Raw genomic sequence first — 112,384 nt, forward strand, 5'->3', positions numbered from 1 at the left:
GGCCCGCTGGGCATCGGTCACCGACAACGGCGGAATCTTCGGACCCGGACGACTCATACCCAACCAACGATGAATCTTCGACTCAGGTCACTAGAACTCGAGGGCCCCCAGCACCGCCTGGTGCACCACGTCCGGGGCGTTGGTGATGATCCCGTCCACGCCCATCCCCTGCACCTTCCGGGCCGTCGCCGCGTCGTCGACGATCCAGGTGTCCACCTCCATCGCCTTGCCGTGGGCGCCCAGCAGGCCGTGCACCGCCGCCACCCAGTCGGCCGAGATGGTGGTGTGCCACGGGTTGATCCGGTCCGTGAACTGGGCGTACTTCGGCAGGTCCGCGACGGTCGGGGTGCCCAGGAACGCCGTTACGAGGTCCGGGCGCATGCCGTGCACGAGGCGCACGGAGTCGGCGCTGAAGCTCTGTACGACCAGGCGGCGCTGTACGTGGTCCGCGTCGAGCCAGCCGGCCTCGTCGAGCACCTGGAGGGTCTGCTTCTCGATGCCGGGGTAGAGCTCGGGCTTCTTGACCTCCAGCAGCAGCCGCTGCCGGTTGCGCTGTACCCGGTCGAGGTACTCCCGCAGGGTCGGAATGCGCTCGCCCGCGAACTCGTCGCCGAACCAGCTGCCCGCGTCGAGCGTGGCGATCTCCGCCGCCGTGAAGTCCCTGACCCGCCAGGGCCCCCGGTCCGGGAACGCCTCCTCGACGTCGGTGGTCCGGGCCAGGGTGTCGTCGTGGACCACGACCAGCTCGCCGTCCTTGGTGCGCTGGACGTCGTTCTCGACCCAGTCGAAGCCCAGCCGCATCGCGAGGTCGATCGCCGCGAGCGTGTTCTCGGGGGCGTACGCCGAAGCCCCCCGGTGGGCGTACACGACGGGCCCCAGCACCCCCGGGGCGCCGGCGGGGCCCGCGGGGCCGGAGGGACCGGTGGAGCCGAACGGGGAGGAGGGGGCGGAGGGCCCGGTGGCGGCGGACGAGGCCGTTCCGCCCAGCAGGGTCAGGGTGAAGCCCAGGAATGCGGCGGCGGCCGCGGCGGCGGGTCGGACGTACATGTGCGTTCTCCTCGGTTCGGGAGCCCTGTTCCTGCGTCAGACGCGTGCGGACTGGCAGACGTTGCGGCGATGCACCACACGGGGGACCTCTACGGCGATCATGCGGGTGAAGATCACCGGGCCGCCACCGAACTACGACAAACGGACCAGAAAGGAGGACTTCCACCCCGTCCGCCGGACGCGCCCGGCCGGACCTGCCGCGGCGCCGCGGACCCGCGCGGCTGCGTGAGTGTCAGTGGGGGGTCGTACGGTGGACTCATGCGGCCCGTATCGAAGATCGAACGCACGGTGGCGCCTTTCGAGGTCGTCAGCCCCTACCAGCCCAGCGGCGACCAGCCGGCGGCGATCGCCGAGCTGGAGAAGCGCATCCGTGCAGGTGAGAAGGATGTCGTCCTGCTGGGTGCGACCGGCACCGGCAAGTCGGCGACCACCGCCTGGATGATCGAGAAGCTCCAGCGCCCGACCCTGGTGATGGCGCCGAACAAGACGCTCGCCGCCCAGCTGGCGAACGAGTTCCGCGAGCTCCTGCCGAACAACGCCGTCGAGTACTTCGTCTCGTACTACGACTACTACCAGCCCGAGGCGTACGTACCGCAGTCGGACACCTACATCGAGAAGGACTCCTCGATCAACGAGGAGGTGGAGCGGCTGCGCCACTCCGCGACCAACTCGCTCCTCACCCGGCGCGATGTGATCGTCGTCGCCTCCGTGTCCTGCATCTACGGCCTCGGCACCCCGCAGGAGTACGTCGACCGGATGGTCCCCCTCAAGGTCGGCGAGGAGATGGACCGGGACCAGCTGCTGCGCCGCTTCGTCGACATCCAGTACACGCGCAACGACGTGGCCTTCACCCGCGGCACCTTCCGGGTGCGCGGCGACACCATCGAGATCTTCCCGGTCTACGAGGAACTGGCCGTCCGCATCGAGATGTTCGGCGACGAGATCGAGGCCCTCTCCACCCTGCACCCGCTGACCGGCGAGGTGATCAGCGAGGACCGCGAGCTGTACGTCTTCCCCGCCAGCCACTACGTCGCCGGCCCCGAGCGCATGGAGAAGGCGGTCCGCGGGATCGAGGCGGAGCTGGCCGAGCGCCTCGCCGAGCTGGAGAAGCAGGGCAAGATGCTGGAGGCCCAGCGGCTGCGCATGCGCACCACGTACGACCTGGAGATGATGCGCCAGATCGGGTCCTGCTCCGGCATCGAGAACTACTCGCTGCACATGGACGACCGCGAGCCCGGCTCCGCGCCGAACACCCTCATCGACTACTTCCCCGAGGACTTCCTCCTCGTCATCGACGAGTCGCACGTCACAGTGCCGCAGATCGGCGCGATGTACGAGGGCGACGCCTCGCGCAAGCGCACCCTGGTCGACCACGGCTTCCGGCTGCCCTCCGCGCTCGACAACCGGCCGCTGAAGTGGGAGGAGTTCCAGGAGCGGATCGGTCAGACGGTCTACCTGTCGGCGACCCCCGGCAAGTACGAGCTCTCCCGCGGCGACGGCTTCGTCGAGCAGATCATCCGCCCCACCGGCCTCATCGACCCCGAGGTCGTGGTCAAGCCCACCGAGGGGCAGATCGACGACCTGGTCCACGAGATCCGGCAGCGGGTGGAGAAGGACGAGCGCGTCCTGGTCACCACCCTCACCAAGAAGATGGCCGAGGACCTCACGGACTACTTCCTGGAGCTCGGCATCCAGGTGCGCTACCTGCACAGCGACGTCGACACCCTGCGCCGCATCGAGCTGCTGCGCGAGCTGCGCGCCGGCGAGTACGACGTCCTGGTCGGCATCAACCTGCTGCGCGAGGGCCTCGACCTGCCCGAGGTCTCGCTGGTGGCGATCCTCGACGCCGACAAGGAGGGCTTCCTGCGCTCCGGGACCTCCCTGATCCAGACCATCGGGCGCGCGGCGCGCAACGTCTCCGGCCAGGTCCACATGTACGCGGACAAGATGACCCCGGCGATGGAGAAGGCCATCGAGGAGACCAACCGGCGCCGGGAGAAGCAGATCGCGTACAACACGGCGAACGGGATCGACCCGCAGCCGCTGCGCAAGAAGATCAACGACATCGTCGCCACCATCGCCCGCGAGGAGCTGGACACCGAACAGCTGCTCGGCACCGGGTACCGCCAGGGGAAGGACGGCGGCAAGGGTGCCAAGGCCCCCGTGCCCGCGCTCGGCGTGGTCAAGGCGGGCCAGGTCACCGTGGGCGGCAAGGCCGTCAAGGGCGCCAAGGCGGCGAAGGCGGCCAGGGACGCCGCCGTGCTGACGGACCGTCCGGCCGAGGAACTGGCGGCGCTCATCGAGCAGATGACCGAGCGGATGCGCGGAGCGGCCGCCGAGCTCCAGTTCGAGGTCGCGGCCCGGATCCGCGACGAGGTGGGCGAGCTGAAGAAGGAGCTGCGACAGATGCGGGAAGCGGGCCTCGCCTGACCCGGAGCCGGTCAGTAGGGTTGGCGGCAGCCGCAGGTACACATGCGCACCCACATCGGGGGCGGGCTAGGGAGAGGGGACAGCGCGTGACGGTCAACATGACCAAGGGTCAGGCCATCAGTCTGCAGAAGCAGGACGGGGGCACGCTGACCGCGGTCCGGATGGGCCTCGGCTGGCAGGCCGCCAAGCGCCGCGGGCTGTTCGGCTCGCGGACCCGGGAGATCGACCTGGACGCGTCGGCGGTGCTCTTCGCCGACAAGCAGCCGGTGGACGTGGTGTTCTTCCGCCACCTGCAGAGCGACGACGGCTCGGTCCGGCACACCGGAGACAACCTCGTCGGCGGCGCCGGCCAGGGCGGGGACGACGAGTCGATCCTCGTCGACCTCCAGCGCGTTCCGGTGCACATCGACCAGATCGTCTTCACGGTGAACTCGTTCACCGGCCAGACGTTCCAGGAGGTGCAGAACGCGTTCTGCCGCATCGTCGACGAGACCAACGGCCAGGAGCTGGCGCGCTACACGCTGGACGGCGGCGGCCAGTACACCGCGCAGATCATGGCGAAGGTGTCGCGCGTCGGCGGCGGCTGGCAGATGACGGCCCTCGGCAACCCGGCCAACGGCCGGACCTTCCAGGACCTGATGCCGTCGATCCTGCCGCACCTGTAAGCGGCACGGAACAGAGCAGAACAGAACAGCGCGGACGAGCAAGGGCACGGGGGAGGGCTGCAGGATGACGGCCGAACTGGTCCGGGGGCAGAACCACCCCCTGTCCCAGACGCGGGTGGAGATCAGGGTCTCGGCGGGCACGCCGGTGCTGGCCCTGGCCTCGGCCTGCGATGACGCCGGCCGGCTGGCCGGCCCCGAGTCGGTGGCCCACCCCGGCGCCCGGAGCCTGCCCGGGCTGGAGGTGCCGGGGGCGGTGGCGGGCGAGCACCGCTTCGCCGTCGACCTCGACGCCCTCGCGCCCTCCGTGCACCGGCTCGGGCTGGTCCTCGTCCTGCCGCCCGGCGGGCCCGTGCGTTTCGGCGCTGTCCCCGCCCCGTACGCGGCCGTTGCCCTGCCGGGAGGCGCCGACCTCGCCGGGTTCACCCTGACGGGGCTGGATTCCGAGACGGCCGTCGTGGCTTTGGAGCTGTACCGGCGCCAGGGGGCCTGGAAGGTCCGCGCCGTGGGCCAGGGGTACGCCGACGGGCTCGGCGCGCTGCTGGCCGACGCCGGACTGGCCGGCCCGGCCGCCGCCGCGCTGGCGGAGGCGGCCACCGGACTGGTGCCGTCCGGCGACATCACCCTGGCCGCCCTGCCGACGGCGGCCCCGCCCACGGTCCCGCACGGCCTGAGGGTCGCGCAGGACGCCGCGGCCGCAGCCGCCCCGCCGCCACCTCCGGATCCGCTCCCCGCCGCCGGCGCCCCGTACCCGGGCACCCCCGGAGCCGCACTCGCTCCCTCGTCCGCCGACACCGTCGGCGGACCGCCCACGATCGACTACGCCCACCCGCGGCGCCGCCGCACGACCACGGAGCCCCCCGAGCCCGGCCCGCGCGCCGTCCCCTCCCCGGAGGCGGACCGGCCCCCCGCCCCGGTCGCGGGCGACGCGAGCGGCTGGTCCCTGGAGGAGCGGCTCTACAACCAGGTCTGGGGCATGTTCGAGGACCTGGCCCGGTCGGTGGCCGCCTACCGCAGCGCCTGCGACTTCGCCGAGTCCCGGATGGACCGCGAGCTCGACGAGGCGCTGTCCGACCCCCGCCACCGCCTCGCGGGCTCCGGCAACGCCGCCCGCGACGCGGCCCGCGCCCGCCACGACGAGCTCGTCGCCCGGGCCAAGGCCGTGCTCGACCGGGACCTCGCCCAACTGACCGCCGAGTCCGAGGTGGTCGAGCCCGCACTGCCGGCCTCGTACGCCCGCTGGGCCAACCCCGTCTGGCACGGGCACGGGGTTCCCGAGGAGGCCCCGATGGCCCTGCGCCTCGGCGACCTGCACCTGCCCGAGCGGCCCGACCTGCGCATCCCCATGTTGGTGCGGGCCCCGCTGGAGCGGGGGCTGTGGATCGACAACGGCCGCACCGGCTCCGAGGCCGCGATGACCATGGACACCGACCGGCTGCGCCGGGCCGCCATGGACATGGCCGTCGCCCACGCGGTCCGGCTGCTCGCGGTCCACCCCGGCGACCGGATCTCCGTGCACGTCATCGACGCGGCCGGGGCGGGGGCCGCCTCCCTGGCACCGCTCGTCGCGGCCGGGGTGCTGGCGGGGCCGCCCGCCGCGGGGGCCGCCGGGGTCACCACGACCCTGGAGGCGCTGACCCGCCGGGTGGACCTCGTACAGATGGCCGTGCGGGCCGGGGCCCCCGAGGACCTGCCGCCCGACGTGGACCTCGCCGACCAGCTGCTGATCGTGCACGACTTCCCGCACGGGTTCGACGACCGGGCGGTCACCCGGCTGCGCTACCTGGCCGACGAGGGGCCGGCGGTCGGCGTCCACCTGCTGATGGTGGCGGACCGTGACGAGGCCTCGGCGTACGGGCCGCTGCTGGATCCGCTGTGGCGCTCGCTGATGCGGCTGTCGCCGGTGCCGGACAACCACCTCGCCGATCCGTGGGTCGGCCACGCCTGGACCTTCGAGCCGGACCTGCCGCCGCCGGGCAGCCGGGTCCTGGAACAGACCCTGGAGCGGATCGCCGCCACCCGGCGCGATGCCCGCCCATGACCTCCCTTTGGTCTTCTCTTTACCTTTGGCCGCTCTGACGGGTACTCTGGGCACGCGGAGGGGAGTATTCCTGCTTTCCTGCTACGGCGTACCCGTCAATACGGACCGATCAGTCCCGGGGCGCCGGCCCACGGCCTCCAGGCCGCCCGGGTGGAAGAGACCTCCGGCAGCGATGACGCTGACATGTGTGCTGAGCCATCTGCCGGAGGCGAATAAGCAGTGGATGTTTCGTGGACCCTCTGGGTGCTGACCATTCTCGGTCTGTGCATCCTCATCGGCGCCGATTTCTTCATCGGCCGCAAACCGCACGACGTATCGATCAAGGAAGCGGGCACCTGGACGGTCGTCTGGATCGTGCTCGCCGCACTCTTCGGCCTCGGCCTGTGGTTCTTCGGCAACGGCCAGGCCTCGCAGGAGTTCTTCGCGGGCTTCATCACCGAGAAGTCCCTGAGCGTCGACAACCTCTTCGTCTTCGTCCTGATCATGGCGAAGTTCGCGGTGCCCTCCCACCTCCAGCAGCGCGTCCTGCTGGTGGGCGTGCTGATCGCCCTGGTGCTGCGCGCGATCTTCATCGCCGCCGGCGCGGCGATCATCGCCAGCTTCTCGTGGGTCTTCTACATCTTCGGCGCCTTCCTGATCTACACCGCCTGGAAGCTGATCCAGGAAGCGCGCAAGGACGAGGACGAGGAGGAGTTCGAGGAGAACCGCCTCCTCAAGTCCGTCGAGAAGAAGTTCGGCGTCGCCGACAAGTACCACGGCACCAAGCTGTTCATCGAGAGCAACGGCAAGCGCGTCCTGACCCCGCTGATGGTCGTCATGCTCGCCATCGGCACCACCGACGTGCTGTTCGCCCTGGACTCGATCCCCGCGATCTTCGGCCTCACCCAGGACCCGTACATCGTGTTCACGGCCAACGCCTTCGCGCTGATGGGTCTGCGCCAGCTGTACTTCCTCATCGGCGGCCTGCTCAAGAAGCTGGTCCACCTCAGCTACGGCCTGTCGATCATCCTCGGCTTCATCGGCGTCAAACTGGTGCTGCACGCCCTGCACGAGTCCGGGCTGAACGTCCCGGTCGTCTCGATCCCCGTCTCCCTCGGCGTCATCTGCGGTGTCCTCGTGATCACCACGATCACCAGCCTGATCGCCTCGAAGAGGCAGGCGGCCGCCGAGGCCGCCGCCCGCCCGGAGAGCGTCGACGCGTAGGGACCGCAGGCCCTGCGGGGCTACGCGGGGGCGGCCGCTTCGGCCGCCCCCGCTCCCTTGCCCGCGCCCGCCCGCACGACCGCCGGGTTCGTCTCCGGGAGCAGCGCGAAGCAGACCAGGCTGAGCAGGGCGATCCCGCTCAGGTACACGGCCACGCCCCAGGGCGGGCCGGAGCCGCCCGCCAGCGCCGTCGCCGCGATCGGGGTCAGCGCCCCGCCCAGCACCCCGCCCAGGTTGTAGCCCACGGCCGCGCCCGTGCAGCGGATCCGCGGGGCGTACAGCTCCGGCACGTAGGCGCCCACCACGGCGAACATCGTCACCATGCCCAGCAGCCCGCCGAGGCAGCCCAGCGTCATCAGCAGCGGGTCCGCCGTCCGCAACAGCGCGACGAACGGGAACATCCACACCAGGCACATCGCGCTGCCGATCAGGCAGAGCGGCCGCCTGCCGTGCCGGTCGCCGAGGACCGCCACCAGCGGGGTCAGCAGGGCCTTCAGCGCGACGGCCGCCATGATGCAGGCGAGCATCACCGTGCGGTCGACCCTGAGGTGCTCCGTGGCGTACGCGAGGGACCAGGTGGTCACCGCGTAGAAGACGGCGTACCCGACGGACAGGGCCCCGCCGGTCAGCAGGACCAGGCGCCAGTGCCCGCGTACGACCTCGGACAGCGGGGCGTCGGAGCGCCGGCCGGTCTCCGCGAGGGCGCGGAACTGCGGGGTCTCCTCCACCGAACGGCGCAGCCACAGCCCGGCGAGGGCCAGTACGCCCGCCGCCCAGAAGGGCACGCGCCAGCCCCAGGCCGTGAACTGCGCGTCGGTCAGCGTCGCGGACAGGCTGAGGATCACGCCGTTGGCCAGCAGGAAGCCCACCGGCGGGCCGACCTGCGGGAAGCTCGCCCACAGCCCGCGCCGCTGCTCGGGGGCGTGCTCGGCGGTCAGCAGGACCGCGCCGCCCCATTCGCCGCCGAGGCCCAGGCCCTGGAGGAAGCGCAGCACCAGCAGGAGCAGGGGCGCCGCCATGCCGATCGTCGCGTACGTGGGCACGCAGCCGACGGCGACGGTGGCGAGGCCGGTGAGCAGCAGGGAGGCGAGGAGGACCGGGCGCCGGCCGTACCGGTCGCCGATGTGCCCGAAGAGCACCGAGCCCAGCGGGCGGGCGAGGAAGCCGACGCCGAAGGTGCCGAAGGCGGCGAGGGTCCCGGCGAGCGGGGAGAAGGACGGGAAGAACAGCGGGCCGAGCACGAGGGCGGCGGCCGTGCCGTAGACGAAGAAGTCGTAGAACTCGATGGCGGTGCCGGCGAGCGAGGCCGTCGCCAGCCGCAGCATCGAGGGCGGGCGGTGGACCGCGCGGCGGGGGAGGGCGGGGGAGGGGTCTTGTTGCATGGTGCAGCAACTACCCCGCCCCACACCCCCGGGACGTGCGTTCGGTCATCTTCGACCGGAAGGAGTGCTTCCTGTCGCGGTGTTGACCGGGACCGCTCCGACCGGCCGCGAACCGGACGTCTGCTACCAGCCGCGCTCGCGCCACTCGGCCAGGTGCGGCCGCTCGGCGCCGAGCGTGGTGTCGTTGCCGTGGCCCGGGTAGACCCAGGTCTCGTCCGACAGCTGCTCGAAGAGCTTGTGCTGGACGTCGTCGATCAGCTGCTCGAAGGCCTTCGGGTCGCCCCACGTGTTGCCCACGCCGCCGGGGAAGAGGCAGTCGCCGGTGAACACGTGCGCGTGCCCGTGCAGGTCGTCGTAGATCAGGGCGATCGAGCCGGGGGTGTGGCCGACCAGGTGGCGGGCGGTCAGCGTGACCCGCCCGACCGTGACCGTGTCCCCGTCCGCCACCGGCACGTCGGTCGGCACCGGGATGCCCTCGGCGTCGTGGACGCCCGCATACGTGCGCGCGCCGGTCGCCTCGACGACCTCCGCGAGCGCGCCCCAGTGGTCCCCGTGCCGGTGGGTGGTGACGACGGCGGCGATGCCGTCGTCACCGATCAGGTTCAGCAGGGTCTCCGGCTCGGCGGCCGCGTCGATCAGCAGCTGCTCGTCGGTGGCCCGGCAGCGCAGCAGGTACGCGTTGTTGTTCATGGGGCCGACCGAGACCTTGGAAATCATCAGGTCCGGGAGTTCGTGCACGTCGGCCGGACCGCCGACCTTGACTGCTCCGCTGTACGTCATGTCCTGATCCTAGAGCGGGGGGAGGGTCGGGAGGGGGCCGCCGACGACAGTGAGGTGTGCGCCCCTGTCCCCGCGGCCGGCGAGCCAGCCGAGGAGCTCGGCTCCGGTGCCGAGCAGGGTGACCGGGCCGCCCTCGGTGCCGCCCGTGTGCCAGGTGGAGTCCCCGTCGCCGTCGAGCCGGAGCGTCACCGGCGGCACCTCCGGGCGTCCGGACCAGCGGTCGGCGAGGAAGGCGATCTCGCGGGCGGTGAACTCCTCCGGGAGGTCGGAGAGCTCGTAGCCGATGTTCAGGTCGACGTGGTGCAGCTCCACCTCCACGAGGCGGCGGAACGGCACGTTCGAAGCCAGGTCGGTGATCCCGTTGCGCAGCTCGACGGTGCGCGACCAGTCCTGGTCCCGCTCGGTCTGCGCCAGGAAGCCGGCGTGGCTCGCGCGCACGTCGGCGAGCTGCACCTCCAGGGGGCGCGGGGCGTCGCGCTCGATGTCGGCGTCGCGGGCCTCGGCGCTCTCGTACATCGGGCGGCCGGCGAAGACGTTGACGAGGGCGTCCGCGTTGCGCGCCAGGTGGGCCAGCACGTGGCCGCGGGTCCAGCCCGGCAGATGTGACTCTTCGGTCAGGGCCGCGTTGTCCAGTTTCGCGAGAGCGGTCAGCATTCGGTCCGTGGCTTCACGTACAGATTGCAGGTCGTGCACATGATCAGTCATGGATCCGAGCCTAGTGCCGCGCGCCCCTGGCCACACGAACGGGTGAACCCGTCTGCCGAGTGCCGTAAATCGAATGCGCGTGCTATACGCTCGAAGTCCAAGCTCTTCTCCATCGCAGAGGCGCCCGCCCAGCCACCCGTACGCTGGACAGTCGGGGGCCCCGTGCCCCCGCTCTCTCAAGAAAGGTGCGGACCGGCGTGACCGACCGTCTCATCGTTCGTGGCGCTCGCGAGCACAACCTCAAGAACGTCTCGCTCGACCTGCCCCGCGACTCACTCATCGTCTTCACCGGACTCTCCGGTTCGGGCAAGTCCTCCCTGGCCTTCGACACGATCTTCGCCGAGGGCCAGCGCCGCTACGTCGAGTCGCTCTCGTCGTACGCCCGCCAGTTCCTGGGGCAGATGGACAAGCCCGACGTGGACTTCATCGAGGGGCTCTCGCCGGCCGTCTCGATCGACCAGAAGTCGACCTCGCGCAACCCGCGTTCGACGGTCGGCACCATCACCGAGGTCTACGACTACCTCCGCCTGCTCTTCGCGCGCATCGGCAAGCCCCACTGCCCCGAGTGCCGCCGCCCCATCTCGCGCCAGTCGCCGCAGGCGATCGTCGACAAGGTGCTCGCCCTCCCCGAGGGCAGCCGCTTCCAGGTGCTCTCGCCGCTGGTGCGCGAGCGCAAGGGCGAGTTCGTCGACCTCTTCTCCGACCTCCAGACCAAGGGCTACAGCCGGGCGCGGGTGGACGGGGAGACCATCCAGCTCTCCGAGCCGCCCACGCTGAAGAAGCAGGAGAAGCACACCATCGAGGTGGTCGTCGACCGCCTCACCGTCAAGGAGAGCGCCAAGCGCCGGCTCACCGACTCCGTGGAGACCGCCCTCGGCCTCTCCGGCGGCATGGTGATCCTGGACTTCGTCGACCTCGCCGAGGACGACCCCGAGCGTGAGCGGATGTACTCCGAGCACCTCTACTGCCCGTACGACGACCTGTCCTTCGAGGAGCTGGAGCCGCGCTCGTTCTCCTTCAACTCCCCCTTCGGCGCCTGCCCCGAGTGCACCGGCATCGGCACGCGCATGGAGGTGGACCCGGAGCTGATCGTCCCCGACGAGGACAAGTCCCTCGACGAGGGCGCGGTCTCGCCGTGGTCCCTCGGCCACACCAAGGACTACTTCCAGCGGCTGATCGGCGCGCTCGCCGGCGAGCTGGGCTTCCGTACGGACATCCCGTGGGCCGGACTGCCGCAGCGGGCGAAGAAGGCCCTGCTGTACGGGCACAAGACGCAGATCGAGGTCCGCTACCGCAACCGGTACGGGCGCGAGCGGGCGTACACGACGGCCTTCGAGGGCGCCGTGCCGTTCGTCAAGCGCCGCCACGCGGAGTCCGAGAGCGACGCCAGCCGCGAGCGCTTCGAGGGCTACATGCGCGAGGTGCCCTGTCCGACCTGCGAGGGCACGCGGCTCAAGCCGATCGTGCTCGCGGTGACGGTGATGGAGAAGTCCATCGCCGAGGTCGCCGCGATGTCGATCAGCGAGTGCGCGGACTTCCTGGGGCGGATGCGGCTCGACGCCCGCGACAAGAAGATCGCCGAGCGGGTCCTGAAGGAGGTCAACGAGCGGCTGCGCTTCCTCGTCGACGTCGGCCTGGACTATCTCTCGCTGAACCGCGCAGCCGGCACCCTGTCGGGCGGCGAGGCCCAGCGCATCCGGCTGGCCACGCAGATCGGCTCCGGTCTCGTGGGCGTGCTGTACGTGCTGGACGAGCCCTCCATCGGCCTGCACCAGCGGGACAACCACCGGCTGATCGAGACGCTGGTGCGGCTGCGGGACATGGGCAACACGCTCATCGTCGTCGAGCACGACGAGGACACCATCAAGGTGGCCGACTGGGTCGTGGACATCGGACCGGGCGCCGGCGAGCACGGCGGCAAGGTCGTGCACAGCGGCTCGCTGAAGGAGCTGCTGAAGAACACCGAGTCGATGACGGGCCAGTACCTGGCAGGCAAGCGCTCGATCGCCATCCCGGACATCCGCCGGCCCGTGAACGGGAACCGGAAGCTGACCGTCCACGGCGCCAAGGAGAACAACCTGCGGGACATCGACGTGTCCTTCCCGCTGGGTGTCCTCACGGCGGTCACGGGCGTGTCCGGATCGGGCAAGTCGACGCTGGTCAACGACATCCTGTACACGCACCTGGCGCGCGAGCTGAACGGCGCCCGGTCGGTACCGGGGCGGCACACGCGGGTGGACGGGGACGACCTCGTCGACAAGGTCGTACATGTCGACCAGTCGCCGATCGGCCGGACCCCGCGGTCCAACCCGGCGACGTACACGGGCGTCTTCGACCACGTGCGCAAGCTCTTCGCGGAGACGATGGAGGCGAAGGTGCGCGGCTACCTGCCGGGCCGCTTCTCCTTCAACGTGAAGGGCGGCCGGTGCGAGAACTGCTCCGGCGACGGCACGATCAAGATCGAGATGAACTTCCTGCCGGACGTGTACGTCCCGTGCGAGGTCTGCCACGGCGACCGGTACAACCGGGAGACGCTGGAGGTCCACTACAAGGGCAAGTCGATCGCCGAAGTCCTGAACATGCCGATCGAGGAGGCGCTGGACTTCTTCGAGGCGGTGCCGACGATCGCGCGGCACCTGAAGACGCTGAACGAGGTGGGGCTCGGGTACGTCCGGCTCGGCCAGTCGGCGCCGACGCTGTCGGGCGGTGAGGCGCAGCGCGTGAAGCTGGCGTCGGAGCTGCAGAAGCGGTCGACGGGCCGGACGGTGTACGTGCTGGACGAGCCGACGACGGGTCTGCACTTCGAGGACATCTCGAAGCTGATCAAGGTGCTGTCGGGGCTGGTGGACAAGGGGAACTCGGTGATCGTCATCGAGCACAACCTGGACGTCGTCAAGACCGCGGACTGGGTCATCGACATGGGTCCCGAGGGTGGCTACGGCGGCGGCCTGGTGGTGGCCGAGGGCACGCCGGAGCAGATCGCGTCGGTGGGCGCGAGCCACACCGGCAAGTTCCTGCGGGACATCCTCGGGGCGGAGCGGGTCTCGGACGCGGCCCTGGACGCCGCCCCGGCCAAGAAGGCCACCGCCAAGAAGACGGCCCCGGCGAAGAAGGCCGCGGCCAAGAAGACCGCGGTGGCCAAGAAGGCCGCTCCGGCGAAGAAGGCCGCCACCCGGGCCCCCAAGGCCTGACGCAGGGGCTCGGGCTTCCGGGACCGGACCGGACCGGCACGGGCTGCGAGGGCGGCCCGTGCGACCCGGCCCGGCCGCAGGAGCGGGACCATCGTGGCCCGGGCCCAGGTCCAGGCGGCCCGTGCGACCCGGCTCGGCCCGGCGGCGGGCAGGAGCGGGAACATCGTGGCCCAGGCCCAGGCCGAGGCCGTGGCCGTGGCGGCGCGCCCGCCGCCGGCCGGCGGTCCCACCCCCGTGGGGGCCGCCGGCCCGGGGCCCGGCCGTGCCGTCAGGCGGCCACACCCACGGCTTGGCCGGCCGTGGCCGGGTCCGCCAGCGAGGCCAGGAGGGCATCGGCCACGTCGGCGCGGGAGATCGTCCGGGCGTCCGGGACGTTCGCGCCGATGACCCGCCGGTAGCTCCCGGTGCGCGGCTTGTTCAGCAGCCGCGGCGGGCGGACCACCGTCCACTCGGTGCCGCTCGCACGGATCGTCGCCTCCATGACCGCCAGGTCCGCGTACAGATCGCGCAGGGCCCACCGCAGCACCGGGAGGAAGACCCTCCGGGCGATGACCCCGTCGGTCACGACGTCCGGGCCGACCGGGGCCGCGCTCACCGCCGCCAGGCGGCTCACGCCCGCCCGGTCCATCGCCGAGACGATGGCCCGCAGCGCCGGCCCGGTGACCGGCGTGAGCCGGGCCTGCTTGTTGCTCGCCGCGCCCAACGCCGAGATCACCGCCGCCCGGCCCGTGAGGACCGGGACCAGCGCGTCCTCGTCCGTCAGGTCGCGCACCACGGCCACCTCCAGGCGCTCGTGCGCCGCGACGTCCAGCCGGGCGGGGTCGCGCACCACCGCCGTCACCTCGTGGCCCGCGTCGAGGGCCTGCCGTACGACCTCGCGGCCGACACCGCCCGTGGCTCCGAACACCGTCAGTTTCATCGCCGGCTCCCGTCCATGGGTGGGTGAGTATTTACTCACCCCTTCTTCCGCTAGGGTGAGTGAATGCTCACCCCGAAGTCAAGCCGGCCCACTCCCGAGCGGCTCCTCGACGCCGCGGAGAAGCTCATGCGCACCATCGGCCTCGCCAACACCACCACCAAGGCCATCGCCCGCGAGGCCGGCTGCTCCGAGGCAGCGCTCTACAAGCACTACGCGAACAAGGAAGAGCTCTTCGTGCGCGTCCTCATGGAGCGCACCCCCAACGCCGGGCCGCTCATGGCCGAGCTCGACCGCGACCACGCCGAGCGCTCCGTCGAGGAGGGGCTCGCCGCGATCGCCCGCCACGCCTCGCTCTTCTACGCCGACGCCATGCCGATGGCCGCCTCGCTCTTCGCCGAGCCCGCCCTGCTGACCCGGCACCGCGAGGGCGTCCAGGAGATCGGCACCGGCCCCCACGTCGTACGCGACGCCCTCACCGGCCGGCTGCTCCGCGAGCTGGAGCGGGGGCGGCTGCGCCCCGACGCCGATCCGGAGGCGGCCGCGGCGCTCCTGCTCGGAGCCTGCTTCCAGCGGGCCTTCTTCCTGCACTTCTCCGGCCCCGAAGTGGTGCAGCCGGTCGAGGAGTTCGCCCCCGCCGTGGCCCGGACCCTGTGGGCCGCTATCCGCTGAGCTCCTCCGCGTACGGCGGCTCCGCGCCCGCCCTGGTGCAGGTCAGCGCCGCCGCGTGGGCCGCGTGGGACAGGACGCCCGGCCAGTCCACCGGGGCGCCGGCCGGGAGGGCCGCCAGGCGGTGCAGCAGGGCCGCGTTGACGGTGTCGCCCGCCCCGATCGTGTCCGCCACCGTCACCCGGCGGGCCGGCACCTCGTACTCCGCGCCCTCCCGGGTCCGGACCGCGAGCCCCTGCGCACCCCGGGTGAGCACCACCGCCGAGGGGCCCGCCGCCAGCCAGTCGCCGACCCGCCCGCCCAGCCAGCCGGCGTCCTCCTCCGACAGCTTGAGGACGGAGACGTACGGCAGCCAGCTCAGGAACCGGGCCCGGTACGCCGCCGGATCGGCGATCAGCGCCGGGCGGATGTTGGGGTCCAGCAAGGTCAGCAGCCCGCGCCCGGACTCCCGGCGCAGCAGGGCCTCGTACGCGCTCGCGCCCGGCTCCAGCGCGAGGGAGCAGGTGCCGAGCGCCAGGGCCCGGGCGCCCGCGGGGAGCGCCCCGGGCAGGGTGAAGAGCCGGTCGGCCGTGCCCTCCACGTAGAAGCCGTACGCGGCCGAGCCGTCCGGGGCGATCGAGGGCACGGCGAGGGTGGTGGGCTCCGGCCCGCGCTGCACCAGGGAGAGGTCCACTCCGGCCGCACGGAGCCCGGCGAGCAGGCTCTCGCCGAAGCCGTCCGCCGAGACCCGGGAGCAGAAGGCGACCTCCGCACCGAGCCGGCCCAGCGCCAGCGCGGTGTTGTACGGCCCCCCGCCCGGCCGTGGCACCAGCGCACCCGGCGGCTGCGCCACGGGCACGAGGTCGATCAGGGCTTCTCCACCGACGACGATCACGCGGGGGAAGGTATCCCATCGGGCGGCGGAATCGGGCAGCGGTATCGTCGGGGGGCCCGGCAGAAGCAGCTGGACCGCCAGAAGTCGCCGACGGGCAGTTGTGCACCGCCAAAACCACCGGCACCACCCAGGCCAGGAGAACCGCATGTCCGCGTCGCAGCCCGCCGCCCGCCGTACCGTCCTCAAGGGCGCCGCCGCGATCGCCGGGGCCGTCGGCGGCGGCGCGGCGCTCGCGGCCTGCTCCACCGGGGGCGCCGGCGGCGCCGGCTCCCCGGCGGTCCCGGCCGCCCCGGTGGAGCTCGGCGCCGCGTCCGAGGTCCCGGTGGGCGGGTCGAAGCTGTTCCGGGAGAAGAAGCTGGTCGTCAGCTGCCCGGCGGAGGGCCAGTACAAGGCCTTCAGCGCCCAGTGCACGCACGCCGGCTGCGTCCTGGACAAGATCGACGACGGCGAGGGCAACTGCCCCTGCCACGGGAGCCGCTTCGACGTGACGACCGGCAAGGTGCTGCGCGGCCCCGCCACCGACCCGCTGCCCGCCGTCCCGGTCAAGGCCGAGGGCGGCAAGCTCATCGCCGGCTGACCGGCCTGATCCGAAAGCCCCCCTGGGAACCGCGCCTACGCCTGCGCCCAGGAGCTACGCCCAGTCCCAGGCGATGCCCAGCAGCCCGCGCCGTACCTCCGGCTCCACCAGGTGCACGGAGCGGTGGCGCCCGCTCGGCGTCAGGTCCGCCAGCCCGCCGCGCGGCGCACCCGGCCCGGAACGGCTGAACCGCCGGCAGCGCACCGGCAGCGCCGCCTCGTCGAAGCGGACCTGGAGCACGTACTGCCCGCCGCTGTAGCTGAACCCGCGCACGTACTCGGTGCAGCGGCCGCCGGTGCCGTCCTCGAAGCCGTAGCCGAAGACGTACGTGTCCCCGGCGCGCAGCCGGGCGTCGAAGAGCAGCTCGGCGACCAGCACCTCGGCCCGCGGGTGCCAGCGGACGCGTCCGGTCCGGCAGTTCTCGTCCGCCCGTACGCGGACCCGGGCCGGATCGCAGCCGGGATCCCCGTGGTGGACGGCGACGTAGCGGTCGACCCCGTCGCGGTGGGCCCGTACGACGTGCTGCGACTCGCGGCCCAGCAGCTCGCCGCCCGCCCCGATCCGTACCCGCTCGTGGTGGCCGACCGTGTGCAGGCCGCCGTCGGCCGGCAGCTCCATGCCGGCCAGCAGCCCCTCCACGGCCGCGCCGACGCTGACCAGGGCCCGGTACGAGCGGGCCGGCGGGCGGACCGCATCGGGCCCGGCACCCTCCGGGGCGTCCAGCAGCCGCAGCAGCGTCCCCTCGGGCAGTTCCAGGATCTGCTCCAGGGCCCGTACGGCCTTCAGGGACTCGGGGCGGCTCGGCCGGCGGGCGCCCTGCTGCCAGTAGCTGAGGCTGGTCACGCCGAGCTTGATGCCGCGGGCCGCGAGCCGGTGCTGCACGCGGTGCAGGGGGAGGCCGCGGGCGCTGAGCGCGGCGCGCAGGGCGACGTGGAAGGGGCCGGCCCGCAGCTGGTGCGCCAGCTCCCGTGCGGCCGCCTCCGCGCCCTCCCCGGTCGACCGCATGGCGGATCCTCCTGTGAACGTTCACGCGCGGTGGGGCGGGAGGGCTCGCCGGTGGCACCGGGGGGCCAGGTGAAAGGACGGCAGTCGTTCACACTGCGGTCCCGCCGTTCACACTGCAATGTCAAGGCGTATTGAAGCCTGTTGACCTGATCGCGACAACACCCTGATGCTCCTCAGCAGCGTCCGGACGCGCTCCTCCAACCCCCACCCTCCCCGGCCCCACCGGGGAGATCCCCACACGGGAGGAACGCGATGCGCAACCGAATCCGGCGGCGGCTTTCCCTGGCCGCCGCCCTCACCGCCGTGCTCTTCGCCCTGCCCACCGCCGCCGCCACCGCTGCCCCCACGAGCGATGCCGGCACCGGATCCGCCCTCGCGTACAAGCGCCTGAACATCACCATGCAGCCCCAGCAGAAGACCAACTGGTGCTGGGCCGCGAGCGGCAACACCATCGCGACCTGGTTCGGCCGGAACTACACGCAGAACCAGTTCTGCAACGCCGCCTTCAACCGCCAGCAGGGCTACGACTGCCCCAACAACCAGGCCACCCTCGGCAACGTCCAGACCGCCCTGAACTGGGCCGGCATCAACTCCGGCTCGTACGTGACCGGCTGGCTCCGCTACACCACCGTGCAGAGCGAGATCGACGCCGGCCGTCCGGTGGAGACCCGCATCCAGTGGTCCAACGGCGGCGGCCACATGCACGTCGTCTACGGCTACGACACCGCCGACAGCTGGGTCTACTGGGGCGATCCGTGGCCGTCCAGCGACCGCTACAACTGGGCCTCGCACGCCTGGTACGTGGACAACAGCACCTTCTCCTGGACCCACTCGCTCTACCGGATCGGGGCGTGAGCGCCATGACCTCCACGCCGAAGCGTGTCGGCGTCGCCGTTCTCGCGGCGTCCGCCGTGCTCGTACTGGCCCCGCAGGCCTCGGCCGCGCCCGTGCCGCAGCCGCAGTCCGTCACCGCGGAGACGAAGGCCGCGGCCGAGCAGGCGGCCGCCGCGCCCGACACCCTGGCCACCCTCTCCCGCTTCTTCGCCCGGGAGGGCAAGGTCGCGGCGAACGCGGCGCGGCCGCGGATCGAGGGTGAGGCGATACCCGTCAGCTACCTGTCACCGGACTTCGTCGCGGGCAAGGCCGGGGCGAGTGTGGCCCGGCTGGAGTTCCTCGCCAGCAGGGCGGTCTCCTCGGACGGGCAGCAGGCCGCGCTGTGGACCGCACGGACCGAGGCGGGATGGCAGGTCGTGAACATCGCCACCGGCGACGACGAGTTCCGCTACGCGCAGCTCGGCGCCGCGAAGCTGCCGGGCGGCACGGTGTTCCGGGAACCGCAGATCGACGCCTGGTACGTGGCCGGGGGCAGCCGGGTGCTGCCGCTGGACGAGGACGCCGAGCGCGCCGTCGGCGCGGGGGGCACCAGCCTCGCCGCGTACCGGTCGAGGGTGGCGCGGGCGTACGGGGACAAGCTGCCGGGCTCGGCGTACGCGAAGGAGGGCAAGGCCGGGGGCTACTCGGCGGGCGCCGCCGATGCCGGTGCCGGTGCGGGCGCGCCCGTGGCGGCCGGGGCCGTCGCCGGAGGCCTCGCGCTGGCTGCGGCGGGCGCGCTCGCCGTGCGGTGGTCGCGGCGGGGCCGAGCCACCGCCTGACCGGCCCCGCCCCCTGCCGGGGCAGTGGCCCGGGACCCGGGCGGCCGGGCGGCCGCCCGGGTCCCGCACCCCGATGGCCGGGGGAGCCGGGGCGGGCCCGGTGTACGGGGGTTGTCGGTGGGCGGAAGTAGGGTGGTCGGCATGGCCGACCCTTCCAGCTACCGTCCCGCGCCGGGGCAGATTCCCGACTCCCCGGGGGTCTACCGATTCCGCGACGAACACCGCCGGGTGATCTACGTCGGGAAGGCCAAGAGCCTGCGGCAGCGGCTGGCCAGCTACTTCCAGGACCTCGCCGGACTCCATCCGCGCACCGCCACCATGGTGACCACCGCCGCCTCCGTCGAGTGGACCGTCGTCTCCACCGAGGTCGAGGCGCTCCAGCTCGAATACTCCTGGATCAAGGAGTACGACCCCCGGTTCAACGTCAAGTACCGGGACGACAAGAGCTACCCCTCCCTCGCGGTGACGATGAACGAGGAATATCCGAGGGTCCAGGTCATGCGGGGGCCCAAGAGGAAGGGCGTGCGGTACTTCGGGCCGTACGGGCACGCCTGGGCGATCCGCGAGACCGTCGACCTCATGCTGCGGGTGTTCCCCGTGCGGACCTGCTCCGCCGGGGTGTTCAAGCGCTCCGCGCAGATCGGGCGGCCCTGTCTGCTCGGCTACATCGGCAAGTGCTCCGCGCCCTGCGTCGGCCGGGTCACCCCCGACGAGCACCGCGAACTCGCCGAGGACTTCTGCGACTTCATGGCCGGGCGGACCGGTACGTACCTGTCCCGGCTGGAGCGGCAGATGCACGAGGCCGCCGAGGAGATGGAGTACGAGAAGGCCGCCCGGCTGCGCGACGACATAGGAGCGCTGCGCCGGGCCATGGAGAAGAACGCCGTGGTCCTCGCCGACGCCACGGACGCCGACCTCATCGCCGTGGCCGAGGACGAGCTCGAAGCGGCCGTGCAGATCTTCCACGTGCGCGGCGGGCGCGTGCGCGGGCAGCGCGGCTGGGTCACCGACAAGGTCGAGGCCGTGGACACCGCCGGGCTCGTCGAGCACGCCCTCCAGCAGCTCTACGGGGAGGAGAGCGGCGAGGCCGTCCCCAAGGAGGTGCTGGTTCCGGCCCTGCCCGAGGACACGCCTGCCCTCGCGGAGTGGCTCGCCGGGCGGCGCGGCTCGCTCGTCAGCCTGCGCATCCCGCAGCGCGGCGACAAGAAGGCGCTGATGGAGACCGTCCACCGCAACGCGCAGCAGTCCCTCGCCCTGCACAAGACCAAACGCGCCAGCGACCTCACCACCCGCTCCCGGGCCCTGGAGGAGATCGCCGAGGCCCTCGAGCTCGACAGCGCGCCGCTGCGCATCGAGTGCTTCGACATCTCGCACCTCCAGGGCGACGACGTGGTGGCCTCCATGGTCGTCTTCGAGGACGGGCTGGCGCGCAAGAGCGAGTACCGGCGCTTCCAGATCAAGTCGTTCGAGGGGCAGGACGACGTCCGCTCCATGCACGAGGTGGTCTCGCGGCGCTTCCGCCGCTACCTCCAGGAGAAGCTGAAGACCGGCGAGTGGTCCCCGGAGGACGCGGAGGAGGGGGAGAACCCGCTCGCCGAGGACGACGGGCGGCCGAAGCGCTTCGCGTACCCGCCGCAGCTCGTCGTGGTCGACGGCGGGCAGCCGCAGGTGGCCGCCGCCAAGCGGGCCCTGGACGAGCTCGGCATCGACGACGTGGCCGTCTGCGGGCTGGCGAAGCGGCTGGAGGAGGTCTGGCTGCCCGGCGAGGACGACCCGGTCGTGCTGCCCCGCACCAGCGAGGGGCTCTACCTGCTCCAGCGGGTGCGTGACGAGGCCCACCGGTTCGCGATCCAGTACCAGCGGAACAAGCGCGGAAAGCGGCTCAAGGCGGGCCCGCTCGACGAGGTGCCCGGTCTCGGCGAAAGCCGCAGGCAGGCCCTGGTCAAGCACTTCGGTTCGGTGAAGAAGCTGAGACAGGCGACAATCGACCAGATCTGCGAGGTCCCGGGCATAGGACGCAAGACGGCCGAGACCGTGGCCGCGGCGCTCGCCCGGTCGGTTCCCGCCGGTCCTGCCGTCAACACGGCGACAGGAGAGATCATTGAGGATGAGACCCCGCCCCCGCGGGTGGGGGCACCTCCCGGCGGCAGCCGGGGGACATCGTCCGAACGGGGGACCGAGCAATGACCGAGCGCGAGACCGACCAGACGAACGGCCGGACGGCCGAGCAGGCGACCGACCACACGACCGAGCACGACCGAGACGGAGCACAGGTGAGCACGGGCACGACAGTGGAGCCCGGAGATACCGCCGAGGCGGCCATCCCCGAACTGGTGATCATCTCCGGCATGTCCGGGGCCGGCCGCAGTACGGCGGCCAAGTGTCTGGAGGACCTCGGCTGGTTCGTCGTCGACAACCTCCCGCCCGCCCTGATCCCCACCATGGTGGAGCTCGGCGCCCGCTCCCAGGGCAACGTGGCGCGCATCGCCGTCGTCGTCGACGTCCGCGGACGCCAGTTCTTCGACGCCCTGCGCGAGTCCCTCGCCGACCTCGACAGCAAGGGCGTCACCCGGCGCATCGTCTTCCTGGAGTCCTCCGACGACGCGCTGGTCCGCCGCTTCGAGTCGGTCCGCCGCCCGCACCCCCTCCAGGGCGACGGCCGCATCACCGACGGCATCGCCGCCGAGCGCGACCTGCTGCGCGAGCTGCGCGGCGACGCCGACCTGGTCATCGACACCTCCAGCCTGAACGTGCACGAGCTGCGCGCCAAGATGGACGCCCAGTTCGCCGGCGACGAGGAGCCCGAGCTGCGGGCGACCGTCATGTCCTTCGGCTACAAGTACGGCCTCCCCGTCGACGCCGACCTCGTCGTCGACTGCCGCTTCATCCCGAACCCGCACTGGGTGCCCGAGCTGCGGCCCTTCACCGGCCTCAACCCGGAGGTGTCGGGCTACGTGTTCAGCCAGCCCGGCGCCAAGGAGTTCCTCGACCGCTACACCGAGCTGCTCCAGCTCATCGCCACCGGCTACCGCCGGGAGGGCAAGAGGTACGTGACCATCGCGGTCGGCTGCACCGGTGGCAAGCACCGCAGTGTGGCCATGTCCGAGAAGCTCGCTGCCCGCCTCGCCTCCGAGGGAGTCGAGACCGTCGTGGTCCACCGGGACATGGGGCGCGAGTGACCGGACGGACCCTGCGGCTGCGCCGCCTGCGCCGCCTCACCTCGGGGCAGGGCGAAGACGGCGCCGGCCGCACCGGGCTGCGCCGCGGCGCAGCCCCGAAGGTGGTCGCGCCCAAGGTCGTCGCGCTCGGCGGCGGCATGGGCCTGTCGGCCTCCCTGGCGGCCCTGCGCCGGATCACCGGCGAGCTCACCGCCGTCGTCACCGTCGCCGACGACGGCGGTTCCAGCGGCCGGCTCCGGGAGGAGCTCGGCGTGCTGCCGCCCGGCGACCTGCGCAAGGCGCTGGCCGCGCTGTGCGGCGACGACGACTGGGGCCAGACCTGGGCCCGCGTCATCCAGCACCGCTTCCAGTCGGCCGGCGCCCTGCACGAGCACGCGGTCGGCAACCTGCTGATCGTCGCCCTGTGGGAACAGCTCGGCGACCCCGTCCAGGCCCTCGACCTGGTCGGGAAGCTGCTCGGGGCGCAGGGCCGGGTGCTGCCCATGTCGGCGGTGCCGCTGGAGCTGCAGGCCCTGGTCCGCGGCCACGATCCCGCCCGCCCGGACGAGGTGGACACCGTCCGGGGGCAGGCCACGGTGGCCACGACCCCCGGCGAGGTGCTCTCCGTACAGGTCGTGCCCGGGGATCCGCCGGCCGTGCCGGAGGCCGTCGCGGCGGTCCTGGACGCGGACTGGGTGGTGCTCGGTCCGGGCTCCTGGTTCTCGTCCGTGATCCCGCACCTGCTGGTGCCGGAACTGCTCGACGCGCTGATCGAGACCAAGGCCCGCAGGGTCCTCTCGCTGAACCTCGCGCCGCAGCCCGGTGAAACAGAGGGCTTCTCTCCGCAGCGTCATTTGGAGGTTTTGGCCCGACACGCCCCTAAACTCGCCCTGGACGTGGTGCTGGCCGACGAGGCCGCCGTGCCCGACCGCGAGTCCCTCGCCGATGCCGCAAAACGGTTCGGTGCCGCGGTCGAGCTGGCGCCGGTGGCCAGGGAAGACGGCTCTCCGAAGCATGATCCGGAGCTGCTCGCCGCCGCGTACGACCGTATTTTTCGGATGCATGGAAGGATCGGCCCATGGCGATGACGCCAGCGGTGAAGGATGAGATCTCCCGGCTCCCCGTCACCCGGACCTGCTGCAGGAAGGCGGAGGTCTCGGCGATTCTTCGGTTCGCGGGCGGGCTGCACCTGGTGAGCGGGCGGATCGTCATCGAGGCGGAGCTGGACACCGGGATCGCTGCCCGGCGCCTGCGCAAGGACATCCTGGAGATCTTCGGCCATTCCTCGGACCTGGTGGTCATGGCCCCCGGCGGCCTGCGCCGGGGCAGCCGCTACGTCGTCCGGGTCGTGGCCGGCGGTGACCAGCTGGCGCGCCAGACGGGCCTCGTGGACGGCCGCGGCCGCCCCATCCGGGGCCTTCCCCCGCAGGTGGTCTCCGGGGCCACCTGTGACGCCGAGGCGGCCTGGCGCGGTGCCTTCCTGGCCCACGGCTCGCTCACCGAGCCGGGCCGGTCCTCCTCCTTGGAGGTGACCTGCCCCGGTCCGGAGGCCGCCCTGGCCCTGGTGGGCGCCGCCCGCCGGCTCTCCATCGCCGCCAAGGCGCGCGAAGTGCGCGGCGTGGACCGGGTCGTGGTCCGCGACGGCGACGCCATCGGCGCCCTGCTGACCCGGCTCGGCGCGCACGAGTCGGTGCTCGCCTGGGAGGAGCGGCGGATGCGGCGCGAGGTGCGCGCCACCGCCAACCGCCTCGCCAACTTCGACGACGCCAACCTGCGCCGCTCGGCGCGGGCCGCGGTGGCCGCCGGGGCCCGGGTCCAGCGCGCGCTGGAGATCCTCGGCGAGGAGGTACCCGAGCACCTCGCGGCGGCCGGCCGGCTGCGCATGGAGCACAAGCAGGCCTCCCTGGAGGAGCTGGGCGCGCTCGCCGACCCGCCGCTGACGAAGGACGCGGTCGCGGGCCGGATCCGCCGCCTGCTGGCGATGGCCGACAAGCGGGCGCAGGACCTGGGGATCCCGGGGACCGAGTCGAACCTGAGCGAGGACCTCGCCGACAACATGGCGGGCTGACCGCGCCGGAACGAGACGCCGGCCGGTACGCCCGCCCGTCGGCCCCCTCCTCCGTACGCCTCGCGCCGTACGTCTCAAAGGGGCCCGCACGTCACACGTGCGGGCCCCTTTGAGACACGCCCCATTGACATGGGCATCGCTTGATCGTGAGCCTGTCGTCCGAACGCTTTCGTGGCAGACGACGCCCAGGGGGGCACATGAGGCACCGCGCGAGATCGATCCTCGCCGCAAGCGCACTCGTCTTGGGAACCACACTGACCGCCCTTCCGGCGGCCCACGCCCGGCCCGCAGCAGACGCCTCACCCGGCGCCGACGAGGTTCGGGTCTACGACGCGGACATCACCAAGGAGCAGGTGCCGCTGCTCCTCGCCGCGGGCCAGGACGCCCACGAGCTGACCGAGCGCGCCCCGCAGAACGGGACCGCCAAGGTCGAGCTGTTCCTCACCGGCGGCCAGGCCAAGGAGCTCGCCGGCCAGGGCGTCAAGCTCGCCGAGCACAAGGTCCCGGCGAGCGCGGCCCGTGCCGAGGCCGTCGGCGACGGGGTCTTCCGCCCGTACAGCGGCAAGGGCGGGCTCCAGGAGGAGATCCTCAAGACCGCCCAGGCCAACCCCGGCCTCGCCAAGGTGGTCTCCATCGGCAAGACCGTCCAGGGCAAGGACATCCTGGCCCTGAAGGTCACCAAGAACGCCCGCACCACCAAGGACGGCGGCAGGCCGTCCGTGCTCTACATGTCCAACCAGCACGCCCGGGAGTGGATCACCCCCGAGATGACCCGGCGGCTGATGCACCACACCCTCGACAACTACGGCAAGGACCAGCGGATCACCAAGCTGGTGGACTCCACCGAGCTGTGGTTCCTGCTGTCCGCCAACCCGGACGGCTACGACTACACGCACTCCGCGGACGGCGACCGGCTGTGGCGCAAGAACCTGCGCGACAACAACGGCGACGGCAAGATCACCACCGGTGACGGCGTCGACCTCAACCGGAACTTCGCCTACAAGTGGGGCTACGACAACGAGGGTTCCTCGCCGAACCAGTCGAGCGAGACCTACCGCGGCCCCAAGGCGTCCTCCGAGCCGGAGACCGTCGCCCTCGACGGGTTCGAGAAGCGCATCGGCTTCACGTACGCCATCAACTACCACTCCGCCGCCGAGCTGCTGCTCTACGGCGTGGGCTGGCAGGTGGCCACCCCGACCCCGGACGACGTCGCCTACAAGGCGCTCGCCGGCACCCCGGAGAACTCCGCGATCCCGGGCTACTACCCGCAGGTCTCCTCGGAGCTCTACACCACCAACGGCGAGGCCGACGGCCACGCCGCGAACGTCAACGGCGTCATGATGTTCACGCCGGAGATGACCACCTGCCAGACGGCCTCCGCGAGCGACCCGAACGACCGGTGGAAGCCCGAGGACTGCCGGTCCGGCTTCAACTTCCCGGACGACGAGAAGCTCATCCAGGCGGAGTTCGCGAAGAACGTCCCCTTCGCCCTCGCCGTCGGAGAGAGCGCCGCCCACCCGGACCAGCCGAAGTCCTCCGTCGGCCTGAGCGCCGCGGACTTCACCCTGGACCCCTTCACCACCTCCTACGTGGCCAAGGGCGAGGACCAGACGGTCTCCGTCACCGCCCGCAAGGCGCTGAAGGACAAGCAGCTCAAGTTCCGCATCAACGGCGGCCGTACGCACGACGACGGGCTGCGGGCCTGGAAGGGCGGCGGCGTCTACGGCGGCGACGACAACAACTGGTTCGACGAGTACCGGGCCAAGGTCGACGGTGCGAAGCCGGGCGACAAGGTCGAGGCCTGGTTCACCGGCCGCGACGGCTCCGGCCGGCAGGTCTCCAGCGAGCACTTCACCTACACGGTGGCCGAGCGGCCTCGCGCCGACGTCCTGGTGATCGCCGAGGAGGGGGCCAAGGCCCAGCACGCGCAGGAGTACGTCGACGCCCTGCGCGCCAACGGGAAGTCCGCGGCGGTCTGGGACGTGGCCGCGCAGGGTGCCCCGCACCACCTCGGCGTGCTCTCCCACTTCCGTACGGCCGTCCACTACACCGGCGCCAAGACCCCCGGCGGCGACACCCAGCTCGCCGTACGGGACTTCCTCAACGAGGGCGGCAAGCTGATCGAGGCCGGCGAGCTCGCGGGCGGCAACGCCCAGGTCGGCCGCGCCGTGACGGACGACTTCAGCCAGTACTACCTCGGCGCATACAGCCGTACGAGTGCCCGCGGCGCGACCGGCTTCACCGGTACGGGTGCCCTCTCGGGCGCCAAGGGCGGCCTGGGCGACGCGGCCGGCAACCCGTTCAACGCCCCCGGCTCCTACGCGGTCACCTCCGACTCCCTGCCCGCGGCGCAGTTCCCGCAGTTCAAGAGCGCGCAGGCGGGCCAGTACGCCGGGGTCGTGAACCCGTACGCCCCCTACTCCGGGGCGGGGATGGCCGCGGCCACCCACGAGGACGACGAGTGGAAGCGGCTGACCCGCACGGTCGACCTGACCAAGGTCACCGCCGCCGACAAGCCGCAGCTCAAGATGGCCCTCAACTGGAACACCGAGCCGGGCTACGACCACGCGCTCCTGGAGGCCCACACGACAGGGGCCGAGGACTGGACCACGCTGCCCGAGGCGGGCGGCCTGACCGCCGCCACCGTCCCGACGGAGTGCGAGGCCGGGTTCTACGTCAACGGCCACCCGTTCCTGAAGCACTACCTCACCCTGGACAGCGCCGGCTGCACCGCCGCCGGCACCAGCGGCTCGTGGAACAGCTTCACTGGCTCGTCCGACGGGTGGAAGCAGGTCGCCTTCGACCTGAGCGCGTACGCGGGCAAGACCGTCGAGGTCTCCCTCTCGTACGTATCGGACGGCGGCTCCGGCGGCCGGGGCCTCTTCGCGGACGACGCGCGCGTCTCCGTCGGCGGAGCCGACCAGGCCGTGGAGGGGTTCGAGACCTCCCTGGGCGCCTGGACCGCCCAGGGCGCACCTGCCGGAAGTCCCGTGGTCCCGGGCGATTGGTCCCGGTCCGGCGAGCTGTTCAAGTCGTACGCCTCGGTGACTACGCGTAACACGGTGCTCCTCGGCTTCGGCCTCGAACACCTGCCGGCGGCGGCGGATCGAGCCGTACTCGTCGGTAAGGCGCTCAGGTCGCTGCACCGCTGATCATTCGAGCCCCCGTCGCTCACTCTGAGTGACGGGGGCCAAGGGCCCCCGGGCCCCGTGCCGAGCGCACGGTACGGGCCCCGGCGGCCGTCTTCCCCGTGGCAGGGGGAGTGTCAGGTCCCGGCCGATGTCACTCAAAAGCTCACGGAGAGGTAGGGTCGTAAGCGGTCGGGGACATCCCATACAGCTCGCCGGCGGGACAGGCCGGCGCACCAACGAGGAGATCGGTTCGTGACGATCCGCGTAGGCATCAATGGTTTTGGCCGAATTGGCCGCAACTACTTCCGGGCGCTCCTTGAGCAGGGAGCGGACATCGAGATCGTCGGTGTCAACGACCTGACTGACAACGCGACCCTGGTGCACCTGCTCAAGTACGACACCATCCTGGGCCGCCTCAAGGCCGAGGTCTCCCACACCGACGACACCATCACCGTCGGCGGCAACACCTTCAAGACGTTCGCCGAGCGGGACCCCGCGAACCTGCCCTGGGGTGAGCTCGGCGCCGACATCGTCATCGAGTCGACCGGCATCTTCACGAAGAAGGCCGACGCCGCCAAGCACATCGCCGCGGGCGCGAAGAAGGTCCTCATCTCGGCTCCGGCCAAGGACGAGGACATCACGATCGTGATGGGCGTCAACCAGGACAAGTACGACGCGGCCAACCACCACGTCATCTCCAACGCCTCCTGCACCACCAACTGCGTGGCGCCGATGGCCAAGGTCCTCGACGAGAACTTCGGCATCGTCAAGGGCATGATGACCACGGTCCACGCGTACACGAACGACCAGCGCATCCTGGACTTCCCGCACTCGGACCTGCGCCGCGCCCGCGCCGCCGCCGAGAACATCATCCCGACCTCGACGGGTGCCGCCAAGGCCACCGCTCTGGTCCTCCCGCAGCTCAAGGGCAAGCTGGACGGCATCGCCATGCGCGTCCCGGTCCCGACCGGCTCGGTCACCGACCTCGTCCTGGAGCTCTCCCGCGAGACCACCAAGGAAGAGATCAACGCCGCCTTCCAGAAGGCCGCCGAGGGCCAGCTCAAGGGCATCCTCGACTACACCGAGGACGCGATCGTCTCCTCCGACATCGTGAACTGGCCGGCTTCCTGCACCTTCGACTCCTCCCTGACCATGGTTCAGGACGGTACGCAGGTCAAGGTCGTCGGCTGGTACGACAACGAGTGGGGCTACTCCAACCGCCTCGTCGACCTGACCGTCTTCGTCGGCGGTCAGCTCTAAGTCTCAGGTAGCAGGGCCAGGAAACAAGATGTGAGGACAGGGTCCGGTCAGCGCGATGGAGCGCTGCACGGGCCCTGTCGTCTGCCTCCACCGATCGGCCCCGCACCGGCAGAACCCGTGTATGGGGATAAGGAGTAGAAACACATGAAGACGATCGACGAACTGCTCGCCGACGGCGTGTCCGGCAAGCGGGTCTTCGTCCGCGCCGATCTCAACGTGCCGCTCGACGGCGACAAGATCACCGACGACGGCCGCATCCGCGCCGTGCAGCCGACCATCGCGAAGCTCGCCGAAGCCGGCGCGCGCGTGATCGTCGCCTCGCACCTGGGCCGCCCCAAGGGCGCCCCGGACCCGGCCTTCTCGCTCGCTCCGGCCGCCAGGCGACTCGGTGAACTGCTCGGTGCGGACGTCGCGTTCGCCACCGACACCGTCGGTGAATCCGCCAAGGGGACCGTCGCCGCCCTCGCCGACGGCCAGGTCGCCGTCATCGAGAACCTGCGCTTCAACGCCGGTGAGACCGCGAAGGACGACGCCGAGCGCGGCGCCTTCGCGGACCAGCTCGCCGCGCTCGCCGACGTCTACGTCGGCGACGGCTTCGGCGCCGTGCACCGCAAGCACGCCTCGGTCTTCGACCTGCCCGCGCGCCTCCCGCACGCGGCCGGCTACCTGATCGCCACCGAGGTCGGCGTCCTGAAGAAGCTGACCGCGGACGTCAAGCGCCCGTACGTGGTCGTCCTCGGCGGCGCCAAGGTCTCCGACAAGCTGGCCGTCATCGACCAGCTGCTCGGCAAGGCCGACCGCATCCTCATCGGCGGCGGCATGGCGTACACGTTCCTCTACGCCAAGGGCTACGAGGTCGGCATCTCCCTGCTCCAGAAGGACCAGGTGGACGTCGTCAAGGAGTACATGGAGCGCGCCGAGAAGAGCGGCGTCGAGCTGGTCCTCCCGGTCGACATCCTGGCCTCCGCGGACTTCCCCGACCTCAAGGGCAAGACCCCGGCCGAGTTCATCACCGTCGACGCGGACAAGATCCCCGCCGACAAGGAGGGTCTGGACATCGGTCCCGCGACCCGTGAGCTGTACGCGTCGAAGATCGCCGACGCGGAGACCGTCTTCTGGAACGGTCCCGTGGGCGTCTTCGAGCACCCCGACTACGCCGGAGGCACCCGCGCCATCGCGCAGGCCCTCGTCGACAGCAGCGCGTTCACCGTGGTCGGCGGCGGCGACTCCGCCGCGGCCGTGCGCACGCTCGGCTTCGACGAGAACGCTTTCGGTCACATCTCGACCGGTGGCGGCGCCTCCCTCGAATACCTTGAGGGCAAGACGCTCCCCGGCCTCGCCGCACTGGAGGTCTGAACCCGTATGACCACGCGTACCCCGCTGATGGCGGGCAACTGGAAGATGAACCTCAACCACCTTGAGGCCATCGCGCACGTCCAGAAGCTCGCCTTCGCGCTCGCCGACAAGGACTACGACGCCGTCGAGGTCGCGGTCCTGCCGCCCTTCGTCGACCTGCGCTCGGTCCAGACCCTGGTCGACGGCGACAAGCTGAAGATCAAGTACGGCGCCCAGGACATCTCGGCGCACGACTCCGGTGCCTACACCGGCGAGGTCTCCGGCTCGATGCTCGCGAAGCTGAAGTGCACGTACGTGGCCGTCGGCCACAGCGAGCGCCGCCAGTACCACGGCGAGAGCGACGAGCTCTGCAACGCCAAGGTCAAGGCCGCCTACCGGCACGGGATCACCCCGATCCTGTGCGTCGGCGAGGGCCTGGACGTCCGCAAGGCCGGACAGCAGGTCCCGCACACCCTCGCCCAGGTCGACGGCGGCCTCAAGGACGTCCCGGCCGAGCAGGTCGAGTCCATCGTGATCGCGTACGAGCCGGTCTGGGCCATCGGGACCGGCGAGGTCGCCACCCCCGAGGACGCGCAGGAGGTCTGCGGGGCGATCCGCACCCGCCTCGCCGAGCTCTACTCCCAGGAGCTGGCCGACAAGGTCCGCATCCAGTACGGCGGCTCCGTGAAGTCCGGCAACATCGCGGCGATCATGGCCCAGCCCGACGTCGACGGCGCCCTGATCGGCGGCGCGGCGCTGGACGCGGACGAATTCGTGAAGATCGTCCGCTTCCGCGACCAGTGAGCTGCGTGACCGTCGCAGCGAGTATGCGGTAGGGCGGATCCGTCGTACCCTTGCGGGGGCCAGGAGGCTGAACCGACAGCCACTGGCCCCCGCGCACGTCAAGCAGAGCCGGACAGCCAGAAAAGCCAGAAAGTAGGAATCAGCCGTGATTATGGGGTTCTCGATCGCCCTGATCGTCTTCAGCGCCCTGCTGATGCTGCTCGTGCTGATGCACAAGGGCAAGGGCGGCGGCCTTTCCGACATGTTCGGCGGCGGCATGCAGTCGTCCGTCGGCGGCTCCTCGGTGGCGGAGCGCAACCTGGACCGGATCACCGTCGTGGTGGGTCTGCTCTGGTTCGCCTGCATCATGGCGCTCGGGATTCTGCTGAAGTAGCGAAGCCGACGGTTCTGGCCATTGTGCCGGTCCGGTCGGCTCCACCCCGCCTATCATGAGGACGGCGTCCACGGCCTGGAGTGAGTAACTCCATGTGATGGACGTGCGTTGGGCCTTACGTAGACTGGGGCGCCCGCAGCGGAATCCACTCACGCTTCGCGGCACCATCACGCAGGGAGTTACGACCGTGGCAAGTGGCAACGCGATCCGTGGCAGTCGGGTCGGAGCGGGGCCGATGGGTGAGGCCGAGCGCGGCGAGTCCGCGCCCCGCCTGCGCATCTCCTTCTGGTGCTCGAACGGGCACGAGACGCAGCCGAGCTTCGCCAGCGACGCGCAGGTGCCGGACACCTGGGACTGCCCGCGCTGCGGGTTCCCGGCCGGCCAGGACCGGGACAACCCGCCCGCGCCGCCGCGCACCGAGCCCTACAAGACGCACCTGGCGTACGTCCGGGAGCGGCGGTCGGACGCCGACGGCGAGGCGATCCTCGCCGAGGCGCTCGCCAAGCTCCGCGGCGAGATCTGACAGACGCACGAGTGACGGTGTGACACCGGGCCCGGCCCGCAGGAGTCTTCTCCAGCGGGCCGGGCCCTCTGCGTACCCCCGCGCCGAAGGCGCTGTCCGGCACACCCCCCTTTGATCCCTTAAGTTGGTGATCGGCGGGGCACGACAGGACGGAAGAAACGGGTTGATGTCCGAGATGAACGCAGACGGCCGGATGAGGCTCAACCGGACGCCCGAGTGGATGGCACTCGGCAAGCACCGCGAAGAGCTGGGGCAGACGCACCTGCGCGACCTGTTCGCGGCGGATCCGAACCGGGGAACGGGTTACACGCTGCGGGTCGGGGACCTGTACATCGACTACTCGAAGCACCTGGTCACCGACCAGACGCTGGAACTGCTGCGCGAGCTGGCGGCGGCGACGGGCGTGGCCGAGCTTCGCGAGGCGATGTTCCGCGGCGAGAAGATCAACACGACGGAGGACCGGGCGGTCCTGCACACCGCCCTGCGCGCGCCCGAGGGTGCGGTGGTCGAGGTGGACGGCGAGAACGTCGTCCCCGCGGTGCACGCCGTCCTCGACAAGATGGCGGCCTTCTCCGGCCAGGTCCGGTCGGGGGAGTGGACCGGCTTCACCGGCAAGCGCATCAAGAACGTGGTCAACATCGGCATCGGCGGCTCCGACCTGGGCCCGGCGATGGCCTACGAGGCGCTGCGCGCCTTCACCGACCGCGCGCTGACCGTGCGGTTCGTGTCCAACGTGGACGGCGCCGACCTGCACGAGGCCGTACGGGACCTGGACCCGGCCCAGACGCTTTTCATCATCGCCTCCAAGACCTTCACCACCATCGAGACCATCACCAACGCGGAGTCGGCGCGGGAGTGGCTGCTGGCGGGTCTGGGCGGTGACACGGCGGCCGTGGCGCGGCACTTCGTGGCGCTGTCGACCAACGAGGAGAAGGTCACCGCGTTCGGCATCGATCCGGCCAACATGTTCGGGTTCTGGGACTGGGTCGGCGGGCGCTACTCCTTCGACTCCGCGATCGGGCTCTCGCTGATGATCGCGATCGGGCCGGACGCCTTCCGGGAGATGCTGGGCGGCTTCCGGACGGTGGACGAGCACTTCCGCACGGCCCCGCCGGAGCAGAACGCGCCGCTCCTGATGGGCCTGTTGGGGATCTGGTACGGGGCGTTCTTCGACGCGCAGTCGCACGCGGTCCTGCCGTACAGCCACTACCTCTCCCGCTTCACCGCGTACCTCCAGCAGCTGGACATGGAGTCCAACGGCAAGTCCGTGGACCGGGACGGCAATCCGGTGGACTGGCAGACCGGCCCCGTCGTGTGGGGCACGCCCGGCACCAACGGGCAGCACGCGTACTACCAGTTGATCCACCAGGGCACGAAGGTGATCCCGGCGGACTTCATCGGCTTCGCCCGGCCGATCGGCGAGCTGCCGCCGACCCTCGCGGGCCAGCACGACCTGCTGATGGCGAACTTCTTCGCGCAGACGCAGGCGCTGGCCTTCGGCAAGACGGCGGAGGAGGTCCGTGCGGAGGGCGTGGCCGAGCCCCTGGTCCCGCACAAGACCTTCAAGGGGAACCACCCGACCACGACGATCCTGGCGCAGGACCTCACCCCGGCGGTGCTGGGCCAGCTCATCGCGCTGTACGAGCACAAGGTGTTCGTCCAGGGCGCGGTGTGGAACATCGACTCCTTCGACCAGTGGGGCGTGGAGCTCGGAAAGGTCCTGGCGAAGCGGGTCGAGCCGGCGCTGACGGACGGCGCGCAGGTGCCGGGGCTGGACGCCTCGTCGAAGGCCCTCGTGGCCGTCTACCGGGAGCTGCGCGGCCGCGGCTGAGCCGGACGGATCACGGACGGGCAGAAGGGCCCGCTCCCGTTGTGGGGGCGGGCCCTTCTGCCGTACGGGGCCGGGTCAGGAGGCGGGCGACGGGTACAGGCCCGCCGGGAGCTTCGCCGCGGCCGTGCGGTCCAGCAGCCACAGGGTGCGGGAGCGGCCGTACGCCTGCGCGGCGGGGGCCTGCACGGCGCCCGCACCGCCCAGGGCGATGGCCACCGCCCCGGCCTTGTCCTCGCCCGCCGCCAGCAGCCAGACCTCGCGGGCCGCCCGGATGGCCGGGAGGGTCAGGGAGATCCGGGTGGGCGGCGGCTTGGGCGCGCCGTGCACCCCGACCACCGTGCGGTCGGTCTCGCGGGAGGCGGGGTGCTCGGGGAAGAGCGAGGCGATGTGGGTGTCCGGGCCGACGCCCAGCATCAGGACGTCGAAGGTGGGGACCGGCCCGTGGTCCTCCGGCCCTGCGGCCTTCGCCAGCTCGGCCGCGTACGCGGCGGCCGCCGCGTCCACGTCCACCCCGTACGGCCCGTCGGAGGCGGGCATCGCGTGCACGCGCGCCGGGTCGACCGGAACGGAGTCCAGGAGGGCCTCACGGGCCTGGGTGTGGTTGCGCTCGGGGTCGTCGGCGGGGACGTAGCGCTCGTCGCCCCACCAGAGGTCGAGCCGAGACCAGTCGACGGCGTCCCGGGCCGGGGCCGCGGCCAGCGCGGCGAGGAGGCCGTTGCCGTTGCGGCCGCCCGTGAGGACGACGGAGGCGCTGCCGCGGGCGGCTTGCGCGTCGACGATCTTGGTGATGAGCCGGGCCGCTGCGGCCTGGGCCATCAGCTCCTTGTCCCGGTGGACGACGACCTGGGGAGTCGTCATTCCCATTGCTGCCGCCTTGTCGATCGTGGGTGCGGATGGCGCTGCGCGGGGCGGGGAGGGACCCCGCCCCGCGCAGCGGCCACTGCCTACTTGGCCGAGGCCTTCTTCGCGGGCTTCGCCGCCGGCTTCGCGGCCGGGGCCCCGTCCTCGGCCGGTGCGGCCTCGGCCTTGCCCGCTGCGGGGGCCGCAGGCGCCGCCGCGGCCAGCTTGGCCACGCCGAACTTCAGCGCGGCCTCGTACGTGTTGTCCGGGTCGAGCCGGCGCAGCTCCTCCGCCAGGAGCTCGGCCGTGTCCCGGCGCTTGAGCGCCACGGCACGGTCGGGCTGCCCCGGCATGCACAGCGTCGCCAGCGCGCCGTCCGCCCGGTCCAGGACGATGTCGCCGTCCTTGGTCTCCAGCCGGACCGAGGTCAGGCCGGGACCCGCCGAGGCCGTACGCCGGACGGGCACCTGCAGGCGGTCCGCCAGCCACATGGCCAGCAGCTCGCAGCTCGGGTTCTCGTCCTCGCCCTCGACGACCACCGAGGCGACCTTGACGGCCTGCTGGTCCAGCGCGGCGGCCAGCATCGAACGCCACGGCGTGATCCGGGTCCAGGACAGGTCCGTGTCACCCGGGGCGTAGGCCGCGGCCCGCTGCCCGAGCGCCTGCTGGGGGTTCTCGCAGGCGTACGTGTCCGAGATCCGGCGCTGCCCGAGCGCACCCAGCGGATCGCCCGCCAGGTCCGACGGGGCACCGTCCGGCCACCAGACCACGACGGGCGCGTCCGGCAGGAGGAGCGGGAGAACCACTGACTGGGCGTGGTCGACCAGTTCACCGTGGAGGCGGAGCACCACCGTCTCACCGGTGCCGGCGTCCGCCCCGACGCGGACTTCCGCGTCGAGACGGGCGTCGCGGCGGCTGCGCGGCGAGCGGCTGACCCGCTTGATGACGACGACGATCCGCGAGGGGTGTTCGTGGGACGCGTCGTTCGCCGACTTGAGCGCGTCGTACGCGTTCTCTTCGTCGGTCACGATCACCAGCGTGAGGACCATGCCGATGGCCGGCGTGCCGATGTCCCGGCGCGCCTGCACCAACGCGGCGTTGATCTTGCTGGAGGTGGTCTCCGTGAGGTCGATCTTCATGGCCGGCGCCAGCTCCGTCCGTCTCGTGCGAGCATCTCGTCCGCCTCGACCGGCCCCCAGGTTCCCGCCGGGTACTGCGCGGGCTTGCCGTGCTTGTCCCAGTACTCCTCGATCGGGTCGAGGATGTTCCAGGACAGCTCGACCTCCTGGTGGCGCGGGAAGAGGTTCGCGTCACCCAGCAGGACGTCGAGGATCAGCCGCTCGTACGCCTCGGGGCTCGACTCCGTGAAGGACTCGCCGTACGCGAAGTCCATCGTCACGTCCCGGACCTCCATGGAGGTGCCCGGAACCTTGGAGCCGAAGCGCACCGTCACGCCCTCGTCCGGCTGGACCCGGATGACCAGGGCGTTCTGCCCCAGCTCCTCGGTCGCACCCGACTCGAACGGCAGGTACGGGGCCCGCTTGAAGACGACCGCGATCTCGGTCACCCGGCGGCCCAGGCGCTTGCCGGTCCGCAGGTAGAACGGGACGCCCGCCCAGCGGCGGTTGTTGATCTCCAGGCGGATGGCCGCGTAGGTGTCGGTCTTCGACTTGGGGTCGATGCCGTCCTCTTCGAGGTACCCGACGACCTTCTCGCCACCCTGCCACGCCGCCGAGTACTGGCCGCGCACGGTGTGCTTGCCCAGGTCCTCGGGAAGCTCGACGGCCGTGAGGACCTTGAGCTTCTCCGCCACCAGCGCCTTCGGGTGGAAGGAGCCGGGCTCCTCCATCGCGGTCAGCGCGAGCAGCTGCAGCAGGTGGTTCTGGATGACGTCGCGCGCCGCGCCGATGCCGTCGTAGTACCCGGCACGGCCGCCGATGCCGATGTCCTCGGCCATGGTGATCTGCACGTGGTCGACGTACGACCGGTTCCAGATCGGCTCGAACATCGTGTTGGCGAAGCGGAGCGCCAGGATGTTCTGGACGGTCTCCTTGCCGAGGTAGTGGTCGATCCGGAAGACCTCGTCCCGCGGGAAGACCTCGTGGACGACCTTGTTGAGCTCCTCGGCGCTCTTCAGGTCGTGCCCGAAGGGCTTCTCGATGACGGCGCGCCGCCAGGAGCCCTCCTTCTGCGCCAGCCCGTGGTTCTTGAGCTGCTGGACCACCTTGGGGAAGAACTTCGGCGGCACGGACAGGTAGAAGGCGAAGTTGCCCCCCGTGCCCTGCGCCTTGTCCAGGTCGTCGATCGTGGACTTCAGGGTCTCGAACGCCGCGTCGTCGTCGAAATCGCCCTGCACGAAGCGGCAGCCCTGCACCAGCTGCTGCCAGACCTCCTCCCGGAAGGGGGTGCGTGAGTGCTGCTTGACGGCCTCGTACACCTCCTGGGCGAAGTCCTCGTGCTCCCATTCACGGCGGGCGAAGCCGATCAGCGAGAAGCCCGGCGGCAGCAGCCCCCGGTTCGCCAGGTCGTAGATGGCGGGCATCAGCTTCTTGCGCGACAGGTCACCCGTAACGCCGAAAATGACCAGGCCGGACGGCCCCGCGATGCGCGGGAGCCGCCGGTCCTGTGCGTCACGAAGCGGGTTCGCTCCGTTCACAGTCAAGGTGTTCAGGCCTCCGTGGGGGCAAGGCGCTCAAGCTCCGCCTCGGTGGACTTCAGCAGGTCGTTCCAGGACGCCTCGAACTTCTCGACGCCCTCGTCTTCGAGCAGCTGCACCACATCGTCGTACGAGATGCCCAGCTTCGCGACCGCGTCGAGCTCGGCGCGGGACTGGTCGTACGTGGCGCGCACGGTGTCACCCGTGATCTCACCGTGGTCGGCGGTGGCCTCCAGGGTGGCCTCCGGCATGGTGTTGACGGTGTTCGGGGCGACCAGGTCGACCACGTACAGGGTGTCCTTGTACGCCGGGTCCTTGACGCCGGTCGAGGCCCACAGCGCACGCTGCTTGTTGGCGCCGACGCGCTCCAGGGCGTTCCACCGGTCGGAGGAGAACACCTCTTCGTAGGCCTCGTAGGCCAGGCGGGCGTTGGCGAGGGCCGCCTTGCCCTTCAGGGCCTTCGCCTCGTCGGTGCCGACGGCGTCCAGGCGCTTGTCGATCTCGCTGTCCACGCGGGACACGAAGAAGGAGGCGACCGAGTGGATCAGGGAGAGGTCCAGGCCCGAGGCCTTGGCCTTCTCCAGACCCGCCAGGTACGCGTCCATGACCTCGCGGTAGCGCTCCAGCGAGAAGATCAGCGTGACGTTGACGCTGATGCCCTTGCCGATGACCTCGGTGATCGCCGGCAGGCCGGCCTTGGTCGCCGGGATCTTGATCAGCGTGTTCGGGCGGTCCACCAGCCAGGCGAGCTGCTTGGCCTCGGCGATCGTCGCCGTGGTGTCGTGGGCCAGCCGCGGGTCGACCTCGATGGAGACCCGGCCGTCCTGGCCGTCGGTGCGGTCGTAGACCGGGCGCAGGATGTCGGCGGCGTCGCGGACGTCCGCCGTCGTGATCATGCGGATGGCCTCGTCGACGGTGACCTTGCGGGCGGCGAGGTCGGCGAGCTGCTGCTCGTAGCCGTCGCCGCTGCTGATCGCCTTCTGGAAGATCGACGGGTTGGTGGTGACACCGACCACGTGCGACTGGTCGATGAGCTCGGCCAGGTTGCCGGACGTGATGCGCTTGCGGGACAGGTCGTCCAGCCAGATCGCCACGCCCTCGTCGGAGAGGCGCTTGAGTGCGTCTGTCATGGGAATTGCATCTCCTACTGGTTCGTGTACCGGTGTCAGCGCGCGGCGGCGGTGATCGATTCCTTGGCGGCGGCGGTCACGGCCTCGGGGGTGAAGCCGAACTCGCGGAAGAGCACCTTGGCGTCGGCGGAGGCGCCGAAGTGCTCCAGCGAGACGATCCGGCCGGCGTCGCCGACGTAGCGGTGCCAGGTCAGGCCGACCCCGGCCTCGACCGCGACGCGCGCCTTGACGGACGGCGGCAGGACGCTGTCCTTGTACGCCTGGTCCTGCTCCTCGAACCACTCGACGGACGGCATCGAGACGACGCGGGCCGGGATGCCCTCGGCCTGCAGCGCCTCGCGCGCGGCGACGGCGAGCTGGACCTCGGAGCCGGTGCCGATCAGGACGACCTGGGCGTCGCCCCCTTCCGCCTCGAAGAGCACGTACCCGCCCTTGGCGGCGTCCTCGTTGCGCTCGTAGGTCGGCACGCCCTGGCGGGTCAGCGCCAGGCCGTGCGGGGCGCCCTTGCCGAACACCTTGGTGTGGCGGCGCAGGATCTCGCGCCAGGCGATGACGGTCTCGTTCGCGTCGGCCGGGCGGACCACGTTCAGGCCCGGGATGGCGCGCAGCGAGGCGAGGTGCTCGATCGGCTGGTGCGTCGGGCCGTCCTCGCCGAGGCCGATGGAGTCGTGCGTCCACACGTACGTCACCGGCACGTGCATCAGCGCGGACAGGCGGACGGCGTTGCGCATGTAGTCGGAGAACACCAGGAAGGTGCCGCCGTAGATGCGGGTGTGGCCGTGCAGCGCGATGCCGTTCATGGTCGCGGCCATGGCGTGCTCGCGGATGCCGAAGTGGAGGGTGCGACCGTACGGGTCGGCCTCCGGCAGCGGGTTGCCCTTCGGGAGGAAGGACGAGTGCTTGTCGATCGTGGTGTTGTTGGAGCCGGCCAGGTCGGCCGAACCGCCCCACAGCTCAGGGATGACCGCGCCGAGCGCTTCGAGCACCTTGCCGGAGGCCGCGCGGGTGGCGACGCCCTTGCCGGTCTCGAAGGCGGGGAGCTCGTCCTCCCAGCCGGCGGGCAGCTCGTTGGCGTTGATGCGGTCGAACTCGGCGGCGCGCTCCGGGTTGGCGGTGCGCCAGGCGGAGAAGTCCTTCTCCCAGGCGGCCTTGGCCTCGCGGCCGCGGTCCAGCGCCTTGCGGGTGTGCGCGAGGACCTCGGCGGAGACGTCGAAGCTCTTCTCCGGGTCGAAGCCGAGGACGCGCTTGGTGGCGGCGACCTCGTCGTCACCGAGGGCCGAGCCGTGCGAGGCCTCGGTGCCCTGGGCGTGCGGGGCCGGCCAGGCGATGATCGAGCGCATCGCGATGAAGGACGGGCGTCCGGTCTCGGCCTTGGCCGCGGCCAGGGCCTCGAACAGCGCCTTCGGGTCGAGGTCGCCGTTCGGCTGCTGCGCGACGCGCTGCACGTGCCAGCCGTACGCCTCGTAGCGCGCCAGGGTGTCCTCCGAGACGGCCGTCTCGGTGTCGCCCTCGATGGAGATGTGGTTGTCGTCCCACAGCAGCACCAGGTTGCCGAGCTTCTGGTGGCCGGCCAGGGCGGACGCCTCGTGGGAGATGCCCTCCTGGAGGCAGCCGTCGCCCGCGATCGCGTAGACCATGTGGTCGAACGGGGAGGTGCCCGGGGCGGCCTCCGGGTCGAACAGGCCGCGCTCGTAGCGGGCGGCCATGGCCATGCCCACCGCGTTGGCGACGCCCTGGCCCAGCGGGCCGGTGGTGGTCTCGACGCCGGCCGTGTGGCCGTACTCCGGGTGGCCGGGGGTCTTGGAGCCCCAGGTGCGGAAGGCTTCGAGGTCGGCGAGCTCCAGACCGAAGCCGCCGAGGTAGAGCTGGGTGTAAAGGGTGAGGGACGAGTGCCCCGCGGAAAGCACGAAACGGTCGCGGCCCACCCACTCGGGGTCCGCCGGGTCGTGCCGCATCACCTTCTGGAAGAGGGTGTACGCGGCGGGGGCCAGGCTCATCGCCGTACCGGGGTGGCCGTTACCCACCTTCTGGACGGCGTCGGCGGCCAGGATGCGGGCGGTGTCGACGGCCCGCTGGTCGAGATCGGTCCAGTCGAGCTCTGTGGTCGTCGGCTTGGTGCTCACCGTGGGTCAGGGCTCCTCTCCACATGTCTGTTACCCGGTGACGAACGGTGCACCGGCGCGATTCCGAGCCTACCCCCGTGACGGCGTGCAGCTATTCGAGTGCCCGCAGTCCGTCATGACGTCGGCGGCTCCGATCGGACCAACACGAGGCGACCCCCGCGCGGGGCGACGTAAGTGCAACGTCTAGAGTGGCGTGGTACGTGCGAGCCTTCAGCGGACCTTTATGTCCGGAGCTTGCTGGTTTCTCTGTCAGGGGTGTGCGTGACGGCCGTCGAATCCCGTCCAGCGGGGGTGCTCGGGACGAGCCCCGGTCACCGGCCGTTCGGGGCCCGGGTCATGGCTTTCGTGGCTTTGACCAAGCCGCGGATCATCGAACTTCTGCTGATCACCACAGTGCCGGTGATGTTCCTCGCCGAGCAGGGCGTGCCGTCGCTGTGGCTGGTCCTCGCGACCTGCTTCGGCGGGTACTTGTCCGCGGGCGGCGCCAACGCGCTGAACATGTACATCGACCGCGACATCGACGCGTTGATGGACCGCACCGCGCAGCGGCCGCTGGTGACCGGCATGGTGAGCCCGCGCGAGTGCCTGGCCTTCGGCATCACGCTCGCGGTGGTCTCCACCTTGTTCTTCGGGCTGCTCGTCAACTGGCTGTCGGCCGCGCTCGCCCTCGGGGCGCTCCTCTTCTACGTCGTCGTCTACACGATGCTGCTGAAGCGGCGCACCGCGCAGAACATCGTCTGGGGCGGCATCGCGGGCTGCATGCCGGTGCTCATCGGCTGGTCCGCCGTCAAGAACGAGGTCTCCTGGGCCGCCGTCATCCTCTTCCTCGTCATCTTCTTCTGGACGCCGCCGCACTACTGGCCGCTGTCCATGAAGGTCAAGGAGGACTACGCGCGCGTCGGCGTGCCGATGCTGCCGGTCGTGGCGGGCAACAGGGCCGTGGCGCGCCAGATCGTCCTCTACAGCTGGGTGATGGTGGCGGTCTCGCTTCTGCTGACCCCGCTGGGGTACACCGGCTGGTTCTACACCGGGGTCGCGCTGGCGGCCGGCGGCTGGTGGCTGTGGGAGGCGCACGCGCTGCACGCGCGGGCCAAGGCGGGCGTGACGGGCGCGAAGCTCAAGGAGATGCGCCTGTTCCACTGGTCGATCACGTACGTGTCGCTGCTGTTCGTGGCGGTGGCCGTGGATCCCTTCCTCCGCTGACGCTTCCTCCGTTCATTACCCGCCGGTAGCATGGTCTCCATGGCAGACACCACGGCGGACACCGCAGACAAGAAGCAGGACCGGAAGGCCGCGAAGCTGGCCCGGCAGATCGGCGCGTTCGCCAAGCACCACGGCGGCGCCGAGGGCCAGCTCGCCCACATCGGCCAGGCCGGCACCCGGATCGTCCTCGTCGGCACGGACGGCGGCTGGGGCGACCTGGTGGCCCCGACGTACTCGGTGGCCCGGCTGGCCGCCGAGAAGGCCGGCCTGACCCTCCACGAGGAGTTCGACGGCGAGTTCGCCGCGCGTGTCAAGACCGGCCCGTACGAGTGGTCGCGGATGGCCGGCATCCAGCTCGGCGGGGCGGCGAACCCGGCGGCCTGATCGCGGAGGTGGCCGCTCGGTCAACAGCGCGAGCAACACCTCACACCCCGCTCACCCGTTAGGACGTGTGGAAGCCCCTTCCTCACGTCCGCAACGGGATGCCCGGATGATCGAAACGCCGCCCCTGGTGGACCAGTACTGCCACGGAGTGCTCCGCACGGAGCTGGGCCTCGGCACCTTCGAGGCCCAGCTGATCTGCTCGGCCGGCCCGCCCGCCGCCGGGACCACCTTCTTCGACACCCAGACCGGTTTCGCGGTGCGCCGCTGGTGCCCGCCGCTGCTCGGGCTGGAGCCGCACTGCGCCCCCGCCCGGTACCTGGCCCGGCGGCGCGAGCTGGGCGCGGTCGAGTCCGGGCGCAGGCTGCTGCGGGGCTCGGGCGTCGCCGCCTACCTGGTCGACACGGGAGTGCCCGGCGACCTCACCGCCCCCAAGGAGCTGGCGCTCGCGGGGGACGCCGACGCCTTCGAGGTCGTACGGCTGGAGCTGCTGGCCGAGCAGGTCGCCGACACCTCCGGCACGGTCCCCGCCTTCCTCGCCAACCTCGCCGAGGCCGTCCACCACGCCGCCGCGGCGGCCGTGGCCTTCACCTGCGGTGCGGACGCGGGGTACCCCGCGGTGCTCGGGCGGGACCCCGAGCCGCCCGGTCCGGGGGAGGTGCGGGGGGCGGCCGACCGGTGGCTGGCCCGGCGGCCCAAGGGCGGGGCCGTACGGGACCCCGTGCTCCTGCGGCACCTGCTGTGGAGCGCGGTGGCGACCGGGCTGCCGATCCAGCTGCACACCGGGGCGGGTGCGGGGGAGCCGGGGCAGCGCCCGGAGCGGGCCGATCCGGCGCTGCTGACGGAGTTCGTACGGGCCACCGCGGGACTCGGCACCCGGCTGGTGCTGCTCGGCGGATACCCGTACCACCGGCACGCCGCCCAGCTGGCGGCGGCCTTCCCGCACGTCCACGCCGATCTGGGCGCGGCGCTCGGGCAGAGCGGCGCGCGGGCGGCGGGGGTGCTGGCGGAGGTGTTGGAGCTGGCGCCCTTCGGCAAGCTGCTCTTCTCCAGCGGCGGGCGCCGGCTGCCAGAGCTGCACGCGGTGGGCGCCCTGGTGTTCCGGGAGGCGCTGGGCCGGGTGCTGGGCGGCTGGGTCGGCGAGGGCGCCTGGTCCTGGCGGGATGCCGAACGGGTGGCGGCCATGGTCGCGGCGGGCAATGCCCGCCGCGTCTACCGGCTGGACGAGCGCGGGTGAGCGACGCGGCGGCGGGGCCGCGCCGGCTCAGACGGAGGAGAGCTGCGGGTCGGCCTGCGCCGGGATCTCCGCCTGGGTCGCGGGCCGCTCGCGGAGGCCGAGCGCCACGCGGAGCACGGCGATCCACACCAGGCAGGAGCCGAGCATGTGGGCGGCGACCAGGGCCTCGGGCACGTGGGTGAAGTACTGGACGTAGCCGATGCCGCCCTGCGCGAGCAGCACGATCAGCAGGTCGCGGGCGCGGGCCCGGGTGTCGATCGGAGCGTCGACCACCCGCAGCACCAGCCACATGGCCACGGCGAGCGCGCACACCACCCAGGCGGAGACCGCGTGGACGTGGGCGATGGCCGCCCAGTCGAACGGCATCCGCTTGATCTCGCTGCGGTCGCCCGCGTGCGGACCGGAACCGGTGACCACGGTGCCCGCGGCGATCAGCACCAGGGTGGTCGCGATCAGGGCCCAGGAGAGCTTGCGCACCGGCCCGGGGACGCGCGGCCGGGGAGCGGTGTCGCCCTCGCGGGTGCGCTGCCAGGTGACCGTGGTGACCGTGATCAGCGAGGTGGCGAGCAGGAAGTGCCCGGCCACGCTGTACGGGTTGAGCCCCGTCAGGACGGTGATGCCGCCGAGGACCGCGTTGCCCATCACGATGAGGAACTGGAGCCAGCCGAGCCTCGTCAGCGACCGGCGCCACGGCTTGGCCGAGCGGGCCGCGACGATGCACCAGCCAACGGCCGCGCAGAGCACGTACGTCAGCATGCGGTTGCCGAACTCGATGGCCCCGTGGAAGCCCTGCTCCTGGGTCACGATCAGGCTGTCGTCCGTGCACTTGGGCCAGGTGTCGCAGCCGAGACCGGAGCCGGTCAGCCGTACCGCGCCGCCGGTGACGACGATGAGCACGCTCATGACGAGCGCGGCGAGGGCGGCCCGCCGGACGATGCGGGGGGACGGGGTCCAGCGGTTGGCGAGGTAAGCGAGAGGGGTCAACACGGCCCTTATCGTACGCGGAGCCTTGTGCAAACTTTCACGAGGGGGTGCCCGCAGCTCCGCCCGGCGCCGAGTCGGGCGCGACCGCCCTGTGGAACCGGGCTCCCGCGGGGTCCCCTTCCTCGTGCCACCAGACGCGGACGCGCCAAGGGACGCCGTCGCCGGGGTAGTCGGCGGACGCCGCGAACGCGCGTATTAATTCGTTCCCTATATCCTCTGCTGTCCTGTTCCTCACTTCTGTTCCGCTGTGCCAGGGATGCTCCTGTACGTTCCACACGCCGTCAGGACCGCGCACCTCGAAGCGCCACACCGCGAGCCAGGGCGTGACCTCCAGCATCGTGCGCACCTGTTCGGCGCCGAGGTGCAGCCGGGCGGCGATCTCGGGCTCGGCCACGCCCTGGATCCGGGCCGCCACCACGGCCTGGGGCAGCAGGGGTTCGGGGAGCAGGCCCTGCGCGCGCAGGCTCACCAGGGAGTCGAAGGACAGGAAGCGCAGCCGCAGTTCGAGCTGGCGGCCGATGTGGTCGAGGGCCTCCTCCGCCTCCTGGGCCTCTTCCGCACCGGGGGCCGCGAGCAGCAGTTGGCGGAAACCGCCCTCCGCGTCCACCGCCCAGGCCACCGCCTCCTCGGCGGAGCCCAGCTCGGCGAGACGGTCCCCGAGGAACACCTTGGCCTGCGCGAGACCGCGCCGGTTGACCGGATCCTGCTGGTCCAGGCCCGCCCACACCTCGACCGCCGCCCGGGTCAGGTCCAGGGCGCGCTCGCCCGCCGCCCGCTCCATCGCGCTCGGGACGGACTCGGCCCGCGGGCCCAGCGGGTAGCGCGGCAGCCGCGCCTCGTCGCTCAGCGGCCAGGACAGCCAGACACCCTGGTTGATCATGCCCCGGGCGTACCAGCGGGCGTACTCGGGGGCGTACCCGGCTGCCTGCTGCGCATGACGCAGCCCCTCCTCCACGGCCGAGAGGGCACCGGCCCGGTCACCGCCGGCGAACCGGCGGGCCGCCAGGTCGCCCAGGCGCAGACCGAGCCGCGCCGCGCACTCCGGATCGGTCCGCGCCGGCTCGCGCAGCGCGCCGATCAGCTCCGTCAGCAGCGCCTCGGCCTCGGCCGGCGCCGCCCGTGCGGCCCCCGACCGGATCCGTGCCCATTGCGCGTCCAGCCGTAGAACGTCTTCCCGCTGCGCCATGTCCGCCCCCCGGCGTCCTGGTGTGCACCGCCCCCTCGGGGCGGCGCCCATCCTCCTGCCAGGCCAACGTCCGGGGGAGGGGATTCACTCCCAGCGGAACAGCTTCGCGGCGGCGCCGAGTCCGAGAACGGCCCATGCGGCGAGCACGGCCAGGTCCCCCCACGGCAGCCCGGCGCCGTGCCACAGCACCTCGCGCAGGCCGTCGGACAACGCCGAGATCGGCAGCAGCCCCAGGGCGGACTGCACGGCTCCGGGGAACTTCTCCATCGGCACGATCACCCCGCCGCCGACCAGCAGCAGCAGGAACACCAGGTTGGCGGCGGCCAGCGTGGCCTCGGCCTTGAGGGTGCCCGCCATCAGCAGCCCGAGCCCGGAGAAGGCGGCGGTGCCCAGCAGGACGAGCGCGGCGACCGCGAGCGGGTCGCCGTGCGGGGACCAGCCCAGCGCGAGGGCGATCACCGTCAGCAGCGCGATCTGGAGCACCTCGGTGACCAGGACGGACAGCGTCTTGGCGGTCATCAGCGCCCAGCGCGGCAGCGGCGAGGCGCCGAGCCGCTTGAGCACCCCGTAGCGGCGGTCGAAGCCGGTGGCGATGGCCTGGCCGGTGAAGGCGGTGGACATCACGGCCAGCGCCAGGATGCCGGGCGCGAGGAAGTCCACGGAGTTCTCGGCGTCCGTGTCCACGATGTCCACGGCGGAGAACAGCACCAGCAGCAGCGCCGGGATGATCACGGTCAGCAGCAGCTGCTCCCCGTTGCGCAGCAGCATCCGGGTCTCCAGCGCGGTCTGCGCCAGGATCATGCGGGACACGGGCGCGGCCCCCGGGGCGGGGGTGAACGTACCGGCGCTCATGCGCGCAGCTCCTTACCGGTCAGCTCCAGGAACACGTCTTCGAGGCTGTGCCGCTCCACCGAGAGGCTGTTCGGCATCACCCCGTGCTGGGCGCACCAGGAGGCGACGGTGGCCAGCAGCTGCGGGTCCACCGCGCCGGTGACCCGGTAGACGCCCGCGGTGAGCTCGGCGGCCTCGGTGCCGTCGGGCAGCGCCTTGAGCAGCGAGCCGAGGTCGAGGGCGGGCCGTCCGGTGAAGCGCAGGGTGTTCTCGGCGCCGCCGCGGCACAGCTGCTCGGGGCTGCCGTGGGCGATGACCCGGCCGGCGTCGACGATGGCGACCTCGTCCGCGAGCTGCTCGGCCTCGTCCATGTGGTGGGTGGTGAGGATGACGCTGACCCCGTCGGCGCGCAGTTCCCGTACGAGGTCCCAGGTCGCGCGGCGGGCCTGCGGGTCGAGCCCCGCGGTCGGCTCGTCCAGGAAGACCAGTTCGGGGCGGCCGACCACGGCCATGGCCAGGGCCAGGCGCTGCTGCTGGCCGCCGGAGAGGCGGCGGTAGGCGGTACGGCCGCAGCCGCCCAGCCCGAGCCGCTCGACCAAGGCGTCCACGTCGAGCGGCCGGGCGTACAGCTTGGCCATGTGGCGCAGCATCTCGACGGCGCGGGCGCCGGAGTAGACCCCGCCGGACTGGAGCATCACGCCGATCCGCGGGCGCAGTGCCTCGGCCTGGGCGACCGGGTCGAGGCCGAGGACGCGGACGGTGCCGGCGTCGGGGCGGCGGTAGCCCTCGCAGGTTTCCACGGTGGTGGTCTTGCCCGCGCCGTTGGGGCCGAGGACTGCGGTGACCGAGGCCTTGCGGACGGTGAGGTCGAGACCGTCCACCGCTGTTTTGGGCCCGTACCGCTTCACCAGTCCGCGGATCTCCACGGCGGGGTCATTGCTCATGCGGGTGAGTCTACGGAGCCGCAGAAGGGGTCCCGGGTCCCGGGGTGGAGGGCTTTCGGACGTGCGTGCCGATTACTTTTCCGGGTGCGCCGCCCGGATGGACCAGTCGGTTTCGGTGATCTTTTCCGCCCTCGGTGTGCGCCGCATCAGGGCCCCCGAGGGTCGGGGGATCGCTGGTGGGAGCGGTGCACCGGCGCACCTGAGGGGCTCGGCAGGGATGCGGAGTAATCCCGTCCACCTCACTCTGCGTAGAGAAATTAGGTAACCCTTAGTGATAGAGGCCACCAGGGGTGGCGTCCGTCACGGCTTGTCGGGGCTCGACTAATTACGCAACAATGGCGTTGTGAAATACGGCGAACGGATGATCGAGACCCCCCAGGGGGAACTCGCTACCGGGGAGCGGTCAACCCGCAACCGGGTCGCGCGCTCCATCCTGGACCACGGTCCCTCGACCGTCGCCGACCTCGCAGCGCGTCTCGGCCTCACCCAGGCCGCCGTCCGCCGCCACCTCGACACGCTCGTCGCCGACGACGTGGTCGAGCCCCGCGAGCAGCGCGTCTACGGTGCGCGCACCCGGGGCCGGCCCGCCAAGGTCTTCGCGCTGACCGACTGCGGCCGCGACGCGTTCGACCAGTCCTACGACTCGCTCGCCGCCGACGCACTGCGCTGGATCGCGCAGGCCGCCGGCGGGGGCGAGCAGGGAGAGGCGGCCGTCGCCGCCTTCGCCAGGGCGCGCATGGACGCACAGGCCGAGACCTACCGGGAAAGCCTGGACGCCGCCGCCCCCGCGGAACGCACCGAGGCCCTTGCCAAGGCGTTGACCGCGGACGGGTACGCTGCTACGGCGAAGAGCGCTCCCGGTCCGCACAGCGGTGAACAGCTCTGCCAGCACCACTGCCCGGTCGCCCATGTCGCCGAGCAGTTCCCGCAGCTCTGCGAGGCGGAGACCGAGGTCTTCTCCCGCCTGCTCGGGACGCACGTGCAGCGCCTCGCCACGATCGCCCACGGCGACGGGGTGTGCACCACCTTCATCCCGCGGGGCGCGGGCACCACCCAGAACGACACATCAGCATCTGCAAGTACGGCCGGGAGGAACCCCGCATGACCACGGAGACTGCTCACCCTGAGCTCGATGGCCTGGGCACCTACGAATACGGCTGGGCCGACTCCGACGCGGCCGGCGCCGCTGCGAAGCGCGGCCTGTCCGAGGACGTCGTCCGGGACATCTCGGCGAAGAAGAACGAGCCCGAGTGGATGCTGAAGCTCCGCCTCAAGGGCCTGAAGCTCTTCGACAAGAAGCCCATGCCGACCTGGGGCTCCGACCTCTCGGGCATCGACTTCAACAACATCAAGTACTTCGTGCGCTCCACCGAGAAGCAGGCCGCTTCGTGGGAGGACCTGCCCGAGGACATCAAGAACACGTACGACAAGCTCGGCATCCCGGAGGCGGAGAAGCAGCGCCTCGTCGCCGGTGTCGCGGCCCAGTACGAGTCCGAGGTCGTCTACCACCAGATCCGCGAGGACCTGGAGGAGCAGGGCGTCATCTTCCTCGACACGGACACCGCGCTCAAGGAGCACCCGGAGCTCTTCCAGGAGTACTTCGGCACGGTCATCCCGGTCGGCGACAACAAGTTCGCGTCGCTGAACACCGCCGTGTGGTCGGGCGGCTCGTTCATCTACGTGCCCAAGGGCGTCAAGGTCGACATCCCGCTCCAGGCCTACTTCCGCATCAACACGGAGAACATGGGCCAGTTCGAGCGGACGCTGATCATCGTCGACGAGGACGCGTACGTCCACTACGTCGAGGGCTGCACCGCCCCGATCTACTCCTCGGACTCGCTGCACAGCGCCGTGGTCGAGATCATCGTGAAGAAGGGCGGCCGCTGCCGCTACACGACGATCCAGAACTGGTCGAACAACGTCTACAACCTGGTCACCAAGCGCGCCGTGGCGTACGAGGGCGCGACCATGGAGTGGATCGACGGCAACATCGGTTCCAAGGTCACCATGAAGTACCCGGCCGTCTACCTGATGGGCGAGCACGCCAAGGGCGAGACCCTCTCCATCGCCTTCGCGGGCGAGGGCCAGCACCAGGACGCCGGCTCCAAGATGGTCCACATGGCGCCGAACACCTCCTCGAACATCGTCTCCAAGTCGGTGGCGCGAGGCGGCGGCCGCACCTCGTACCGCGGCCTGGTCGAGATCGGCGAGGGCGCCCACGGCTCCAAGTCCAACGTGCTCTGCGACGCGCTCCTGGTCGACACGATCTCCCGGTCGGACACGTACCCGTACGTGGACGTCCGCGAGGACGACGTCTCCATGGGCCACGAGGCCACGGTCTCCAAGGTCTCCGAGGACCAGCTCTTCTACCTGATGAGCCGCGGTCTGACGGAGTTCGAGGCCATGGCCATGATCGTGCGCGGCTTCGTCGAGCCCATCGCGCGCGAGCTGCCCATGGAGTACGCGCTGGAGCTCAACCGGCTGATCGAGCTGCAGATGGAGGGCTCGGTCGGCTAGTCCCGGCCGACCGCCCTCCCCGCAGCACATTCTTTAGACGTAGACACGAGAGCGAGCAAGACGACAGCCATGGCTGAGGCTCAGAACATTCCGGCGGGTTCGACCACCGCCGGCGCGATCGCGGTGGCCGCCGAGTCCACCGTCGCCACCCGGATGAGCGCACCCCCGTCCTTCGACGTGGCGGACTTCCCCGTCCCCCACGGCCGCGAGGAGGAGTGGCGGTTCACCCCGCTGGCGCGCCTGCGTGGTCTGCACGACGGCACCGCGGTCGCCAACGGCACCATGAAGGCCCAGATCGACGCGCCCGAGGGCGTCACCGTCGAGTCGGTGGAGCGCGACGACGCGCGCATCGGCAAGGCCGGCACCCCGGTGGACCGGATCGCCGCCCAGGCGTTCACGTCCTTCGCCAAGGCCACGGTCGTCACCGTGCCCAAGGAGGCCGTCCTGACCGAGCCGGTGCGCGTCTCGCTGCACGGCGAGGGCGGCACGACCTTCGGGCACACCGTCTTCGACGTCCAGGCCTTCGCCGAGGCCGTCATCGTCATCGACCACACCGGTGACGGCGTGCGCGCCGCCAACGTCGACTTCCTCGTCGGCGACGGCGCCAAGCTCACCGTCGTCTCCGTGCAGGACTGGGACGACACCGCCGTCCACTGCTCCCAGCACAACACGCTGGTCGGCCGCGACGCGACCTTCAAGTCGATCGTGGTCACCTTCGGCGGCGACGTCGTACGCCTGCACCCGCGGATCAGCTACGCGGGCCCCGGCGGCGAGGCCGAGCTCCTCGGCCTGTACTTCACGGACGCCGACCAGCACCAGGAGCACCGCCTCCTGGTCACGCACGACGCCCCGCACTGCAAGTCGCACGTGGTCTACAAGGGCGCGCTGCAGGGCGAGGGCGCCCACGCCGTCTGGATCGGCGACGTCCTCATCCAGAAGAGCGCCGAGGGCACCGACACCTACGAGATGAACCGCAACCTCGTCCTGACGGACGGCGCGCGGGTCGACTCGGTGCCGAACCTGGAGATCGAGACCGGCGAGATCGTCGGCGCCGGCCACGCCTCCGCGACCGGCCGCTTCGACGACGAGCAGCTCTTCTACCTCCAGGCCCGCGGAATCCCGGCCGACGAGGCCCGGCGCCTGGTCGTGCGCGGCTTCTTCGCCGAGCTCGTCCAGCAGATCGGTGTCCCGGACATCGAGGAGCGCCTGCTCGCCAAGATCGAGACCGAGCTTGAGGCGTCCGTCTGATGACCTACGTGAAGGCCTGCGCGCTGAGCGAGCTGGAGGAGAACACCCCGAAGCGGGTGGAACTCGACGGCACGCCGGTGTCCATCGTCTCCACCGAGGGGGAGGTGTTCGCGATCAACGACATCTGCTCGCACGCGAACGTCTCGCTCTCGGAGGGCGAGGTCGAGGACTGCATGATCGAGTGCTGGCTGCACGGGTCCTCCTTCGACCTGCGCACCGGCAAGCCCTCCGGTCTGCCCGCGACCCGCCCGGTTCCCGTATACCCCGTAAAGATCGAAGGGGGCGACGTGCTCGTCTCCCTCACCCAGGAGTCCTGAGGTATCCATGGCAACGCTTGAAATCCACGACCTGCACGTCTCCGTCGAGGCCGAGAACGGCGCCCGCGAGATCCTCAAGGGTGTCGACCTCACCGTCAAGGCCGGCGAGACGCACGCCATCATGGGTCCGAACGGCTCCGGCAAGTCCACGCTGGCGTACTCGCTCGCCGGCCACCCGAAGTACACCATCACCAGCGGCACCGTGACCCTGGACGGCGAAGACGTCCTGGAGATGTCCGTCGACGAGCGCGCCCGCGCCGGCGTCTTCCTCGCCATGCAGTACCCGGTCGAGGTCCCCGGCGTCTCGGTCTCCAACTTCCTGCGCACGTCGGCCACCGCCGTCCGCGGCGAGGCCCCGAAGCTGCGCACCTGGGTGAAGGAGGTCAAGTCCGCGATGGAGCAGCTCCAGATGGACCCGGCCTTCGCCGAGCGCAACGTCAACGAGGGCTTCTCCGGCGGTGAGAAGAAGCGCCACGAGATCCTCCAGCTGGAGCTCCTCAAGCCGAAGATCGCGATCCTCGACGAGACCGACTCCGGCCTCGACGTCGACGCCCTGCGCATCGTCTCCGAGGGCGTCAACCGCGTCCGCGAGACCGGTGAGGTCGGCACCCTGCTGATCACCCACTACACGCGCATCCTGCGCTACATCAAGCCCGACTTCGTGCACGTGTTCGCGAACGGCCGCATCGCCGAGTCCGGTGGCGCCGAGCTGGCGGACCAGCTGGAGGCCGAGGGCTACGACAAGTACGTGAAGGGTGGCGCGACCGCGTGACACAGCTGCCTGGCCTCCTCGACATCGAGGCGATCCGCAAGGACTTCCCCCTTCTGGATCGTGTGGTCCACGACGGGAAGAAGATCGTTTACCTGGACAACGCGGCGACTTCGCAGAAGCCGCGCCAGGTGCTCGACGCGCTGAACGAGTACTACGAGCAGCACAACGCCAACGTCCACCGCGGCGTGCACGTGCTCGCCGAGGAGGCCACGGCGCTGTACGAGGGCGCCCGCGACAAGGTCGCCGCCTTCATCAACGCGCCGAGCCGCGACGAGGTGATCTTCACCAAGAACGCCTCGGAGTCGCTCAACCTGGTCGCGAACATGCTCGGCTGGGCGGACGAGCCCTACCGGGTCGACCGCGAGACCGAGATCGCCATCACGGAGATGGAGCACCACTCCAACATCGTCCCGTGGCAGCTGCTCTCGCAGCGCACCGGCGCGAAGCTGAAGTGGTTCGGCCTCACCGACGACGGCCGGCTCGACCTGTCCAACATCGAAGAGGTCATCACGGAGAAGACGAAGATCGTCTCCTTCACGCTGGTCTCCAACATCATGGGCACGATCAACCCGGTCGAGGCGATCGTCCGGCGCGCGCAGGAGGTCGGCGCGCTGGTCCTGATCGACGCCTCGCAGGCCGCTCCGCACATGCCGCTGGACGTCCAGGCGCTCGGCGCCGACTTCGTGGCCTTCACCGGCCACAAGATGTGCGGCCCGACCGGCATCGGCGTGCTCTGGGGCCGCCAGGAGCTCCTGGAGGACCTGCCCCCGTTCCTCGGCGGCGGCGAGATGATCGAGACCGTGTCGATGCACGCCTCGACGTACGCCCCGGCGCCCCACAAGTTCGAGGCGGGTACGCCCCCGATCGCCCAGGCCGTCGGCCTCGGCGCGGCCGTGGACTACCTCACCGCGATCGGCATGGACAAGATCGCCGCGCACGAGCACGCGATCACCGAGTACGCGGTGAAGCGCCTCCTGGAGGTCCCCGACCTGCGGATCATCGGCCCCACCACGGCCGAGGACCGCGGCGCCGCGATCTCCTTCACGCTCGGTGACATCCACCCCCACGACGTCGGCCAGGTCCTGGACGAGCAGGGCATCGCGGTCCGCGTGGGACACCACTGCGCGCGCCCGGTCTGCCTGCGCTACGGAATTCCCGCGACCACGCGGGCGTCTTTCTACCTGTACTCCTCTCCGGCCGATGTCGACGCGCTGATCGACGGGCTGGAGCACGTACGGAACTTCTTCGGCTGACGAGGGCGACGAGGACGACGCAGTGAAGCTGGATTCGATGTACCAGGAACTGATCCTGGACCACTACAAGCACCCGCACGGGCGTGGCCTGCGCGACGGCGACGCCGAGGTGCACCACGTCAACCCGACGTGCGGCGACGAGATCACGCTGCGCGTGAAGTACGACGGCGAGACGCTCACCGACGTCTCGTACGAGGGCCAGGGCTGCTCCATCAGCCAGGCCAGCGCGTCCGTGCTGAACGAGCTGCTCGTCGGCAAGGAGCTGGCCGAGGCGCAGAAGATCCAGGGCGTGTTCCTGGAGATGATGCAGTCGAAGGGCAAGATCGAGCCCGACGAGGCCATGGAGGAGGTGCTGGAGGACGCGGTCGCGTTCGTCGGCGTCTCCAAGTACCCGGCTCGCGTGAAGTGTGCTCTGCTGAGCTGGATGGCCTGGAAGGACGCGACCGCCCAGGCACTGGGCGACGGCGCGGAGAGGAAGACGGCATGACCGAGAACGCGACGCCCCCCGAGGCGTCGATCAAGCCCGCCACCGAGGAGGAGGTCCGCGAGGCCCTCTACGACGTGGTCGACCCCGAGCTGGGCATCGACGTCGTCAACCTGGGCCTGATCTACGGCATCCACATCGACGACGCGAACATCGCCACCCTCGACATGACGCTGACCTCGGCGGCCTGCCCGCTGACGGACGTCATCGAGGACCAGGCGAAGTCGGCGACGGACGGCATCGTGAACGAGCTCCGGATCAACTGGGTCTGGATGCCGCCGTGGGGCCCGGACAAGATCACGGACGACGGTCGCGAGCAGCTGCGCGCGCTCGGCTTCAACGTCTGATCCACCCGCTTCACGAAGGGCCCCCGGCACCGCGCCGGGGGCCCTTCGCGTGCTCCGGGTGCTTCCGGGAGGCGCTCCGTGTTCGTCCGGCGGACGATTGACGTGCACCGGGAGTTGGTCACGGTGGCCGAACCTGCTCGACGGCCGTCACGGCGTGACGCGGTTCGCGCCCGGCTCGACCCATGGGGACGGACACCGATGAAGAAGCAGCTTGGTATCGCAGGGATCGCGGCGCTGGTCGTCGCCGGGACGGTCACGGTGGCTCCGGCCCAGGCGGTGACGTACGGGACGCCGACCATCAGCCTGTCCGCGGCGTACCTGTCCGGCGCCGTCGGCGCGGTCGGGGACCCGGTGGTCGACGTGACCGTGGGGCAGAGCGGCGCCGACGTGTCCGCGCTGACGGTCAGCGCGTCCGCGTCGAGCAGGACCTCGGTCGCCGGGACCGGCGACGTGACCGTCACCGGGACCGGGGCGGTGCGCCGGCTGGCCGTCGCCGCGCGCGGCCGCGGCTACACCGACCTCACCGTCAAGGTGACGGGGCTGGGCGGCAAGAGCGCCACCAAGACCCTGTGGTACGCCGCCTCCGCCGCCGTGCAGAACCCGGCCGACGCCCGCTACTTCACCGGCGCCTCCGACTCCTCGGCCGCCGTGGAGGTCGGCGGCGGCTACACCGTCGTCGCCGACGACGAGAACAACGTGCTGCGCCTGTACGACCGTTCCCGCTCGGCGGCCCCGGTCCGCACCTGGGACTTCAGCTCGCAGCTCGGCGTGACCAAGGAGGTGGACATCGAGGGGGCGACCCTGGTCGGGAACACCATCTACTGGACGGGCTCGCTCGGCAACAACAAGGACGGCGAGTACAAGGCGCCCCGGAACACGGTGTTCACCACGACGGTGAGCGGCTCCGGATCCGCCACACAACTCGCGTACGGGCGCTCGTACAAGCAGCTCCGCGACGACCTCGTGGCCTGGGACAAGGCGAACGGAAACCGCTACGGCTTCGCGGCGGGCACGGCGGCCGGCGAGGCGCCCAAGCAGATCGACGGGTTCAACGTGGAGGGGCTGGAGTTCGCGCCGGGCTCGACCACCACCGCCTACCTGGGCTTCCGGGCCCCGCTGGCCCCGGCGGTGCCGGGCGGAAAGGCGCTGGTCGTACCGGTGACCAACTTCGACAAGGTGCTCTCCAGCGGCTCCAAGGCCGCCTTCGGGGCGGGCATCGAGCTCGACCTCGGCGGCCTCGCCGTCCGCGACATCCGCAAGAACGCGGCGAACCAGTACCTGATCCTGGCCGGCTCCTGGGCCGCGGACGACAACTCGGACCCGTACGCGCTCTACCAGTGGGACGGCGTCGCCGGCCACGCCCCGGTCAAGCGGGCCGACCTGCCGACGACGGACCCGGGCGGCTGGGAGGCCATCGTGGACGTACCGGACCTGTCGGTGCCGGGGGCGCGGGTCCAGCTCATCACGGACAGCGGCTCGGCCGACCTCTACGGGGACGGCACCGAGGCCAAGGACCTGACGCACCCGGAATGGAAGAAGTCCCGCGCGGCCTGGTTCACGCTGAACTGACGCCCCCGCCGGCGTCGCGGACGGCGGTCAGCGCCGCCGCGACGCCGGCCTCGACGTCCCGGATCGGGTAGAACACCTCGCGCACCACGCGCTCCCGGTCCACCACCACTGTCAACCGCTTGAGCCGGCTCACCCCCGCGGCCCGGAACGTCGGCAGCCGCAGCGCCGCCGTCAGCGACAGCTCCGCGTCCGAGAGCAGCGGGAACCGCAGCCCCTCCGCCTCCGCGAACTCCCGCTGCTCGTCCGGCCGCTGGGTCGACACCCCGTGCACCGTGGCCCCGGCCGCCGCGAACTCCGCGAGCTGGTCCCGGTACGTACACGACTCGAACGTGCAGCCCCTGGCCCCCGGGATCCCCGCCCATCCCGGCGGGTAGGACTCGGCCCGGGCGTACGCGCCCGGGAAGCAGTACAGGACCGTGAACGGGGTGTCCGCCACCGGGTCCCGCACCTCCCCGAACCGGTCCGGCAGCACCAGCTCCGGCAGCCGCGTGCCGCGCAGCGCGTGCACCCGTTCCGCCTCCCGCGAGGACTCCTCCGTCGTCGCCGTCATCTCGCCTTCCCCCAGGACCCAGGTGTCTCCCCAGTCCTGGAGGGCCACCAGGACCGGCAGCAGCCCCCGCCCGCGCGGGGTCAGCCGGTACTCGTGCCGCACCGGGCGTTCCTGGTACGGCTCGCGCGTCAGCACCCCGGCTTCGACCAGCAGTTTCAGCCGCTCGGCCAGCACCTTCCGGGACACCCCCAGCTCGTGCTGGAACGCGTCGAAGCGGTGCACGCCGCGCGCGGCGTCGCGCACGATCAGCAGCGTCCACCAGTCGCCCACCACGTCGAGGGCCTGGGCGATGGCGCAGTCCGCGTCGTCGAGGTGCGTGCGCTGGGCCATGGGCACTCCTTTGTCCGTTGACCCAAGGCTGTCATGCTGACATAGTCCGTTCCCAAAAGGAACTCACTGGGGTTCGGGGGAGTGGGCGGGCATGGGTGCAGGCAGGGGCAGGGGCAGGGGCAGGGGCAGGGGCGAGGACGGGGGCGCAGGCGGTGGTGACGGGGGTGGTGATGGCGGCGGCCTCGGCGCAGGCGTGGTGCAGGGCTTCAAGGACGTGCCCCGCGTGGTGTGGCTGCTGGCGGCCGGGGTGTTCGTCAACGCCGTCGTCAGCTTCACCTTCGTCTTCGTCTTCCTGTACCTGACCGGCCCGCACGGCCTCGGCGCCGCCCAGGCGGGCCTGGTCACCGGCATCGGCGGCATCGGCCTCGTCGCCGGGAACTTCACCGGCGGCTGGTACGGGGACCGCTTCGGCCACCGCCGCGTGCTGCTCGCCGCCTCCACCGCCGGCGGCCTCGCACTGATGTCCTTCCCGCTGCTGCCCACCGCCGGGCTCTACGCGGCCCTGCCGCTGGCCCAGTACGCCTCCGGCGTGGTCCGTGCCGCCAACTCCGCGCTGGTCGCCGTCGCCGTCCCCGAGGGGGGCCGCCGGCAGGCCTTCGCCGTCGTCCGCTGCGCCTCCAACGGCGGCTTCACCCTCGGCCCGCCCCTCGGCGCCCTGCTCGCGACCGGGCTCTCGTACGACTGGCTCTTCGTCGCCGACGGTCTCGGGACCCTCTTCTTCGCCCTCTGGACCGCGCGGGCCGTCCCGGCCCGCGGGGCCTCCCGCAGCGCCTCCCGCCCCGCCGCGGCCCCGGACGGGGGTCTGGGCCGCGGGGTGTGGGAGGAGCTGCGGGCCAGGCCCGCCGTACTCGTCCTGCTCGGCGCGATCCTGGTGACCGACCTCGTCTACCGCCAGCAGTACGCCGCCTTTCCCGTCTTCCTCGCCGACCACGGGCTCGACACCCGGGCCTTCGGCTTCGTGATCGCCCTCAACGGGGGCGTCATCCTGCTGCTGGAGCTCCCGGCCGCCGTCGCGCTGCGCGCCCGGCCGCCGCTGCCCGTCATCGGCACCGGGATCGTGCTCGTCGGGGCCGGGTACGCGGCCCTGCTCGCCGGGGCCGGGATCGCCGGCGCCGTGGTGATGATGGTGCTGCTCAGCCTCGGGGAGATCCTGTACAAGACCACCGCCACCGCCTACGTCGCCGACCAGGCGCCCGAGCACGCCGTCGGGCGGTTCCAGAGCCTGTACGCCGGGGTCTCGGTCAGCGGCGTCGTCCTCGGGCCGCCGCTGGGCGGAGCCCTGTACGCGGCCGCGCCCGGGCTGCTGTGGCCGCTGTGCGCGGCCCTGGCGGCGGGCGCGGGCGGGGCGGTGCTGTACGTGTCACGGCGCGAGGCGCGGGGCGCCGGGCCGGGCGGGATGCGACACGCGGCGCGACCGGCACATGAGACCGGTTCGCGACCTCGGGCCGTCGCCGGTTAGGTTTCGGGCATGACTGCTACGCGTACCACCGGCGCCGTCGCCGCCGGACTTGCCACCATCGCCTCCGACGGCACCGTCCTCGACACCTGGTTCCCCGCCCCCGAGCTGGTCGCCGAGCCCGGCCCGGCCGGCACCGAGCGCCTCACCGCCGACCAGGCCGTGCAGCTCCTGGGTGCCGCCGCGGCCAAGGCGATCCGCCTGGACGCGGTCCGCGACGTCGAGGTCGTAGCCGTCCGTACCGTGATCTCCTCCCTGGAGGACAAGCCGCTGGACGCGCACGACGCGTACCTGCGCCTGCACCTGCTCAGCCACGGCCTGGTCAAGCCGCACGGCCAGAGCCTGGACGGCGTCTTCGGGCTGCTGGCCAACGTCGCCTGGACCTCGCTGGGCCCGGTCGCCGTGGACCAGGTGGAGGCCGTACGGCTGAACGCCCGCGCCGAGGGCCTGTACCTCCAGGTCACCTCGATCGACAAGTTCCCGCGGATGACGGACTACGTCGCCCCCAAGGGCGTGCGCATTGCCGACGCGGACCGGGTCCGCCTGGGCGCGCACCTCGCCGAGGGCACCACCGTCATGCACGAGGGCTTCGTCAACTTCAACGCCGGCACCCTCGGCACCTCCATGATCGAGGGCCGCATCTCGGCGGGCGTCGTGGTCGGCGACGGCTCCGACATCGGCGGCGGCGCGTCCACGATGGGCACCCTCTCGGGCGGCGGCAAGCAGATCATCTCGATCGGCGAGCGCTGCCTGATCGGCGCCGAGGCGGGCGTGGGCATCGCGCTGGGCGACGAGTGCATCGTCGAGGCCGGCCTGTACGTGACCGCGGGCACCCGCGTCACCCTCCCGGACGGCCAGATCGTCAAGGCCCTGGAGCTCTCGGGCGCCAGCAACATCCTCTTCCGCCGCAACTCGGTCACGGGCACGGTCGAAGCCCGCCCGAACAACGCGGTCTGGGGCGGCCTCAACGAGGTCCTCCACTCCCACAACTGACGCCCGCGGCCCCCGCGGCCCCGGTAACGGCGACGACGCCCTCATCACCCCGGCAAGGGGCGGTGGGGGCGTCGCGCACCTCCGGCTCCGGAACGCCCTCCCGCCCCGAGCGCGGGGGGACGTGGGAGGTCAGCGGAGGGGGATGGTGCGGATCAGGCCGGCGAAGGCTTCCTCCTCCGCCTCCGTCAGCTCGACCGACTCCATCGGGTGCGTGGCGGCGCTGCGCTGGGCCGGGATGACCGCGACGCCCTCGTACGCGCCGGGCTCCGGGTGGTGGAAGCGGGCGTCCCACAGCATGCGCCCGAGGCCCAGCACCCACACGAGGGCGGCCACGATCAGGACGGCCAGGCCGATTTCCTGGACGAGGGAGGTGGAGGGGAACACGCGGTCCTCCGGGGGATATGGGGGGACATGGGCGAGCGTGGGGCCACTCAACACCACAACCCGGGTCGAATGGGTCGTGATGTGGCGAGCGTCACGCCAGGGGCGAAAGTCCCGACTTCCCCCGAACACTCCCCAACCGTCTCCGGGTCCCCCGGACGAGACGGCGTCCGGGGGCCCTGCCGGTCAGGGGCGCACCGCGGCTACGGGTGGAAGCGCAGGACCTGCGGGTCGTGGTCGCTGTTCTGCGCCGAGAACTCCGCGTTGATGTGCACGCTGTCGTACGTGAAGTTCTTGATCGCCGGGCTGGTGAGGATCTGGTCCAGCACCTGCGCGTTGCCCTGGTACACGTACGAGTAGCGCTCCGCCTTCGGCAGCGACTTGATCGCCGAGTACAGCGCCCCGCCGTCCTCCAGCGCCTGCGCGGTCGCCGAGAACTCGAAGTCGTTGATGTCGCCGACGGCGAGGACACTCGCGTGCTTGTCGGCCGCCAGGAGCTGCTTGACGAAGCCGTTCACGGCCTGCGCCTGGAGCAGCCGCTTGGCCTCCGAGGAGCGCACCGGCGGCTGGTGGACCGAGGTGAGGCCCTCGTCGCCGCCCTTGGAGCCGAAGTGGTTGGCGATCACGAAGACCGTCTTGCCCTTGAAGACGAACTCGCCGGCCAGCGGCTTGCGGCTGTCGGCCCACGCCGGGTTCGCGGGGTCGATCCGGCCGGGGGAGTGGGTCAGGGCGGCCTTGCCGTCCACCTGCGTCACACCGGTCGGGGTCACCGAGTCGCCCGCAGCGCGGTCCGTGAAGGAGACGCGGTCCGGGTTGAACAGGAACACCTGGCGGATGTTGCCGCCGGGCTCGCCACCGTCCTTGTTGTTCTCGGGGTTGACGGTGCGCCACTGGTACGCCGGGCCGCCGGCCGCCGCGATTGCCGCCGTGAACTTCGTCAGCGTCTGCTCGGCGGACACCGTGCCGTCGTTCTTGGCGCCGTTGTCGTCCTGGATCTCCTCCAGGGCCAGGATGTCGGGCGAGGCGAGGTTCGCGACGACGGCCTTCGCCAGGTTGTCGAACTTCTCCTGCGGGTCGCTCGGGTCGAGGTTCTCCACGTTGTACGTGGCCACCGCGAGCTCGTTCGCCGCCTGCGCCTTGGTCTTCTCGGGGGCGAGGGTGCCCGCCTTGACCGTGCCGAGGGTGCGGGCCACCAGGGTGTAGCCGCCGAACTGGTTGAAGTCCAGCGGGCCCTCGGTGGTGCCGGTCAGCTTGTCGCCGACGTTGGCCACCGGGAAGGGCTGCTGCGCGAGGGGCGCCAGCTGCTGGATCTGGAGGCGGCCGGTGTTCTGGGACTCGTACGAGCCGTAGAGCGTGCCGCCGCGCTTCGCGGTGTTCTCCCAGCCCTTCACCGTGACCCACAGCTCCGCGTGCGGGTCGGTGGCGCCGACCACCCGCGAGGTGCCGATCTTCACGTTCATGCCCTCAAGGGACTCGTAGAAGTCCAGGGCGTAGCGCGAGGGCTCCAGGGTCAGGCCGTTGATGCTGCCGGCGGCGGCGGGGTCGCCCGCCGGGGCGTACTCGGCGGGCACGTTGTACTCGTTGATCGCGGTGGCCTCGGGCAGCGCGTTGCCCGAGGAGACCACCGTCACGACCGGCTTGGAGATCTGGGTGACCGACTGGTTGCCGGAGGAGGCGCCGCCGGGGACGTACTCGCCGACCAGGCCGGAGACCTTGACCGCGTCGCCGACGGCGACGGTCGGGACGGAGCTGGTGAAGACGAAGACGCCCTCGCTGGTCGCGTCGTTGTCGTCGGCGTCCGGGTCCTGCATCCAGAAGCCGCGCGAGCCGTACGTCCGCACGCCCGTCACGATGCCGGTGACATCGGCGACCTGCTTGCCGTTGAGCGGCGATATGCGGGTGGTGCCCTGGATGTCGTGGATGTGTATCGGCTCGGCGGACGCGGTGCCTTCGGCCGCGTCGGCGGTGCCCGCCAGCAGGCCGGTGGCCAGGGCGGTGGCGACGAGTGCCGAGACGGCGGCGGAACGGGGATGCGAGGAGCGCATGGTCAAGAACTCCGGTGTGTGGAAGACGAAAGCGAGAGGGGTGTTGCGTGCGTTTGGCGGGAAATGTGCGGAAGCGATGCGGCCGGGCCGCAGGAGATCCGCAGGAATCCCGGAGGTCCCCATATATCTACGCGCGTCAATTTCCTGTGTGAGCGGGGAAGTTGTCAAGGTCTCCAGGGGATACGGAAGCTGACTGTGGGATGAACCAAAGGAGATGGCCCCCCGGGCACGCCCGATATGCGTCTACGCTGGTGCGCCGGACGGCAGCCGCGCGGCGGCCGGACCAGCGCCCCGGGGCAACCGCACCACCGTCCCGCGGGGCCGCGCCCCATCGCCCCACCGCGTTCGCGAGGAGACCTCCCCATGTCCGCAGAGCCGCACCCCACGCTGCCGCCGGTACGGCTGCCCTCCGATGCGGAACTGGCCCGCGACGCCCTCGTCGCCCCGCTGTTCGCCCGCGCCGTACGGCTGGCCCGCTGGGCCGGGCCCCACACCCGCGTGGACACCGGCGGCGAACTCGCCGCCGCACAGCTGTCCGAGGCCGCCGCCGCGCTGGGCTTCGACGCCGCCGACGAGGACGGCCCGGCGCTCGCGAGCCAGGCCTGGCGGGTGGCCGTGGACACCGGCCTCGTCGACGTGGCCGACCCGGACGGCGCCGGCGACGGCGAGGACGGCGACGAGGACTACGGGACCGCGGTACCCGGCGAGGACCTGGCCCTGGTGACCGGCGGCGCGCCCGGCGAGGTGCTCGGCCTGTGGCTGGCGGCGCTGGACACCGTGCTCGCGGACGCGGCCGTGCCCGATCTGGACGACCTCGTCGACGCGTTGGACGCGGGCGGCGAGATCGACTTCGACCGGCTGGACTGGAACCCGGGCCGCGAGGCGGACTTCCTCGACGGGGTCCTCGCCAACCTCTACCTGCTCACCGTCTCCGGGCACGGGGCCTCGGACGGCCCGATTCCGCTGCCGGTGCTCGCCGCTTCGATGGTCATCCCCGAGGACATGGGCGAGCCGACCGACGCCGTGCTGGAGCAGGTCTCGGACGCGATGATGCGCCTCGACGACCAGTTCCGGCAGCTGGAACCGATCGGGCTCGTCGAGTTCCGGCCCGTGGACGAGGCGCTGATGGCGGAGGCGGACGACGAGGAGTCCGCCGCGGCCGGTTCGGCCCCCGGTCCGGACTCCGGTCCGGCCGCGGGCGAGGCCGACGACGAGGACGTCTCCCGGTACGGGCTGGTACGGCTGACCCCGCTCGGCCTGTACGGGATCCGCGCCCGCATGCTGGAGGCCGGGGTCACCGCCCCCGCCGTCGGCGCCCTGGCCGACAAGGGCGCGGACGCCCTGCTCGACGCGGTCTCCGGCTACCCCGAGGGCGCGGCCCACGCTGAGATCGAGCAGTGGCTGGCCGGCCGCGAACTGCCCGACGCCGTCGCCGAACTGCTCGCCGCCGCACGGGGCTCCGACGAGGGCGGCCCGCTGCGCCGGCTGCGCTGCCAGCAGGCCCTCGCCCCGGCCGGTCCGGAAGCCGAGCAGGCGGTCCGTGCGGTGCTGGACGACCCGGAGCTCGGCGGGCTCGCCCGGGTCTGGCTCTCCGAGCGCGGGGCGGCCGACGTACCGGCGCCGGACGGGGCCATGGTGTTCTGGCTGACCGTCGACACGATCGCGGCGCAGCTCGCGGCGGACGGGGAGACGGCGGAACTGCCGCTTCTGATGCGCTCGCTGACCGAGCACCACGCGGGGTTCTTCGACCAGGTCTGGCGGGTGGACCACCCGGCGACGGCGTACGTGCTGGAGGCGATGGGCCGGATGCACCCGGACAAGAAGGCCGCCAAGGAGGCCCGCAAGGCGGCGTTCAAGGCCCGTTCGCGCCAGGGCTGACGAGGGGAGGGCCGCCGCCCCGCCAGGGATCCGGCCGTCCTTCGCGGGTAGTTCAGCCGCCGTTCACGTGCGGACGGGAGCGTGTGCGCCGACGACCGCACGACAGGCGCACCACCTCCCCACCCCTGGAGACCCGATGCCGCTCAGCCGTAGAGACTTCACCGCCCGCACCGTCATCGCCGGCGCGGGAGTCGCGCTCACCGGGACGGTCGGCGCACTCGCCACCGCCCCCGGAGCGCTGGCGGCCGACGACAGCACCCTGCGCGACGAGCACGGCCGGCCCTGCGAGCCCGGCTACGGCCCGCTCCTCGCGGACCCGGCCGGACTGCTCGCCCTCCCCGCCGGATTCAGCTACCGCGTGATCACCCACAGCGGGGTCACCTCCCTCGACTCGGGCGAGTCCACCCCGTCCAACCACGACGGCACGGCCGCTTTCGAGGGCCACCGCGGGGTCACCCTCCTCGTCAACAACCACGAGCTCAAGGGCAAGCGGGCGAACTGGGCGCACCCGGTCCCGCTCACCGAGGGCCTCGTCTACGACCCCGCCGCGGCCGGCGGCTGCACGGTCGTCGAGGTCCGGCGCGGCGGCGAGGTCGCCGAATGGGTGGGCATCGCCGGTACGTCCACCAACTGCGCGGGCGGCGCCACCCCCTGGGATACCTGGCTGACCTGCGAGGAGACCGAGGACCTCGCCGGCAAGAACGGGATGACCAAGGACCACGGCTACGTCTTCGAGGTCGACCCGCACGACCGGCGCGCCAACCGCGACCCGAAGCCGGTCAAGGCCTTCGGCCGGTACGCCCACGAGGCCGTGGTCATCGACCCGCGCCACGGCCACGCGTACCTGACCGAGGACGCCTCCGGCCCCAACGGGCTGCTCTACCGCTGGACCCCGCCGAGCGGCTTCCGCTACGGGCGCGGCAAGCTCCGCACCCTCGCGGCCGACGCCGGCGTGCTCGCCGCCGCCAAGTGCTTCGACAGCGCGGGCCGGTTCGTCGACGACCTCTCGCGCGCGACGAAGACCGGCACCGTCTACGGTGTCGACTGGGTGGCCGTGCCGGACCGCGACGCGCGCACGGTGTCCGTGCGCAAGCAGTTCGGGGAGGGCGCGGTGACCCGCGCCCGCAAGCTGGAGGGCATGTGGTGGGCCGACGGGGGCACGTACTTCGTCTCCTCGTACGCCCGTGAGGAGAGCCCGGGTACGGCCCACGACGGCCAGGTGTGGTTCTACGACCCGAAGCGGCGCACGATCCGGCTGACGGTGGTGCTCGGGGTGAACGCGGACCCGGCCCAGGACGGCTCCTTCGACGGCCCGGACAACATCACGGTCTCGCCGTACGGCGGTCTGGTCATCGCGGAGGACGGCAGCGGCCTTCAGCACCTGTTCGGCGCGACCGAGTCGGGGCGGACGTACCCGCTGGCGCGCAACGAGCTGAACATGGGGACGGCGCAGGAGCCGGAGTACTCCGAGTTCACCGGTGTCTGCTTCTCCCCGGACGGGCGCACGCTGTACGCCAACATCCAGGAACCGGGCATCATGCTGGCCATCACGGGACCGTGGCGCCGCGCGCACTGACGCCGGGACGGCTGGTGTAGCCGAAGTGGCGAAAGCGGCCGACGTACCTGCGGCCGGCGTTCCGGCCGCAGGTATGCGTGATCGACGGCTGCGCCGCCGCCCTCACTGGGCGGCGGCGACCTCGGCGATGTCGGTGCGGCTGGCGGCGGCCCATTCCTCCAGGAGGAACTCATATGCCTCGGAGGGCCACTCGTCGTCCACCCGGGTCTCGACGAGGTGCCGTATCGCCTCGTTCGCCTCTGCGGCGGACGGGCGGGCGGGACCCGCGGGCCGGAGTGTGCTGTACATGCTTTCAAGGCTACGGGCGGGCACTGACAGTCACCCCCCTATTGGGGGTGGAATCCATCACCTCGGCCCTCCTGCCGAGCGCCACGGTCGCTCCATGTGCCCGCCCACCTGCTCAGAGTGCTTGCGAGGCGGGCTTGACCATCCCGCGCACTGTGCGGGATTTCACAAACTCTCCGATGGCCGTCATCTCCCATTCGCCCGAGAACTGGCGAATCAGTTTGGCCATCATGACCCCGGTCTGCGGTTCGGCACCGGTGAGGTCGAAGCGCACCAGCTCCTCCCCGCTCGCCGCGTCGATCAGGCGGCAGTAGGCCTTGGCGACCTCGGTGAACTTCTGGCCGGAGAAGGAGTTGACGGTGAAGACCAGGCCCGTGGCTTCCGCGGGCAGCCGTCCGAGGTCCACGACGATCACCTCGTCGTCCCCGGCGCCCTCACCGGTGAGGTTGTCGCCCGAGTGCTTGATGGCGCCGCCCAGGATGGACAGCTTGCCGAAGTAGCAGCTGTCGATGTGGTTGCGCTGCGGTCCGTACGCGATCACGGAGGCGTCGAGGTCGATGTCCCGGCCGCGGAACGCCGGCTCCCAGCCCAGGCCCATCTTGACCTGGGAGAGCAGCGGGCGGCCGTTCTTGACGAGGGACACCGTCTGGTTCTTCTGGAGGCTCACCCGGCCCTTGTCCAGGTTGATCTTCCCGGTGCCGGGCGTGGCCGCCGGGGCGGCAGGGGCGGCCGGCGGGGCCGCGGGGAAGGACGGGGGCGCCGGTGTCATGGGGGCGCTCGGCGTACTCGGAGCACTCGGCCAGGACGAAGGGGAAGGCGCGGCGGGGGCGGGGGACTGCGGGGCGGCCGCGGGCGGCGGGGCGGGCTCCTCGTCCACGGAGACCCCGAAGTCCGTCGCGATCCCGGCGAGGCCGTTCGCGTACCCCTGGCCGACCGCGCGCACCTTCCACACGCCGCCGCGCCGGTAGACCTCGACGACCACGAGCGCGGTCTCGGCGCCCAGCTGCGGCGGGGTGAAGGAGGCGATCACCGCGCCCGTCTCGGCGTGCCGCACCGTGGCGGTGGGCTCGATGCCCTGGAACGTCTGACCTGCGGCGTCGGGGCTGGCCGTGACCACGATCCGCTCGATGCCCGGCGGCAGGGCGCCCGTGTCGACGGTGATCGAGTCCGGCGCCGCCCCGCCGCCGGACCGGTAGCTGACACCGGGCCCGGACGGCTGGTTGTAGAAGATGAAGTCGGCGTCGGATCGCACCTTGCCGTCCGCCGCGAGGAGGAGTCCCGACACGTCGAGCCGCACCGGGGCAGCCACATCCACCGTCACACGGACGGTGTCGAGCGGCAGGTTGGAACCTGGGGTCATAGCGGTCATGCCCGGAGAACGACCGGAGGTGCTTTGCCGTTCCCTTACCCTCGCGACAGATTTCAGCGCCGGTTGCGGGGGTGGTTCTTCGCCGTCCGCTCGTTGCCGAACTTGTACGCGCCCGTCCAGCGGGCCATCACGAGCTGCGCGTCGCCGGACCCCACCTCGGCGAGGAACTTCTCGGCCCGGCCGCCGCGCAGGGTGCTCGCGGCCCGCCCCTGGTGCGTGATGACCACGCTCCCGTCGGCGCGCTGTTCGTACGTGAATCCGTGAGGTCTCGGCATGGCCGGCAGCCTGCCCCGCGCGGCCGGGGCGGGCAACGGATTTACGGGGCGCCGGGCGTGGTCCGGCGCGGCAGCCCCAGCGGGTTCGCCTCGCGCAGCTCCGCCGGGAGCAGCGGGTCCGGCACCGACTGGTAGACCACCGGCCGCAGCCAGCGCTCGACGGCGGTCCCGCCCACCGAGGTGGAGTGCGAGGTCGCCGCCGGGTACGGGCCGCCGTGGTGCTGGGCCGGGGCCACCGCGACCCCGGTCGGCCAGCCGTTGACCAGGATCCGCCCGGCCAGCGCCGTGACCTGCTCGATCAGCTCCGCCGCCGGTCCCGGGCCGCCGTCGGCCTCGGCCGCGGAGAGGTGGAGCGTGGCGCTCAGGTTCCCGGGGAGCCGGCCGAGCACCGACCCCGCTTCGCCCTGGTCCGCGTACCGGACGACCACGGTCACCGGTCCGAAGCACTCCTCCAGCAGCACCTCGTACGCGCCGCCCTCCAGCAGGCTCCCGGCCGGCACGGTCAGGTACCCCGCGCCGACGGTGTGCTCGCCGCCGGAGCCCGGGGTGACGGGTGCGTCGACGCCGGGCAGCGCGGCCCGCTCGCGTACGCCGGCGATGAAGTTCTCCCGCATCCGGTGGTCGAGCAGGACACCCGGCTCGGTCTCGCCGAGCGCCTTCGTCAGCGCGCCGGTGAGCCGGTCGCCGTCCGCGCCCTCGGGGACCAGGACCAGGCCCGGCTTGACGCAGAACTGGCCGACCCCGAGGGTGACCGAGCCCGCGAGTCCCGCGGCGATCTCCTCGGCGCGCTCGGCGGCGGCCGCGGGCGTGACCACGACGGGGTTGAGGGAGCCGAGTTCGCCGTGGAACGGGATGGGCACGGGCCGGGCGGCGGCCGCGTCGAACAGTGCCCGGCCGCCCCGGATGGAACCGGTGAACCCGGCGGCGGAGACGAGCGGGTGGCGGATCAGCTCCAGGCCCGCGTCGAACCCGTGGACGACGGCGACCACGTCGGCCGGCAGCCCGACGGAAACGGCCGCCCGGCGCAGCAGCGAGGCGCACAGCTCGGAGGTGGCGGGGTGGTCGGGGTGCGCCTTGACGACCACCGGGCAGCCGGCGGCCAGCGCGCTCGCGGTGTCCCCGCCGGGGACGGAGAACGCGAGCGGGAAGTTGGAGGCGGCGTAGACCGCGACCACGCCCAGCGGAACCTTGTAGCGGCGCAGCTCGGGGCGCGGCGGGACGGCGGTGGGATCGGGGCGGTCGATGCGGATGTCGAGGTACGCGCCCTCGTCCACGGCGTCGGCGAAGGCCCGCAGCTGGCCGGTGGTGCGGGCGAGTTCGCCGGTGAGCCGGCCCGGCCCGAGGGCGGTCTCGGCGTCGGAGGCCTCGATGACGTGGGCCGCGGCCTCGTCGAGCAGCTCGGCGGCCGCGCGCAGGAAGGCCGCGCGGGCGGTGCGGTCCGCGAGGGCGGCGCGGGCCGAGTGGGCGGCGCGTACGGCTCCGTCCACCTCGCGGGCCGTGGCTTCGACGGCAACTTGTTCGCGTTGCTTCCCCGTGCGGGGGTCCACACTCCAGACTGGTGTTGCTGCCATGGCGCACTGCCTCCTGGATCTCGCTGACCCGCGCGGGGGCGTTCAGTATTCTGAACGCCGTTCCGATGGATGGATGATCACATCCGTTCCGGACTCTATTTCCGGGTCTTCCGTGTTGACAAGGGACAAGAGGGGCAAGAAGGCGAATGACCACTGGTGAACCGGGCGGATCCGGCGCGCGATCGGAGGGGCCCGAAGGCCCGGGGGCGCCGGCGGCCGTCAAATCGGCCGTCCGTACGGTCCTGTTGCTGGAGCACTTCGCGGCGCGGCCCGGACTGCACAGCCTGGCAGACATCCAGCACGACCTCTCGCTGCCCAAGTCCAGCCTCTACATGCTGCTGCGCACCCTGGTGAACCTGGGGTGGGTGGAGACGGACGCGACGGGCACCCGGTACGGCATCGGCGTACGGGCCCTGCTGGTCGGCAGCTCGTACATCGACGGGGACGAGGTCGTCGCCGCGGCCCGGCCCACCCTGGACCGGCTCTCCGAGGACACGACCGAGACCATCCACCTGGCCCGGAGGGACGGCACGAGCGTCGTCTACCTGGCCACCCGCCCGTCCCGGCACTACCTGCGGCCGTTCACGCGGGTCGGCCGGCGGCTGCCCGTGCACTCGACCGCGCTCGGCAAGGCGCTGCTGGCGACCCACTCCGACGAGGAGGTACGGGCGCTGCTGCCGCGTCGGCTGGAGGCGGTCACCGAGCACACGATCACCGACCGGGAGCAGCTCGTGGAGGAGCTGGCGCTGGTCCGGGAGCAGGGATACGCGGTGGACCGGGAGGAGAACACGCTCGGGCTGCGCTGCTTCGGGGTCGCGGTGCCGTACCGGACGCCGGCCCGGGACGCGGTGAGCTGCTCGGTGCCGGTGGCCCGGCTGACGGCGGACCGCGAACAGCGGATCAAGGCGGCGCTGTTCGAGGCGCGGGACCGGCTGTCGGTGGCGACCCGGCGCATGTGAGGCGGTGGACGGGCGGGTTCCTCCCCCGGGCGGGGGAGGCGGTTCCCCTTCGCGGGGGAGGTGGCGGGGCGGCGGGGACGAGACCGTTGAGCCATGACCACACGAGCGGTGAACACGAACGAGACGGCGGGGACGGCCGCGGCGCGGTCGAGGGGCGCCGGCCCGGGAGCCGGGCGCAGGATCCTGGGGGCGGCGGCTCTGGCCGCCACCGTGCCGTACCTGTGCCTCAAGGGCGCCTGGGTGGCGGGGAGCCGCATCGGGATACCGGACGGCAGCGTGCTGCTGGGACCGGGGATGTTCTTCAAAGTGGCGAATGCCGTCACGCTGGTGATGGACGCGGCCGTCATCGTGCTCGTCCTGGTGTTCACCCGGCCCTGGGGCAGACGGGTGCCGGCATGGCTGCTGACCCTCCCGGTGTTCGTCGCCACCGGGCTGCTCGTGCCGATCGTCGTGGCCTTCCCCGGCCAACTCCTCGTGAGGGCGGTGGGGCTGGGGCCGGACGCGGCCGCGCAGGCAGCCAGGGAGCCCTTCCTCGACCCCTGGGTGTTCAACGTCGTGTACGGCGGTTTCATCGTGCAGGCCATAGCCCTGGCCGCGCTGTTCGTCCCCTATGCGCGGGAGCGCTGGGGCGGCCTGTGGCAGGGCGTCCAGGGGGAGCGGCTCCCGTCACCCACGGGGGTGGTGGCGGGAGCCGCGGCGGTGCTGGCCGCGGCCGTGGCGGCGGTGGAGTTCACCTGGGCCTTCGGAGGTACGGCCGGGCTCAGCGCCTCGCAGGTCGCACAGTTCAACCCCGAAGCGGGCGTGGTGTTCGCCACCTACGGGATGTGCACGCTGGTGGCCGGGGCGGGAGCCGTGAACCTGGCCCGGGGCGGGGCCCGGCCGGCCCGGTGGGCGCTGGCCGTGGCCTGGACCGGGGCGGCGGCCGCGGCGAGTTGGGGGCTGTGGCTCCTGATCTCCTGCGCGGGCACCGCCGATCCCGCGAAGGCGGTCACCGCCGAGTTGGTCCTGACCTACGCTGGTCAAACGATCACCGGCCTGCTCGCCGCAGCCGTCCTGGTCCGGTTCCTCGCCTCACGCCGCCGCCCTGGGTGACGGGGAGCGGCGCGAGCGGGAGAGGGTCGAGGGGGGCGGCCAGTGGCAGGTCGGGGGGTGCCGGGGGGCGAGGGGATGGGGACGGGGATGCGGGCCGGTGCGGGCCTGGTGCTGGGGGCGCGGGCCCGGCTGCGCTGGGTGCACCTGATCCTCGGCGGGGCGCTGCTGATGCCGTACTTCCTCCTCGCCCAGGTGGTGGTCGGTGTCTGGTCCGGCCGGGGCAACGTCTTCGGCTCCACCCCGCTGACCCTCGCCTCGTACGCGCTGTCCCTGCCGCTGGCCGCCGCGAGCGCCGCGTCCGGGCTCGTCCGGCCGCTGTCGGCCGGCGCGGTGCGGGCCCTGTGCGGGGTGCCGGGCGAGCGGCTGGCCGAGGGGCCGGCGCGGTCACCGGCGGCGCGGGGGCGGACCTCGGCATGGTGGACCCTGCACCTGGGGATCGGCGCGGTGCTCAGCGGGATGAGCCTCGCGATACCGCCCATGGCGGTGGTGCTGATCGCGCTGCCGTTCCTGGGCGGGGCGTGGACCGCCGAATGGGGGCTGGGCTGGTTCGGGACCGGAGCATCGCCGTACGTCGCCCCGCTGCTCGGGATCGGGCTGCTGGGCGGGCTGGCCCTGTGCGCCGCCGGGGCCGGCGCGCTGCTGGCCCGGATGGCGCCCGTGCTGCTCGGGCCGACGGCGGCGGACCGGCTGGCCGAGGCCGAGGAGCGGGCCGCCGACCTGGCCGTGCGCAACCGGCTGGCCCGGGAGCTGCACGACGCGGTCGGGCATGCCCTCAGCGCCGTCACCCTCCAGGCGGTCGCCGCCCGGAGGGTGCTCGACAGCGACCCCGGGTTCGTAAGGGAGGCACTGGCCGCCATCGAGGACACCACCCGGCGGACAGTGGGCGAGCTCGACGCCGTGCTCGGCCTGCTGCGGGACGCGGACCCGGCCCGGTCCGACGCCGCGCCCGCCCCGACCCTCGCCGCCGACCTCGACGGGCTGCTGGCCCGCACCCGGGCCGCCGGGACCGCCGTCACCGCCCACCAGGACCCCGGACCGGCCGGGAGCTGGGAACAGCTCCCGGCGATCGCCTCCCGCGAGGCGTACCGGATCGTCCAGGAGGGCCTGAGCAACGCCCTGCGCCACGGCACGGGCCCCGTCGGGCTGTGGATCGCCGTCCGGGACGCGGAAGCGGGCACCTCGCGTGAACTGGAGATCACCATGACCAATCCACCGGGCCCCGCCGCCGGGCCGCACCCCCGTACCACCGGGGGGCGCGGGCTGCGGGGAGCCGCCGAGCGGGCCACCCTGCTCGGCGGCCGCGTCGAAGCCGGCCCGCACTGCGGGCAGTGGCGGCTGCGGGCCGTCCTCCCGCTCGGCGGAGGCTCCCGATGACCGCCGCGCGCCGGGCGCCGCTGCGCATCGTGCTCGCCGACGACGAGCGGATGGTCCGCACCGCGCTGCGGGTCATCCTCGAAGCTGAACCCGATCTGGAGGTCGTCGGCGAGGCGGCCACCGGCGCCGAGGCGGTCCCGCTGGTCCGCTCCCTGGCCCCCGACGTGGTGCTGATGGACGTCCGGATGCCCGAGATCGACGGCATCCGGGCCACCGAGCAGATCATGGCCTCCCTGGCCGAACCGCCCCGGATCGTGGTCGTCACCACCTTCGAGAACGACGCGTACGTCTACGACGCGCTGCGCGCGGGCGCCGCCGGGTTCCTCCTGAAGCGGGCCGACCCCGACGAGCTGATCGGCGCGGTCCGCCTCGTCGCCCGCGGCGACAGCCTGCTCTTCCCGGCCGCCGTCCGCGCCCTGGCCGCGTCCCACGCCCCCGGCGGCCGGAGCCCCGCCGCCCGCTGGGTGGCGCGGCTCACCGGCCGGGAGGCGGACGTACTGCGCCTGATGGCCACCGGGCTGTCCAACCAGGAGATCAGCGAGCAGCTCGGCGTCGGCCCGCAGACGGTCAAGACCCACGTCGCCGCGGTCCTCTCCAAGACCGGGTCCCGCGACCGCACCCAGGCCGTCATCGCGGCCTACGAGGGCGGCTTCATGAAGAAAGACTGAGAACCCGGCCACAATCGGGGCAGAGCGGAACGCACGGGCGCCCTGGCTCGTCCTTCTGGGGGATGAACAAAACGATCAGGCGTGCGTCGGTCTTCTGCCTGCTCCTGGTGCTGGCCCTTCTGGTGCGGGTCACCTGGGTGCAGGCCTACCAAGGCCAGGCCCTCGCGGACAACGAGAACAACCGGCGGAACCTCATCGGGCAGTACGAGAACCCGCTGGGCAACATCATCGTGGGCGGGGAGGCGATCACCGGCTCGGTGAAGACGGACGGAAAGGACTTCGGCTACAAGCGCACGTACGTCGACGGCCCGCTCTACGCGCCGCTCACCGGCTACAGCTCCCAGGCCTTCGGCACGAGCATGCTGGAGGGCGTCTACAAGAAGATCCTCAACGGGTCCGACGACCGGCTCAAGACGGTGATGGACATGCTCACCAACAAGCGGGCCGCGCCGGGCAACGTGCTGGCCACCGTCGACAGGGACGTCCAGAAGGCCGCGTACGACGCGCTCCAGGGCAAGCAGGGCTCCGCCGTCGCCATCGACCCGGCGACCGGCGAGATCCTCGCCATCGTGAACAACCCGTCCTACGATCCGGGCAGCATCGCCGGCGCCAACGACAAGGCCGCCTGGGAGAAGCTGATCGAGGACAAGGGCAAGGCCCTGGAGAACGTGGCCCTGCGCAAGCCGCAGGCGCCCGGCTCCACCTTCAAGCTGGTCACCCTCGCGGCGGCCATCGAGAACGGCCTGGTCACCAACCTCGATGCGCCGACCGGCACCCCGGACCCGTACACGATCCCCGGAACCCGGACCCAGCTGCCCAGCGAGGCGGGCTCCGCCGCCTGCAACAACGTCTCGGCGCGCACCGCGCTGCGGCTGTCCTGCAACAACGTCTTCGCGGAGCTGGCGCACCAGCTCGGCCAGGACAAGATGCGGGCGATGGCCGAGAGGCTCGGCTTCAACACCGAGACCGCGACGCCCGTCACCGCCCGCCCGGCGAGCAAGTACCCGACGAACAAGATGTCCGTCGACCAGGTCGCACAGACGGGTATCGGCCAGTTCGACGTGCAGGCCACCCCGCTCCAGATGGCGATGGTGACCGCCGCGATCGAGAACGGCGGCAAGCTCGTCGCCCCGCACTCGGTCTCCGAGGTCACCGACGCGAACGGCAACGTGCTGGAGAGCTTCAAGAACCCGAAGTCCGAACAGGTCATGAAGGCCAAGACCGCCTCGATGCTCCAGGACGCCATGCGGACCGTCGCCACCGAGGGCGGCGGCAAGCCCGCGCAGGTGGCGGGCGCCGAGGTGGGCGGCAAGACCGGTACCGCCCAGCGCGGCGTGAACAACAGCCTGCCGCCGCTGGCCTGGTTCACCTCGTACGGCAAGCTCGGCGGCAAGCAGATCGCGGTTGCCGTGGTGATCGAGAACTCGGACACCGACCGCTCCGAGATCGGCGGCGGCAAGCTCGCCGCCCCCATCGCCCAGAAGATGATGGAGGCGTGGCTGAAGAAGTAGCCGCGCCGCCCGCTCCACGACGCGCCGGGAACCGACATGGCTCCCGGCGCGTTCCCTTTCCCATGATCAGAACCGCGTTACCCGCAGATCTCGATGCCATAGCGGCCCTCCACACCCGGGCCCGGGCCACCTACTACCGCGGCCGCATCCCCGAGGACGCCTACGCGGGCGAAGCCGAACTGGCGCGGACGCGCGAGGGCTGGTCGCTGGCGGTCGCCCGGGCCGCGGGCGAGGGCGGGGTGCTGTGCGCGGAGCAGGACGGGGAGCTCACGGGGGTCGCCGCCTTCCGGACGGCGGACGGTGAGACGACGCTGACCCAGCTGCACGTGGACCCGGTCCACTGGCGCCGGGGCACCGGGGCCGCCCTGCACGCCGCCTGCGTGGACGCGTGGCGGCGGGCCGGTATCGGCCGGGTCCGGCTGGAGGTCTACGAACACAACCTCCGGGCCCAGGCGTTCTACGCCCGGCAGGGCTGGCACCCGGACCCGGCGGGCGCGGAGCGGGCCGGCTCGCACCTCACGCTGTGGCTCAGCGTCGGCTCCGGGGAATGCGACGCCCGGGCAGGTGGTTGAAGTCGAAACCGTCCCATCCCGGAACAAGGAGAGATAAAGGATCATGCGCGTCGAGATCTGGAGCGACATCGCCTGCCCCTGGTGCTACATCGGCAAGGCCCGGTTCACGAAGGGGCTGGCCGAGTTCGCGCACCGCGACGAGGTGGAGGTCGTCTTCCGGTCCTTCGAGCTCGACCCGAACAGCCCCAAGGGCACGACGGCCCCGGTCCTGGACATGCTCGCCAAGAAGTACGGCCGCACCCTCGACGAGGCGCGCGGCATGGAGGAGCACGTCGCCGCGAGCGCGCGGGCGGAGGGGCTGGCGTACCGCACCGACGGCCGCGACCACGGCAACACCTTCGACATCCACCGCCTGCTGCACCTGGCCGCCGCCCGCGGCCGCCAGGAGGAGCTGCTCGACCTCGCCTACCGGGCGAACTTCGCGGAGGAGCGGTCGGTGTTCGACGCCGAGGTGCTGGTCGCCCTCGCGGTCGAGGCGGGCCTGGACGAGGCGGAGGCCCGTACGGTCCTCGCGGACGACACCGCGTACGCCGCCGAGGTGCGGGCTGACGAGCGCGAGGCGGCGGAACTCGGCGCCAACGCCGTGCCGTTCTTCGTCCTCGACCGCCGCTACGGGATCTCCGGCGGCCAGCCCGCCGAGGTCTTCACCCGGGCCCTGGAACAGGCCTGGGCCGGCCGCGAGGTCCCCGAGCCCGCCGCCGGAGCCGAGGCCTGCACCCCGGAAGGCGCCTGCCCGGCCCCCCGGGCCTGACCGAGGCCCCCGGGCCTGACCGAGGCCCCCGGGCCTGACCGAGGCCCCCGGGCCTGACCGAGGCCCCCGCCTGACCGAGCCCCCCGGGCTTGACCGAGGCCCCGGGCCTGGCAGGGCCCGGCACCGCGCCGCCCGGGGCTCCGGCCCGGGGCGGCGCGTTCAGTGCAGGGTCTCCGACCAGGCGGCCTCCGCGGCGGCCAGGGCATCGGCCGGGTCCGTTCCCAGGGCCGTGGCCAGGGCCGTCAGGGAGATGAGGACCGCTTCCAGGGATGCCGCCCGCCCGTAGTGGTTGACGCGGACCATGTCCCCGGCCGCCGACACGGGAGCCGAGGGGCCGGCGGCCAGGGCCTTCGACACCACCAGGGAGGCCTGCGGTACGCGGAGCGTGGTGGCCACCGGAGCCGCCTCCTCGGGGCGGCTGACGTACGGGGCGAGGCCCAGCGGCTGCGCGCCCGCGCGGGTCGCCGCCGCGGCGGCGGTGTGCCGGGCCATCACCGCCGACAGCCCCTCGGTCGCGATCCGGTCCAGGCAGGCCTCCAGCGCCAGCATCTCCAACTGCGCCGGGGCGTGCGGCAGCGCCTTGCGGCCCGCGTCGATCCAGCGCTCCTTCCAGTCGAGGAGCGAGAGGTACGAGCGGCGCGGGGCGGCCGGATTCTCCGCGAAGCGGGCCCACGCGCGGTCCGAGACCGACACCGCCGAGACCCCCGCCGGGCCGCCCATCGCCTTCTGGGCGCCGATCACGCACAGGTCCACGCCCCAGGCGTCCGGCAGCAGCGGCTCCGCGCCCACCGACGCCACCGCGTCCAGCATGAACAGCGCCCCGTGGGCCCGCACCACCTCGCCGATCTCCGCCACCGGGTTGGTGTTGCCGGTGGCCGCCTCCGCGTGGACCAGCGAGACGAAGTCGATCTGCGGGTGCTCGGCCAGCGCCCGGGCCACCTGCTCGGCCGTCACCGCCGTGTCGAACGGCACCGCGAGGTCCACCACGCCCGCCCCGCAGTCGCGCAGCCAGTTGCCGAAGGTGTTCCCGTACGGGCCGGTCACCACGTTCAGCGCCGTCGAACCGGGCCGGGCCCCCGACCGGATGCACCCCTCCAGCGGCAGCAGCGCCTCTCCCTGCGTGATCACCACCTCCTGCCGGGTGGAGAGGAGGTCCGCCACCCCCTGCTCGATCGACGCGAAGCGCTCCGCCGTGAGCGGTGGGAGGTCCAGCAGGGGGTGGGTCACGGTGGTGCTCTCTCTTCGTCCGCTGCGTCCGGGGGTCTACCCGCAGGAGCGTACCGAGACCGCACGTACAGTGCGGAACATGACCGATGACGTGCTGCATGTGAAGGGGCGTGTGCTCGTCGGACCCGACGACGCGCGCGACGAGCTCTGGGTGGTCGGCGGCCGGATCTCGTACGAACGCCCGCGCGGGGCCCGCGAGATCACGACGGTGTCCGGCTGGGCCCTGCCCGGCCTGGTCGACGCACACTGCCACGTGGGGCTCGACGCCCACGGCCCGGTCGACGCGGAGACCGCCGAACGCCAGGCCCTGACCGACCGCGACGCCGGCACCCTGCTCATCCGCGACGCCGGATCCCCCTCCGACACCCGCTGGATCGACGACCGCGAGGACCTGCCGAAGATCATCCGGGCCGGCCGCCACATCGCCCGCCCGCGCCGCTACATCCGCAACTTCGCCCACGAGATCGAGCCGGCCGACCTCGTCGCGTACGTGGGCCGCGAGGCGCGGCGCGGCGACGGCTGGGTCAAGCTGGTGGGGGACTGGATCGACCGCCAGGTCGGGGACCTGGCGCCCTGCTGGCCGCGGGCCGAGGTCGAGGCGGCCATCGCCGAGGCGCACCGGCTCGGGGCCCGCGTCACCGCGCACTGCTTCGCGGAGGACTCGTTGCGCGACCTGGTCGAGGCGGGCATCGACTGCATCGAGCACGCCACCGGGCTCACGGAGGACACCATCCCGCTGTTCGCGGAGCGCGGGGTGGCGATCGTGCCGACGCTCGTGAACATCGCGACGTTCCCGAAGATGGCGGCGGGCGGCGAGGCCAAGTTCCCGCGCTGGTCGGCGCACATGAGGCGGTTGCACGAGCGCCGGTACGACACCGTCCGGGCCGCCTACGACGCGGGCATCGGCGTGTACGTCGGCACCGACGCGGGGGGTTCCCTGCCGCACGGCCTGGTCGCGGCCGAGGTCGCGGAGCTGGTGCGGGCCGGGATCCCGGCCCTGGAGGCGCTCTCGGCGACGACGTGGGCGGCGCGCGAGTGGCTCGGCAGGCCGGGCCTTACCGAGGGGGCGCCGGCGGACCTGGTGGTCTACGACGCCGACCCGCGGGCCGACGTACGGGCCCTGGCGCAGCCGCGGCGTGTCGTCGTGAACGGGAAGGTCCGGGCCTGAGGGCGCAGTTGACGACGTTGACGCGTCGGTTGACGAATCGCGTGACGCCGGTGCCCCGGTGGTCGTTGTGAACGGCCGCCCGGGGCGCCGGCGTCGGTGCGCCACCCGCTCGGGTGTGGCGGAAAAGAACTCCCGTTCCTCGTGATGCGCAGTTAATCGAATACATGCATGGAAACCACCCTTTGGGGTGAACTCACGTCAGGTTGTCGCCCGTTCACTCTCCGTGCGTAAAGATTCCCAGGGTTAGAGGCCGTCGGCGCGCGATGTCCCCCATTGGCGGCGCGACGGCTCCCATCTCCCCGGGGGTTCCACCACCTTGAACGGCAACACCTTCCGCATGCCCGCAGCCGTCCTGATCGCCACGGGAGCGGTCGCCCTGCTCACCGCCCCGCCCGCCCTCGCCGCCGGAGGCGGCGGCGCCACCGGTGGGGGCGAGGGCAAGGCCGGCGCGGTCGTCCTGCGCGCCGGCCTCGACGTGGGCCTGCTCGACAAGACCGTGCACGTGCCGCTGACGACCACCCTCAACGAGGTCAGCGCCCCCGCGACGGCGCAGAAGACCGCCCTGTCCGTGACCCTGGACGGGGTCGAGGGAGGACAGCCGGTGAGCGTGCTGCGCGCCGACGTAGCCACCTCCAAAGCCACCGCCGACAAGAACCGGGCCGAGGCGGAGGCCAACCTGGCCAACGCCAAGGTGCACGTGCCGGGGCTGCCGGTGCTCTCCCTGATCCAGGTGGAGAAGGTCACGTCCAAGGCCGTGTGCGAGGCGGGCAAGAAGCCCGTGGCCAGCTCGAACGTGCTGGGCTCGGTCACCGTGCTCGGCAAGAAGGTCGCCCTCTCGGCCGGCGGTCCGACCGAGGTCGAGATCCCCAAGGTCGGCATGGTCAGCCTGGAGCTCTCCGGCACCCGGACCACCTCCACCACGGCCGCCGCGGCCGCGCTCCGGCTGAAGGTGTCCGTGAACCCGCTGGACCTGAACGTGGCCCAGGTCGAGGGCGAGGTCGTGCTCGCCGAGGCGCACTGCGAATCCCCGGCCGGGGCGCCGGCCCCCGAGCCCTCGGCGAAGACCGACGTCAAGCCGCAGACCGGAGCCTCCGGCACCGGCGCCGGGATCACCACCGGGGCCAACCTGGCCGAGACCGGAGGCGGTTCGGTGACCCCGTACGTCGCGGGCGGCGCGCTGGTCCTGCTCGGCATCGGGGCCGCCGCACTGGTCGTGACCCGGCGCGGCCGCACCCCGTAACCTCGGCGCCTCGCGCGGGAGACGGTCCCGGGAGCCCTCAGCGGGTGGCGCGCTCCAGGCCCTGCTTGTCCGCTCCGCGCGATAGCACCGCCTCGCCGACCTGCTTGTCGACGGCGGCGTACGCGGACTTCGCGGCGGCCCCGAGCCCCGGGTCCGCGGCGGCGCAGGAAGTGCAGACGACACGGAACGGCGGGTTCATGTCCGAGTACTGCGTGAGGTACTCGGCCTTGGAGACGTCCCAGCGGCCGGGGTGGGCGGTCGACGGGGTGAAGGTGAAGCGCGGGATCGAGGACATGTTGCCGCGGGCCTTGTCGGCCTCGTAGAAGCTGGCGATCTGGTCGCCCATGCCGAAGACGACCCACGTGCCGTTGATCTTCTCGTACGGCTGCGGCACGTGGTTGTGCGTCCCGATGATCAGATCGATGTCGGGGAGCCCGTCCGGGCCGCGCGAGGCGGTCAGCGCCTGCGCCAGATCGCGCTGCTGCTGGTCGGGCGCCGTCTGCCACTCGGTGCCCCAGTGGACGCTGAGGACGACGACGTGCGCGCCGGCCGCCCGGGCCGCGCGCGCGTCCGCGACGATCCGGTTCTGGTCGATCAGGTTGACGGACCAGGGCTTGCCGGCCGGGACCGGGATGCCGTTCGTCCCGTACGTGTAGTCCAGCTGGGCGACCTTGGCGCCGCCTGCGGAGAGCACCGCCGGGGCCTTGGCCTCCTCGGCGCTGCGGGCCGAGCCGACGTGCTTGATGCCGACCCGGTCGAGGTGCTCCAGGGTGCGGACCACACCGTCGTAGCCGTCGTCCAGGGTGTGGTTCGAGCCGGTGGAGCAGCTGTCGTACCCGGCGTCCTTCAGAGCGTCGGCCAGCTGGTGCGGGGCCTTGAAGGCGGGGTATCCGGTGTAGGGGCCGCCGGGCCGGCCGTACGGTATCTCGTGGTGGCATATCGCCAGGTCGGCGGCGGCCACCAGGGGTTTGACCCCCGCGAGTATCTTCCGGAAGTCGTGGCTCTGGCCGCTGCCCCGGGCGTCGTCCGCGGCCCGCTGGACGATCGACGGGTACGGGATGATGTCGCCGGTCGCGACCAGCGTGAACGGCTTGGCCCCGGCGGGCGCCGCGGGGCTCGCCTTGCCCTGGCCCCCCTTGGCCTGGCCGGGCTTGGCCTGGAGCCGCTGCTCGCCGGCGTCCCTGCCGTGGTCGAGCAGGCTCGGCAGTGCGAGGATCCCGCCGGCCACGGCCGCCACCGCGGCCAAGGCCAAAGCCGTGCTGGCTGATGTCTTCATTCCGGACCCCCCGGGGCTTCCCTGCAGATGCCGAGATCATCGCCTACCTCCGGCCGCCCCGCCAACGGAGCCGGAGCGTCCGGATAGCCCCGGCACCGCAGGTCAGGAGTGTGGGCCGCCCGCCGCAGGCGGGGCGGTTCGAGACCGACCGGACCGGCGGGCCGTCAGCGGGCGGTCAGCGCCAGGGCGTGGTCCAGGGCCTGCAGGAGGCGGCCCGTCGTGGCCCGGTCGCGGACGGCCAGCCGCAGCCAGGACTGGTCCAGGCCCGGGAAGGTGTCCCCGCGGCGGACCGCGAAGCCCAGGGCGCGCAGCCGGGTGCGGATCTCCGCGCCGCCCGCCACCCGGATCAGGACGAACGGCCCCTCCGCCACCCCCGACACGGTGATCTCCTCGAACTCCGCGAGCCCCGCCAGCAGATGCGCCCGGTCCACCGCCGTCTGCCGGGCCGCGGCCTCCGCCTCCGCCAGCGCCGCCGGGGCCACACAGGCCTCCGCCGCCACGAGGGCCGGCGTCGACACCGGCCACAGCGGCTGCGCCGCCGCCAGCTTCGCGATCACCTGCGGCTCGGCCAGGACGTAGCCGATCCGCAGACCCGCCAGCCCCCACGTCTTGGTCAGGCTCCGCAGCACCACGAGACCCGGCACGTCCGTCCGCCCGGCCAGCGCCTCCCGCTCACCCGGCACCGCGTCCATGAACGCCTCGTCCACGACCAGGATCCGGCCCGGCCGGGCCAGCGCCGTCAGCACCGCCGCCGGGTGCAGGACCGACGTCGGGTTGGTCGGGTTGCCGACCACCACCAGGTCCGCGTCCTCGGGCACCGCCTGCGGGTCCAGCCGGAACCCGTCCGCCGCCCGCAGCACCACCCGCTCCACCGTGTGCCCCGCATCGCGCAGCGCCGCCTCCGGCTCCGTGAACTGCGGGTGCACCACCACCGGCCGCTGTGCGCCCAGGGCCCGCGCGATCAGTACGAACGCCTCAGCGGCCCCCGCCGTCAACAGCACCCGATCGGCCGGCAGCCCGTGCCGGGCCGCCACCGCCGCGCGGGCCGCCCGCCCGTCGGGATACGCGGAGAGGGAGTCGAGCGAAGCCGCGATGCGCTGCTTGAGCCAGTCCGGCGGAGTGTGCGCCCGTACGTTGACCGCGAGGTCCACCAGCGCCCCGCCGTCGCCCCGCACCTCCGCGTCCCCGTGATGGCGCAGGTCGTGCGCCTGCGCCGTGGCCACGGCGCAGGTCGCCGCCACCGACCGGCGCTTCGGCACGAGCAGTTCCCCGCCGCCCGCCAGCGCCGCTGCCTCCGCCACCGAGGAGGTCCCGGCGGCATCGCGCACCGCGTCGGAGGGGTGCGGTACGGGGATGCCGGCCAACTCCTCGGCGGGATAGCTGATCAGGGGGACGCCGAAACGTTCCGCCGCACCCGTGATGCCCGCCTCGCCCGCCTTCGACTCCACCGTGGCCAGCGCTTTCACCGCCTCGGCGGTCAGCCCGGCGCCCCGGAGCGTCTCCTCGACGAGGGCGCAGACCTCCGCCACGGACACCCCCGCGCGTCCGCCGACCCCGACCACCAGCTGCGTCGCGTACTCGCCCACCGGGCTCATGCCCCCTCCGTAGTCGTCAATGGTTCGTGCGCCGCCGCCCGCGCGCACACGTGCGCACGGGGCGAGGAGTCGGTATTCAGGGGCACATGGCCGTGATCGTGGCGCTGGGCGCGTTCCTGATGACCCTGGCGGGCGGGTGGACGGCGCAACGCGTCACCGACCGCCGCCACCTCGTGCTGGGCCTCGCCGGCGGGCTGATGCTCGGCGTCGTCGGCCTCGACCTGCTGCCGGAGTCGCTGCACGCGGCCGGCCGCAAGGTGTTCGGGGTCCCGCTCGCCCTGCTGCTCTTCGTGGCCGGGTTCCTGATCGCGCACGTCGTGGAACGCCTGCTGGCGGTACGGCAGGCTGCGCACGGCGCCGAGAACGGGGGCCGCGTCCCCGAGGTCGGGCTGACGGCCGCCTCGGCGATGGTCGGCCACAGCTTCGCCGACGGCGTGGCCCTGGGCGCGGCCTTCCAGGTCGGCGGCGGGATGGGCGTGGCCGTGTCGCTGGCCGTCATCACGCACGACTTCGCCGACGGGTTCAACACGTACACGCTCACCCGGCTGTACGGGAACGCCCGCCGCAAGGCGCTGATGATGCTCTTCGCGGACGCGGCGGCCCCCGTGCTGGGCGCGGTGTCCACTCTGCTGTTCACCCTTCCGGAGGAACCGCTGGGGGCGTACCTCGGCTTCTTCGGCGGAGCCCTGCTGTACCTCGCGGCCGCCGAGATCCTGCCGGAGGCGCACCACAAGCACCCCGCCCTGTCCACGCTGATGTGCACGGTGGGCGGGGTGGCCGGCATCTGGCTGGTGGTGGGCCTCGCGGACTGAACTCACCTGGACCGCGCCGCGGCTTCCGCGAACCGGAGGGCCACGGAGGGCTCCGCCGCCCAGTGCGTGTGCAGGTAGCTGGCGTGCACGCCCTGCTGTACGAAGCCCTCGACCCGGCGTTCGGGATGCGTGAAGCCCCATGCGGGGGCGGCGCCGGCACCGGGCTCGACCACCGTGCGGTGGAACTCGTGGCCGCGCAGCCGGGTACCGGTGGCGGCGAGGGCGCTGTCCGACACCGCGACGGCCTCGCGGTAGCCGAGGGTCAGCCGCTCCGACATGCGCGCGTCGGCGTCGAGCACCCCGCACATGGGCTTGCCGTCCAGGGTTCGGGCGAGGTACAGCAGCCCGGCGCACTCGGCGGCGACGGGCCCGCCGGCCGCGGCGAAACCCGCGACGGCCTCGCGGAGCGGCGCGTTGGCGGCGAGCTCGGGGGCGTACACCTCGGGGAACCCGCCGCCGATCACCAGACCGGTGGTCGCGTCGGGCAGGGCCTCGTCCCGGAGCGGGTCGAAGGTGACGACCTCCGCCCCGGCGGCGGTGAGCAGCTCGGCGTGCTCGGCGTACGAGAACGTGAACGCCGGCCCGCCCGCGACGGCGACGACGGGCGCGGCGCCGCCGCCCCCGGGCCCCGGGGCCCCGAACGCCGGCGGAGCGGCCGGATTGTGCCCGGCGGCGCCGAACAGGGCCCGTTCAGGGGCCCAGGCTTCGCAGGCCAGCGGTGGCGCCGTCCGGGCCAGGGCCATCAGGGCCTCCAGATCGCAACCCGCCCGGACCTGGTCCGCCAGGGCGGCGACCGAGGACAGGGCGTCGGTACGCCGCTCGGCGACCGGGACCAGGCCCAGGTGCCGCGAGGGCGCAGCCACCTGCGGGGCCCGCCGCAGGACGCCGAGCACCGGCATCCCGGCCTCCTCCAGCGCCTCCCGCAGCATCGCCTCGTGCCGGTCGGACCCGACCTTGTTCAGGATCACGCCGCCCAGCCGCACCTGGGGGTCGAACGACGCGAAGCCGTGCACCAGCGCCGCCACCGAACGCGACTGGGACGAGGCGTCGACCACCAGCACCACGGGCGCCCGCAGCAGCTTCGCCACCTGCGCCGTCGACGCCAGCTCACCCCGCCCCGCGGCCCCGTCGTACAGGCCCATCACGCCCTCGACGATCGCGAGATCGCACCCCGCGGCCCCGTGCGCGAACAGCGGGGCGATCAGCTCCGGTCCGCACATGAACGCGTCCAGGTTGCGCCCCGGCCGGCCCGTGGCCAGCGCGTGGTAGCCGGGGTCGATGTAGTCGGGCCCGGCCTTGTGCGGGGACACGGCGAGGCCGCGCTCCGAGAAGGCCGCCATCAGGCCCGTGGCGACGGTGGTCTTGCCGCTGCCGGAGGACGGCGCGGCGATGACCAGCCGGGGGATGTGGAGCGACGTCACCACTCGATGCCCTTCTGGCCCTTCTGGCCGGCGTCCATCGGGTGCTTGACCTTGGTCATCTCCGTGACCAGGTCCGCGAACTCCACCAGCTTCTCCGGCGCGTTGCGCCCCGTGATCACCACGTGCTGGGTGCCGGGACGGTTCCGCAGCACCTCGATGACCTCGTCGACGTCGATCCACCCCCAGTGCATCGGGTACGCGAACTCGTCCAGCACGTACAGCTTGTGCGTCTCGGCGGCCAGGTCGCGCTTGACCTGCTCCCAACCCTCCTTGGCCGCCTGCTCGTTGTCGAGCTGCGCGTCCCGCTGGACCCAGGACCAGCCCTCGCCCATCTTGTGCCAGACGACCGAGCCGCCCTCGCCGGAGGCGCCGAGCACCTTGAGCGCGTTCTCCTCGCCGACCTTCCACTTCGCCGACTTGACGAACTGGAACACCCCGATCGGCCAGCCCTGGTTCCAGGCGCGCAGCGCCAGCCCGAAGGCCGCCGTCGACTTGCCCTTGCCCGGGCCGGTGTGGACGAAGACGAGCGGGCGGTTGCGGCGCTGGCGCGTCGTGAGTCCGTCGTCCGGAACGACGGTCGGCTGTCCCTGCGGCATTACGCGGCCCTCCTGGAGGTGTGGGATGACTGAGAGGTCACTGACGTACGTACGTTCTTCACGAGCCCGGCCAGCGAGTCGGCCCGCAGCCCGTCGAGCGTGACGGCGGGACCGCCGAGGTCGCCGGCCAGTACGCCGGCCAGCCCCAGCCGCACCGGCCCCGACTCGCAGTCCACGACCACCGACGCGATGCCCTCGGCCTGGAGTAGCCGGGCGCTGCGGCCCGCGAGCTCACGCGGGTCCCCGCCGGCGGAACCGGCCGATCCGGTCGAACCGGCCGAGGTGGCCCGCCCGTCGGTGACGACCACGAGCAGCGGGCGGCGGCTGGGATCGCGCAGCCGCTCGATCCGCAGCACCTCGTGGGCCTTGAGCAGGCCGGCGGCGAGCGGGGTGCGCCCGCCCGTCGGCAGCCGTTCGAGCCGGGCCGCGGCCGCGTCCACCGAGGAGGTGGGCGGCAGCGCGAGCTCGGCGGCGGCGCCCCGGAAGGTGATCAGACCGACCTTGTCCCGGCGCTGGTAGGCGTCCAGCAGCAGCGAGAGCACCGCGCCCTTGACCGCGCTCATGCGCTGCCGGGCCGCCATCGAGCCGGAGGCGTCGACCACGAACAGGACCAGGTTGCCCTCGCGGCCCTCCCGAGTGGCCTGGCGCAGGTCGTCCTTGCGGACGACGAGCCCGGGCCCGCTGCGCCCGCGCGCCTTCTGGTGCGGGGCGGCGGCCTGGACGGTCGCGGCGAGGTGCAGCTTCGTCAGCTGGCCGCGGGGGCGCTGGGCGCCGGTGGTCCGGCCGTGCGCGGTGCGGGCGCGCGAACGCCGCCCGGACGCGCCCTCGCCGAGGCCGGGCACGCTGAGCATCTTGGTCCGGAACGGCTCGGCGGCCCGTACCGCGGCTTGCTCGGGCGGGGTGCCGTCCTGGGACGCGGGCTCGCGGTCGGGGGCCTCCGGTGCGTCCGGGGCCGACGGGGCCGGGTCATCGTGTGCCCCGGGTGCCTCCGGGGCCTCGGGCGCCTCGGGTCCGCCCTGCGGGGGGACCCCGCCGCCCCCGCCGTCCGGGCCGCCGTCCTCCGGGCCGCCGTCTTGCGGACCGCCGTCGTCCGGGCCCTCGGGCTCCGGGTCGGGCTCGTGCTCCGGCTCCTCGTCGGGGAAGCGGTCCAGGATCTCGTCGAGCTTGTCCTCGTCGAGCCCCGGGGCGTCGAAGGGGTTGCGGCGGCGCCGGTGCGGGAGCGCCAGCAGAGCGGCCTGCCGCACGTCCTCCTTGCGGACCTCGCTCCGTCCGGCCCAGGCGGCCAGCGCGGTCGCGGTGCGGGCCATCACGATGTCGGCGCGCATGCCGTCGACCTCGAAGCCGGCGCAGGTCGCGGCGATCTGGAGCAGGGAGGCGTCGCCGAGGCGGACCTGGGGGAGCAGGGCGCGGGCGGCCACGACGCGGGCGCGGACGTCCTGCTCGTCACCGGCCCAGCGGGTCGCGAAGGCGGCCGGGTCGTCCTCGTACGCGAGCCGGCGGCGCACCACCTCGACGCGCTGGGCGGGCTCGCGGGAGGCCGCCACCTCGACGGTGAGCCCGAACCGGTCGAGGAGCTGCGGGCGGAGCTCGCCCTCCTCGGGGTTCATGGTGCCGACGAGCAGGAAGCGCGCCGCGTGCCGTACGGAGACGCCCTCGCGCTCGACGTAGGAGGCGCCCATCGCCGCGGCGTCGAGGAGGAGGTCGATGAGGTGGTCGTGGAGGAGGTTGACCTCGTCGACGTACAGGATCCCGCGGTGCGCGTCGGCGAGCAGGCCGGGCTCGAAGGCCTTCACGCCCTCGGAGAGGGCCCGTTCGATGTCGAGGGCGCCGACGAGCCGGTCCTCGGAGGCGCCGACGGGCAGCTCGACCATGCGCGCGGGGCGGGCGGCCCCGGCGCCGGGGCCGTGCGGGCCGTCGGGACAGGCCGGATCGGGGGCGGCGGGGGCGCAGGAGAAACGGCAGCCGGGGATGACGTCGACCTGCGGCAGCAGCGCGGACAGCGCGCGGACGGCGGTGGACTTCGCGGTCCCCTTCTCGCCGCGCACGAGTACGCCGCCGACCGCCGGGCTCACGGCGTTGAGCAGGAGCGCCAGCCGCAGGTCGCTCTGGCCGACCACTGCGGTGAACGGGTAGGGCGTGCTCATGCGGTGCCTCTCTCTGTGCGGATGTGCGGGCGCGGGCTGTTGCGGACGCGGGCGGCCGCCGTCACGGCGCGCCCGGGGGGAGGAACGGGAGGCCCGCGGGGGCGCCGCCCTCGATCAGGCGGAGCAGGGCATCGGTGTCCGCGTGGTCGGCGATCAGGTCGCCCAACAGGTCCAGCTGCTCCTCCCGGAGTCTGGAGAAGGACGTGTCGGGGGAAGGGACGAAGCGGCGGCCCGACGCGGAGGCCACCTCGCGCAGGAACGCCCGGCGGAAGCCGTCCGACTCCAGCGATCCGTGCCAGTGCGTGCCCCACACCGAGCCGACCCGGCAGCCGTCGAGGAACGGCTCCCCGCCCAGGACCTCGGCCACCCCGTGGTGGATCTCGTACCCGGCGACCTCCTCGCCGAGCGCGGTCCCGGAAGGCCGGGCCAGGGTCTTCTCCCGCTCGAAGCGGATCCGCACCGGCAGCAGGCCCAGCCCGTCCACCGAGCCCGCCCGCGACTCGACCTCGTCCTCGATGTGCTCGCCGAGCACCTGGAAGCCGCCGCAGACGCCCAGCACCGGCCGGCCCTCCGCGGCCCGCCGCAGCAGCGCGTCCGCGAGGCCGCGCTCGCGCAGCCACTCCAGGGCCTTCACCGTGCCGCGCGTGCCCGGCACCACCACCAGGTCAGCGTCGACCAGTTCCTCGGCCCGGTCCACGAACCGCACGACCACGCCCGGCTCGGCCGCCAGCGCGTCGACGTCCGTGAAGTTCGACATCAGCGGCACCGCGCACACCGCGACCCGCAGTACGTCCTCGCCGACCGGCGGGGCCACGACCGACTCGCGCACCGCGCCCCGCAGGGAGACCCGGAGCCCGTCCTCCTCGTCGATGCCCAGGCCGTGCCGGAACGGGAGGACGCCGTACGTTCCGCGCCCGGTCAGGGAGCGCAGCATCTCCATGCCGGGCTCCAGCAGCGACACGTCGCCGCGGAACTTGTTGACCATGTATCCGGCGATCAGCGACTGGTCCTGCGGCGACAGCAGCGCCGTCGTCCCGAAGAACGAGGCGAAGACCCCGCCCCGGTCGATGTCGCCGACCACGACCACCGGGAACCACGCGGCCCGCGCGATGCCCATGTTCACGATGTCGGTCCGGCGCAGGTTGATCTCGGCCGGACTGCCCGCCCCCTCGCAGATCACGGCGTCATACGTGCCCCGCAGCTGCTCCAGGCAGTCCGTGACGACCCCGAGAAGCTGCTCCTGCCGCCCTCCGTGGTAGCCGCGGGCGCTCATCTCACCGACCGGCTTGCCCAACAGCACCACCTGGCTGCTGCGGTCGCTGCCGGGCTTGAGCAGCACCGGGTTCATCAGTGCCGTCGGCTCCACGCGCGCCGCTTGCGCCTGCATCGCCTGAGCGCGCCCGATCTCGGCGCCCTCGCGCGTCACGAACGAGTTCAGCGACATGTTCTGCGCCTTGAACGGCGCCACCTTCACGCCCTGCCGGGCCAGCCAGCGGCAGATGCCCGCCGTGACCACGCTCTTGCCCGCGTCCGATGTCGTGCCCGCGACGAGGAGTCCCCCGCCGAGCTTCCCGCCGCTCATCCGCGCCCCTTCCGTATGCCGTACGACACCGCACCGCGCAGTGCCACACACGCCCCCAGCGCCAGCCACGTCACCTGACGCGACAGCCGCACCGCGCGTTCGATGTCCGCGACCTGAACCGGCCGCCCCGCCCCGCCGTTCAGCACGGCCCGGTGCTCGACCCGCCCCCCGTACGCCAGGGTGCCCCCCAGCCGTACGCCGAGGGCCCCGGCGAAGGAGGCCTCCACGGGCCCGGCGTTCGGGCTCGGGTGCGAGGCGGCGTCCGCCCGCCAGGCCCGTACGGCTCCCCGTCGGTCGGGACCGGCCAGTACGGCGGCCAGGGCGGTCAGCCGGGCGCCCGGCCAGCCCGCGAGGTCGTCGAGCCGGGCCGAGGCCCAGCCGTAGCGCAGGTAGCGCGGCGACTTGTGGCCGACCATCGCGTCCAGGGTGTTCACGGCGCGGAAGGCCAGCAGCCCCGGGACACCGGCGGCGGCGCCCCACACCAGGGCCCCGACGACGGCGTCGGAGGTGTTCTCGGCGACCGATTCCACGACGGCGCGGGCCATCTGCTGCTCGTCCAGGGCCTGCGGATCGCGCCCGCACAGGTGCGGCAGCCGCTCGCGGGCCACTTCGGCGTCCCCGGCGGCGAGCGCCCCGCCGATGGCGCGGGCCTCCCGGCCCAGCGAGGTACCGCCGACGACGGCCCAGGTGGCCGCGGCGGTCAGGGCTATACGGGCGGCCGCGGGCCGGGAGCGCACGGCGCGGGCGCCCAGCGCGCCGACGGCGGCCGCGCCCCCGGCGCACAGGAGGGTGTGTACGACGCCCCGGCCGCGGTCGTCGCGCCACAGGGCGCGCTCGACGGCGGCGGCGGCTCGTCCGAAGGCGGCCACGGGATGCCCTCGGCGCGGATCACCGAGGATCCGGTCGCCGATCAGGCCCGCCGTGGCGCCGTACGCGAAGACGCGGTCGGCACGCATGGTGCAGGTATGTCCTCACTCAGGGTCCGCGCCCTGGTTCGACGTGTCCGGCGGTGGGAGTTCCTGGCTCCCGGGGCGCACGGCTCACGTGCCGCGTGCTCCCGGTGACAGTGGCGGGACCGCGCCGGATTCGCACCGGACTTCCTCTCCATGCCGCCGTATTGGCTCGGGCAGTCCACCACGCACCGCGAACGCCCGTCAACTCGCCGTTGACCTGCGGCGAGGCAGGTCACAGACACAGGCCGCAGACATACGAAAGCTCCCCCCGGGAAACCCGGAGGGAGCTTTGGCACGCCGTGCCCTGATCGGTCGGACCAGGTCAGCTGATGATCAGGTAGATCCCGTACCCCACGGCCGCCGCGACGAGCGCGAAGCAGGCGTACGCGCCGCTGCGGGCGAGGGTGGCGGCGCCGCCCCGCTCGGTGGCGGCCTCGTGCTTGGAGAGGCCCACCAGGCCCAGGGTGAACAGGGCCACGAGGGCGACGGTGGCGGAGAGGCTGACCCCGAAGACGGAGCCGAGTGCTGCCCAGTCGATCTTCATACTGCGGATTCCTCTGTCGTTCTCGGGGTCAGACCGCGGCGGCGGGAGCCGCCGGCGTGGTCGGAGCGGCCGCCGGGATGGTGGCCTTCAGCGCCTCGTCGGTGACCGCGGCGGTCGTACCGGCAGCGGCCTCCGCGGCGGCCGCGGTCGGCGGGACGGTGACGGCGGCCATGGCCGTGGTGACGACACCCGGCTCCTCGGCCGAGGCCGGCTGCGCGTCGTTGACGTTGCTGTGGTCGACGACCTGGCGGCGCGAGACGGCCCAGATGGCGACGCAGGAGGCGACCAGGAAGAGCGCGACGGCGGCGACGCCGACATCACCGGTGCGCATGACCAGCTCGGCGCCGGAGGCGACGACGGCCGCGGCCGGCAGGGTCAGGCCCCACGCGATGAACATGCGGGTGGCAGTGGACCAGCGGACCACGCCGCCCTTGCGGCCCAGGCCCGCACCCATGACGGCGCCGGAGCACGCGTGGGTGGTGGAGAGGGAGAAGCCGAGGGTGGAGGAGGCCAGGATGACGCTCGCGGCCGAGGTCTGGGCGGCGAAGCCCTGCTGCGGCTGGAGGTCGGTGAGGCCGCTGCCCATGGTGCGGATGATGCGCCAGCCGCCCAGGGAGGTGCCCAGGGCGATGGCCAGGCCGGCGGAGACGATGACCCAGACCGGCGGGTTGGCGCCGGAGTCCAGGGCGCCGCCGGCGATGAGCGCCAGGGTGATGATGCCCATCGTCTTCTGCGCGTCGTTGGTGCCGTGCGCGAGGGAGACGAGACCGGCCGAGGCGATCTGCCCGGCCCGGTAGCCCTTGGTGGCGGTCTTGCCGCCGACCTTGCCGCCGAGCTTGTACGTGACCTTGGCGGCCAGCATCGAGGCCACACCGGCCACGATCGGCGCCGCGACCGCGGGGAGCAGCACCTTGCTGACGAGCGTGCCGCCGTTGACGGCGCCGAGGCCGGCTGAGGCGACGGCCGCGCCGACCAGGCCGCCCATCAGCGCGTGGGAGGAGCTGGAGGGGAGTCCGACCAGCCAGGTGACGAGGTTCCAGAGGATCGCGCCGACCAGGGCCGCGAAGATCACTTCTGGCTGGATGCCCTCCTCGTTGACCAGGCCCTTGGAGATCGTCTTGGCGACCTCCACGGACATGAACGCGCCGACGAGGTTGAGCACGGCGGACATGGCCACCGCCGTCTTGGGCTTGAGGGCGCCGGTCGAGATGGTGGTGGCCATCGCGTTGGCCGTGTCGTGGAAACCGTTCGTGAAGTCGAACACGAGAGCGGTGATGATCACGATCCCGAGGAGAAGCGTTATGTGCTCCATTTACCCAGGCTTCTGTTTGACGTCAGTGGCTCGGCGACCGTAGGCAACCTGGATGAACGGAAGGTGAACTGGCTCCGGCGGAGCGGTGTACTGGCCCGTCGTGCCATCGGGACCTTCATCCCCATTTTGTGGCTGATACGGCGATTGATGCACGTCAACGCCCGGTAACCCGGCGGCTCCGGAAGGGGTCGGAGGCCCTTTGGCCCGCTCCGGAAGGGCTCGGGGGGAGACGTAGATCACGTGCGGCCTACGGGCCCGCCGGACCTGCCCGCCGTTCCTTCCCGCCCCCGTCCGGCCGCAATCGGAGCATTCCGCTCCAGTGGCCCGCCGGCCCTCCCGCCCCGACACTGGAGCCGTGCCTTCCGCCACAGTGACGGCCGCGGCCGTCGCGACCACTCTCGTCGGGGCCGGCGCCGCCGCGGTCGCGGCCGGCCGGTTCGCCGCCGACGCCGCCCTGCGGCACGAGCCCGGCCGCCCGCTGCCCGGCGGGCCGCGGCTCAGCGTCCACTCCAGCGGCTCCGGGCGGATCACGCTGACCCGCTCGCTCGCCTCCCTGCGCCCCGGTACGTACGGACTGTCCGCCCCCGGGGTGCACGCCGTGGTCGGGCCCGTCCTCGACGGGGTCGGCCACGGCCCGGACGCCGTCGTGCGCCGGCTCCTCGCCGTCACCCACGGCAGCCTCGACCCCGGCACCCGGGTCACCCTCACCCCCGAGGTCCACGTCGGGAACCCCCGTACGGCCCTCGGGCTCGACCACGCCGACGTGGACGTCCCCGGCGAGCTCGGCGGGCTGCCCGCCTGGTTCGTGCCCGCCGGCCGCGACACCTGGGTGATCACCGTGCACGGGCTCGGCGCCGGCCGCGAGCACCCGATGGTGGTCATGCCGTTCCTGCACCGCCAGCGGATGCCCGTCCTCGACCTCGCCTACCGCGGCGACCTCGGGGCCCCCGCGTCACCGGACGGTCTCGGCCACCTCGGTGAATCGGAATGGCGGGACGTGGACGCCGCCATCCGCTACGCCGTGCGCTACGGCGCCCGGCGGGTCGTCCTGCACGGCTGGTCCACCGGGGCCGCCATGGCCTTGCGCGCCGCGGAGCGCTCGGCGCTCGCCGACCGGATCTCCGGGCTCGTACTGGACTCGCCGGTGCTCGACTGGCACACGACCCTGCGCGCGCTCATCGCCGCCCGCCGCACCCCGGCTCCGCTGGTCCCGCTCGCGGTGCGGGCCGCCGAGGGGCGCGCCGGGCTGCGCGCCGACCGGGCGGCGCCCGGATCGGACCCCGCGGCGCTGCGCGTCCCGGTCCTGATCTTCCACGGCCCGGACGACACGCTCGCCCCCTGGGAGCCCTCGCGCCGGCTCGCCGCCGCCCGCCCCGACCTGGTCACGCTGCGGACCGTCCGCGAAGCCCCGCACGGGGCCATGTGGAACGCGGATCCGGCCGGATACGAGGAGGCCCTGAGGCGCTTCCTCACCCCTCTTATGTGAAGGCCGTGTGCCGGACGGGACGGGGAGGGGTCATTCTCCCGGTATGTCCACCGCCGACTGCTGATAATGGCTGGTTCCGTTTGGGCTTTCGGCCGGTGACGGGCGAGACTGCTTCCGTGACGTCCCGAAAGCCTGATGAGCAGTTGGCTCGCGACTCCAGACTCCGACTCGTCTCCCCGCGTTCCGTCGCCGCGGCCCGCAAGGCGGTGACCGATCGACGCGCCCGTCCCGCTTCCCGGCCCCCGGCGGGCACCCCGGCCACGGCCGAACTCGCGACACGGGCCCGGGCCTCGCTGGCCGACGCGGTACGGCTCGCCCGCTGGGCCGAGCTCAACCTCGGTGCCGGGGACGGGGGCAGGCCCGCCCCGGCGGGAGCGCTGCCCACCGCCGACGTCGAACGCGCCGCCGGTGAACTGAACCTGACACACGGACAGATCCGGGTCGGATGGGACCGCGCCCGGCTCGCGGGCCTCGTCGAGGTGCACGGCGGCCATGCCCGGCCCGGCTGGCGGCTGCGCGCCTGGGACCGCGACGACACCGCCGTACTGCGCGGCTGGGTCGCCCTGTTCGACGCCTGGTCGCTGGTCCACCCGGCCCCCGCCGACATCGCTCCCGCGGTCGTCGCGGAGGTGGTCGAGGCGATGCCCCAACTGCTCTCCCTGCTCCAGCTGTCCGCCGGCCCCGTGACCGTTCCGGACCTGCTGGACCTGCTCGGGCAGCGGGTCACCGAACTGCGCGACGAGCGCTGCGAGATCCCGTACGACGTCCCCGCGCGCGAGACCGGGCCGGCCGACGGGACACCGGCCACCGCCTCGGCGGCCGACCCCGAGCCGGCCCCCGAGGCCGGCGGCCACAGCGCACCCGTCCCGCTCGTGCGGCTGCTGCGCTGGGCGCTCGGCGGACTCGCCGCCGTCGACGCCGTCACCCTCGGCCCGGCGCAGGCCGCCCTCACCCCGCTCGGCAGTTGGGCCGTCTGGGTCAAGCTCGAACAGATCTGCGTCGCCGCGCAGAGCCCCGCCGGGAACATCGAGCAGTCCGCCGCCGCGATGCTGCACGGCTGCGCCCGCCTCACCCCCGGACCGGCCCGCGCCGAGTACCGGGCCTGGCTCGCCGCCCGGCCCGTCGGCCACGCCGTCAGCGAACTGCTGCACGCCGCCCGAGGCGAGGACGCCCTGCTCCGCGGGCTCGCCTTCGAGGCCCTGCGCGTCGTCGGCGCCCCCGCCGAACCCGAGGTGCGCGCCGCCGTCCGCGACGCGGCCCTGCGGCCCTACGCCCTGCTCTGGCTCGCCGAGCACGACGGGGTCGATCCCGACGAGGCGCAGGACGTGCTCACCGCCGAGGAGACGACCTGGCTCTGGGTGGACACGGCCGCCGCCATCGCCGACCACGGCGAGGCGGACCTGCTGGCGCGCCACCTCGACTCGGCCGTGCGGACCACCGTCCCGCGGCTGCTGGACGAGGTCCGCGCGGTCGGCCATCCGCGCACCGTCCAGGTCCTGGTCGCCCTGGCGGCCGCGCATCCGGATCCGGCCCTGGCCAAGGCGGTCCGCCGGGCCGCCTTCCAGGTCCACACCGGCGGCGCGTAGCGCCCGCGGCGGTCCGTGCGGGCGAACGCGCCGCGGGTCTCAGACCTGCGGCGCGTACGTCCCGAAGCTCCAGATGTTGCCCTCGGCGTCCCTGGCCATGTAGTCGCGGGAGCCGTAGTCCTGGTCGGTGGGCTCCATCAGGACCTCCACGCCGTGCTCCGCGGCCCGCCGGTGATGGGCGTCCACGTCGTCGACCACCACGTAGACCCCCACGGGCCCGCCGTCCCCCACGGACTTGTCGAAGACGCTGCCGGAGCCCTTGCTGCCCAGCATCACCAGGCCGTTGCCGTACGCCAGCTCCGCGTGCATCACCGAGCCGTCCTCGCCCTCGTACACCGCGATCTGACTGAAGCCGAAGGCCTCGGTCAGCATCTTGATGGCCGCCTTCGCGTCGCGATAGCGCAGTGTGGGACAGATGGACGGAACGCCTGCCATGACGACCACTCCCTCTCGTGACGGTGACCTGCGTCACAGCATGGCAGGCGTCGCCGACAGTCAGCGGAAGGTGTTGCACTGGGCCATGTCGCCCGTGCGGTACCCCTGGTAGAGCCACTGCTGGCGCTGCCGGGCCGAGCCGTGCGTCCAGGTCTCCGGGGTGACCCGGCCCTGGACCTTCTCCTGGATCCTGTCGTCGCCGACCACGGCCGCGGCGTCCAGGCCGTCCTTGATGTCCTGGTCGGTCAGGCTGGTGAGCAGCGGCCGGCCCGTGGACTCGTCCGGGGTCCTCGTCGCGTTGTGCGCCCACACCCCGGCGTAGCAGTCGGCCTGCAGCTCGACCCTGACCGCGTTGCTGTTCGCGCCCTGCTGCCCGTCCCGGGCCTTCTGCAGGGTCCCGGTCAGGTTCTGGATGTGGTGCCCGTACTCGTGCGCGACGACGTAGGCCTGGGCGAAGGGGCCGCCGCTCGCGCCGAACTTCGTCCGCAGCTCCTCGAAGAAGCCCAGGTCCAGGTAGACCCGCCGGTCGGCGGGGCAGTAGAAGGGGCCGACCGCCGCGGTGGCGGTCCCGCAGGCGGTGTTCACGCGGCCGGTGAACAAGACGGTCGACGCCGGGGTGTACCGGCCGCCGCGGCGGGTGAACTCGTCCTTCCAGAAGTCCTGCGTGCTGTTGACGACAGCGACCAGCCGGCAGTCCTCCCGCGTGTTCGCGTCCCGGCCGGTCCTGCAGCTCTGCTGTACCTCACTGGCGGACGAGGAGGTCGCCGCCGGCTCGGGGTCCCCCGAGGACAGCCCCAGCTGGTCCGGACCGACGCCGAAGATGAGCCCGAGGACCAGTGCGACGAGGCCCGCGATACCGCCGCCGATCGTCGCCCGCCCGCCCGGGACACGGCTGCCGCGCACGTCCTCGACCTCGGACGTGTCCAGATCGGCGTCGTCGTCGAACTGCATCGCGCACCGCCTCGATTCCCCGGGGCCGCCCCTGCGGCGAGTATCACCCGGTGGCGAGTATCACCCGGTCCATCCCGATACGCGGCCCGGCCCGCCGGGGCGATCCCTCCGCCGAGCGGGGGACCCGTCACGTGCCGGGCGCCCTCAAAACCGGTTGCGCACCCCCGGTAGAATGAATCCCATGGCAAATCTCCTCGCGGATTAGCGGCGTCGAAGCATCGCGTCCTGCCCCCCTTCCGCCGTCCCCCCGCCCTGGAGTATTTCCGTGATCACCGCCACCGGCATCGAGCTGCGCGCCGGCGCCCGCGTCCTCATCGAGTCCGCTTCCTTCCGCATCGCCAAGGGCGACCGCATCGGCCTGGTCGGCCGCAACGGAGCGGGCAAGACCACGCTCACCAAGTGCCTCGCCGGCGAGGGCCAGCCCGCAGGCGGGTCCATCGCCCGCTCGGGCGAGGTCGGCTACCTCCCGCAGGACCCGCGCACCGGTGACCTCGACGTCCTGGCCCGCGACCGGATCCTGTCCGCCCGCGGCCTCGACGTCCTGCTCAAGAAGATGCGCATGAACGAGGAGCGCATCGCCACCGGCTCCGGCGCCACCCGCGAGAAGGCGCTCAAGCAGTACGAGCGCCAGGAGACCGAGTTCCTCACCAAGGGCGGGTACGCCGCCGAGTCCGAGGCCGCGACCATCTCCGCCGCGCTCAGCCTGCCCGAGCGCGTCCTCGGCCAGCCGCTGCACACCCTCTCCGGTGGTCAGCGCCGCCGCGTCGAGCTCGCCCGGATCCTGTTCTCGGACGCCGACACCCTGCTCCTCGACGAGCCGACCAACCACCTCGACGCGGACTCGATCGTCTGGCTGCGCGACTACCTGAAGAACTACCGCGGCGGCTTCGTCGTGATCTCCCACGACGTCGACCTGGTCGAGACCGTCGTCAACAAGGTCTTCTACCTCGACGCCAACCGGTCCCAGATCGACATCTACAACATGGGCTGGAAGCTCTACCAGCAGCAGCGCGAGGCCGACGAGAAGCGCCGCAAGCGCGAGCGCCAAAACGCCGAGAAGAAGGCCGCGGCCCTGAACTCGCAGGCCGACAAGATGCGCGCCAAGGCGACCAAGACCGTCGCCGCGCAGAACATGGCCAAGCGCGCCGAGCGCCTGCTGTCGGGCCTCGAAGCGGTCCGCGTCTCCGACAAGGTCGCCAAGCTGCGCTTCCCGGACCCGGCGCCCTGCGGCAAGACCCCGCTGACCGCCGAGGGCCTGTCGAAGTCGTACGGCTCCCTGGAGATCTTCACCGACGTCGACCTGGCCATCGACAAGGGCTCCCGCGTCGTCATCCTGGGCCTCAACGGCGCCGGCAAGACCACGCTGCTGCGGCTGCTCGCGGGCGCCGAGAAGCCGGACACCGGCGAGGTCACCCCCGGCCACGGCCTCAAGCTCGGCTACTACGCCCAGGAGCACGAGACGCTCGACCCCGAGCGCACCGTCTTGGAGAACATGCGCTCGGCCGCGCCCGACCTGGACCTGGTCGCGGTACGCAAGACGCTCGGTTCCTTCCTCTTCTCCGGCGATGACGTGGACAAGCCGGCCGGGGTCCTCTCCGGCGGCGAGAAGACCCGTCTGGCCCTGGCCACGCTGGTCGTCTCCTCCGCGAACGTGCTGCTCCTCGACGAGCCCACCAACAACCTGGACCCGGCCAGCCGCGAGGAGATCCTGGGCGCGCTGCGCACGTACAAGGGCGCGGTCATCCTCGTCACGCACGACGAGGGCGCGGTCGAGGCGCTGGAGCCGGAGCGGATCATCCTGCTCCCGGACGGCGTCGAGGACCTGTGGGGCCCGGACTACCGGGACCTCGTCGCCCTCGCCTGATCCTCCCGGAGCCCGTGATCCAGTTCCTTATGGATCATTCGGCTCAGGCGTGATCCATCATCTGAGTGAGACGGTCTCGTACCCCTGCGCTCTGTACGACGGCCCTGGCCGTGCCCGTCCGGGTACGCCGCCGGGGCCGTCTTTTGCTTGCCTTTCGGCCCCTGACCTGGAGATTCCCGGTGAGGGTGGAGAAGTGTGACGGACGTCATGCAGCGGAAGAGCAGATTCCGTTCTGCTGATGTGTCCACGCCTCGGGAAATGTCGTCGTACCGACCTTGCTGAATGGGTGGCCAGGAAGCCGGGGAGGGGTGATCATGAGAAGTCCAGAGCGCACTTCCCATGAGGAGGCACGGGTGGCCGAGACTCTGAAGAAGGGCAGCCGGGTAACCGGCGCCGCGCGCGACAAGCTCGCGGCAGACCTGAAGAAGAAGTACGACTCCGGTGCGAGTATCCGTGCGCTGGCCGAGGAAACCGGCCGGTCCTACGGATTCGTCCACCGGATGCTCAGTGAGTCCGGAGTCATTCTGCGTGGTCGCGGTGGCGCGACGCGCGGCAAGAAGGCGGCTTCGGCCTGACCTCGATCCAGGCCGTCAGGCCCGGAGCCGGGGTGGATCACGCTCGCCTGCCCACACCGTAGTTCCTTCGGTGACCCCCGGTCGGCCGTCCGGCCGACCGGGTGGTTACTGTGCAGTCACTTAGGCCGGGATTGCGGCCGACTGCACACCGGAGGCACACCGATGGCTCTGCTCGACAAGGACGGCGTACGGCTCACCGTGGACGACTCGGTCGCGACGGTGACACTGACCAATCCGGCCAAGCGAAACGCCCAGTCCCCCGCGCTCTGGCGGGCGTTGGCGGAGGCCGGAAGGTCGTTGCCGGGCACCGTCCGGGTCGTGGTGCTGCGCGGTGAGGGCAAGTCCTTCTCCGCCGGGCTCGACCGGCAGGCGTTCACCCCCGAGGGTTTCGAGGGTGAGCCGTCCTTCCTCGATCTGGCGCGCGGTTCGGACGAGCTGCTCGGCTCCACCATCGCCGAGTACCAGGAGGCGTTCACCTGGTGGCGGCGCAACGACATCGTCTCCATCGCCGCCGTACAGGGCCATGCGATCGGCGCCGGCTTCCAGCTCGCGCTGGCGTGTGACCTACGCGTGGTCGCGGACGACGTGCAGTTCGCCATGCGCGAGACCAGCCTGGGTCTCGTGCCCGACCTGGCCGGGACGCAGCCGCTGACCTCCCTGGTCGGCTATGCCCGCGCGCTGGAGATCTGCGCGACGGGCCGCTTCGTGCACGCCGAGGAGGCGGAGCGGGTCGGTCTGGCCAACCTGGTCGTACCGGCCGATGAGCTCGACGCGGCGGTGCGGGACCTCACGACGGCCCTGCTGGCTCCGCCGCGCGATGCCGTCATCGAGACGAAGGCCCTGCTCCGCGACGCCGGATCGCGGCCCTACGACGCCCAGCGCTCGGCGGAGCGGGCCGCCCAGGCCCGCCGCCTGCGCGACCTGGCCGGCCTCTCCGACTGACCTCAGGGGATCAGGAGGGCTTTGCCCGGGATGGCACGCGCCTCGATGGCGCGATGGGCTTCCGCCGCTTCCGCGAGCGGGAACCTGCGTGCGATCACCGGGCGGAGCCGCCCGGCCGCCGCTTCGGCCAGGGCGGAGGCCGCCAGCCGGGTGATCTCCGCCGGCGGGAACTGGACCTCGGCGATCCCGCGCAGGGAGATCCCGCGCCGCTCCACCTCCGCCGGGTCCAGTGCGGTGAAGCCGCCGCTCGGCGCGCCGTGCGCCGAGACCCGCCCGCCGTCCCGGACCAGCCCGAAGCCGGCCAGGCCCAGCTCGCCGCCGACCCCGTCCAGCAGGACGTCCACCGGACCGCCGACCGCTTCGGTCCAGCCCGGCTGCGTGTAGTCCACCGCCCGGTCCGCGCCCAGCTCCCGGATCAGCGCGAGCTTCCGCCCGCCCCGCGCCGCCCCCACCACGTACGCCCCCGCCGCCACCGCGAACTGCACCAGCAGCGTCCCCATCCCGCCGGCCGCGCCCAGGATCAGCACCCGGTCGCCCGCCTTGATCCCGACGCCCCCGACGATGCCCGAACCGGTCACCCCGTCGTGCGCCAGGGCCGCCGCCTCCGCGGACTCCAGGCCGTCCGGGACCGGGACCAGCAGTTCCACCGGGACCAGGACCAGCTCCGCGTACGTCCCCTTCGTACCCGGGGCGGCCACCACCCGGCGGCCCCGCCAGTGCGGGTCCACCCCTTCGCCCACCGCGACGACCGTCCCCGCGGCCGCGCCGCCCGGCACGTACGGCGGGTGGATGCCGAAGGACTCGCCCCAGCCGCCGCGGATCTGGGTCTCCACGAAGATCGTGTCCACGGCCTCGGCGCGGACCACCACCTCGCCCGCCCCCGGGACCGGATCCGGCAGTTCCACCGGCAGCAGCACCTCCGGACCGCCGTACCCGTCCACCCGTATCGCCCGCATGGCGCTCCCCCTGTCCGAAAGCGGCCTCTCGGCCTTGATCACGTGCCCACTCTCCGACCTCAACCGCAGTTGAGGTCAAGCCGGTGGCGGGGATCCGTTCCCGGCCGACCGGAGTAGTCCCGGCGCGCCGCCGCGGTCGCGCGCTTACCGTGGATCGGAGTGAGTCCATCCGCGCGAAGGGACACGCGATGACCGAATCCACATCCGGGGGCGCCTCCCGCAATCCGGCCGACCGCGGCCGGACCACCATCTCGGACGGGGTGGTCGAGAAGATCGCCGGACTCGCCGCCCGCGAGGTGGTCGGCGTCCATGCCATGGGCAGCGGCACCGGCCTCTCCCGTACGTTCGGCGCCGTCCGCGACCGCGTCCCCGGCGGCGCGAAGTCCTCGGTCACCCGCGGGGTCAAGGCCGAGGTCGGCGAGGTGCAGACCGCCCTCGACCTGGAGATCGTCGTCGACTACGGCGTGTCGATCCGCGACGTGGCCCGGGCCGTCCGTGAGAACGTCATCTCGGCGGTCGAGCGGATGACCAGCCTGGAGGTCGTCGAGGTCAACATCGCGGTCAGCGACGTCAAGCTCCCCGATGAGCCCGACGAGGAGCCGGAGTCCCGGATCCAGTGAAGGAGCCCGCATGAGGATGGCGGTCGTCGGCCTCTTCGCCGGCATGGCGCTCGCGTTCGCCGGGTACTTCGGCGGGTTCGGGGCCTTCCTGCTGGTGGCGGCGCTCGGCGCCATCGGCTGTATCGTCGGCCGGTTCCTGGAGGGGGACCTGGAGCCCGGCGACTTCTTCCGCCCCCGCGACCGCGACAGGTGAGGCCCCGATGAGTACGCCACGGGCGACCCCGCAGCGGGTCCCTCCCGCCGAACGGGGAGCCACCCGGATCGCCGACCGGGTCGTCGCCAAGATCGCTGCCCAGGCCGCCCGGGAGGCGCTGGCCGCGCAGCCGGACGGGCAGCCCGACGGGGCCCGCCCGGCGGGCGGCGCCGCGCCGGCCGCCCCGCACGCCACCGTGACCGTGCACCACGACATCGCCCGGGTCCGGGTGAGCCTGGAACTCGCCTACCCCGCCGACCTCGCCGCCCGGTGCGCGGCCGTACGCCGCCAAGTGGTCCGCCGCGTCGAGGAGTGCGCCTCCATGGCCGTACCGGAGGTCGACATCGACATCGAGCACCTGCACTCCACGCACACCCGCACCGCCGCCGTACGGGACCGGAAGCTGCGGTGACGGCGCCCGCACCCGGCCGGGCGCCGGACCCCGATCGGGCGCCGGTTCCCGTCCGCGTCGCCCGGTTCCGCTCCGCCCGGCGTATTCCGGCCGCGCTGACGGCCCTGGCCGTACTCGGGGTGGCGGGCCTGTTCCTCTACGACCTCGCCGCCGTACGGGCCCACCGACCCGGCATGCAGTGGCGCCGCGAGCTGGTCCGCCAGCTGGAGGGGCGCACCCCCGCCGACCCGGAGGTGCTCATCGGCGCCGCGGTCCTCGCTCTGGCCGGGGCGGTGCTCCTGTTCCTCTCGCTGGCCCCCGGGCTCCGCGGGGTCCTGCAGATGCGGCCACCGGACCCGGACGCCGGGGTACGGGCCGGGCTCGGCCGGAAGGCGGCCGCGCAAGTGCTCCGGGACCGGGCCATGGAGGTGTCCGGGGTGCGGTCGGCGCGGGTCGCGGTGGGCCGGTCCCGTGTCGTGGTCCGGGCCGCCTCGCATTTCCGCGAGCTGGACGACGTACGGGCGGACCTGGAGGAGGTCCTGGCCCTCGGCATCGGGGAGCTGGGCCTCGCGCACCCGCCGCGGCCGCGGGTACGGGTCACCCGGGCCGCCGTCGGGAAGAGGTGACGCGATGCTGCTCGCAACGGTGAACCGGATCCTGCTCGGGATCATCGGCGTCGTGCTGCTGGCCGCCGGGGTGGCGGTGCTGACGCCGCTGTGGCCGCTCGGCGGCCGCCACGAGCCGCTGCTGAGCGCGGCGAACCGTGAGCGGTACTGGCATGCCGAGGGCTGGTGGTGGTGGGCGGTGCTCGCCGGGCTCGGGGTGTGCGTGGTGCTCGCGCTGTGGTGGCTGCTGGCGCAGCTGCGGCGCTCGCGGCTGCCCGCGGTGCTGGTGGACACCGGCGACGGGGCGTTCGCGGTGCTGCGCGGGCGGGCCCTGGAGGAGGCGGTGGCCGCGGAGGCGGGGGCGCTGGACGGGGTCGCCCGGTGCAGCGTCGTCCTGCGGGGCCGGCAGGGGAGGCAGGGCCGCCGGGGCCGGCGCACGGGCCCGAAGCTGCGGGTGGAGCTGGAACTGGAGCCGCACGCCGTCCCGGCCGATGCCCTGGCGGAGCTGGCCGGGCCGGTGCTGAGCCACGCCCGCCGGTCGGCGGGCCTGCCCGAACTGCCCGCGGAGGCCCGCCTCCGGATCACCTCCCACCGCGCCCGTCGCGTGACGTAGGCCGTCCCTTCCGGAGGACGGACGACCTGGGCCGGAGAGGGAGGTGCCGTCAGAAGCCGTGGCGGGAGCCGCCGTCGACCGGGAGCATGATGCCCGTCAGGTACGAGGCCGCGGGCGACAGCAGGAACGCCGCCGTGCGGCCGAACTCCTCCGGGGTGCCGTAGCGCCGCAGCGGAATGCCGGATTCGTTGGCCGTGCGGGCCGCCGCCGCATCGCCCGACAGGGCGTCGAGCTCGCGGACGCGGTCGGTGTCGATCCGGGCCGGGAGCAGTCCGACCACGCGGATGCCGCGCGGTCCGAGCTCCACCGAGAGGGACTTGGCGAAGCCCGCGAGCCCCGGCCGCAGGCCGTTGGAGATCGTCAGCCCCGGGATCGGCTCGTGGACCGAGCCCGACAGGACGAATCCGATGACCCCGCCCTCGCCCAGTTCGGCCGCCGCCGCACGGGCCAGGCGTACCGCGCCCAGGAAGACCGACTCGAAGGCCGCCGCCCACTGCTCGTCGGTGTTGCTCGCCGCCGAACCGGGGGCGGGGCCGCCGACGCTGATGAGGATGCCGTCGAGGCGGCCGAAGCGTTCCTTCGCGGTGGCGACGAGCGCGGCCGCCGACCGGGGGTCGGAGTTGTCCGCGGCGACGCCCACGGCGTTCGGGCCCAGGTAGGCCGCCGCCTCGGCGGCGCGGGCCTCGTCGCGGCCCGTCACGATCACCTTCGCGCCGTCCGCCGCCAGTTCGCGCGCGGAGGCGAAGCCCAGGCCGCGGGTGGCTCCGGTGACGATGTAGACACGGTCTTTCAGTCCAAGATCCATGCGCGACACGCTACGCCGTCGGCGCCGGCTCCCGCTCGGGGGTCGCGCCGGCCGCCGCGGCCGCCGCGCGGTCGCGCTTCTCGCGCCGTACGAGGACCAGCCAGCCGACCGGCACCGACGCGGCGAACAGCCACCACTGCACGGCGTACGCCATGTGCGGGCCGATCGAGTCGTGGTCGGGGTCGGCGACCGGTTCGGGCCTGCCGCCCGCCGGGACCGGAGCGGTGAGCTCCATGTAGCCGCCGAGGACGGGCTTGCCCAGGTACTCCGCCTGCTGGGCGCTGTTGATCAGCATCACCTGGCGGTCCGGCAGGCCCTTGCGGTCCTTGATGCCGCTGCCGCCGCTCGTCTCGTCGGCCTTCAGCCGCCCGGTGACGGTCACCTCGCCCGAGGGCGCGGCCGGCACGGGCGGGTACGCGCGCGGGTCGTCGCCGCCCGCCACCCAGCCGCGGTTGACCAGGACCACCCGGCCGTCGGCGAGCACCAGCGGGGTCAGGACGTGGAAGCCGACCTTGTCGTCGTTGTCGGTGCGCATCCGTACGACGACCTCGTGCGCGGTGTCGTAGGTACCGGTGGCGGTGACGGCACGCCAGAAGTCGGCCCGCGGGACCTGGTGGCCGGGGGAGGTCACCTCGGTCATCGGCACCGGCTTCGCGGACAGGTTCGCCGCGATCAGTTCGTTCTGCGCGACCCGGTGCTCATGGCGGTGGTACTGCCAGAACCCCAGCTTGATCATCGCGGGGATGAGGGCGAGGGCGATGAGGGTGAGGCACACCCATTGCCGGGTCAGCACAAAGCGGTACACGCCCACGACGGTACCCCCAGCCGAGAAGACCCCGGCGGCCGGGTGGCCGTCCGGGGTCGGGAGGAGGGACGGGGGGAGAGAAGGAGAGGGGGAGAGGAAGGGAGAGGGGGAGGCGGGACGAGGGGAGGGTCACACGCGGTCGACGATGCCCACCTTCCCCTCCGCGCGGGCGCAGTGCGCCCCGCAGAACCACTGGCCCTCGACCTCGACGCCCTGCCCGATGATCTGCACCCGGCAGTGTTCGCAGATGGGCGCCATGCGGTGGATGGCGCAGGAGAAGCAGTCGAAGACGTGCACGCTGCCCTGCGCGTGCACCTCGAAGGACATGCCGTAATCGTTTCCGCAGACCTCACAACGTGCCATGCGCCACAGGGTGGGACCGGACGGGCGGGACGGGAAAGCGGCTGCCGGGCGAGTCGCCCGACGCTCACCCGTCTGCCGCAGCCACGTCCCGCAGGAGTTGGGTGAAGGCCGCCTCGTCGACCACCGGCGTACCGAAGGACTTCGCCTTGACGGTCTTGGAGGTGGCCGAGTCGGGGTCGTTCGTCACGAGCAGGCTCGTGAGCCGCGACACACTCGTCGCGACGTGCAGCCCCGCCTCGACCGCCCGGTCCTCCAGCAGCTCCCGGTCCACCGAGGTGTCACCCGAGAAGGCGATCCGCATGCCCTGCTTCAGCGGCTTTCCGTCCTCGAAGCGGCCCGGGTTGGGGTGCGGGCACGGCGGCCGCTTGCGCGAGGGCCGCCAGCTGTTGCTCCCGTACGAGGCCTGCTGGCCGATCCGCGGGGTGACGGGGGAGTCCGACCACTCCGTCAGCGGCCGGCACTCCAGCAGGGGCAGCCGCACGCCGTCCCGCGCCGCGGCGTGCAGCGACGGGCGGAACGCCTCCGCGAGCACGCGGGCGTCGTCGAGCGCGTGGTGGGCGCGCTGCTGGACCACGCCGAAGTGCGCGGCGAGCGACTCCAGCTTGTGGTTGGGCAGCGGGAGGTTGAGCTCCTTCGAGAGGGCGATGGTGCACAGCCGCTGACGGACCGGCGCGGTCTCGGCGGCCCGCGCGTACTCCCGGGCGATCATCTGCCAGTCGAACATGGCGTTGTGCGCGACGAGCACCCGGTCCGCGAGCCGGCCCGCGAACTCCTCGGCGATGTCCTTGAAGAGGGGCGCGTCCTGGAGCATGTCGCTGGTCAGTCCGTGGATCCAGACCGGGCCCGGGTCCCGCTGAGGGTTGACCAGGGTGTACCAGTGGTCCTCGACATTGCCCTGAGCGTCGAGCCGGTAGACGGCGGCGGAGATTATCCGGTCGTCGCGAGCGAGCCCGGTCGTCTCCACGTCGACGACCGCGTACCCCTCGGGGTACGCGGTCGGCCACGTCGTCTCTGCGGTCGTACGGTCGTCGAGCATGGTCACAGAGGATATCGGCACGGACTGACACCCGGTGCCCGATGGTCCGGCCGGCCCGAGGGCGGTGGCCGGCAAAGGGATTCAGGGCCGGGGCGGGTCCGCCGGTGCCAGCAGAGAGCGGACGAGGGCGCGGACGGAGAGCAGGAACAGGCGTTCCGGGTCGGCCGGGCGGGCGAGGGCGCGGGCGAGGTCCGGGTCGTCGGGAGCGGCTGCGGGGGTCCCCCCGGCGGCGCCGGGGGGAGGGTCCCAGAGGTCGCTCTCGGCGGGGGACTGGGCGGGGGAGCGCTCGCGGTTGCGCTCCACGAGGAGGTAGCCGACGATCTGGAACTGGACGGCGCGCACGGCGTCCGCGGCCCGCGCTCCGCGCAGCCCGGCCGCGTGCACCTCGTGGACCAGGGCCTGCTGGGCGGGCAGGAACATCCGCTCGGTGAGCCCGCGTTCGTGGACCATCGCGATCAGGTGCGGCCGCTCGCGCAGTTCGCGGCGCAGGATCCGGGCCACGGACAGGATCCGCTCGACCGGGGTGCGGCCGGCCGGCCGGATCGCGCCCATCTCCTGGACGGTCCGCTCGACGAGGGCGTCGAGCAGCGATTCGCGGTTGCCGACGTGCCAGTAGATGGAGGTCACCGCCGTGCCCAGCTCGGCGGCGAGTTTGCGCATGGTGAGGGCGGCCGGGCCGTGCTGCTTGACCAGGGAGGCGGCCGCCGCCAGTACCTCGTCACGGGTGAGCGTGGCTCTGGCCATGGCCGTCTCCCGCCAATCCGTCGGATCCAGTAAATCTGTCGGGCCGTCAGTTCCCTGTGTGCAGGGGTCTTTACCCTTCATCGCCCGCGGTGTAACTGTGTTACAGAACCGATCCGCTCAAGGCGAGGGATGGTGCGAGAGATGACACGCGTACGGTACGGAGCGCGCACCGAGGCCGAGATCACGGCGTCGCGCGAGAAGAGTTCCCGGCTCCCCGACATCTGGTCCACCGGAGTGGTGGCGGTCTGGGAGAGCGACCCGGACGTGGTGGCGGCGGTCCTGCCGCCACCGCTCAAGCCCGCCGAGCGGCCCCTCGTACGGGCCAACATCAGCAAGGTCGACCTGCCCGGCTACCCCCTCGGCGCCGGCTCGGTCGCCGTCGCCGCGCAGCACGACGGGGTCGAGGGCTGGTACCCGCTGGTCATGCCCATGACCCACGAGCGGGCCCTGATCGGCGGCCGCGAGGTCTTCGGCGAGCCGAAGAAGCTGGGCGAGGTCGACGTCGAGCGCGAGGGCCTCGTCGTACGGGCCTCCCTGGCCCGGCACGGGATCGCGTTCGTGGAGGTGCGCGGGGCGGTGGACCGTGAACTGCCGCTGCCCGAGCCCGCCGCCAAGACCGACTTCTACTTCAAGTTCCTGCCGGCGGTGGACGGTTCCGGCTTCGACGCCGACCCGGTGCTCGTGCACGTCACCCGCAACGAGAAGGTCCGCAGGCTGGAGCACATCACCGGCGACGTGGTCCTGCGCGAGTCGATGTTCGACCCCGTCGCCGACCTCCCCGTACGCCGGATCGTGGAGATCACCATCGGCGAGAAGACCACCGACCAGAAGGGCCGCGTCGTCGAGCGGGTCAGTGCCCGCGCCCTCCTCCCGTACGTCCACCAGCGCTACGACGACCCGATGCAGATCCTCGACGGCCCGCCCGAGGGGAGCGTGTGACATGCGGCTCGAACCCGGACAGGTGGCCGTCGTCACCGGCGCCGCGAGCGGCATCGGCCTCGCGATGGCCCGCCGCTTCGCGGCCGAGGGGCTGAAGGTCGTCCTCGCCGACGTGGAGGAGGGGGCCCTGCGCAAGGCCGCCGAGGAACTGACCGCCGACGGGGCCCGGGTGCTGGCCCGGCCCGCCGACGTCAGTGACCGCGACTCCGTGACCGCGCTGGCCGACGCCGCGTACGAGGCGTTCGGCGCCGTGCACGTGCTCTGCAACAACGCGGGCGTCGGCTCCGGCGCCGAGGGCCGGATGTGGGAGCACGAGCCCAACGACTGGAAGTGGGCCTTCTCCGTCAACGTCTGGGGCGTCTTCCACGGCATCCAGGCCTTCGTCCCGCGCATGATCGCGGGCGGCGGCCCCGGCCACGTCGTCAACACCTCCTCCGGCGACGGCGGCATCGCCCCGCTGCCCACCGCCTCCGTCTACGCCGTCACCAAGGCGGCCGTCGTCACCATGACCGAGTCGCTGTACGCCCACCTCAAGGCGGAACGCGCGGCCATCGGCGCCTCCGTCCTGTTCCCCGGACCGCACATGCTGCGCACCGGGCTGTGGGAGTCGCACCGCAACCGGCCCGAGCGGTACGCGAAGCAGCGGCCGCGCAAGACCCCGTACCGCAGCCTCGACCAGTACGAGGCCGCGATGAGGCGGGCCGGCCACGAGGTGGACTTCACCCCGGTCGAGGAGGTCGCCGAGCACGTCGTCGACGGCATCCGCACCGACCGCTTCTGGATGCTCCCGGCGAGCGAGCACAGCGACCGGCAGATCCGCGCCCGGTCGCAGTCGATGCTCGACCGCGCCAACCCCGCCTACCTGGAGAGCTTCATCCTCGACTGAGGAGCGTGTGCAGTGAGTGAGACCGTGAGCGACAGCAGTGCGTACGAAGACCCGTACCTGATCATCTCCTCCGACTGCCACGCGGGACTGCCGACCGAGCAGTACCGCCCGTACCTCGACTCCCGCTTCCACCCCCAGTTCGACGAGTTCCTCGGCCAGCGCGACGCCCGCCGGGCCGAGGCCACGCGCCTCGGCGTCCGCAACGAGGCCTTCGCCGAGAAGTGGTTCCACGATCACGAGGAGGGCCTCAGGGGCGGCTGGGACACGGCGCAGCGCCTGAAGGAGCTCGACGGAGACGGGGTCGCCGCCGAGGTCGTCTTCCCCGACGCCGACGCCGTGGACAGCCAGACCGCCGCCCCCTTCGGGGTGGGCCTCGGACTCTCCGGCGACCAGGACCCCGAGCTCGGCATGGCGGGCGCGCAGGCGCACAACCGCTGGCTGGCCGAGTTCGTCTCCGAAACCCCCGAGCGGCACTGCGGGGTCGCCCTGCTGCCCATCACGGGCGAGCCGTCGAAGGTCGTCGCCGAGATTCACCGGGCCAAGGAGTCCGGGCTCGGCGCGCTGATGATCCCGGCGATGTGGGTGGACAAGGCGCCGTACCACGACCGGCGGTACGACCCGGTGTGGGCGGCGGCGGCCGAGACGGGGATGCCGATCGTCACCCACTCCGGGTCCTCGCCGCGCCACGAGTACGGCGACCACCTGGGCATCTTCGTCTCCGAGGTCACGTGGTGGCCGTCCCGCCCGCTGTGGTTCCTGCTCTGGTCCGGGGTCTTCGAACGGCACCCGGGGCTGCGGTTCGGCGTCGCGGAGTCGGGCTGCTGGTGGCTGCCGAACCAGCTGTGGTTCATGGACCGGCTCTACCTCGGCGCGCACGGCGGCAAGAAGCTGTCTCCGTTCGAGGAGCTCAAGCGCCCGCCGAGCGAGTACCTGGACCGCCAGGTGTTCGTCTGCGCGACGAACACCAAGCGGCGCGAGCTCGCCCAACGCTACGAGATCGGCGTGGACAACATCCTGTGGGGCTCGGACTTCCCGCACCCCGAGGGGACCTGGCCGAACACCCGGACGTGGCTGAAGAACACCTTCCACGACATCCCGGTCGGCGAGACCCGCCGGATGCTGGGGCTGGCGGCGGCGGACGTCTTCGGCTTCGACACGCAGAAGCTGGCCCCGCTCGCCCGCCGGATCGGCCCGACCCCGGCGGAGCTCGGCCAGCCGGCCGACCAGGCGTCGGTGGAGGCCTCCTGGTCCCGTTCGCGGGAGACGGGCCGCCACTGGCTGACGGGCGAGGACTTCCCCGTCCTGGGGGTGGACCGATGACGGACAAGGACCGGTACACGGTCATCTCGGCGGACTGCCACGCGGGCGCGGACCTGCTGGACTACAAGCCGTACCTGGAGAAGCGGTACCACGAGGAGTTCGACGCCTGGGCCGCCACCTACGTGAACCCGTACGAGGACCTCCTCGCGGACACGGCGGACCGCAACTGGAACTCGGCGCGCCGGCTCGCCGAACTGGAGGCGGACGGCATCGTGGCGGAGGTGGTGTTCCCGAACACGATCCCGCCGTTCTTCCCCAAAGCCTCGCTGATGGCCCAGCCGCCGACGGCCGCGGAGTACGCGATGCGCTGGGCGGGGCTCCAGGCGCACAACCGCTGGCTGGCGGACTTCTGCGCGGACGCGCCGGGGCGGCGGGCGGGCGTGGTCCAGATCCTGCTCAACGACGTGGACGCGGCGGTGAAGGAGATCCGCCGCACACGTGAAGCCGGCCTGACGGGCGGCGTCCTGCTGCCCGGCGTCCCGCCCGGCTCCTCGGTCCCCGAGCTGTACTCGGCGGCGTACGACCCGATCTGGGCGGTGTGCGACGAGCTGGACGTCCCGGTCAACCACCACGGCGGGTCGGCGTCGCCGCCGCTCGGCGACGAACCGGCCGCGAGGGCGGTCTTCATGGTCGAGACGACCTGGTTCTCGCACCGGGCCCTGTGGCACCTCATCTTCGGCGGGGCGTTCCGCCGCCACCCCGGCCTGAAGCTGGTCCTGACGGAGCAGGGCTCCGGCTGGATCCCGGGGGTCATGGAGATGCTGGACTACTACCACGGCCGCCTGGTCGCGGCGTCGGCCACGGCCGAGTCCAAATTCGGGGCGGGCCTGGCGGAGGCGATGGGCAAGGGCCCGAGCGAGGTCTGGCGGGACAACTGCTTCGTGGGGGCCAGTTTCATGCGCCCCCACGAGGTCCCGCTGCGGGACCGGATCGGCCTCGACAAGATCATGTGGGGCAGCGACTACCCCCACGACGAGGGCACCACCCCCTTCTCCCGCGAGGGCCTCCGCATCGCCTACGCGGGCCTCCCGCGGGCCGAGGTGGCCGCGATGGCCGGCGGCAACGCGGCCCGCGTGTACGGCTTCGACCTCCCGTTCCTGGACGGCCTGGCGGCGAAGCACGGCCCACTGGTCACGGAGATCGCCGAGCCGCTGACGCAGGTCCCGCCGGAGGCCACCAGCCCGGCCTTCGCCCGAGGAGGCTCGGTCCGCGTCTGGTGATCGCACCATCCCGCCGGGGCGGCTCAGGAACGGGTGATCCTGAGCCGCTCAGGGCTGAACAATTCCCTGCCGAGGATCCGAGCACCGCCTGAGAGCCGGATTTCCAGCTCCTGCAGGTCCGCCAGGGGGCTGATGTCGATCGACGGCCCGCATTGATGGAGGCTGAGAAGGGTCAGTCGTGGCAGGTCGCGGAGCGGATCGAGTCCGGACGTCAGAATGCTGGTCGACAGGAAGAGTTCGACCAGCCCTTGGTGGCGGACCACGGCGCGAAGGTCGAGGGCGGAGTGGTCCAGAATCTGCAGCGTGCGCAGGGCGGGCGGTGGGGCGAGACGTTCGAGTTCTGCCGCCTGCCCGTCACCGGAAATGGTCAGCCAGGCCAAGTCCTGCCACGCCCCGAGCCCTTCCAGGCTCATGCGCCGCGCACCCTTGTAGAGGCCGAGAGCCGTGAGCGGGCCGCTCACCGGGAGATCGCTGACGGAGTCCACGGGCGGGTCGAAGTCGAGCCCGAGGTGGGTCAGAACGGGGAGATCGGTGATCGGTGCGAGATCGAGGTCGTCGGCGACCCGGTAGAGGTAGAGGGTTTCCAGCCGAAGCCCCCTGATTCCCTCCAGCCCCGCGATGTGGCAGGCGTCGAAGCCGAGCATGTCCAGTCGTGGAAGCCGGGCCAGCGCTGAAAGGTCACCCAGCCCGTTGTTCTGACTGAAGAACACCTTCTCCAGTTCGCAGTGGCTCAGGATCTCGTCGGGAACGGCGTAATCCCCTTCCAACCGGATGCGGCGGAGGTGCCGCAGCCGGGGCAGCAACGCCACTTGCTCGGGAGTGAAAACCTCCAGGAAGGCCGTGTCTCCCAACGTGGCACGCGCGAGCACGGCCTCGGCGTACTCGGTGCCCTTGAACCGGCCCCAACTGGCGGAGAGCTCATGGCACACGGCCCATCGGTCGTCTTCCCGGAAGCCCGTGATGAGCTCCAGTGCGCGCGGGCCACCCACCAGGGCCGCAGTGCGGACGGTCGCCGCGGCCTCGTCCACGGTCAAGCCGACCGGATCGGGCAGCAGTTCCAGGACGAGTTCACCGACCTTGGCCAGCTCGTCCGCCTGGTCCGGGCTTCGTGGCGGCAGCAGCGCCGAAGTGCGGTGCTCGATCTCGGCCCGGATGCTCGGTTCCAGCTCCGGGGCGTGCTCCAGGCACGCAGCGGCCAGTAGCACCAGCCGACTACGGGAGCCCTTGACCTTGTCCGCGCGCTTCAGCAGCCCGCGCAGGATGCGGCTCCGCTCATCGGGGCGGGCGTGGCCCACCGCCATGCGGACCACGTCGTCCCACGTGTCGTCCTGCGCGTTCTTCACCAGTACGCCGAAGTCGCGGGACTCCACGGCAGCCTTCGCGCCCAGGTAATCCTGGAAGGTGCGGTGGACGAAGTCCACGGCACCCTTCACCGGCTCGCGCAGCAGCCCGCTGCGGATCAGCAGGTGCTGGAAGACCTGCCGTGCACTGCCCTGGTCCCGTACCTGCGGCATGGCGTCGAGCCACTCGGCCACCATCTCGACGGCCTCGTCCCGGCTGGTCTCCACCTGGCCGTTCCTGATCAGCCAGTACGCGAGCCTCTGCAGCAGCAAGATCTGTTCGTCCCGGGTGAGGCGGACTCCCTCGACCCCGCTGATCTCCCGCTCCGTGTCCCGCCGGACCAGCAGCATGTCCAGGGCCGCGTCGTACAGCTCCTTGCGGGCCCGCGGCAGCTGCATCCGGCGGTCCCGGTTCAGGGCGCACAGCAGGGCGCACATCAGGGGGCTCGTCGCCAGCCGGCCCAGGTCCCTGCGGGAGCCCACCGCTTCCAGCAGGGAGGCCTCGTACGCGTCGATGTCCTCCCCGGCGGGTCCGTTCTCCGCCCGCGCCGCCGTGTGCCAGTG

102 protein-coding genes and 1 riboswitch (1 of these 103 cut by a window edge) are annotated in these 112,384 nt (G+C 72.4%); of the genes, 60 read left to right on the forward strand and 42 right to left on the reverse strand.

Going from position 1 to position 112,384, the window contains the following annotated elements:
* Positions 1-90: 90 nt before the first annotated feature.
* Entirely contained in the window at positions 91-1,047 is a 957-nt protein-coding gene (locus ACIBAD_RS28405; protein ID WP_398909402.1) for a glycerophosphodiester phosphodiesterase, read from the reverse strand.
* 258 nt (positions 1,048-1,305) lie between these two features.
* On the opposite strand from ACIBAD_RS28405, the gene uvrB reads away from it, so the two are divergent.
* The 4 genes from uvrB (at position 1,306) to ACIBAD_RS28425 (ending at position 7,383) form a co-directional block, all read left to right on the forward strand.
* Positions 1,306-3,477 (forward strand): excinuclease ABC subunit UvrB, encoded by a 2,172-nt coding sequence (gene uvrB / locus ACIBAD_RS28410; protein ID WP_398909404.1) that lies wholly within the window; start codon positions 1,306-1,308, stop codon positions 3,475-3,477.
* 86 nt (positions 3,478-3,563) lie between these two features.
* A complete protein-coding gene (locus ACIBAD_RS28415) occupies positions 3,564-4,142 on the forward strand; it encodes a TerD family protein (RefSeq protein WP_030858917.1) in 579 nt (192 codons plus the stop codon).
* A gap of 64 nt (positions 4,143-4,206) precedes the next feature.
* Complete coding sequence (locus ACIBAD_RS28420) at positions 4,207-6,180, forward strand: TerD family protein (RefSeq protein ID WP_398909407.1); 1,974 nt, start codon at positions 4,207-4,209, stop codon at positions 6,178-6,180.
* A gap of 219 nt (positions 6,181-6,399) precedes the next feature.
* Entirely contained in the window at positions 6,400-7,383 is a 984-nt protein-coding gene (locus ACIBAD_RS28425) for a TerC family protein (RefSeq protein WP_134074961.1), read from the forward strand.
* A gap of 20 nt (positions 7,384-7,403) precedes the next feature.
* On the opposite strand, the gene ACIBAD_RS28430 is transcribed toward ACIBAD_RS28425, so the two are convergent.
* From ACIBAD_RS28430 to ACIBAD_RS28440, 3 genes are all read right to left on the reverse strand, one after another.
* Positions 7,404-8,708: an MFS transporter gene (locus ACIBAD_RS28430; RefSeq protein WP_398909509.1), complete on the reverse strand. Its 1,305-nt coding sequence runs from the start codon at positions 8,706-8,708 to the stop codon at positions 7,404-7,406.
* A gap of 180 nt (positions 8,709-8,888) precedes the next feature.
* Positions 8,889-9,545 carry an MBL fold metallo-hydrolase gene (locus ACIBAD_RS28435; protein WP_398909409.1) on the reverse strand — a complete coding sequence of 219 codons (657 nt, stop codon included), beginning with the start codon at positions 9,543-9,545 and terminating at the stop codon, positions 8,889-8,891.
* A gap of 9 nt (positions 9,546-9,554) precedes the next feature.
* The gene (locus tag ACIBAD_RS28440; protein WP_134074959.1) at positions 9,555-10,250 is read right to left on the reverse strand and encodes a maleylpyruvate isomerase family mycothiol-dependent enzyme; all 696 of its coding nucleotides are present in this window, start codon (positions 10,248-10,250) and stop codon (positions 9,555-9,557) included.
* Between the two features lie 197 nt (positions 10,251-10,447).
* On the opposite strand from ACIBAD_RS28440, the gene uvrA reads away from it, so the two are divergent.
* Positions 10,448-13,441 carry an excinuclease ABC subunit UvrA gene (gene uvrA, locus ACIBAD_RS28445; RefSeq protein ID WP_134074958.1) on the forward strand — a complete coding sequence of 998 codons (2,994 nt, stop codon included), beginning with the start codon at positions 10,448-10,450 and terminating at the stop codon, positions 13,439-13,441.
* Between the two features lie 268 nt (positions 13,442-13,709).
* Here uvrA and ACIBAD_RS28450 read toward each other — a convergent pair whose 3' ends face one another.
* Positions 13,710-14,360, reverse strand: a complete 651-nt coding sequence (locus ACIBAD_RS28450; RefSeq protein WP_134074957.1) for an NAD(P)H-binding protein — start codon at positions 14,358-14,360, stop codon at positions 13,710-13,712.
* Between the two features lie 63 nt (positions 14,361-14,423).
* Here ACIBAD_RS28450 and ACIBAD_RS28455 point away from each other — a divergent pair, with 63 nt between their 5' ends.
* Positions 14,424-15,029: a TetR/AcrR family transcriptional regulator gene (locus tag ACIBAD_RS28455; protein ID WP_134074956.1), complete on the forward strand. Its 606-nt coding sequence runs from the start codon at positions 14,424-14,426 to the stop codon at positions 15,027-15,029.
* Here the strand turns inward: ACIBAD_RS28455 and ACIBAD_RS28460 are convergent.
* Positions 15,019-15,900, reverse strand: coding sequence for a carbohydrate kinase (locus tag ACIBAD_RS28460; RefSeq protein WP_134074955.1), 882 nt, complete (start codon positions 15,898-15,900; stop codon positions 15,019-15,021). The genes ACIBAD_RS28455 and ACIBAD_RS28460 overlap by 11 nt on opposite strands.
* A gap of 145 nt (positions 15,901-16,045) precedes the next feature.
* Between ACIBAD_RS28460 and ACIBAD_RS28465 the strand changes: the two genes are divergently transcribed.
* On the forward strand, positions 16,046-16,477 hold the full coding sequence (locus ACIBAD_RS28465; RefSeq protein ID WP_134074954.1) for a Rieske (2Fe-2S) protein: 432 nt from the start codon (positions 16,046-16,048) through the stop codon (positions 16,475-16,477).
* 54 nt (positions 16,478-16,531) lie between these two features.
* On the opposite strand, the gene ACIBAD_RS28470 is transcribed toward ACIBAD_RS28465, so the two are convergent.
* On the reverse strand, positions 16,532-17,482 hold the full coding sequence (locus ACIBAD_RS28470) for a hypothetical protein (RefSeq protein WP_134074953.1): 951 nt from the start codon (positions 17,480-17,482) through the stop codon (positions 16,532-16,534).
* Between the two features lie 252 nt (positions 17,483-17,734).
* On the opposite strand from ACIBAD_RS28470, the gene ACIBAD_RS28475 reads away from it, so the two are divergent.
* The 13 genes from ACIBAD_RS28475 (at position 17,735) to pgi (ending at position 33,617) form a co-directional block, all read left to right on the forward strand.
* Positions 17,735-18,337, forward strand: a complete 603-nt coding sequence (locus ACIBAD_RS28475) for a papain-like cysteine protease family protein (RefSeq protein WP_134074952.1) — start codon at positions 17,735-17,737, stop codon at positions 18,335-18,337.
* A 5-nt stretch (positions 18,338-18,342) separates the two neighbouring features.
* The gene (locus ACIBAD_RS28480) at positions 18,343-19,134 is read left to right on the forward strand and encodes a hypothetical protein (protein ID WP_134075774.1); all 792 of its coding nucleotides are present in this window, start codon (positions 18,343-18,345) and stop codon (positions 19,132-19,134) included.
* A 141-nt stretch (positions 19,135-19,275) separates the two neighbouring features.
* Complete coding sequence (gene uvrC, locus ACIBAD_RS28485) at positions 19,276-21,321, forward strand: excinuclease ABC subunit UvrC (protein WP_208329133.1); 2,046 nt, start codon at positions 19,276-19,278, stop codon at positions 21,319-21,321.
* Entirely contained in the window at positions 21,318-22,313 is a 996-nt protein-coding gene (gene rapZ / locus ACIBAD_RS28490; RefSeq protein ID WP_398909415.1) for an RNase adapter RapZ, read from the forward strand. The genes uvrC and rapZ overlap by 4 nt, the downstream gene beginning before the upstream one ends.
* Complete coding sequence (gene yvcK / locus ACIBAD_RS28495; RefSeq protein WP_134074951.1) at positions 22,310-23,380, forward strand: uridine diphosphate-N-acetylglucosamine-binding protein YvcK; 1,071 nt, start codon at positions 22,310-22,312, stop codon at positions 23,378-23,380. Before rapZ ends, yvcK begins: the two co-directional genes overlap by 4 nt.
* On the forward strand, positions 23,371-24,360 hold the full coding sequence (gene whiA / locus ACIBAD_RS28500; RefSeq protein WP_030160342.1) for a DNA-binding protein WhiA: 990 nt from the start codon (positions 23,371-23,373) through the stop codon (positions 24,358-24,360). The genes yvcK and whiA overlap by 10 nt, the downstream gene beginning before the upstream one ends.
* Before the next feature lie 197 nt (positions 24,361-24,557).
* Positions 24,558-27,512: a M14 family metallopeptidase gene (locus tag ACIBAD_RS28505; RefSeq protein WP_134074950.1), complete on the forward strand. Its 2,955-nt coding sequence runs from the start codon at positions 24,558-24,560 to the stop codon at positions 27,510-27,512.
* Between the two features lie 231 nt (positions 27,513-27,743).
* Positions 27,744-28,751: a type I glyceraldehyde-3-phosphate dehydrogenase gene (gene gap / locus ACIBAD_RS28510; protein ID WP_030160344.1), complete on the forward strand. Its 1,008-nt coding sequence runs from the start codon at positions 27,744-27,746 to the stop codon at positions 28,749-28,751.
* Positions 28,752-28,895: 144 nt separating this feature from the next.
* Positions 28,896-30,107 carry a phosphoglycerate kinase gene (locus ACIBAD_RS28515; protein ID WP_134074949.1) on the forward strand — a complete coding sequence of 404 codons (1,212 nt, stop codon included), beginning with the start codon at positions 28,896-28,898 and terminating at the stop codon, positions 30,105-30,107.
* A 6-nt stretch (positions 30,108-30,113) separates the two neighbouring features.
* A complete protein-coding gene (gene tpiA / locus ACIBAD_RS28520) occupies positions 30,114-30,890 on the forward strand; it encodes a triose-phosphate isomerase (RefSeq protein WP_134074948.1) in 777 nt (258 codons plus the stop codon).
* Between the two features lie 145 nt (positions 30,891-31,035).
* Positions 31,036-31,263, forward strand: a complete 228-nt coding sequence (gene secG, locus ACIBAD_RS28525) for a preprotein translocase subunit SecG (RefSeq protein WP_078622294.1) — start codon at positions 31,036-31,038, stop codon at positions 31,261-31,263.
* Between the two features lie 187 nt (positions 31,264-31,450).
* Positions 31,451-31,786 (forward strand): RNA polymerase-binding protein RbpA, encoded by a 336-nt coding sequence (locus ACIBAD_RS28530; protein ID WP_010352468.1) that lies wholly within the window; start codon positions 31,451-31,453, stop codon positions 31,784-31,786.
* 175 nt (positions 31,787-31,961) lie between these two features.
* On the forward strand, positions 31,962-33,617 hold the full coding sequence (pgi, locus tag ACIBAD_RS28535) for a glucose-6-phosphate isomerase (RefSeq protein WP_134075770.1): 1,656 nt from the start codon (positions 31,962-31,964) through the stop codon (positions 33,615-33,617).
* 75 nt (positions 33,618-33,692) lie between these two features.
* Here the strand turns inward: pgi and pgl are convergent, their stop codons facing one another.
* From pgl to tkt, 5 genes are all read right to left on the reverse strand, one after another.
* Positions 33,693-34,475: a 6-phosphogluconolactonase gene (gene pgl, locus ACIBAD_RS28540; RefSeq protein WP_134075768.1), complete on the reverse strand. Its 783-nt coding sequence runs from the start codon at positions 34,473-34,475 to the stop codon at positions 33,693-33,695.
* 86 nt (positions 34,476-34,561) lie between these two features.
* The gene (opcA, locus tag ACIBAD_RS28545; RefSeq protein ID WP_134074947.1) at positions 34,562-35,596 is read right to left on the reverse strand and encodes a glucose-6-phosphate dehydrogenase assembly protein OpcA; all 1,035 of its coding nucleotides are present in this window, start codon (positions 35,594-35,596) and stop codon (positions 34,562-34,564) included.
* Entirely contained in the window at positions 35,593-37,119 is a 1,527-nt protein-coding gene (zwf, locus tag ACIBAD_RS28550; RefSeq protein ID WP_398909421.1) for a glucose-6-phosphate dehydrogenase, read from the reverse strand. Before zwf ends, opcA begins: the two co-directional genes overlap by 4 nt.
* Before the next feature lie 5 nt (positions 37,120-37,124).
* Positions 37,125-38,243: a transaldolase gene (gene tal, locus ACIBAD_RS28555; RefSeq protein ID WP_134074946.1), complete on the reverse strand. Its 1,119-nt coding sequence runs from the start codon at positions 38,241-38,243 to the stop codon at positions 37,125-37,127.
* Between the two features lie 35 nt (positions 38,244-38,278).
* Positions 38,279-40,366, reverse strand: a complete 2,088-nt coding sequence (gene tkt / locus ACIBAD_RS28560) for a transketolase (RefSeq protein ID WP_134074945.1) — start codon at positions 40,364-40,366, stop codon at positions 38,279-38,281.
* Positions 40,367-40,621: 255 nt separating this feature from the next.
* Between tkt and ACIBAD_RS28565 the strand changes: the two genes are divergently transcribed.
* The 3 genes from ACIBAD_RS28565 to ACIBAD_RS28575 all read left to right on the forward strand — a co-directional run bounded on the left by ACIBAD_RS28565 (position 40,622) and on the right by ACIBAD_RS28575 (position 43,187).
* On the forward strand, positions 40,622-41,569 hold the full coding sequence (locus ACIBAD_RS28565; protein WP_166682185.1) for a heme o synthase: 948 nt from the start codon (positions 40,622-40,624) through the stop codon (positions 41,567-41,569).
* 39 nt (positions 41,570-41,608) lie between these two features.
* Positions 41,609-41,953 (forward strand): hypothetical protein, encoded by a 345-nt coding sequence (locus ACIBAD_RS28570; RefSeq protein WP_134074943.1) that lies wholly within the window; start codon positions 41,609-41,611, stop codon positions 41,951-41,953.
* Between the two features lie 106 nt (positions 41,954-42,059).
* Positions 42,060-43,187, forward strand: a complete 1,128-nt coding sequence (locus tag ACIBAD_RS28575; protein WP_398909422.1) for an amidohydrolase family protein — start codon at positions 42,060-42,062, stop codon at positions 43,185-43,187.
* A gap of 27 nt (positions 43,188-43,214) precedes the next feature.
* On the opposite strand, the gene ACIBAD_RS28580 is transcribed toward ACIBAD_RS28575, so the two are convergent.
* From ACIBAD_RS28580 to ACIBAD_RS28595, 4 genes are all read right to left on the reverse strand, one after another.
* Positions 43,215-44,183 carry a COX15/CtaA family protein gene (locus tag ACIBAD_RS28580; RefSeq protein ID WP_134075766.1) on the reverse strand — a complete coding sequence of 323 codons (969 nt, stop codon included), beginning with the start codon at positions 44,181-44,183 and terminating at the stop codon, positions 43,215-43,217.
* A 25-nt stretch (positions 44,184-44,208) separates the two neighbouring features.
* Positions 44,209-45,357: a hypothetical protein gene (locus ACIBAD_RS28585; protein ID WP_166682151.1), complete on the reverse strand. Its 1,149-nt coding sequence runs from the start codon at positions 45,355-45,357 to the stop codon at positions 44,209-44,211.
* Between the two features lie 84 nt (positions 45,358-45,441).
* Positions 45,442-46,209, reverse strand: coding sequence for an ABC transporter permease (locus ACIBAD_RS28590; protein WP_134074941.1), 768 nt, complete (start codon positions 46,207-46,209; stop codon positions 45,442-45,444).
* Complete coding sequence (locus tag ACIBAD_RS28595; RefSeq protein ID WP_134074940.1) at positions 46,206-47,132, reverse strand: ABC transporter ATP-binding protein; 927 nt, start codon at positions 47,130-47,132, stop codon at positions 46,206-46,208. Before ACIBAD_RS28595 ends, ACIBAD_RS28590 begins: the two co-directional genes overlap by 4 nt.
* Positions 47,133-47,493: 361 nt before the next feature.
* On the opposite strand from ACIBAD_RS28595, the gene ACIBAD_RS28600 reads away from it, so the two are divergent.
* The 9 genes from ACIBAD_RS28600 (at position 47,494) to ACIBAD_RS28640 (ending at position 55,639) form a co-directional block, all read left to right on the forward strand.
* On the forward strand, positions 47,494-48,237 hold the full coding sequence (locus tag ACIBAD_RS28600; RefSeq protein WP_030160379.1) for a metalloregulator ArsR/SmtB family transcription factor: 744 nt from the start codon (positions 47,494-47,496) through the stop codon (positions 48,235-48,237).
* Positions 48,234-49,649: a Fe-S cluster assembly protein SufB gene (sufB, locus tag ACIBAD_RS28605; RefSeq protein ID WP_134074939.1), complete on the forward strand. Its 1,416-nt coding sequence runs from the start codon at positions 48,234-48,236 to the stop codon at positions 49,647-49,649. The genes ACIBAD_RS28600 and sufB overlap by 4 nt, the downstream gene beginning before the upstream one ends.
* Positions 49,650-49,718: 69 nt before the next feature.
* Positions 49,719-50,897: a Fe-S cluster assembly protein SufD gene (gene sufD, locus ACIBAD_RS28610; RefSeq protein WP_134074938.1), complete on the forward strand. Its 1,179-nt coding sequence runs from the start codon at positions 49,719-49,721 to the stop codon at positions 50,895-50,897.
* Positions 50,897-51,214 (forward strand): bifunctional 3-phenylpropionate/cinnamic acid dioxygenase ferredoxin subunit, encoded by a 318-nt coding sequence (locus ACIBAD_RS28615; protein WP_030858990.1) that lies wholly within the window; start codon positions 50,897-50,899, stop codon positions 51,212-51,214. Before sufD ends, ACIBAD_RS28615 begins: the two co-directional genes overlap by 1 nt.
* 7 nt (positions 51,215-51,221) lie before the next feature.
* On the forward strand, positions 51,222-51,986 hold the full coding sequence (gene sufC / locus ACIBAD_RS28620; protein WP_134074937.1) for a Fe-S cluster assembly ATPase SufC: 765 nt from the start codon (positions 51,222-51,224) through the stop codon (positions 51,984-51,986).
* Complete coding sequence (locus ACIBAD_RS28625; RefSeq protein WP_030858993.1) at positions 51,983-53,239, forward strand: cysteine desulfurase; 1,257 nt, start codon at positions 51,983-51,985, stop codon at positions 53,237-53,239. The genes sufC and ACIBAD_RS28625 overlap by 4 nt, the downstream gene beginning before the upstream one ends.
* A gap of 22 nt (positions 53,240-53,261) precedes the next feature.
* Positions 53,262-53,726: a Fe-S cluster assembly sulfur transfer protein SufU gene (gene sufU / locus ACIBAD_RS28630; protein ID WP_030858995.1), complete on the forward strand. Its 465-nt coding sequence runs from the start codon at positions 53,262-53,264 to the stop codon at positions 53,724-53,726.
* Positions 53,723-54,070, forward strand: coding sequence for a metal-sulfur cluster assembly factor (locus ACIBAD_RS28635; RefSeq protein ID WP_053688648.1), 348 nt, complete (start codon positions 53,723-53,725; stop codon positions 54,068-54,070). Before sufU ends, ACIBAD_RS28635 begins: the two co-directional genes overlap by 4 nt.
* Before the next feature lie 198 nt (positions 54,071-54,268).
* Entirely contained in the window at positions 54,269-55,639 is a 1,371-nt protein-coding gene (locus tag ACIBAD_RS28640; RefSeq protein ID WP_398909426.1) for a DUF3616 domain-containing protein, read from the forward strand.
* Here the strand turns inward: ACIBAD_RS28640 and ACIBAD_RS28645 are convergent.
* Positions 55,626-56,519: a winged helix-turn-helix transcriptional regulator gene (locus tag ACIBAD_RS28645; RefSeq protein WP_134074936.1), complete on the reverse strand. Its 894-nt coding sequence runs from the start codon at positions 56,517-56,519 to the stop codon at positions 55,626-55,628. The genes ACIBAD_RS28640 and ACIBAD_RS28645 overlap by 14 nt on opposite strands.
* A 196-nt stretch (positions 56,520-56,715) precedes the next feature.
* On the opposite strand from ACIBAD_RS28645, the gene ACIBAD_RS28650 reads away from it, so the two are divergent.
* Entirely contained in the window at positions 56,716-57,978 is a 1,263-nt protein-coding gene (locus tag ACIBAD_RS28650; protein WP_398909513.1) for an MFS transporter, read from the forward strand.
* Positions 57,979-57,987: 9 nt separating this feature from the next.
* On the forward strand, positions 57,988-58,968 hold the full coding sequence (dapD, locus tag ACIBAD_RS28655) for a 2,3,4,5-tetrahydropyridine-2,6-dicarboxylate N-succinyltransferase (protein WP_398909428.1): 981 nt from the start codon (positions 57,988-57,990) through the stop codon (positions 58,966-58,968).
* 129 nt (positions 58,969-59,097) lie between these two features.
* On the opposite strand, the gene ACIBAD_RS28660 is transcribed toward dapD, so the two are convergent.
* A complete protein-coding gene (locus tag ACIBAD_RS28660; RefSeq protein WP_134074934.1) occupies positions 59,098-59,352 on the reverse strand; it encodes a hypothetical protein in 255 nt (84 codons plus the stop codon).
* Between the two features lie 200 nt (positions 59,353-59,552).
* Positions 59,553-61,394 carry an endonuclease/exonuclease/phosphatase family protein gene (locus tag ACIBAD_RS28665; RefSeq protein WP_134074933.1) on the reverse strand — a complete coding sequence of 614 codons (1,842 nt, stop codon included), beginning with the start codon at positions 61,392-61,394 and terminating at the stop codon, positions 59,553-59,555.
* A gap of 363 nt (positions 61,395-61,757) precedes the next feature.
* Between ACIBAD_RS28665 and ACIBAD_RS28670 the strand changes: the two genes are divergently transcribed.
* Together ACIBAD_RS28670 and ACIBAD_RS28675 are read left to right on the forward strand one after the other, a co-directional pair.
* Positions 61,758-63,272 carry a hypothetical protein gene (locus ACIBAD_RS28670; protein WP_134074932.1) on the forward strand — a complete coding sequence of 505 codons (1,515 nt, stop codon included), beginning with the start codon at positions 61,758-61,760 and terminating at the stop codon, positions 63,270-63,272.
* Positions 63,273-63,408: 136 nt separating this feature from the next.
* Positions 63,409-64,848: an alkaline phosphatase PhoX gene (locus tag ACIBAD_RS28675; RefSeq protein WP_134074931.1), complete on the forward strand. Its 1,440-nt coding sequence runs from the start codon at positions 63,409-63,411 to the stop codon at positions 64,846-64,848.
* 102 nt (positions 64,849-64,950) lie between these two features.
* Here ACIBAD_RS28675 and ACIBAD_RS28680 read toward each other — a convergent pair whose 3' ends face one another.
* From ACIBAD_RS28680 to ACIBAD_RS28695, 4 genes are all read right to left on the reverse strand, one after another.
* Positions 64,951-65,136: a hypothetical protein gene (locus ACIBAD_RS28680; RefSeq protein ID WP_053688657.1), complete on the reverse strand. Its 186-nt coding sequence runs from the start codon at positions 65,134-65,136 to the stop codon at positions 64,951-64,953.
* A 112-nt stretch (positions 65,137-65,248) separates the two neighbouring features.
* Positions 65,249-66,493 (reverse strand): TerD family protein, encoded by a 1,245-nt coding sequence (locus ACIBAD_RS28685; protein ID WP_134074930.1) that lies wholly within the window; start codon positions 66,491-66,493, stop codon positions 65,249-65,251.
* A gap of 62 nt (positions 66,494-66,555) precedes the next feature.
* Positions 66,556-66,777, reverse strand: a complete 222-nt coding sequence (locus ACIBAD_RS28690) for a hypothetical protein (protein WP_134074929.1) — start codon at positions 66,775-66,777, stop codon at positions 66,556-66,558.
* A 41-nt stretch (positions 66,778-66,818) separates the two neighbouring features.
* The gene (locus ACIBAD_RS28695) at positions 66,819-68,348 is read right to left on the reverse strand and encodes an aldehyde dehydrogenase (NADP(+)) (RefSeq protein ID WP_134074928.1); all 1,530 of its coding nucleotides are present in this window, start codon (positions 68,346-68,348) and stop codon (positions 66,819-66,821) included.
* A gap of 146 nt (positions 68,349-68,494) precedes the next feature.
* Here ACIBAD_RS28695 and ACIBAD_RS28700 point away from each other — a divergent pair, with 146 nt between their 5' ends.
* The 7 genes from ACIBAD_RS28700 to ACIBAD_RS28730 all read left to right on the forward strand — a co-directional run bounded on the left by ACIBAD_RS28700 (position 68,495) and on the right by ACIBAD_RS28730 (position 75,275).
* A complete protein-coding gene (locus ACIBAD_RS28700) occupies positions 68,495-69,307 on the forward strand; it encodes an IclR family transcriptional regulator (protein ID WP_134074927.1) in 813 nt (270 codons plus the stop codon).
* Positions 69,308-69,400: 93 nt separating this feature from the next.
* On the forward strand, positions 69,401-70,399 hold the full coding sequence (locus ACIBAD_RS28705) for a hypothetical protein (RefSeq protein ID WP_398909433.1): 999 nt from the start codon (positions 69,401-69,403) through the stop codon (positions 70,397-70,399).
* A gap of 87 nt (positions 70,400-70,486) precedes the next feature.
* Positions 70,487-71,773 carry a sensor histidine kinase gene (locus tag ACIBAD_RS28710; RefSeq protein ID WP_398909435.1) on the forward strand — a complete coding sequence of 429 codons (1,287 nt, stop codon included), beginning with the start codon at positions 70,487-70,489 and terminating at the stop codon, positions 71,771-71,773.
* Positions 71,770-72,441 carry a response regulator gene (locus tag ACIBAD_RS28715; RefSeq protein WP_398909437.1) on the forward strand — a complete coding sequence of 224 codons (672 nt, stop codon included), beginning with the start codon at positions 71,770-71,772 and terminating at the stop codon, positions 72,439-72,441. The genes ACIBAD_RS28710 and ACIBAD_RS28715 overlap by 4 nt, the downstream gene beginning before the upstream one ends.
* Positions 72,442-72,503: 62 nt before the next feature.
* Positions 72,504-73,952, forward strand: a complete 1,449-nt coding sequence (locus ACIBAD_RS28720; protein WP_134074925.1) for a penicillin-binding protein 2 — start codon at positions 72,504-72,506, stop codon at positions 73,950-73,952.
* 62 nt (positions 73,953-74,014) lie between these two features.
* Entirely contained in the window at positions 74,015-74,524 is a 510-nt protein-coding gene (locus tag ACIBAD_RS28725) for a GNAT family N-acetyltransferase (protein ID WP_134074924.1), read from the forward strand.
* A gap of 43 nt (positions 74,525-74,567) precedes the next feature.
* Entirely contained in the window at positions 74,568-75,275 is a 708-nt protein-coding gene (locus tag ACIBAD_RS28730) for a DsbA family oxidoreductase (protein WP_398909440.1), read from the forward strand.
* A 159-nt stretch (positions 75,276-75,434) separates the two neighbouring features.
* Here ACIBAD_RS28730 and ACIBAD_RS28735 read toward each other — a convergent pair whose 3' ends face one another.
* The gene (locus ACIBAD_RS28735; protein ID WP_398909442.1) at positions 75,435-76,502 is read right to left on the reverse strand and encodes a pyridoxal-phosphate-dependent aminotransferase family protein; all 1,068 of its coding nucleotides are present in this window, start codon (positions 76,500-76,502) and stop codon (positions 75,435-75,437) included.
* 79 nt (positions 76,503-76,581) lie between these two features.
* Between ACIBAD_RS28735 and ACIBAD_RS28740 the strand changes: the two genes are divergently transcribed.
* Both ACIBAD_RS28740 and ACIBAD_RS28745 read left to right on the forward strand, forming a co-directional pair.
* Positions 76,582-77,670, forward strand: coding sequence for an amidohydrolase family protein (locus ACIBAD_RS28740; protein WP_398909444.1), 1,089 nt, complete (start codon positions 76,582-76,584; stop codon positions 77,668-77,670).
* Positions 77,671-77,986: 316 nt separating this feature from the next.
* On the forward strand, positions 77,987-78,910 hold the full coding sequence (locus ACIBAD_RS28745; RefSeq protein WP_398909446.1) for an SCO1860 family LAETG-anchored protein: 924 nt from the start codon (positions 77,987-77,989) through the stop codon (positions 78,908-78,910).
* A 37-nt stretch (positions 78,911-78,947) separates the two neighbouring features.
* Here ACIBAD_RS28745 and ACIBAD_RS28750 read toward each other — a convergent pair whose 3' ends face one another.
* Together ACIBAD_RS28750 and cobC are read right to left on the reverse strand one after the other, a co-directional pair.
* Positions 78,948-80,186: a CapA family protein gene (locus tag ACIBAD_RS28750; RefSeq protein ID WP_134074919.1), complete on the reverse strand. Its 1,239-nt coding sequence runs from the start codon at positions 80,184-80,186 to the stop codon at positions 78,948-78,950.
* Between the two features lie 164 nt (positions 80,187-80,350).
* Entirely contained in the window at positions 80,351-81,781 is a 1,431-nt protein-coding gene (gene cobC, locus ACIBAD_RS28755) for an Rv2231c family pyridoxal phosphate-dependent protein CobC (protein WP_398909448.1), read from the reverse strand.
* A gap of 86 nt (positions 81,782-81,867) precedes the next feature.
* Between cobC and ACIBAD_RS28760 the strand changes: the two genes are divergently transcribed.
* Entirely contained in the window at positions 81,868-82,593 is a 726-nt protein-coding gene (locus ACIBAD_RS28760) for a ZIP family metal transporter (RefSeq protein WP_134074917.1), read from the forward strand.
* Between the two features lie 2 nt (positions 82,594-82,595).
* Here ACIBAD_RS28760 and ACIBAD_RS28765 read toward each other — a convergent pair whose 3' ends face one another.
* From ACIBAD_RS28765 to ACIBAD_RS28795, 7 genes are all read right to left on the reverse strand, one after another.
* Positions 82,596-84,017: a cobyrinate a,c-diamide synthase gene (locus ACIBAD_RS28765; RefSeq protein WP_134074916.1), complete on the reverse strand. Its 1,422-nt coding sequence runs from the start codon at positions 84,015-84,017 to the stop codon at positions 82,596-82,598.
* Positions 84,011-84,610: a cob(I)yrinic acid a,c-diamide adenosyltransferase gene (gene cobO, locus ACIBAD_RS28770; protein WP_054222705.1), complete on the reverse strand. Its 600-nt coding sequence runs from the start codon at positions 84,608-84,610 to the stop codon at positions 84,011-84,013. The genes ACIBAD_RS28765 and cobO overlap by 7 nt, the downstream gene beginning before the upstream one ends.
* On the reverse strand, positions 84,610-86,754 hold the full coding sequence (locus ACIBAD_RS28775; protein WP_134074915.1) for a putative cobaltochelatase: 2,145 nt from the start codon (positions 86,752-86,754) through the stop codon (positions 84,610-84,612). The genes cobO and ACIBAD_RS28775 overlap by 1 nt, the downstream gene beginning before the upstream one ends.
* Positions 86,755-86,815: 61 nt before the next feature.
* Positions 86,816-88,336 (reverse strand): cobyric acid synthase, encoded by a 1,521-nt coding sequence (locus ACIBAD_RS28780; RefSeq protein WP_398909451.1) that lies wholly within the window; start codon positions 88,334-88,336, stop codon positions 86,816-86,818.
* Entirely contained in the window at positions 88,333-89,292 is a 960-nt protein-coding gene (locus ACIBAD_RS28785) for a cobalamin biosynthesis protein (RefSeq protein WP_134074913.1), read from the reverse strand. The genes ACIBAD_RS28780 and ACIBAD_RS28785 overlap by 4 nt, the downstream gene beginning before the upstream one ends.
* Positions 89,293-89,349: 57 nt before the next feature.
* Positions 89,350-89,440: riboswitch (cobalamin riboswitch) on the reverse strand.
* A 171-nt stretch (positions 89,441-89,611) separates the two neighbouring features.
* Complete coding sequence (locus ACIBAD_RS28790; RefSeq protein WP_134074912.1) at positions 89,612-89,833, reverse strand: hypothetical protein; 222 nt, start codon at positions 89,831-89,833, stop codon at positions 89,612-89,614.
* Between the two features lie 28 nt (positions 89,834-89,861).
* Positions 89,862-91,145: an inorganic phosphate transporter gene (locus tag ACIBAD_RS28795; protein ID WP_134074911.1), complete on the reverse strand. Its 1,284-nt coding sequence runs from the start codon at positions 91,143-91,145 to the stop codon at positions 89,862-89,864.
* A 355-nt stretch (positions 91,146-91,500) separates the two neighbouring features.
* Between ACIBAD_RS28795 and ACIBAD_RS28800 the strand changes: the two genes are divergently transcribed.
* The gene (locus ACIBAD_RS28800; RefSeq protein ID WP_398909454.1) at positions 91,501-92,631 is read left to right on the forward strand and encodes an alpha/beta hydrolase family protein; all 1,131 of its coding nucleotides are present in this window, start codon (positions 91,501-91,503) and stop codon (positions 92,629-92,631) included.
* 116 nt (positions 92,632-92,747) lie between these two features.
* Entirely contained in the window at positions 92,748-94,217 is a 1,470-nt protein-coding gene (locus ACIBAD_RS28805) for a hypothetical protein (protein WP_398909456.1), read from the forward strand.
* A 39-nt stretch (positions 94,218-94,256) separates the two neighbouring features.
* On the opposite strand, the gene ACIBAD_RS28810 is transcribed toward ACIBAD_RS28805, so the two are convergent.
* Together ACIBAD_RS28810 and ACIBAD_RS28815 are read right to left on the reverse strand one after the other, a co-directional pair.
* On the reverse strand, positions 94,257-94,652 hold the full coding sequence (locus ACIBAD_RS28810) for a VOC family protein (protein ID WP_134074909.1): 396 nt from the start codon (positions 94,650-94,652) through the stop codon (positions 94,257-94,259).
* Between the two features lie 60 nt (positions 94,653-94,712).
* Positions 94,713-95,603, reverse strand: a complete 891-nt coding sequence (locus ACIBAD_RS28815) for a neutral zinc metallopeptidase (RefSeq protein ID WP_134074908.1) — start codon at positions 95,601-95,603, stop codon at positions 94,713-94,715.
* 265 nt (positions 95,604-95,868) lie between these two features.
* Here ACIBAD_RS28815 and ACIBAD_RS28820 point away from each other — a divergent pair, with 265 nt between their 5' ends.
* The 3 genes from ACIBAD_RS28820 to ACIBAD_RS28830 all read left to right on the forward strand — a co-directional run bounded on the left by ACIBAD_RS28820 (position 95,869) and on the right by ACIBAD_RS28830 (position 98,984).
* Positions 95,869-97,467, forward strand: coding sequence for an ABC-F family ATP-binding cassette domain-containing protein (locus ACIBAD_RS28820; RefSeq protein WP_134074907.1), 1,599 nt, complete (start codon positions 95,869-95,871; stop codon positions 97,465-97,467).
* 353 nt (positions 97,468-97,820) lie between these two features.
* Entirely contained in the window at positions 97,821-98,042 is a 222-nt protein-coding gene (locus tag ACIBAD_RS28825) for a helix-turn-helix domain-containing protein (protein ID WP_030163146.1), read from the forward strand.
* 162 nt (positions 98,043-98,204) lie between these two features.
* Positions 98,205-98,984, forward strand: a complete 780-nt coding sequence (locus ACIBAD_RS28830) for an enoyl-CoA hydratase/isomerase family protein (protein ID WP_398909459.1) — start codon at positions 98,205-98,207, stop codon at positions 98,982-98,984.
* A 2-nt stretch (positions 98,985-98,986) separates the two neighbouring features.
* Here ACIBAD_RS28830 and ACIBAD_RS28835 read toward each other — a convergent pair whose 3' ends face one another.
* The gene (locus tag ACIBAD_RS28835) at positions 98,987-99,940 is read right to left on the reverse strand and encodes a zinc-binding dehydrogenase (RefSeq protein WP_134074905.1); all 954 of its coding nucleotides are present in this window, start codon (positions 99,938-99,940) and stop codon (positions 98,987-98,989) included.
* A 188-nt stretch (positions 99,941-100,128) separates the two neighbouring features.
* Here ACIBAD_RS28835 and ACIBAD_RS28840 point away from each other — a divergent pair, with 188 nt between their 5' ends.
* The 5 genes from ACIBAD_RS28840 to amaP are packed head-to-tail and all read left to right on the forward strand — an operon-like array spanning position 100,129 to position 102,362.
* Positions 100,129-100,560 carry an Asp23/Gls24 family envelope stress response protein gene (locus ACIBAD_RS28840; protein WP_134074904.1) on the forward strand — a complete coding sequence of 144 codons (432 nt, stop codon included), beginning with the start codon at positions 100,129-100,131 and terminating at the stop codon, positions 100,558-100,560.
* A 10-nt stretch (positions 100,561-100,570) separates the two neighbouring features.
* On the forward strand, positions 100,571-100,753 hold the full coding sequence (locus ACIBAD_RS28845; protein ID WP_134074903.1) for a hypothetical protein: 183 nt from the start codon (positions 100,571-100,573) through the stop codon (positions 100,751-100,753).
* Between the two features lie 7 nt (positions 100,754-100,760).
* Complete coding sequence (locus tag ACIBAD_RS28850; RefSeq protein ID WP_398909462.1) at positions 100,761-101,165, forward strand: hypothetical protein; 405 nt, start codon at positions 100,761-100,763, stop codon at positions 101,163-101,165.
* A complete protein-coding gene (locus ACIBAD_RS28855; protein ID WP_134074901.1) occupies positions 101,162-101,770 on the forward strand; it encodes a DUF6286 domain-containing protein in 609 nt (202 codons plus the stop codon). The genes ACIBAD_RS28850 and ACIBAD_RS28855 overlap by 4 nt, the downstream gene beginning before the upstream one ends.
* A gap of 4 nt (positions 101,771-101,774) precedes the next feature.
* A complete protein-coding gene (amaP, locus tag ACIBAD_RS28860; RefSeq protein ID WP_134074900.1) occupies positions 101,775-102,362 on the forward strand; it encodes an alkaline shock response membrane anchor protein AmaP in 588 nt (195 codons plus the stop codon).
* A gap of 49 nt (positions 102,363-102,411) precedes the next feature.
* Here the strand turns inward: amaP and ACIBAD_RS28865 are convergent, their stop codons facing one another.
* The 5 genes from ACIBAD_RS28865 to ACIBAD_RS28885 all read right to left on the reverse strand — a co-directional run bounded on the left by ACIBAD_RS28865 (position 102,412) and on the right by ACIBAD_RS28885 (position 106,115).
* Complete coding sequence (locus tag ACIBAD_RS28865) at positions 102,412-103,167, reverse strand: SDR family oxidoreductase (RefSeq protein WP_398909464.1); 756 nt, start codon at positions 103,165-103,167, stop codon at positions 102,412-102,414.
* A 10-nt stretch (positions 103,168-103,177) separates the two neighbouring features.
* Positions 103,178-103,972: an SURF1 family protein gene (locus ACIBAD_RS28870; protein WP_134074898.1), complete on the reverse strand. Its 795-nt coding sequence runs from the start codon at positions 103,970-103,972 to the stop codon at positions 103,178-103,180.
* A 129-nt stretch (positions 103,973-104,101) separates the two neighbouring features.
* On the reverse strand, positions 104,102-104,335 hold the full coding sequence (locus ACIBAD_RS28875; RefSeq protein ID WP_078613516.1) for a hypothetical protein: 234 nt from the start codon (positions 104,333-104,335) through the stop codon (positions 104,102-104,104).
* A gap of 64 nt (positions 104,336-104,399) precedes the next feature.
* A complete protein-coding gene (locus tag ACIBAD_RS28880; protein WP_134075758.1) occupies positions 104,400-105,377 on the reverse strand; it encodes a DEDDh family exonuclease in 978 nt (325 codons plus the stop codon).
* 75 nt (positions 105,378-105,452) lie between these two features.
* On the reverse strand, positions 105,453-106,115 hold the full coding sequence (locus tag ACIBAD_RS28885; protein ID WP_398909467.1) for a TetR/AcrR family transcriptional regulator: 663 nt from the start codon (positions 106,113-106,115) through the stop codon (positions 105,453-105,455).
* A 141-nt stretch (positions 106,116-106,256) separates the two neighbouring features.
* Between ACIBAD_RS28885 and ACIBAD_RS28890 the strand changes: the two genes are divergently transcribed.
* From ACIBAD_RS28890 to ACIBAD_RS28905, 4 genes are read left to right on the forward strand one after another with little or no spacing between them, the layout of a single operon-like run.
* Positions 106,257-107,054, forward strand: a complete 798-nt coding sequence (locus ACIBAD_RS28890; protein WP_398909469.1) for an acetoacetate decarboxylase family protein — start codon at positions 106,257-106,259, stop codon at positions 107,052-107,054.
* 1 nt (position 107,055) lies between these two features.
* On the forward strand, positions 107,056-107,940 hold the full coding sequence (locus ACIBAD_RS28895) for an SDR family NAD(P)-dependent oxidoreductase (RefSeq protein WP_398909471.1): 885 nt from the start codon (positions 107,056-107,058) through the stop codon (positions 107,938-107,940).
* A 12-nt stretch (positions 107,941-107,952) separates the two neighbouring features.
* On the forward strand, positions 107,953-109,260 hold the full coding sequence (locus ACIBAD_RS28900) for an amidohydrolase family protein (protein ID WP_398909473.1): 1,308 nt from the start codon (positions 107,953-107,955) through the stop codon (positions 109,258-109,260).
* Positions 109,257-110,480, forward strand: a complete 1,224-nt coding sequence (locus ACIBAD_RS28905; protein WP_134074894.1) for an amidohydrolase family protein — start codon at positions 109,257-109,259, stop codon at positions 110,478-110,480. The genes ACIBAD_RS28900 and ACIBAD_RS28905 overlap by 4 nt, the downstream gene beginning before the upstream one ends.
* A 23-nt stretch (positions 110,481-110,503) precedes the next feature.
* Here ACIBAD_RS28905 and ACIBAD_RS28910 read toward each other — a convergent pair whose 3' ends face one another.
* Positions 110,504-112,384 carry the 3' portion of an NACHT domain-containing protein gene (locus ACIBAD_RS28910; RefSeq protein WP_398909475.1) on the reverse strand. The gene runs 1,203 nt beyond the window's last position, so 1,881 of the gene's 3,084 nt are visible here — the last part of the coding sequence; its start codon lies beyond the right edge, outside the window; its stop codon occupies positions 110,504-110,506.

This window comes from Streptomyces sp. NPDC051109, assembly GCF_044455885.1.
Lineage (GTDB): Bacteria > Actinomycetota > Actinomycetes > Streptomycetales > Streptomycetaceae > Streptomyces.

Bases quoted from the DNA above. Each gene is read 5' to 3' on its own strand.
- ACIBAD_RS28405 (WP_398909402.1), bottom strand. From the start codon at position 1,047: ATGTACGTCCGACCCGCCGCCGCGGCCGCCGCCGCATTCCTGGGCTTC.
- uvrB (WP_398909404.1), top strand. From the start codon at position 1,306: ATGCGGCCCGTATCGAAGATCGAACGCACGGTGGCGCCTTTCGAGGTC.
- ACIBAD_RS28420 (WP_398909407.1), top strand. From the start codon at position 4,207: ATGACGGCCGAACTGGTCCGGGGGCAGAACCACCCCCTGTCCCAGACG.
- ACIBAD_RS28430 (WP_398909509.1), bottom strand. From the start codon at position 8,708: ATGCTGCGGCTGGCGACGGCCTCGCTCGCCGGCACCGCCATCGAGTTC.
- ACIBAD_RS28435 (WP_398909409.1), bottom strand. From the start codon at position 9,545: ATGACGTACAGCGGAGCAGTCAAGGTCGGCGGTCCGGCCGACGTGCAC.
- ACIBAD_RS28440 (WP_134074959.1), bottom strand. From the start codon at position 10,250: ATGACTGATCATGTGCACGACCTGCAATCTGTACGTGAAGCCACGGAC.
- ACIBAD_RS28450 (WP_134074957.1), bottom strand. From the start codon at position 14,360: ATGAAACTGACGGTGTTCGGAGCCACGGGCGGTGTCGGCCGCGAGGTC.
- ACIBAD_RS28455 (WP_134074956.1), top strand. From the start codon at position 14,424: ATGCTCACCCCGAAGTCAAGCCGGCCCACTCCCGAGCGGCTCCTCGAC.
- ACIBAD_RS28465 (WP_134074954.1), top strand. From the start codon at position 16,046: ATGTCCGCGTCGCAGCCCGCCGCCCGCCGTACCGTCCTCAAGGGCGCC.
- ACIBAD_RS28470 (WP_134074953.1), bottom strand. From the start codon at position 17,482: ATGCGGTCGACCGGGGAGGGCGCGGAGGCGGCCGCACGGGAGCTGGCG.
- ACIBAD_RS28475 (WP_134074952.1), top strand. From the start codon at position 17,735: ATGCGCAACCGAATCCGGCGGCGGCTTTCCCTGGCCGCCGCCCTCACC.
- ACIBAD_RS28480 (WP_134075774.1), top strand. From the start codon at position 18,343: ATGACCTCCACGCCGAAGCGTGTCGGCGTCGCCGTTCTCGCGGCGTCC.
- uvrC (WP_208329133.1), top strand. From the start codon at position 19,276: ATGGCCGACCCTTCCAGCTACCGTCCCGCGCCGGGGCAGATTCCCGAC.
- rapZ (WP_398909415.1), top strand. From the start codon at position 21,318: ATGACCGAGCGCGAGACCGACCAGACGAACGGCCGGACGGCCGAGCAG.
- whiA (WP_030160342.1), top strand. From the start codon at position 23,371: ATGGCGATGACGCCAGCGGTGAAGGATGAGATCTCCCGGCTCCCCGTC.
- ACIBAD_RS28505 (WP_134074950.1), top strand. From the start codon at position 24,558: ATGAGGCACCGCGCGAGATCGATCCTCGCCGCAAGCGCACTCGTCTTG.
- ACIBAD_RS28515 (WP_134074949.1), top strand. From the start codon at position 28,896: ATGAAGACGATCGACGAACTGCTCGCCGACGGCGTGTCCGGCAAGCGG.
- tpiA (WP_134074948.1), top strand. From the start codon at position 30,114: ATGACCACGCGTACCCCGCTGATGGCGGGCAACTGGAAGATGAACCTC.
- pgi (WP_134075770.1), top strand. From the start codon at position 31,962: ATGAACGCAGACGGCCGGATGAGGCTCAACCGGACGCCCGAGTGGATG.
- pgl (WP_134075768.1), bottom strand. From the start codon at position 34,475: ATGACGACTCCCCAGGTCGTCGTCCACCGGGACAAGGAGCTGATGGCC.
- opcA (WP_134074947.1), bottom strand. From the start codon at position 35,596: ATGAAGATCGACCTCACGGAGACCACCTCCAGCAAGATCAACGCCGCG.
- tal (WP_134074946.1), bottom strand. From the start codon at position 38,243: ATGACAGACGCACTCAAGCGCCTCTCCGACGAGGGCGTGGCGATCTGG.
- ACIBAD_RS28570 (WP_134074943.1), top strand. From the start codon at position 41,609: ATGGCAGACACCACGGCGGACACCGCAGACAAGAAGCAGGACCGGAAG.
- ACIBAD_RS28575 (WP_398909422.1), top strand. From the start codon at position 42,060: ATGATCGAAACGCCGCCCCTGGTGGACCAGTACTGCCACGGAGTGCTC.
- ACIBAD_RS28585 (WP_166682151.1), bottom strand. From the start codon at position 45,357: ATGGCGCAGCGGGAAGACGTTCTACGGCTGGACGCGCAATGGGCACGG.
- ACIBAD_RS28590 (WP_134074941.1), bottom strand. From the start codon at position 46,209: ATGAGCGCCGGTACGTTCACCCCCGCCCCGGGGGCCGCGCCCGTGTCC.
- ACIBAD_RS28595 (WP_134074940.1), bottom strand. From the start codon at position 47,132: ATGAGCAATGACCCCGCCGTGGAGATCCGCGGACTGGTGAAGCGGTAC.
- ACIBAD_RS28600 (WP_030160379.1), top strand. From the start codon at position 47,494: ATGATCGAGACCCCCCAGGGGGAACTCGCTACCGGGGAGCGGTCAACC.
- sufB (WP_134074939.1), top strand. From the start codon at position 48,234: ATGACCACGGAGACTGCTCACCCTGAGCTCGATGGCCTGGGCACCTAC.
- sufD (WP_134074938.1), top strand. From the start codon at position 49,719: ATGGCTGAGGCTCAGAACATTCCGGCGGGTTCGACCACCGCCGGCGCG.
- ACIBAD_RS28615 (WP_030858990.1), top strand. From the start codon at position 50,897: ATGACCTACGTGAAGGCCTGCGCGCTGAGCGAGCTGGAGGAGAACACC.
- sufC (WP_134074937.1), top strand. From the start codon at position 51,222: ATGGCAACGCTTGAAATCCACGACCTGCACGTCTCCGTCGAGGCCGAG.
- ACIBAD_RS28635 (WP_053688648.1), top strand. From the start codon at position 53,723: ATGACCGAGAACGCGACGCCCCCCGAGGCGTCGATCAAGCCCGCCACC.
- ACIBAD_RS28640 (WP_398909426.1), top strand. From the start codon at position 54,269: ATGAAGAAGCAGCTTGGTATCGCAGGGATCGCGGCGCTGGTCGTCGCC.
- ACIBAD_RS28645 (WP_134074936.1), bottom strand. From the start codon at position 56,519: ATGGCCCAGCGCACGCACCTCGACGACGCGGACTGCGCCATCGCCCAG.
- dapD (WP_398909428.1), top strand. From the start codon at position 57,988: ATGACTGCTACGCGTACCACCGGCGCCGTCGCCGCCGGACTTGCCACC.
- ACIBAD_RS28665 (WP_134074933.1), bottom strand. From the start codon at position 61,394: ATGCGCTCCTCGCATCCCCGTTCCGCCGCCGTCTCGGCACTCGTCGCC.
- ACIBAD_RS28670 (WP_134074932.1), top strand. From the start codon at position 61,758: ATGTCCGCAGAGCCGCACCCCACGCTGCCGCCGGTACGGCTGCCCTCC.
- ACIBAD_RS28675 (WP_134074931.1), top strand. From the start codon at position 63,409: ATGCCGCTCAGCCGTAGAGACTTCACCGCCCGCACCGTCATCGCCGGC.
- ACIBAD_RS28680 (WP_053688657.1), bottom strand. From the start codon at position 65,136: ATGTACAGCACACTCCGGCCCGCGGGTCCCGCCCGCCCGTCCGCCGCA.
- ACIBAD_RS28685 (WP_134074930.1), bottom strand. From the start codon at position 66,493: ATGACCCCAGGTTCCAACCTGCCGCTCGACACCGTCCGTGTGACGGTG.
- ACIBAD_RS28690 (WP_134074929.1), bottom strand. From the start codon at position 66,777: ATGCCGAGACCTCACGGATTCACGTACGAACAGCGCGCCGACGGGAGC.
- ACIBAD_RS28695 (WP_134074928.1), bottom strand. From the start codon at position 68,348: ATGGCAGCAACACCAGTCTGGAGTGTGGACCCCCGCACGGGGAAGCAA.
- ACIBAD_RS28700 (WP_134074927.1), top strand. From the start codon at position 68,495: ATGACCACTGGTGAACCGGGCGGATCCGGCGCGCGATCGGAGGGGCCC.
- ACIBAD_RS28705 (WP_398909433.1), top strand. From the start codon at position 69,401: ATGACCACACGAGCGGTGAACACGAACGAGACGGCGGGGACGGCCGCG.
- ACIBAD_RS28710 (WP_398909435.1), top strand. From the start codon at position 70,487: ATGCGGGCCGGTGCGGGCCTGGTGCTGGGGGCGCGGGCCCGGCTGCGC.
- ACIBAD_RS28715 (WP_398909437.1), top strand. From the start codon at position 71,770: ATGACCGCCGCGCGCCGGGCGCCGCTGCGCATCGTGCTCGCCGACGAC.
- ACIBAD_RS28720 (WP_134074925.1), top strand. From the start codon at position 72,504: ATGAACAAAACGATCAGGCGTGCGTCGGTCTTCTGCCTGCTCCTGGTG.
- ACIBAD_RS28725 (WP_134074924.1), top strand. From the start codon at position 74,015: ATGATCAGAACCGCGTTACCCGCAGATCTCGATGCCATAGCGGCCCTC.
- ACIBAD_RS28730 (WP_398909440.1), top strand. From the start codon at position 74,568: ATGCGCGTCGAGATCTGGAGCGACATCGCCTGCCCCTGGTGCTACATC.
- ACIBAD_RS28740 (WP_398909444.1), top strand. From the start codon at position 76,582: ATGACCGATGACGTGCTGCATGTGAAGGGGCGTGTGCTCGTCGGACCC.
- ACIBAD_RS28750 (WP_134074919.1), bottom strand. From the start codon at position 80,186: ATGAAGACATCAGCCAGCACGGCTTTGGCCTTGGCCGCGGTGGCGGCC.
- cobC (WP_398909448.1), bottom strand. From the start codon at position 81,781: ATGAGCCCGGTGGGCGAGTACGCGACGCAGCTGGTGGTCGGGGTCGGC.
- ACIBAD_RS28760 (WP_134074917.1), top strand. From the start codon at position 81,868: ATGGCCGTGATCGTGGCGCTGGGCGCGTTCCTGATGACCCTGGCGGGC.
- cobO (WP_054222705.1), bottom strand. From the start codon at position 84,610: ATGCCGCAGGGACAGCCGACCGTCGTTCCGGACGACGGACTCACGACG.
- ACIBAD_RS28775 (WP_134074915.1), bottom strand. From the start codon at position 86,754: ATGAGCACGCCCTACCCGTTCACCGCAGTGGTCGGCCAGAGCGACCTG.
- ACIBAD_RS28780 (WP_398909451.1), bottom strand. From the start codon at position 88,336: ATGAGCGGCGGGAAGCTCGGCGGGGGACTCCTCGTCGCGGGCACGACA.
- ACIBAD_RS28785 (WP_134074913.1), bottom strand. From the start codon at position 89,292: ATGCGTGCCGACCGCGTCTTCGCGTACGGCGCCACGGCGGGCCTGATC.
- ACIBAD_RS28790 (WP_134074912.1), bottom strand. From the start codon at position 89,833: ATGAAGATCGACTGGGCAGCACTCGGCTCCGTCTTCGGGGTCAGCCTC.
- ACIBAD_RS28795 (WP_134074911.1), bottom strand. From the start codon at position 91,145: ATGGAGCACATAACGCTTCTCCTCGGGATCGTGATCATCACCGCTCTC.
- ACIBAD_RS28810 (WP_134074909.1), bottom strand. From the start codon at position 94,652: ATGGCAGGCGTTCCGTCCATCTGTCCCACACTGCGCTATCGCGACGCG.
- ACIBAD_RS28815 (WP_134074908.1), bottom strand. From the start codon at position 95,603: ATGCAGTTCGACGACGACGCCGATCTGGACACGTCCGAGGTCGAGGAC.
- ACIBAD_RS28830 (WP_398909459.1), top strand. From the start codon at position 98,205: ATGGCTCTGCTCGACAAGGACGGCGTACGGCTCACCGTGGACGACTCG.
- ACIBAD_RS28835 (WP_134074905.1), bottom strand. From the start codon at position 99,940: ATGCGGGCGATACGGGTGGACGGGTACGGCGGTCCGGAGGTGCTGCTG.
- ACIBAD_RS28840 (WP_134074904.1), top strand. From the start codon at position 100,129: ATGACCGAATCCACATCCGGGGGCGCCTCCCGCAATCCGGCCGACCGC.
- ACIBAD_RS28845 (WP_134074903.1), top strand. From the start codon at position 100,571: ATGAGGATGGCGGTCGTCGGCCTCTTCGCCGGCATGGCGCTCGCGTTC.
- ACIBAD_RS28850 (WP_398909462.1), top strand. From the start codon at position 100,761: ATGAGTACGCCACGGGCGACCCCGCAGCGGGTCCCTCCCGCCGAACGG.
- amaP (WP_134074900.1), top strand. From the start codon at position 101,775: ATGCTGCTCGCAACGGTGAACCGGATCCTGCTCGGGATCATCGGCGTC.
- ACIBAD_RS28865 (WP_398909464.1), bottom strand. From the start codon at position 103,167: ATGGATCTTGGACTGAAAGACCGTGTCTACATCGTCACCGGAGCCACC.
- ACIBAD_RS28875 (WP_078613516.1), bottom strand. From the start codon at position 104,335: ATGGCACGTTGTGAGGTCTGCGGAAACGATTACGGCATGTCCTTCGAG.
- ACIBAD_RS28885 (WP_398909467.1), bottom strand. From the start codon at position 106,115: ATGGCCAGAGCCACGCTCACCCGTGACGAGGTACTGGCGGCGGCCGCC.
- ACIBAD_RS28890 (WP_398909469.1), top strand. From the start codon at position 106,257: ATGACACGCGTACGGTACGGAGCGCGCACCGAGGCCGAGATCACGGCG.
- ACIBAD_RS28895 (WP_398909471.1), top strand. From the start codon at position 107,056: ATGCGGCTCGAACCCGGACAGGTGGCCGTCGTCACCGGCGCCGCGAGC.
- ACIBAD_RS28905 (WP_134074894.1), top strand. From the start codon at position 109,257: ATGACGGACAAGGACCGGTACACGGTCATCTCGGCGGACTGCCACGCG.